Consider the following 113,402-nt stretch of genomic DNA (forward strand, 5'->3'; position numbering starts at 1 on the left):
CCTTCCCAGGTTCGAATCCTGGCGCCGCCACAGGATGTGAAACGGCCCCCTCCGCGTGCGCGCGGGCGGGGCCGCTTTCATGTGTCCGTCCGTGCTGGTCCCGTGCGCGTGCGCATACATTCCCTCCCCGGTTCCCCTGCCGTACCGCCCGGCACTCCACTAATCTGACGTGTCATCACGCGTCCGTCAGTTCGGACGGTTCGGACGGACACGCTCGGGGGGCTCGTGCCTGATGACCTCGGTTTCGAGAAGCTGCTCGACGACGAGGGTTTCGCTGCCCGGCTGCTCGGCAGGACCAGGTCCGGGCGCAACCGTAAACTCCTCTTCGGCACCGACCTGCCCGTCGTGCTGCTCGTCGGCGGACCGGGCATGGGCAAGGGACGGCTGCTGCGCTGCGTCCGCGACGGCTTCGGCCCGCACGTGCCCACCGCGCAGATCGACTGTGCCGCCGAGAAGTACCGCAACGACGCCGCCCAGCACGCCGAGACCCGCTCGGAGACCACCGAGGTCCTGCGGGAGATAGCCCTCCAGCTGCGCGCCTGGGAGGGCCACGGCGGCGCCATCGACACCCCGCGGCTCTACGCCGGGCTGGCCGTGGTGGCGGCCAGCGGCGGTCGGGCCAGCACGGCCGCCCTGGTGGACGAGGTGCGCCGCCACGACGACCTGCTGCCCTCGGGCTCCTTCTGGAACGGCGTGCTCAACCGCGCGGTCCGCAGCTACCTCGGCTACCTCGGCGCCCTGGTGACCGGCTCGCTGGCCGTGCCGCTGGTGCACGCCCTGGTCGACGGGCTCATCGAGGGGACCTCGAAGGACGGCAAGGCGGCGCTGACCCGGTGCTACGGCCAGTACGTCGACGCGGGCGGCCAGCCCAAGCAGGGCCTGCGCGCGCTGGCCGCCGACTTCCAGCAGGGCGGCGAGGCCGGCCAGACGGCCGAGAGCTTCCTCTTCCGGGCCCTGCGCGAGGACATCGAGGCCGCTTACAGCTCGCTGCGGGGCCGCGTGTCACGGGTGGGCAGACCCGCCCTGCTGCTGGACCGCGCGGACAACCCGCTGGGCCGCCGGCTGATCACCCCCGTCCTGGAGGACCGCGAAGCCGGGCACCACGACCGGCTGGTCCTCCTCGCGACCGCCCGCCGCGCGGACGGCGGCCCGTTCCTCCACCTCGCCGGTGACAGCGACCCCGCGGCACCCGCCGAGTGGCAGCCCGTGGACGGCGGGCTGCCGTCCTGGACCCGCCCGCCGCCGCGGACCGCCGGCCGGGCACCGCTCTCGCGCGGCGTCCTGCTCGTACGGATGCCGCTGCTCACCCGCGACCAGCAGAACGACCAGACGGCCCGCTTCCAACTGCGCCGCCAGGACGGCAGCGCGTCCCTGCTGCGCATGCAGGGCGGTGTCCGCCGGATGGCCGGCGGACGCCCGCTGTTCGTCACCCGGCTCGCCGAGGCGACGGCCCTCCTGCGGGCCGCGGAGACCCGCACCGACTGGCAGCTGCTGGAGGTGCCCGTACGCACCGGCGACGACGGGCCGGAGCGCCCCGTCGGCGACCTGCTGCTGGACGAGCTGATCGTGCGGCAGCTCCCCGAGGAGCTGCCGCCGGAGCAGCGCGACCACTGGCTGGACCTGCTCAGCCACCTCTCGGTGGCACACGACGCCGACTGCGCCCAGGTCCTCATGCGCGCCCGCCAGGAGGGGCGGGACGAGCGGCTGTCCGCGTACCGCATCGCCGCCCTGCTGGAGGACAGCGGCTGGCCGCACTGCCCCCGGCACTTCATCGGCGACCTCGGCCTGCGCCACCTCCTGACGCGGCGGCTCCACGCCCGGCAGGCCGGCGCCGGGCTCCTGCACGAGGACCACGCGCTGGCCGAGGAGCACTACCGCGCACTGGGCGACGACCACCCCGACCCGCTCTTCGGCACCGCCGCCGCGCACCGCATGCACCACCGGCTCGCCTCCGGCGACGCCGCGACGGTCACCGACTACCTGGTCGGCGGCCTGCCCGTACGGGACACCGCCCAGTGGTGCGCGGAGCTGCTGGCGGTGGCGGACGTCCCCGGACTCCCCACGGGCGGCGGGACCGACGAGCGGCGCGCCCGCGCGCTCGGCGAGGCCCCGGCGGAGGGCGACGCCCTGCGCCGCCGCGTCGAGCGGCTGCTGCACGCCGTGTGGCTCTGCCAGGACCCCGCCATGCCGCCCGACGACGCGGTCGCCCCCGTACTGGGACGGCTGCTGGAGCGGCTCAGCGAGGAGTCGCCGCACGGGGCCGAGGTGCTGACGCACCGGGCCCGCACCTGGACCAGCCTCGCCCAGCACAAGGAACCCCTACTTCGCTGCGCGTGCACGCGGCACATCGGCTAGAGGAGACAGCGTTGCGGAACGGCGTGTTCACGCGCATCAGGGACTGGCTCTACAGCACCTTCCTGTCCAACCGGATACGCAAGGCGCTCTCGGCGCTCCTCGTGCTGGCCGTGGCCGTCGCCGGCTACCTCACCTGGCCCGCGTCGCAGCCGGCGGCCTGCGCCGACGGCGTCGCGAAGAGCGAGGGGGAGTGCATCGGCGTCAACGGCTCCGGCTACGACTTCGGTACCCCGGAGATCACCGCGGTCAGCCGCGCCATCGCCGAGGAGAACGCGCGGGTCGCCGGGAAGCCGCACGTCACCGTCGCGGTGATGCTGCCGCTGGAGCCGGACCATCCCGCCGAGCGCAAGCAGTTGCGCAGCGAACTCCAGGGCGCCTACCTCGCGCAGTACCGGTCCAACCGTACGGAGGAGAAGCCGCTGCTGCGCCTCGTCCTGGCCAACCCCGGGGCCGACTACCGCCAGCAGGCGAAGGTGGTCGACGCACTCGCCACGATGGCGGACTCCCGGCACAACCTGCGCGCCGTCACCGGCTTCAACCTGAGCCTGCGGCACACCGAACGGGCCATCGCCCGGCTGACCAACGAGCTGGGCATCCCGGTGCTCGCCAGCCGGGTCAGCGCCGACGGGCTGGCCAACGCGGAGGGCCGTACCGGCGAGCGCCCCGCCTTCGACGGGCTGGCCCGGATCGCCCCGACCAACCGGCAGCAGGCCGCCGCGCTGGCCGACTTCCACGGCAACCTGAGCGACCAGGAGACCGTGCTGGTCCGGGACATCCGCCCGAACGACATCTACGTCGAGTCGCTCGCCGAGGCGTTCAGCCGGGACGAGAAGGGCCCGGCGGGCCCCAAGGACCAGCCCTTCGAGTCGCCCGGTATCAACGAGGCGGGGGAGACCGCCAACGACTTCACCACCATCAGCCTCAGCATCTGCCAGTCGTCCGCCAACACCGTCTACTTCGCCGGGCGGCCCGTCCACCTGCGGCTGTTCGCGCTGAAGCTGGCGGACACGCCGTGCCACGGCAAGCGGTACACCGTGGTCAGCGGGTCCGGCGCCGCCACGCTCGACCGCTACTTCAAGGACGGCGACTGGGAGCGCCTCCAGGGCGACGGCTCGAAGGAACCCACCGTCACCGTGCAGTACACGGCGCCCGCGCATCCCGACTCCTGGGAGCGCGAGCTGCGCGCCCACGCGAAGCGGGGTGGGGGCGGGGAGCCGCCGGCGTATCTGACGGAGCCGCAGAAGGAGCTGCGGGCGCTGCGCGAGGTGATCGGGAAGCGGCCCGGCGGGGACATCGGCCCGGTGGAGCTCCAGGACTCCCGGACGATGATGGTCCACGACGGCGTCCGCACCATCGCCAAGGCCGTCTTCCTGGCCAACTCGCAGACGGCGGGCACGGTGCCGCCGCTGGACCGGGTCTCGGCGCAGTGGGCGCGGCTGGAGTCGGCGTACCGGGTGGCCGGGGCGAGCGGCTGGATCTGCCTCACCAACGGCGGCAATCCGTACGACAAGCCGGTGGCGGTGGTCGAACTGGACCCGGGGACGCGGAAGGTGGAGTTCGCGGGGCTGGGCTGGCCGGAGGGGAAGCCGCAGCCGCCCGACTGCGTGGTGCCCAGCGGCACGGACTGACCGGGCGCCGCTGAGCAGGCGTCGGCCCCCGGCGGCCGGCGTCGGCCCGCGGTGGCCGGGTCAGCCCCCGGCGGCGGCCACCGCCTCCGTCACCGGCGTGGCGCCGCCGACCAGCTCCAGCGTGCGGCCCGCGGTGCCCGGCGCGTCCAGCAGCGCCAGCAGGACGGCCGCCACGTCGTCCCGGCTGACCTCGCCGTGGCCGGTGTGCTCCGCCAGCCGCACCAGCCCGGTGCCGGGGTCGTTGGTCAGCACCCCCGGGCGCAGGACGGTCCACTCCAGCGCGGTACGCGCCCGTACGGCGGCGTCGGCGGCGCCCTTCGCGCGCAGGTAGGCGGCGAAGACCGGGTTCGTACCGGCGGGCGGCTCCTCGTCCGCGCCCATGGCGGAGACCATCAGGAAGCGGCGCACGCCCGCGCGTTCGGCCGCGTCCGCGAGGAGGACGGCGGCGTCCCGGTCCACCGTCTCCTTGCGCGCGACGCCGCTGCCCGGCCCCGCCCCGGCCGCGAACACCGCGGCGTCCGCGCCCGCCAGCAGGCCGGCGACCTCCTCGGGCGAGGCGGACTCCAGGTCGCAGACGAGCGGCTCCGCGCCCGCCGCGCGAAGGTCCCCGGCCTGCTGCGGATCGCGGATCAGGCCCGCGACGGCGGCGCCGCGTCCGGCGAGGAGGCGTTCGAGGCGGAGGGCGATCTGGCCGTGTCCACCGGCGATGACTGTGCGCATGCCCCGACCGTACGCCCCCGGGGCCGGCGGTCAACCCTGCGACTGGCGGGGCAGGTCGAGTTCGGCCGCGGCGGCGGAGTCGCAGTACTCGCGGACCGCGCTCGTCCGGGCCACGATCCGGCCCCGGTGGACCACGATCCTGCTGTACGCCAGCGACAGCGCGCCCGCGATGCTCGTGCCCCGTACGGCCAGCAGTTCGGCCGGGAAGCCCGCCTCCACCCGCACCTCCGGCAGCCCCATGGCGGCGCGGGCACGGACGCTGACCAGGTCGTAGGCGGCGACGGCGTGCGCCTCGCCGTAGGAGGCGAGCAGGTAGGCCGCGCTCAGCGGGTCGCCCCGGCCCACCTGGTTGGACGCGTCCCGCAGGGCGCCGCTGCCCGCCGCGACCCGGACCCCGGCGGCGCGCAGCAGCCGTACGGGCGCGACGCGGGAGGGGAACCGGCGCTCCAGGGTGCCGCAGCTGCCCTGGGGGAGGGCGACGACGCCGATCCCGGCGGCGGCCAGCTGGTCGGCCGCGCGCATGGTGGTCTCGTGCGGCAGCCGGGCCAGGCCGCCGCAGGGGCCGAGCGTGACGCCGGGACGCAGGCCGCCCGCCGCCGCGGCCAGCCGGGCGAGGCGGGCGGGGTCGTCGGCGTCGGTGTGCAGGTCGACGGCGCAGCCGTGCTCGGCCGCCACCTCCAGGACCGCCTCGACGTAGCCGCCCGGGTCGGGGTCGAGGTCAGGGCAGCCGCCGACGACGGTCGCGCCCATCTTCACCGCGTCCCGCAGCATGGCCAGGTCCTCCGCCCCGGCCAGCCCGGTCAGCACTCGGGGCACGGCGACGGTGGTCAGGTCGGCGAGCCCGCGCAGCGCCCGGCGGGCCTGGAGCACGGCCTCCAGGGAGCGCAGCCCGGCGACGTCGCCGATGCGTACGTGGGAGCGGAGCGCCGTGGCGCCGTGGCCGAGCTGGAGGAGGGCGGCCTCGGTGGTGCGGCGCTGGGTCTCGTGCGGGTCGCTGGAGGGCGGGCCGTCGGCGCCGGGTGCTCCGGCGCTGAGTGCGGTGAGCGCGGTGTCGTAGTGCGCGTGCGGTTCGGCCGGTGCGGGGAGCAGCAGGTAGCCGGACAGGTCGACGCGGGCGTCCTCGGAGGGCAGCCGGGCGGCGGCGGGTGCGGGGGCGAGGCCGCCGCAGGCGAGGCTGCCCGCGGTGCCGACGGCTTCGATGCGCCCGTCCACCAGGCGCACGTCCACGGTGCGGCCGTCGGCGAGGCGGGCGCCGCACAGCAGGAGGGCGGCGGTCTCGGTGGCGGCGGTGCCGTGGTCCGGGTGTCTCGGCTCCTGCGGCTGGCTGTCGGACATCGGGCTCCCCACGGTCGGCGGATGATCGAGATCACGCAGAGTGAGTCGAGGGTAAGGGCCCGGGCGGACGGCGTCCGGGAGGAGCGGAATAGTCGTACCGGCGTGGTGTGCGCGGTGGCGGCGCCGGGTACCAATGCCCGGACACGGGCGGGCCGATACGGATTTCACCTTCGGCCGCCGAACGTGTAATGTCTTCATCGCTCGCCCCAATAGCTCAGTCGGCAGAGCGTCTCCATGGTAAGGAGAAGGTCAACGGTTCGATTCCGTTTTGGGGCTCTGGTGCGTGAGGTCCTCCACCGCTCGGTGGAGGTCTTCGCATCGTGGCGGTGTAGCTCAGTCGGTAGAGCAAGCGGCTCATAATCGCTGTGTCACCGGTTCAAGTCCGGTCACCGCTACTTCACTTAAAGTAGCCGATTGTGGGGTCGGTCCTCCGATCGGCTACTCTTCCTGCGTTGAACCTCGTCCTATTCCGTCAAGGAGCACTCACGTGGCTGCCACCGACGTCCGCCCGAAGATCACGCTGGCATGCGTGGAGTGCAAGGAGCGGAACTACATCACCAAGAAGAACCGGCGTAACAACCCGGACCGTCTTGAGATGAAGAAGCACTGCCCGCGCTGCAACTCGCACACTGCGCACCGCGAGACGCGATAACTCGGTTCGTCAGCGAGGCCGTCCCCGATTTTCGGGGGGCGGCCTCGTTTCTTTGCACGGGCACGCGTAGCCAATGATCAGGAGGGAGCTGAGCGATGGCGCTCGATCAGTCGTTCGTCGGGCGGACGTATCCGCCCACCCGGCCGTACGAGGTGGGGCGGGAGAAGATCCGCGAGTTCGCCGAGGCGATCGGTGACGGCAATCCGGCCTACACGGACCCGGACGCCGCCGGTGCGCTGGGCCACCCGGACGTGATCGCGCCGCCGACGTTCGTGTTCGCGATCACGTACAAGGCGGCCGGCGTGGTCATAGAGGACCCGCAGCTCGGCCTGGACTTCACCCGGGTGGTGCACGGCGACCAGAAGTTCGTCTACACGCGCCCGGTGCATGCGGGTGACACGCTCTCGGTCACCTCCACCATCGAGTCGATCAAGTCCCTCGCGGGCCACGACGTCCTGGACGTACGGGGCGATGTGTACGACGGAGCGGGCGAACTGGTGGTGACCGCGTACACCAAGCTGGTCGCGCGCGGCGCCGAGGAGGGCTGACGAGGATGACCGCGAAGATCGCGTACGCCGACGTCGAGGTCGGCACCGAACTGCCCGCGCAGAGTTTCCCGGTCGATCGCGCCATGCTGGTGCGGTACGCGGGCGCGTCGGGGGACTTCAACCCCATCCACTGGAGCGAGCGGTACGCGGTGGAGGTCGGGCTGGAGGACGTCATCGCGCACGGCATGTTCACCATGGCCGAGGCTGTCCGGGTCGTCACCGACTGGACGGGCGACCCGGCGGCCGTACGGGAGTACGGCGTGCGCTTCATCCGCCAGGTGGTCGTGCCCGACGACGGCGTGGGGGCGACCATCGAGGTGTCGGCGCAGGTCGCCGCGAAGCTGGACGACGAGGCGCGCACGGTGCGGGTCGACCTGGTCGCCAAGAGCGGCGGGCAGAAGGTGCTGGGCATGTCCCGCGCCGTGGTCGCCCTGGCCTGAGCGCGGCGGACGGGGGTCGTACGCGCCGGGCGCGTGCGGCCCCTCTCGTATGCGCGGCTGCTGGCGTGCGTACGGTCCTGTGCACGGCCGCTTGACGCAGGTAGTGATTGGACACTAACTTACTCCCATGGCAAGGATGAGTGCGGAAGAGCGGCGCGAGAGCGTCATCCGGGCGGCGCTGGCCGAGTTCGCGCGCGGCGGCTACGACGGCACGTCGACGGAGGCCATCGCGCGCCGGGTGGGCGTCTCCCAGCCGTATCTCTTCCGGCTGTTCCCCGGCAAGCAGGCGATCTTCCTCGCCGCCGTGAAGCGGGCGATGGAGAAGGTCCGCGAGGTGCTGGACGAGGCGGGGCGCGAGGTGCCCCCGGGTGAGGACCCGGTGCAGGCGATGGGCACTGCGTACCAGCGGCTGATCTCCGCCGACCCCGACGTGCTGCTGATCCAGGGTCAGGCGTACGTCGCGGTGGCCGCCGCCGGGCGCTCCGGCGACCACGAGACCGGCCGTCAGATCCGTGCCGCGTGGCTGGAGATCTGGGACGCGGTCTATCTGCGGCTGGGGGCGGACCCGAACGAGACCACGCAGTTCCTGGGGTACGGCATGCTCATCAACACGCTGATGCTGATGGGGTTTCCGGCCGAGCATCGGGTCTGGTCGGGGTTCTACGAGTCCGCACAGCCCCAGACCCAGCCCCAACCCGGGGACGCGGCCGGCGCGGCCGGCGCGGAGCCGGACGCCCGCGCCGGATGACGGGGTGCCGGGCCGCTCCGGCGCTTTTGTCGGCCGCAAAAGTTAGTGACTGATAACTCATTTACGACCCAGCCCGCCACCCCGGCGGGGGACGGAGGACCGATCCCGATGAACCAGCCAGTACCCTCGCGCGGCAGCGCCCTGTGGGCACTGATCGTCACCGGCCTCGCCAGCTTCATGGCCGCCCTCGACAACCTCGTCGTCACCACGGCGCTGCCCGCCATCCGCGAGGACCTCGGCGGCGGCATCGAGGACCTCGAATGGACCGTCAACGCCTACACCCTCAGCTTCGCGGTGCTCCTCATGCTCGGTGCCGCCCTCGGCGACCGTTTCGGCCGCCGCCGGATGTTCATCCTCGGCACCGCCCTCTTCACCGCCTCCTCCGCGGCAGCCGCGCTCGCCCCCGGCCTGGGCGGCCTCATCGCCTCTCGCGCCGCGCAGGGCGCCGGAGCGGCCCTGCTGATGCCGCTGAGCCTGACCCTGCTCTCCGCCGCCACCCCGGCCGCCCGGCGAGGCGCCGTCTTCGGCGCCTGGGGCGCGGTCCAGGGACTGGCCGTGGCGATGGGCCCGCTGATCGGCGGCGCCGTCACCGAACACATCTCCTGGCAGTGGATCTTCTGGCTGAACGTCCCGATCGGCCTCGCCCTGATCCCGCTCGCCCGTGCCCGCCTGCTGGAGAGCCGCGGGCCCGGCACCCGGCTCGACGTCCTCGGCACCGTGCTGGCCAGCCTCGCTCTCTTCGGCATCGTCCTCTCCCTGGTACGCGGCAACGCACAGGGCTGGACCAGCCCGCAGATCCTGCTCGGCTTCGCCGCCGGCGCGGCGCTCCTGCTGGCCTTCGTGCGCTACGAGGGGCGCGTCGCGCAGCCCATGCTGCCGCTCCGCCTCTTCCGCTCCCGCGCCTTCAGCGCCGTCAACGCGGCCAGCCTGCTGATGTCGCTGGGCATGTTCGGCTCCATCTTCCTGCTCGCCCAGTTCCTCCAACTCGTCCAGGGCTACTCCCCGCTGGAGGCCGGGCTGCGGATGCTGCCGTGGACCGCGGTGCCGATGGTGGTGGCGCCCCTCGCCGGAATCCTCTCGGACCGCTTCGGCGGACGCGTCATCGTCGCCACCGGGCTGGCCCTGATGACCGCCGGCCTCGGCTGGTTCGCGCTGATCGCCGAGCCGGACCTCTCGTACGCCGCCCAAGTCCCCGCCTTCGTCGTCAGCGGCACCGGCATGGCGATGTTCTTCGCCCCGGTCGCCTCGCTCGTGATGGGCTCGGTGCGCGACTCGGAACAGGGCATCGCCTCCGGTGCCAACAACGCGCTCCGGGAGGTCGGCGGCACCCTCGGCGTCGCCGTGCTCGCCTCGGTCTTCTCCTCCCGCGGCGGCTACGGGCCGCCGGAGACCTTCGTCGACGGACTGGTCCCCGCCCTGTGGGTGGGCACCGCCGCGCTGGCCCTGTCCGCCGTCGCCGCGCTGCTCGTGCCGCGCCCGGCCCGCCGGAAGCAGGGCGGCGACGGCGCGGGGCGGACCCCGGACCCGGCACCCGCGGCGGCAGCGGCAGCCGTGCCCGCCGGCCGCTGACGGGCGGGCCCGGCCACGCCCGCCCCGCCGTCCGGCCCCGGCAGCGCCCGCCACAGCGCGCCGGGGCCGCGGCCGTACTCTTGAGCACGTGCAGGAACTCCACGAAGCCCCCCTCGCCCCCCTGACGACCTTCCGGCTCGGCGGCCCCGCCACCCGGCTGCGCACGGCCACCACGGACGACGAAGTCGTCGCCGCCGTACGGGAGGCGGACGACACGGGTACGCCGCTGCTGCTCATCGGCGGCGGCAGCAACCTCCTCATCGCGGACAAGGGCTTCCGCGGTACGGCCCTGCGCATCGCGACCACCGGCTTCCACCTGCGCGGCACCAGCCTGGAGCTGGCCGCGGGCGAGAACTGGTCCGCGGCCGTCGCCCGTACCGTCGAGGCCGGGCTCGCGGGCATCGAGTGCCTGGCGGGCATCCCCGGCTCCGCGGGCGCGACGCCCATCCAGAACGTCGGCGCGTACGGCCAGGAGGTCGCCGCCACCCTCACCGAGGTCGTCGCCTACGACCGCCGCGCCCGCGAGACGGTCACCATCGCGCGCGCGGACTGCGGGTTCTCCTACCGCCACAGCCGCTTCAAGGCGTACCCGAACCGCCATGTCGTGCTGCGCGTCCGCTTCGCGCTGGAGGACGCGGGCGGGCTGTCGGCCCCGCTCAAGTACGCGGAGACCGCCCGCGTGCTGGGCGTCCAGCCCGGCGAGCGGGTCCCGGCGGCGGACGCCTACGAGACGGTGCTCAAGCTCCGCGCGGGCAAGGGCATGGTGCTCGACCCGGAGGACCATGACACCTGGTCGGCGGGCTCCTTCTTCACCAACCCGGTGCTCACCGAGTCCGAGCACGCCGCGTTCCTGGCCCGCGTCGCCGAGCGGCTCGGGCCCGGCACGGCGGCCCCCGCCTTCCCGGCGGGGGAGGGGCGGATCAAGACCTCGGCCGCCTGGCTGATCGACAAGGCGGGCTTCGGCAAGGGCTACGGGAAGGGGCCCGCCCGGATCTCCTCCAAGCACACCCTCGCGCTCACCAACCGCGGCCACGCCACGACGGAGGACCTCCTCGGGCTGGCGCGCGAGGTGCGTGAGGGCGTGCGCGTGGCGTTCGGGGTGACGCTGGTCAACGAGCCGGTGACGGTGGGCTGCGCGGTGTGAGACCGCGGGCGCGCGCCGGGCGTGCGCGTGCGCGTACCGTGCCGCCTCGCGCGCCGCGCCCGCTCAGGGCGCCGTCACCAGCCAGTCGTCGATCGCCGCCAGCAGCGCGGCGCGCTCGGCCGCCGGAGCCGCCGAGCCGCGCACCGACTGGCGGGCCAGCTCGGCCAGTTCCGTGTCGGTGAAGCCGTGGGCGTCCCGGGCTATCTCGTACTGCGCCGCCAGCCGCGAGCCGAACAGCAGGGGGTCGTCGGCGCCGAGCGCCATCGGCACCCCCGCATCCCACAGCGTCCGCAGCGGCACGTCCTCCGGCTTCTCGTACACGCCCAGCGCGACGTTGGAGGCCGGGCACACCTCGCAGGTCACCCCGCGTTCCGCGAGCCGGGACAGCAGCCGGGCGTCCTCCGCAGAGCGCACCCCGTGGCCCACCCGGGCCGCGTGCAGGTCGTCCAGGCAGTCGCGGACGCTCGCGGGCCCGGACAGCTCGCCGCCGTGCGGCGCCGCCAGCAGACCGCCCTCGCGGGCGATGGCGAAGGCGCGGTCGAAGTCACGGGCGAAGCCGCGCCGCTCGTCGTTGGAGAGCCCGAAACCGACGACACCGCGGTCCCGGTAGCGCACCGCCAGCCGCGCCAGCGTACGGGCGTCGAGCGGGTGCTTCATGCGGTTCGCCGCGACCAGCACCCGCATGTCGAGGCCGGTGTCGCGGCGGGCGGCGTCCACCGCGTCCAGGATGATCTCCAGCGCCGGGATCAGCCCGCCCAGCCGGGGCGCGTACGAGGTGGGGTCGACCTGGATCTCCAGCCACCGCGAGCCGTCCCGGACGTCCTCCTCGGCGGCCTCCCGCACCAGCCGCTGGATGTCCTCCGGCGCGCGCAGGCAGGAGCGCGCCATGTCGTACAGCCGCTGGAAGCGGAACCAGCCGCGCTCGTCCGTCGCGCGCAGCTTGGGGGGCTCGCCGCCCTTGAGCGCGTCCGGCAGGTGCACGCCGTACTTGTCGGCCAGTTCCAGCAGGGTGCCGGGCCGCATCGAGCCGGTGAAATGCAGATGCAGGTGGGCCTTCGGCAGCAGCCGGATGTCACGAACCGTCCCCATCGACCCTCCGTAGTCCGCTGAGCGGGGCGCCGTGGGAGAAGGCGGCCCGCCGCGATCGGGCCCGGCACGCTGGCCGGGCCGGTCCCGTCGATCCTGCTGCACACCGCGGGCCGCGGGTGCGCCGGTTCACCGAACGGGTGCCGGGCCGCCCGTACGTACGGACGGCCCGGGGGCGGAACCGCGCCGGTCCGCGCTCAGGTCCCGCGCTCAGCCGTGCCCTCAGTCGCGCGCCTCGGCGAGCAGCTTCTGAATCCTGCCGACACCCGTCGCCAGGTCGTCGTCGCCCAGCGCGTAGGACAGCCGCAGGTAGCCCGGGGTGCCGAACGCCTCGCCCGGCACGACGGCGACCTCCGCCTCCTCCAGGATCAGCTCCGCCAGCTCCACCGAGGTGGCGGGCCGGCGGCCGCGGATCTCCTTGCCGAGCAGCGCCTTGACCGACGGGTAGGCGTAGAACGCGCCCTCCGGCTCCGGGCACAGGACGCCGTCGATCTCGTTCAGCAGGCGCACCATCGTGCGGCGGCGGCGGTCGAACGCCTCGCGCATCCGGGACACGGCCTCCAGGTTGCCGGAGACGGCGGCGAGGGCGGCGGCCTGCGCGACGTTGCTCACGTTCGACGTAGCGTGCGACTGGAGGTTGGCGGCGGCCTTGACCACGTCTTCCGGGCCGACGACCCAGCCGACCCGCCAGCCGGTCATGGCGTACGTCTTGGCCACGCCGTTCACCACGACGCACTTGTCGCGCAGCTCCGGCACCACCACCGGGAGGGAGTGGAACTCCGCCTCCCCGTAGACCAGATGCTCGTAGATCTCGTCCGTCAGCACCCACAGGCCGTGCTCGGCGGCCCAGCGGCCGACCTCCTCGACCTGCTCGCGGGTGTACACCGCGCCCGTCGGGTTGGACGGGGAGACGAACAGGAGCACCTTCGTGCGCTCGGTGCGGGCGGCCTCCAACTGCTCGACGCTCACCCGGTAGCCGGTGGTCTCGTCCGCGACGACGTCGACCGGGACGCCGCCCGCGAGCCGGATCGACTCGGGGTAGGTGGTCCAGTAGGGAGCGGGGACGATCACCTCGTCGCCCGGGTCGAGCAGCGTGGCGAAGGCCTCGTAGATCGCCTGCTTGCCGCCGTTGGTGACCAGGACGTTGGCGGCCTCGACCTGGTAGCCGGAGTCGCGCAGCGTCTTCTCCGCGATCGCGGAGCGCAGATCGGGCAGGCCGCCCGCCGGGGTGTAGCGGTGGAACTTCGGGTTGTGGCAGGCCGCTACGGCCGCCTCGACGATGTAGTCGGGCGTCGGGAAGTCCGGCTCGCCCGCGCCGAAGCCGATCACCGGGCGCCCGGCGGCCTTGAGGGCCTTCGCCTTGGCGTCGACGGCCAGCGTGGCGGACTCGGAGATCGCCCCGATGCGGGCCGATACGCGTCGTTCGGTAGGAGACTGTGCAGGTGGCGTGGCAGCGGTCATACAGGCATGTTCCCAGACGGCCGGACCGGCCGGCACCGGGGATTCGCGGACGGCGCCCGGCGCCGGGCGCCGCTACCTGTTCGACGGAGGGGCGCGGAGCACGTACACTCCTACGTCGTTGGCCCTGATCGACTGTTCTGTGCTGCGCACTCCATGCAGCCGCACGGATGCGGTAGGTTGGGGAGATACAAAGGGTCGTAGCTCAATTGGTAGAGCACTGGTCTCCAAAACCAGCGGTTGGGGGTTCAAGTCCCTCCGGCCCTGCTACACATTTGCCGTTATGATGTGTGCTTGCGTACGTACTGAAATGCACCGCCGTGCGGCCGGGCCGGACGCCGCATGGCCACGACCCGGATCAGGTGAGGACGAGTGACGGAGATCACGGACTCCATCGAGGTCCCCGAGCCCGGACGGTCGTCGGACGACAACAAGCCCCGGCGCGGAGGCAAGCGCGGCAAGAAGGGCCCTCTCGGGCGCCTTGCGCTCTTCTACCGACAGATCGTCGCGGAGCTTCGTAAGGTCGTATGGCCGTCGCGGAACCAGCTCTCGACATACACGACTGTTGTGATCATTTTCGTCGTCATCATGATCGGGATTGTGACCGTGATTGACTATGGATTCTCCGAAGTCATGAAGTTCGTCTTCGGCTGAGTCCTGCCGCGGAGGCTGGCGAGCTACAGCATGTGCCCCGCAGTGCAGCCACCGCATGTTCGACCCGAGAAGCCAGGAAGAAGCAGCCACCGTGTCTGACCCGAACCTGAACGACACCGTCCAGTCCGCAGAGGGCGACGACACCGCGCGCGGCATCGTTGAAGCGGCGGACGACAGTGTCGACCAGGCGCAGGCCGCCGCCCCGACCGACACCGAGCGGAGCGCGCAGCCGGGCGACGACGGCGACACGGAGGCGGTCGGCACCGAGGCGGGCGAGCCGGAAGAGGCGCACGAAGCCGCCGAGGACGGCGACGAGGCCGAGGCCGAGGGTGACGACGAGGCAGCCGAAGCCGCCGATGAGTCCGACGAAGCCGCCGAGGGCGGCGCCGAGGAGCCGGTCGACCCGGTCGTCGCGCTCCGCGAGGAGCTGCGTTTCCTGCCGGGCGAGTGGTATGTGATCCACACCTACGCGGGCTACGAGAACCGCGTGAAGACCAATCTCGAGCAGCGCGCCGTCTCGCTGAACGTCGAGGACTTCATCTTCCAGGCCGAGGTGCCGCAGGAGGAGGTCGTCCAGATCAAGAACGGCGACCGCCGTACCGTCCGGCAGAACAAGCTCCCGGGCTACGTCCTGGTGCGCATGGACCTGACGAACGAGTCCTGGGGCGTCGTCCGCAACACCCCGGGTGTCACCGGCTTCGTGGGCAACGCCTACGACCCCTACCCGCTCACGCTGGACGAGATCGTGAAGATGCTCGCCCCGGAGGCCGAGGAGAAGGCCGCGAAGGCCGCGGCCACCGACGCCGAGGGCAAGCCGGTGGGCGGCCCCGGCCGCCGGGTCGAGGTGCAGGTCCTCGACTTCGAGGTGGGCGACTCGGTGACGGTCACGGACGGTCCGTTCGCGACCCTCCAGGCGACGATCAACGAGATCAACGCCGACTCGAAGAAGGTCAAGGGCCTGGTCGAGATCTTCGGCCGGGAGACCCCGGTCGAGCTGAGCTTCGACCAGATCCAGAAGAACTAGAAGCGCCGGCTGCGCAGAGCAGCCCCGGCCTGCGGCGCGCTGTGCGCCGCAGGCGCCGAAGCGGGCCCCTCGCGGACGGGAAACCGGTCGCCGGGGGCCTTCTGCGTGCGCCCTCGCGCCCTGCGGGGCCGCCCCGATTTCCGACCGCGCCGCAATACCCGCTATCGTGGTGCGGTATGCCTCCATCTGGCTGACGGTTTCCCCGGGCGTCCATCGGACGCCCGCGTGCCGCCGCGGCCCGACGGCGGCTGAATCACCTCTCACTAGGACCCGGAGAGAGCATGCCTCCCAAGAAGAAGAAGGTCTCGGGGCTGATCAAGCTCCAGATCCAGGCCGGCGCGGCGAACCCGGCTCCGCCGGTCGGCCCGGCGTTGGGCCAGCACGGCGTCAACATCATGGAGTTCTGCAAGGCGTACAACGCGGCGACCGAGTCGCAGCGCGGCTGGGTGATCCCGGTGGAGATCACGGTCTACGAGGACCGCTCCTTCACCTTCATCACCAAGACGCCGCCGGCCGCCAAGATGATTCTCAAGGCCGCGGGCCTGGAGAAGGGCTCCGGCGAGCCGCACGTCAACAAGGTCGGCAAGCTCACCCGCGACCAGGTGCGCGAGATCGCCACGACCAAGATGCCCGACCTGAACGCGAACGACCTGGACGCCGCCTCGAAGATCATCGCGGGCACCGCGCGTTCCATGGGCGTCACGGTCGAGGGCTGACCTCAGCCTCGTTGGACGCAGTTCAGAAGCAACGTGGGAGGGCCGCGCGCAGGCCCGCACCACGACTCCATCCCCGCCTCGCGGCGCCAGCCGCGCGGCGTGATCGTCAGGAGCAGTAGTGAAGCGCAGCAAGAACCTCCGCAGCGCGGACGCCAAGATCGACCGGGAGAAGCTGTACGCCCCGCTCGAGGCCGTCCGTCTGGCCAAGGAGACCTCCTCGTCCAAGTTCGACGCGACCGTCGAGGTGGCCCTGCGCCTGGGTGTCGACCCGCGCAAGGCAGACCAGATGGTCCGCGGCACCGTGAACCTCCCGCACGGCACCGGCAAGACCGCCCGGGTCCTGGTCTTCGCGACCGGCGACCGTGCTGCGGCAGCGGAGGCCGCGGGCGCCGACATCGTCGGCTCCGACGAACTGATCGACGAGGTCGCCAAGGGCCGTCTCGACTTCGACGCCGTCGTCGCCACCCCGGACCTGATGGGCAAGGTCGGCCGCCTCGGCCGCGTGCTCGGTCCGCGTGGTCTGATGCCGAACCCGAAGACCGGCACCGTCACCCCGGACGTCACCAAGGCCGTCACCGACATCAAGGGCGGCAAGATCGAGTTTCGGGTGGACAAGCACTCGAACCTGCACTTCATCATCGGCAAGACGTCGTTCGACGAGAAGACCCTCGTGGAGAACTACGCCGCCGCGATCGAAGAGGTGCACCGCCTGAAGCCGTCGGCCGCCAAGGGCCGCTACGTCAGGAAGGCCACTCTGAGCACCACGATGGGCCCCGGCATCCCGTTCGACGGGAACCGGCTGCGCAACCTGCTCAGCGAGGAAGACCCCGCCGCCGTCTGACCTGCGGTCACGGCAGCCGCGGTGGGTACGCGGCAGGGCGAAAGGCACACCGGGCCGGGCCCGCTCTCCCAGGAGGGCGGGCCCGGTCTCGCTGCGCCCACCCTCTCGGTGTGACCCGCCTCACATGGCAGCGGTCAAGGGGAACCCGGCACCAGCCGCCGATCGTCCCCGCGGTTAAGAGATATATAAAGGGCAACACAGCACAGCACGCAGCCCGACAGCCGGGCTCACGCACCGACCTTCAGGGGGTTTCCGTGCATCGGACTCGAATCACCGCTCTCGCGGCGGGTGTCGTCATGATGGCGGGCCTCACGGCCTGCGGCAGCGAGACCGCCGACGGCGGGGACAAGGGGTCCTCGGACAAGAAGGCTGCCGACCTCTCGCCGCTGGCCGCGTTGAAGAAGGCCTCCGACCAGACGGAGAAGCAGGAGTCCGCGAAGGTGGACGGCACCACCAAGCAGGGCACTCCGCAGGGCACGACGTCCTCGACGATGGAGGGCGAGCTGAGCTGGGCCGAGGGCGGCACCACCGGCAACATGGACATCACGCAGCAGGGCGGCCTCGTCAAGGGCACCCCGACCGAGGGCAAGCCGATGAAGGCGCGCTACACGGCCGACGCGATGTTCATGAACATGGGCGACGAGTTCGCGTCCACGGCGGGCAAGGGCAAGCACTGGATCAAGTACGACTACGACACGCTGGCCGAGAAGGCGGGCCCCTCGGGTGCCTTCATCAAGGACCAGATGCAGAACAACAACCCCGCCCGCTCCGTCCAGCTGCTGCTGGCCACCGGCAAGGTGGACAAGGTCGGCACCGAGACCGTGCGCGGCAAGGAGACCACCCACTACAGCGGCACGGTGGACGTCTCCGAGCTGGCCCGCATGCAGTCCAAGGACCTGAGCGAGGAGGAGCTCCAAGGCCTCCAGGACCAGCTGGAGCAGGCCGGCATGGAGTCCGAGAAGATCGATCTGTGGATCGACGGGGACAACCTGCTGGTGAAGAAGAAGGAGACGGCCAAGAGCAGCAACGGCTCGTCCGGTGCCTACGACTCCACCGTCTACTACGCCGACTACGGCACGGACGTCACCGTCGAGGAGCCCCCGCAGGGCGACACGGTCCCCTTCGAGGACGTGAGCTGAGCCACTGGACCTGGGCCTGACCGGCCCGGTCCGCCGCGGTGGCGGGAGGCGGATTTGCCGCCCTCGCCACCGTTCGCGTAGGCTCACCCAGAAGCCAAAGACCGCTGGTTTCCGGTATGCCCCGTCCGGGGTGTGCCGGGTGAAGGTCCGCTAGCTGCGGACGACCCGCGTAGGCGTGTGGATGAGCTCCCGGATTCCGTCCGGTCGAGTATCGCCCCGTGCGCCTTGCGCCGGGGCGTTTCGTTTTGCACAGCCCCTCCCCCCGCGGTCCAGATCACCCGGAAGGAGGCCGAGGCTCATGGCGAAGGACCAGGTCGCACCTGACAAGGTCGCAGCTGTCGAGGAGATGACGAACAAGTTTCGCGACTCCAGCGCCGCCCTCGTGACCGCGTACACCGGTCTGAGTGTGGCGCAGCTGAAGGAGCTGCGCCGTTCTCTCGGTGAGAACGCTCAGTACCGAGTGGTGAAGAACACGCTGACCAAGATCGCGGCCAAGGAGGCCGGGATCAACGAGCTCGACGAGTACTTCCAGGGCTCGTCGGCCGTCGCCTTCGTGACCGGTGACCCGGTCGAGGCGGCGAAGGGTCTGCGCAACTTCGCCAAGGACAACCCCGCCCTGGTCATCAAGGGCGGCATCGTCGACGGCAGCGCGATGTCGGCTGCCGAGATCAACAAGCTCGCGGACCTCGAGCCGCGCGAGGTGCTGCTCGCCAAGCTGGCCGGTGGCATGAAGGCGTCCATGGTGAAGGCCGCGGCGACCTTCCAGGCCCCGCTCACGAAGATGGTCCGCACCGCGGACGCGCTTCGCGACAAGGTCGAGCAGGGCGGTGCCGGTACGCCGGCTCCCGTCGAGGCCGAGTAGCAGTACGGCTCGGCCCAGCGGGTGCGCCCGCAGTGACGTGCCGCCGAGAGGCGTACGTCCGCCTACATGTTCATACCGGCATCAGCCGCATTAGTGGAAGGACCGCCATCATGGCGCAGCTCAGCCAGGAAGACCTGCTGGAGCAGTTCGAGAACATGACCCTCCTCGAGCTCTCCGACTTCGTGAAGAAGTTCGAGGAGAAGTTCGACGTCGAGGCTGCCGCTCCGGCCGCCGTCGTCGCCGCCGCCCCGGGTGCCGGTGGCGCGGGCGCCGAGGCCGAGGCCGAGCAGGACGAGTTCGACGTCATCCTCACCGGTGCCGGCGACAAGAAGATCCAGGTCATCAAGGTCGTGCGTGAGCTGACCTCGCTGGGTCTGAAGGAGGCCAAGGAGCTGGTCGACGGCGCCCCCAAGGCCGTCGTCGAGAAGGTCGCCAAGGACGCCGCGGCGAAGGCCAAGGAGGCCCTCGAGGGCGCCGGCGCCTCGGTCGAGGTCAAGTGACCCACTGAGTCTCTCCGGGGCCGCTCCCAGCAGGGCCCAGGAAGGCTCACGGGCGGCCGTGTGCCGCCTTGTGGACAGCTGTACCGAAGGGCGATCACCCGTGCGGGTGATCGCCCTTCGGCGTTGCTCCCGCAGCTTCCTTGTCCAGCGGTTGCGGCCGGGTATGGTGATCTTCGCTGTCCTGGGGGCCTTGACGAATGGCACGCAGCGCGCAATTCTCGGGACGCGTCGTCACGCCGATCCACATCCGAGGCATGGATCGGAGGCGAAGCGGGAAGCATCGATATGCGCTTGCTGCATGTACCGCATGCCGCTTGCCTACACAGGAGAACGAGAGGGGGAGAGTGGCACTGCGCCAGTCTCCGGAGAACCGCTCTGGACATCAGTGGGCCATGAGGCTACACTGACCCTTTGCGCTGCCTGTTAGCTGCTCCATGCCCGTCACCAGGAGCACCGGTATGCGCGTAGTGAGTCCGAGCCCTCGGAAGGACCCCCTCTTGGCCGCCTCGCGCAACGCCTCGACCGCCAATTCGAACACCGGCGCCAGCACCGCCCCGCTGCGTATCTCCTTTGCGAAGATCAGGGAGCCCCTCGGGGTTCCGAACCTCCTTGCGCTGCAGACCGAGAGCTTTGACTGGCTGCTCGGGAACGACGCCTGGAAGGGTCGCGTCGAGGCCGCGCTGGACAGCGGTCAGGATGTCCCCACGAAATCCGGTCTGGAAGAGATCTTCGAAGAGATCTCCCCGATCGAGGACTTCAGCGGGTCGATGTCCCTGACTTTCCGTGATCACCGGTTCGAGCCGCCGAAGAACTCCATCGACGAGTGCAAGGAGCGCGACTTCACGTTCGCGGCCCCGCTCTTCGTCACGGCCGAGTTCACCAACAACGAGACCGGCGAGATCAAGTCGCAGACGGTCTTCATGGGCGACTTCCCGCTCATGACCGACAAGGGCACCTTCGTGATCAACGGCACCGAGCGTGTCGTCGTCACACAGCTCGTCCGCTCGCCGGGTGTCTACTTCGACAGCTCCATCGACAAGACGTCCGACAAGGACATCTTCTCTTCCAAGATCATCCCGTCGCGCGGCGCGTGGCTGGAGATGGAGATCGACAAGCGCGACATGGTCGGTGTCCGCATCGACCGCAAGCGCAAGCAGTCGGTCACCGTGCTGCTCAAGGCGCTGGGCTGGACGACCGAGCAGATCCTCGAGGAGTTCGGCCAGTACGAGTCGATGCGCGCCACCCTGGAGAAGGACCACACCCAGGGCCAGGACGACGCGCTGCTCGACATCTACCGCAAGCTGCGTCCGGGCGAGCCCCCGACCCGTGAGGCCGCGCAGACGCTGCTGGAGAACCTCTACTTCAACCCGAAGCGGTACGACCTGGCCAAGGTCGGCCGACACAAGGTCAACAAGAAGCTCGGCGGGGACGAGCCGCTGAACTCCGGCGTGCTCACCACCGCCGACGTCATCGCGACGATCAAGTACCTGGTCAAGCTGCACGCCGGGGAGACGGAGACGACCTCCGCCGAGGGCCAGACGATCGTCGTCGAGACCGATGACATCGACCACTTCGGCAACCGCCGCCTGCGCAACGTCGGCGAGCTGATCCAGAACCAGGTCCGTACCGGCCTGGCCCGGATGGAGCGCGTCGTCCGCGAGCGGATGACCACCCAGGACGTCGAGGCGATCACGCCGCAGACGCTGATCAACATCCGGCCGGTCGTCGCCTCCATCAAGGAGTTCTTCGGCACCAGCCAGCTGTCCCAGTTCATGGACCAGACGAACCCGCTCTCGGGCCTGACCCACAAGCGTCGCCTCAACGCGCTGGGCCCCGGTGGTCTGAGCCGTGAGCGGGCGGGCTTCGAGGTCCGTGACGTGCACCCCTCGCACTACGGCCGCATGTGTCCCATCGAGACGCCGGAAGGCCCGAACATCGGCCTGATCGGCTCGCTCGCCTCGTACGGCCGGGTCAACGCCTTCGGCTTCGTCGAGACGCCGTACCGCGTGGTCCGCGAGGGCTTCGTCACCGACGAGGTGCACTACCTCACGGCCGACGAGGAAGACCGCTTCGTGATCGCCCAGGCCAACGCGCCGCTGGGCGAGGACATGCGCTTCGCCGAGGAGCGGGTGCTCATCCGCCGCCGCGGCGGCGAGGTCGACCTGATCCCGGGCGACGACGTGGACTACATGGACGTCTCGCCGCGCCAGATGGTGTCGGTCGCCACCGCCATGATCCCCTTCCTCGAGCACGACGACGCCAACCGCGCGCTCATGGGCTCCAACATGATGCGGCAGGCCGTGCCGCTGCTGAAGGCGGAGTCGCCGCTGGTCGGCACCGGCATGGAGTACCGCTGCGCGGTCGACGCCGGCGATGTCATCAAGGCCGACAAGGACGGCGTCGTCCAGGAGGTCTCCGCCGACTACGTCACAGTGGCCAACGACGACGGCACGTACACGACCTACCGCGTCGCCAAGTTCTCCCGCTCCAACCAGGGCACCTCCTTCAACCAGAAGGTGCTCGTGGACGAGGGCGACCGCGTCATCGAGGACCAGGTGCTGGCCGACGGCCCGTCCACCGAGGACGGCGAGATGGCGCTCGGCAAGAACCTGCTGGTCGCCTTCATGCCCTGGGAGGGCCACAACTACGAGGACGCGATCATCCTGTCGCAGCGCCTCGTGCAGGACGACGTCCTCTCCTCGATCCACATCGAGGAGCACGAGGTCGACGCCCGCGACACCAAGCTCGGCCCCGAGGAGATCACCCGGGACATCCCGAACGTCTCCGAGGAGGTCCTCGCCGACCTCGACGAGCGCGGCATCATCCGCATCGGCGCCGAGGTCGAGGCGGGCGACATCCTGGTCGGCAAGGTCACCCCCAAGGGCGAGACCGAGCTGACCCCGGAGGAGCGGCTGCTGCGCGCGATCTTCGGCGAGAAGGCCCGCGAGGTCCGCGACACCTCGCTGAAGGTGCCGCACGGCGAGACCGGCAAGGTCATCGGCGTGCGCGTCTTCGACCGCGAGGAGGGCGACGAGCTGCCGCCGGGCGTCAACCAGCTGGTGCGGGTCTACGTGGCCCAGAAGCGCAAGATCACCGACGGTGACAAGCTCGCCGGCCGGCACGGCAACAAGGGCGTCATCTCGAAGATCCTGCCGGTCGAGGACATGCCGTTCCTGGAGGACGGCACCCCGGTCGACATCATCCTCAACCCGCTGGGCGTCCCGTCCCGGATGAACCCGGGGCAGGTCCTGGAGATCCACCTGGGCTGGCTCGCCTCGCAGGGCTGGAAGGTCGACGGAGTCGACGAGGACTGGAAGAAGCGCCTCGCGGCGATCAGCGCCGACGAGGTGCAGGCAGGCACGAACGTCGCGACCCCGGTCTTCGACGGCGCCCGCGAGGACGAGATCACCGGCCTCTTCGAGTCCACCATCCCGAACCGCGACGGCGACCGGCTGGTCAAGTCCTCCGGCAAGGCGCACCTCTTCGACGGCCGCTCCGGCGAGCCGTTCCCGGAGCCGGTATCGATCGGCTACATGTACATCCTGAAGCTGCACCACCTGGTCGACGACAAGCTGCACGCCCGGTCGACCGGCCCGTACAGCATGATCACCCAGCAGCCGCTGGGTGGTAAGGCCCAGTTCGGCGGCCAGCGGTTCGGCGAGATGGAGGTGTGGGCGCTTGAGGCGTACGGCGCCGCGTACGCCCTCCAGGAGCTGCTGACCATCAAGTCCGACGACGTCACCGGCCGAGTGAAGGTCTACGAGGCCATCGTCAAGGGCGAGAACATCCCGGAGCCGGGCATCCCCGAGTCCTTCAAGGTGCTCATCAAGGAGATGCAGTCGCTCTGCCTCAACGTGGAGGTGCTGTCCTCGGACGGCATGTCCATCGAGATGCGCGACACCGACGAGGACGTTTTCCGCGCGGCGGAAGAGCTCGGTATCGACCTGTCCCGGCGCGAGCCGAGCAGCGTCGAAGAGGTCTGACGGGTCTGGCCGGCGCTCCCTGACCGGAGCCCGGCCGTCCCAGGACCCCCAGACCACGAACCTGCCTGATATTCCGCTGACGCGGAGGGCACAACCCTGAAAGAGGGATTGACGACAGTGCTCGACGTCAACTTCTTCGACGAACTGCGAATCGGCCTGGCCACAGCTGACGACATCCGTCAGTGGTCGCACGGCGAGGTCAAGAAGCCCGAGACCATCAACTACCGCACCCTCAAGCCGGAGAAGGACGGGCTCTTCTGCGAGAAGATCTTCGGCCCCACCCGGGACTGGGAGTGCTACTGCGGCAAGTACAAGCGCGTCCGCTTCAAGGGCATCATCTGCGAGCGCTGCGGCGTCGAGGTGACCCGCGCCAAGGTGCGCCGCGAGCGGATGGGCCACATCGAACTGGCCGCGCCCGTCACGCACATCTGGTACTTCAAGGGCGTCCCGTCCCGGCTGGGCTACCTGCTGGACCTGGCACCGAAGGACCTCGAGAAGGTCATCTACTTCGCCGCGTACATGATCACGTACGTCGACGAGGAGCGGCGCACCCGCGACCTGCCCTCCCTGGAGGCGCACGTCTCCGTGGAGCGCCAGCAGATCGAGCAGCGCCGTGACGCCGACCTCGAGGCCCGCGCCAAGAAGCAGGAGTCCGACCTGGCCGAGCTGGAGGCCGAGGGCGCCAAGGCGGACGTCCGCCGCAAGGTGCGCGAGGGCGCCGAGCGCGAGATGAAGCAGCTCCGGGACCGCGCGCAGCGCGAGATCGACCGCCTCGACGAGGTGTGGAACCGCTTCAAGAACCTCAAGGTCCAGGACCTGGAGGGCGACGAGCTGCTCTACCGCGAGCTGCGCGACCGCTTCGGCACCTACTTCGACGGCTCGATGGGCGCCAACGCGCTCCAGAAGCGCCTGGAGACCTTCGACCTCAACGAGGAGGCCGAGCGCCTGCGGGAGATCATCCGCACCGGCAAGGGCCAGAAGAAGACCAGGGCGCTCAAGCGGCTCAAGGTCGTCTCCGCGTTCCTCCAGACCAGCAACAGCCCCAAGGGCATGGTGCTGGACTGCGTGCCGGTCATCCCGCCGGACCTGCGTCCGATGGTGCAGCTGGACGGCGGCCGCTTCGCGACCTCCGACCTGAACGACCTGTACCGCCGGGTGATCAACCGGAACAACCGCCTCAAGCGGCTGCTCGACCTGGGCGCGCCCGAGATCATCGTGAACAACGAGAAGCGGATGCTCCAGGAGGCCGTCGACGCGCTGTTCGACAACGGCCGCCGCGGCCGTCCGGTGACCGGTCCGGGCAACCGTCCGCTCAAGTCGCTGTCCGACATGCTCAAGGGCAAGCAGGGCCGCTTCCGCCAGAACCTGCTGGGCAAGCGCGTCGACTACTCGGCCCGTTCCGTGATCGTCGTCGGCCCGCAGCTCAAGCTGCACCAGTGCGGTCTGCCGAAGGCCATGGCGCTGGAGCTGTTCAAGCCGTTCGTGATGAAGCGCTTGGTGGACCTGAACCACGCGCAGAACATCAAATCGGCCAAGCGCATGGTCGAGCGCGGCCGCACTGTCGTGTACGACGTGCTGGAAGAGGTCATCGCCGAGCACCCGGTGCTGCTGAACCGCGCACCGACGCTGCACCGCCTCGGCATCCAGGCCTTCGAGCCGCAGCTGGTCGAGGGCAAGGCCATCCAGATCCACCCGCTCGTGTGCACCGCGTTCAACGCGGACTTCGACGGCGACCAGATGGCCGTGCACCTGCCGCTGTCCGCGGAGGCGCAGGCCGAGGCCCGCATCCTGATGCTGTCCTCGAACAACATCCTCAAGCCGGCCGACGGCCGTCCGGTCACCATGCCGACCCAGGACATGGTGCTGGGCCTGTTCTTCCTCACCACCGACGAGGAGCAGCGCAAGACCATCGGCGACGGCCGCTCGTTCAACTCCGTGGCCGAGGCGATCATGGCCTTCGACGCGGGTGAGCTGTCGCTCCAGGCGAAGATCGACATCCGGTTCCCGGTCGGCACCGTGCCGCCCCGCGGCTGGACCCCGCCGGTGCCGGAGGAGGGCGCGGCCGAGTACCAGACGGGCGACCCGTTCCGGCTGCGGACGACGCTGGGCCGCGCGCTCTTCAACGAGCTGCTGCCCGAGGACTACCCGTTCGTCGACAACTCGGTGGGCAAGAAGCAGCTCTCCGGGATCGTCAACGACCTGGCCGAGCGCTACCCGAAGGTCATCGTCGCCGCTGCGCTGGACAACCTCAAGGCGGCCGGTTTCCACTGGGCGACCCGCTCCGGTGTGACCGTGGCCATCTCCGACATCGTGGTGCCGGAGGCCAAGAAGGAGATCATCCAGTCGTACGAGGCTCAGGACGAGAAGGTCCAGAAGCAGTACGAGCGCGGTCTGATCACCAAGGACGAGCGCACGCAGGAACTCATCGCGATCTGGACCAAGGCGACCAACGAGGTCTCCGAGGCGATGAACGAGAACTTCCCGAAGACGAACCCGATCTTCATGATGGTCGACTCGGGCGCCCGAGGGAACATGATGCAGATGCGTCAGATCGCGGGTATGCGCGGTCTGGTGTCCAACGCGAAGAACGAGACGATCCCGCGGCCCATCAAGGCGTCGTTCCGCGAGGGTCTGACCGTGCTGGAGTACTTCATCTCCACGCACGGCGCCCGTAAGGGCCTCGCGGACACCGCGCTGCGTACCGCCGACTCGGGCTACCTGACCCGTCGTCTGGTGGACGTCTCGCAGGACGTGATCATCCGCGAGGAGGACTGCGGGACCGACCGCGGCCTCAAGCTGGAGATCGCGGCCGAGGGCCCCGACGGCGTGCTGCGCAAGGCGGAGAACGTCGAGACCAGCGTGTACGCGCGGGCGCTCGCCGAGGACATCGTCGTGGACGGCAAGGTGCTGGCCCCGGCCAACACCGACCTGGGCGACGTCCTCATCGACGAGCTGGTGCGGCACGGCATCCAGCTGGTCAAGACCCGCTCCATCCTCACCTGCGAGTCCACCGTCGGCACCTGCGCCATGTGCTACGGGCGCTCACTGGCCACCGGCAAGCTGGTGGACATCGGCGAGGCCGTCGGCATCATCGCGGCCCAGTCGATCGGTGAGCCCGGCACCCAGCTGACGATGCGTACCTTCCACACCGGTGGTGTGGCCGGTGACGACATCACCCAGGGTCTGCCCCGTGTGGTCGAGCTGTTCGAGGCCCGTACGCCCAAGGGCGTCGCGCCGATTTCGGAGTCGGCCGGCCGGGTGCGGATCGAGGAGACCGAGAAGACCAAGAAGCTCGTCGTCACTCCGGACGACGGCTCCGAGGAGACCTCGTACGGCGTGTCCAAGCGCGCCCGCCTGAAGGTGGGCGAGGGCGACCACGTCGCCGTCGGCCAGCCGCTGACGGTGGGTGCCACCAACCCGCACGACGTGCTGCGTATCCTCGGTCAGCGTGCGGTGCAGGTGCACCTGGTCAACGAGGTCCAGAAGGTCTACAACTCGCAGGGCGTGTCGATCCACGACAAGCACATCGAGATCATCATCCGGCAGATGCTGCGCCGGGTGACGATCATCGAGTCGGGTGACGCGGAGCTGCTGCCGGGCGAGCTGGTGGAGCGGACGAAGTTCGAGGGCGAGAACCGTCGTGTGGTCACGGAAGGCGGCCACCCGGCCTCCGGCCGTCCGCAGCTGATGGGTATCACCAAGGCTTCGCTGGCCACCGAGTCGTGGCTGTCGGCGGCGTCCTTCCAGGAGACGACCCGGGTGCTCACCGACGCGGCGATCAACGCCAAGTCGGACTCCCTGATCGGCCTCAAGGAGAACGTCATCATCGGCAAGCTCATCCCGGCCGGTACGGGCCTGTCCCGCTACCGCAACATCCGGGTCGAGCCGACCGAGGAGGCGAAGGCCGCGATGTACTCGGCCGTCGGCTACGACGACATCGACTACTCGCCCTTCGGTACGGGCTCCGGCCAGGCGGTCCCGCTGGAGGACTACGACTACGGTCCGTACAACGCCTGAGCCCCGGGCGGCCCGAGCGGCCGTCCGGCGGTGAACAGAGGCTGATCCGGTCTCAGTTGTGGCACAGAGGGCGGTCATCCCCAGGGGGGATGGCCGCCCTTTCCGCGTCCCCGGTGCATCATGGAGGCGGGGGTGAGGCCATGCTCGCTGGTAACGCGGATCGGGAGCGCGCGATCGACGTACTCCGTGCCGCTTTCGCCGAGGGTCGGCTGACCGCGGAGGAGCACGAGGAGCGTGCCGCGCACGCACTCGCCGCGCGTACGGTCGAGGAGCTTGAGCAGTTGACGTCCGACGTCCCGCAGGGTCCGGCGGGTGCGTCTCCGGGCGCGGGGGTGAGACCGGGTGCGCCGGCACCGCTGCCGGGCACTTTCCAGGGGCCGGTGCCCTACCAGGGGCCGCCGCTGTATCCCGGTTCCGCCGGGCCCGCGCCGCTGCCGGGGCCGTACCAGGGGCTGCACCAGCCGTCCCGGCCCATGTACCACGGGCCGGTGTACCCGCAGATGCCCATGTATCCGTACCCGCCGCAGCCGGTGCCGTACCGGCCGACGAACCCGGCGGCCACGGGGGCGCTGGTCTGCGGGCTCGTCTCGCCGCTGACGCTGGGCATCAGCGGGCTGCCCGCGGTCATCCTTGGCCACAAGGCGCGGGCCGAGATCCGCCGCACCGGGGACCGGGGCGACGGCACGGCGGTGGCCGGGCTGGCGCTGGGCTGGCTGGCGCTGGGCATTCTGGCGATGGTGCTGCTCTTCTCCTGACGGTGGGCGCCCGCGGGCGGGCCGGAGGGGCATGGCCGTGGGTGACTGCGGGTAGGGTGCTGCGAAACCGTACGCTTCCCGCCGCCCGCACGCGGTGTGTGGAGGACAGCACCGGCAGTGCCGCGCGGATACTTGTTTTGACCGTGGCCGACGTGCTGGGTACGCTCTGACCTTGTGCCTGGGGTATCCCCTGCGCTGCCGCATGTTTCCACCTCGTGAGCGGCGCAGATGGCGGCACTGAAATCCGCATGTCCTCGATGCGTCCTCGGATACGTCCTCGGACCAGAGGTGCTCGCCCGCCGGGGGAGTCCGCGAATTTCGACACACCCGACCGCGTGGGTCGGTGGCGTGGCCCAGGTTAGCTTTACCGAGACGGCACACAGAAACCGGAGAAACGGTGCCTACGATCCAGCAGCTGGTCCGGAAGGGCCGGCAGGACAAGGTCGAGAAGAACAAGACGCCCGCACTCGAGGGTTCCCCTCAGCGCCGCGGCGTCTGCACGCGTGTCTTCACGACCACCCCGAAGAAGCCGAACTCCGCCCTGCGTAAGGTCGCACGTGTGCGCCTGACCAGCGGCATCGAGGTCACGGCCTACATTCCGGGTGAGGGCCACAACCTCCAGGAGCACTCCATCGTGCTCGTGCGTGGTGGCCGTGTGAAGGACCTGCCGGGTGTTCGCTACAAGATCATCCGCGGCTCCCTCGACACGCAGGGCGTCAAGAACCGTAAGCAGGCTCGCAGCCGCTACGGCGCCAAGAAGGAGAAGTAAAGATGCCTCGTAAGGGCCCCGCCCCGAAGCGCCCGGTCATCATCGACCCGGTCTACAACTCTCCTCTGGTGACGTCCCTCATCAACAAGGTGCTGCTGAACGGCAAGCGCTCCACCGCCGAGCGCATCGTGTACGGCGCCATGGAGGGCCTGCGCGAGAAGACCGGCAACGACCCGGTCATCACGCTCAAGCGCGCGCTGGAGAACATCAAGCCGACGCTGGAGGTCAAGTCCCGCCGTGTCGGTGGCGCGACCTACCAGGTGCCGATCGAGGTCAAGCCGGGTCGCGCCTCCACTCTCGCGCTGCGCTGGCTCGTGGGCTACTCCCGCGCCCGCCGCGAGAAGACCATGACCGAACGCCTCATGAACGAGCTGCTCGACGCCTCCAACGGTCTCGGCGCCTCGGTCAAGAAGCGCGAGGACACCCACAAGATGGCCGAGTCCAACAAGGCCTTCGCGCACTACCGCTGGTAGTCGCAGACCCCATCGAGAGACCGAGAGAAGACTGAAGCCTTATGGCTACCACTTCACTTGACCTGGCCAAGGTCCGCAACATCGGGATCATGGCTCACATCGACGCGGGCAAGACGACGACCACCGAGCGGATCCTGTACTACACCGGTGTGAGCTACAAGATCGGTGAGGTCCACGACGGCGCTGCCACGATGGACTGGATGGAGCAGGAGCAGGAGCGCGGCATCACCATCACGTCCGCCGCGACGACCTGCCACTGGCCGCTCAACGACGTCGATCACACGATCAACATCATCGACACCCCCGGGCACGTCGACTTCACCGTCGAGGTGGAGCGGTCCCTGCGCGTGCTCGACGGTGCGGTCACCGTGTTCGACGGCGTGGCCGGCGTCGAGCCGCAGTCGGAGACCGTGTGGCGGCAGGCGGACCGGTACGGCGTACCGCGTATCTGCTTCGTCAACAAGCTGGACCGTACGGGCGCCGAGTTCCACCGCTGCGTCGACATGATCGAGAACCGCCTCGGTGCGGTTCCCCTGGTCATGCAGCTGCCGATCGGTACCGAGGCCGACTTCAAGGGCGTGGTCGACCTCGTCCGCATGAAGGCGCTCGTCTGGTCCGCCGAGGCCGCACTCGGGGAGATGTACGACACCGTCGAGATCCCCGACACGCACACCGAGGCGGCCGACGAGTGGCGCGGCAAGCTGCTCGAATCCGTCGCCGAGAACGACGAGGAGATGATGGAGCTGTACCTCGAGGGCCAGGAGCCCACCGAGGACCAGCTCATGGCGGCCATCCGCCGCATCACCCTCGCCTCCACGGGCGCCGAGGGCAGTGTCACCGTGACCCCGGTGTTCTGCGGCACCGCGTTCAAGAACAAGGGCGTGCAGCCCCTGCTCGACGCGGTCGTGCGCTACCTGCCGTCGCCGCTGGACGTCGAGGCCGTCGAGGGCCACTCGGTGAAGGACTCCACAGAGGTCCTGTCCCGGAGGCCCTCGGTGGACGAGCCGCTGTCCGCGCTCGCCTTCAAGATCGCGAGTGACCCGCACCTCGGGAAGCTCACCTTCATCCGGGTCTACTCCGGCGTGCTGAACACCGGCACGCAGGTGCTGAACTCGGTGAAGGGCAAGAAGGAGCGCATCGGCAAGATCTACCGCATGCACGCGAACAAGCGTGAGGAGATCGAGTCGGTCGGTGCCGGTGACATCGTCGCCGTCATGGGTCTCAAGCAGACCACCACCGGCGAGACGCTCTGCGACGCGGGCAAGCCCGTGATCCTGGAGTCCATGGAGTTCCCGGCCCCGGTGATCGAGGTCGCCATCGAGCCGAAGTCCAAGGGCGACCAGGAGAAGCTGGGTGTCGCGATCCAGCGGCTGGCCGAGGAGGACCCGTCCTTCCAGGTCAAGACCGACGAGGAGACCGGCCAGACGATCATCGCGGGTATGGGCGAGCTGCACCTCGACGTGCTGGTCGACCGTATGAAGCGCGAGTTCCGCGTCGAGGCGAACGTCGGTAAGCCGCAGGTGGCCTACCGCGAGACGCTGCGCAAGCCCGTCGAGCGGGTCGACTACACGCACAAGAAGCAGACTGGCGGTTCCGGCCAGTTCGCGAAGGTGCAGATCGCGGTCGAGCCGCTCGAGGGCGACGGCTACGAGTTCGTCAACAAGGTCACGGGTGGCCGCATCCCGCGGGAGTACATCCCGTCCGTGGACGCGGGCTGCCAGGACGCCATGGAGTTCGGCGTGCTGGCGGGCTACCCGCTCACCGGCGTACGGGTCACGCTGCTGGACGGCGCGTTCCACGACGTCGACTCGTCCGAGATGGCGTTCAAGATCGCCGGTTCGATGGCCTTCAAGGAGGCCGCACGGAAGGCCAGCCCGGCCATCCTCGAACCGATGATGGCCGTGGACGTCACCACGCCCGAGGACTACATGGGCGATGTGATCGGCGACATCAACTCCCGCCGTGGCCAGGTACAGGCCATGGAGGACCGGGGCGCCGCCAAGCTCGTCAAGGGCCTGGTACCGCTCTCGGAGATGTTCGGTTACGTCGGTGACCTGCGCAGCAAGACCTCCGGTCGCGCAAGCTACTCCATGCAGTTCGACTCCTACGCCGAGGTTCCCAAGAGCGTCGCCGAGGAGATCATCGCGAAGGCCAAGGGCGAGTAACTCCGGATACCCGGAGCTGCGCACCCTTTAAGCTGGAGCAAAGGCATTCGGGGCATCCGCCGCAGATCGCCCACCGATCTGCGGCGGTTCCCCGGCCGCCCGCCCATAAAATCGAAGCGGTCAAGGGCGTCCCCTCGGGGTCCTGACCGATTCGGAACGACCACCTGAACCCTTCCGCAGTCAGCGGCGGGCGTACAGCATCAGTCCACAGGAGGACCCCAGTGGCGAAGGCGAAGTTCGAGCGGACTAAGCCGCACGTCAACATCGGCACCATCGGTCACATCGACCACGGTAAGACGACGCTCACCGCGGCGATTACCAAGGTGCTGCACGACGCGTACCCGGACCTGAACGAGGCTTCGGCCTTCGAGAACATCGACAAGGCTCCTGAGGAGCGCCAGCGCGGTATCACCATCTCCATCGCGCACGTCGAGTACCAGACGGAGAACCGTCACTACGCCCACGTCGACTGCCCCGGTCACGCGGACTACATCAAGAACATGATCACCGGTGCCGCCCAGATGGACGGCGCCATCCTCGTGGTCGCCGCCACCGACGGCCCGATGCCGCAGACCAAGGAGCACGTGCTCCTGGCCCGCCAGGTCGGTGTTCCGTACATCGTCGTCGCGCTGAACAAGGCCGACATGGTGGACGACGAGGAGATCATGGAGCTCGTCGAGCTCGAGGTCCGTGAGCTTCTCTCGGAGTACGAGTTCCCGGGCGACGACCTGCCGGTCGTGAAGGTCTCCGCGCTCAAGGCGCTGGAGGGTGACGCGGAGTGGGGCGAGTCCATCGTCAAGCTGATGGCCGCCGTCGACGAGGCGATCCCGCAGCCCGAGCGTGACGTCGAGAAGCCGTTCCTCATGCCGATCGAGGACGTCTTCACGATCACCGGTCGCGGTACGGTCGTCACCGGCCGTATCGAGCGTGGTGTCCTGAAGGTCAACGAGACCGTCGACATCATCGGCATCAAGACCGAGAAGACCACCACCACGGTCACCGGTATCGAGATGTTCCGCAAGCTGCTCGACGAGGGCCAGGCCGGTGAGAACGTCGGTCTGCTGCTCCGTGGCATCAAGCGCGAGGACGTCGAGCGCGGCCAGGTCATCATCAAGCCCGGCTCGGTCACCCCGCACACGGAGTTCGAGGCGCAGGCGTACATCCTGTCGAAGGACGAGGGCGGTCGGCACACCCCGTTCTTCAACAACTACCGCCCGCAGTTCTACTTCCGCACCACCGACGTGACCGGCGTGGTGACCCTCCCCGAGGGCACCGAGATGGTCATGCCGGGCGACAACACCGAGATGAGCGTCTCGCTCATCCAGCCCGTCGCCATGGAAGAGGGCCTGAAGTTCGCCATCCGTGAGGGTGGCCGGACGGTGGGCGCCGGTCAGGTCACCAAGATCAACAAGTGATCTGCGGCTCCTAGCGAGCGCATTCGGCTCCGGCCGGCGGAAGGGCCCGTACGACCACGTGGTTCGTGGTGGTGCGGGCCCTTCCGTGTGCCTCCGTGCGTCTCCGTTCAGCGGTGGCCTTCGCCGCGGTGGCGCCGCTCGCCCCCCTCCGGGATGTCCGCCTCGATCTGCTCCTTGCGGACCTGGCCGGTGACGGTCTCCTCCTCGATGTACTCGTCGGTGGTCAGCCGTACGCGCTCCACCGGCTCCGCGCGGGTCTCCACCACCGCACGCTCCTCCATCAGGACGATCTCCTGCTCCTCCTCGCCGATCTGCTGGCCGGCACGCGCGGCCTTGCGGTCCGCCTCGCTGATCGGTGTCCGCTCCACCCGGACCTCCTCGTGGCGGACGGGGACCGTCTGCTGCTGCTCCTCGGTGACCACGTACTTGTGCAGCCTCGCTCGGCCCACCTCGTGGCGCTCGGTGCCCACGTGCATCCGCTCCTCGGAGCGCGTCATGGACGCCTCGCCGGTGGGCATGCCGTGCCTGCTCCTGGCCGAGGCCGCGCCCGCGCCTGCGTCTGCTCCTGCCGTGGTGTCGGCCGCTGTGCCGGTGTCGCCTGCTGCGCCGGTGCCGACCGCGCCCATGGCGGCGGTGCCCATCGCGGCGGTGCCGCCGGCCGCGGAGGCGTCCGTACCGGACCTGGTCCGGTCGGTGTCCTCGGCCGCGTGGACGGAGCGCCAGTCGATCTCGTAGTAGTCGTACAGGCGGTGTTCCTCTCGCTCGGAGAGATGGCCCCCGGAGTCGACGTCCACGTGCGGAGCGTCCTTGACCTTGTCCTTGGGGTAGGGCACCTCGAGGTGGTCCTGGACGACGCTGGCCTCGTGGATGGGCACGAAGGACTCGGCGGTGCCGAACATGCCCATCTTGACGGTGACCCAGTCGGGCTCACCTGTGGCGTCGTCGAAGTAGACACGCTTCGCGTCGCCGAGCTTGCTCCCGTCACTGCCGTAGACGGGGTGATCCAGCACGGTGGGGATCTGTTCACGAGTGATCACTTTGGCCTCCTTCTCCGGCGCCCCTTCTCCGGCGCTCGTAGGAGACGGGTATCCGGACACTCAGGGGCAAAACGGAAAGTTCTGCACCTGGATATGGAGGCGTGGAGACAGGTGGGTGGTCGGCCGCTAGGTGGTCGGCGGTCGGCCGCGTAAAGCGTCTACGGGTGGAGCGGCTGCACGGACTACCCCACCTTCTCGCGTGTCCGTACCGGTGTCAGTCCTCGTCGTCCGGCGGCTCAGGCGTCTCGGGATGGGTGCCGGTCTGCTCGCCGCGCAGCCGCTGGCCCATCTCGCTGTTGCCCACCTGGACCCTGTCGGGTATCCCGGGGCCCTCGAAGCCGGGCGAACTGAAGCCCGGAGAGTACCTCTCCGAATCGGTGCCGGAGGAAGGCGTGGTGGGGTCCACGTCCTCCAGGATCTCGCTGACGGTGTTGGGGAGTTGGCTGCGGTCGGGGTGGCCGTCGCGGTCACCGTCCTGCTGCGGTTCCTTCGTCGTCACGTGATGCCCCTTGGGTGCCGGTGCCGCCGGAAGCGCTGTCGCCGGGTCAGCGTACGCCCACACGACAGATCGGAGCGGGTGCTGCCTCACCTGCCGGTCGTAGCTGTGTCCCCCGTCGCTACGCCGCGAGGGGCGCGGTGCGGCAGGCGGGGCAGGGGCCGGCGGTGGGGGAGCGGTGGGCGCGGTCGCAGGTGTCGCAGTTCTGGAGCGGGTGCGGGCGGGCCGCCGGTGGCGGGGCTGGGGGCAGGGGCGGAGGCAGCAGGGCAGTGAGGCGGTGTGCCAGCAGGGCGGCGGGGTGGCGCAGGGTGCCGACCGCCGGGAGGTCCGCCATGAGGGCCCGGCGTACGGCGTCGGGGGTGGCGCCGCGCTCCAGCCAGGTGGCGGCGGCCGGGGCGAGGCGGCGTACGTCCCGCTCCGGGAGCAGCAGGCGCGGGTCGTCGCGGTGCAGGCCCGCGAGCAGCTCGGCGGCGGTGCGGTGGCGGGCCAGGTCGGGGGAGCCGGGCTCAGGAAGCGGCGGGACTGGGGGCAGCGTGGCGGCGCGGGGCCGCTCCTCGGGCTTCCGGCGGGGCGCGGGTGCCACGTGGCCCGGCCGGTCGTACGACACGGTGCGCGTGACGATCCGGCCGCCCGCGAGCCGCTCCCTCGTACGCGTCAGATAGCCGTGTGCCGCCAGCTCGCGCAGCGCGGCGGCGATACGGACCTCGCCCTCCGGGAAGCGGGCGGTCAGCGACTTGATGTCGACGCGGGCGCCGTCGGGCAGCGACTGGATGTGGACGGCGAGCCCGATCGCGACGAGCGTCAGCTCGCGGTGCTGGGCGAGGTGGTTGCCGACGACCGTGAAGCGCTCGGTGTGGCGGGTGCGGACATGGACGACGCCGGCGCGCGGGGGCGCGCTAAGCTGCGTTTCACCCATCGGGAAGCTCCTACTTCCTCGGTGGTCAGGCCCTCGTCCCGGGAGTGGAGTCCCGGCCGGGGGCCGTCTCATGTGTGGAGTTGTGCGGTTCGCGGCGAGCCTATGCCAGCCGATGCGCACGGAGTCCAGCCCGAGCGCGGCCGTTCACCCGAAGGAGTACGGGGGCCCGGGGTGGGTTGGGTGAGGTTCTCTCCCAAAGGCTTTTGAAGCTTTTGATATCGAGCCGCACCGCTCGCCCGCCGACCGGGACGCGTCCCGCCGCGACACGGTGAGTCCGTCTCCACGGTGAGGGGCGAAGCAGGAAGGCATGGGTGTTCCGCAGACATCGGCGCGGCGGGTTGGGCCGACGCCCTTGCGCTGATCTCCGGGGCGCTGGCCGTCCGTCCGATGATCCGCTTGCGGCTGCGTAAGGTCGACATTGGCTCGGAGCCGGACCGGCAGCGACGCGGCTGAGGCGTGGGCCCGGAATGTCTGGAGTGCCCCGGCGGCTGCCGGGTGCGTGCCGCCCGCAGGCCCGATTGGCGTGGCTCCGGCGTGCTATGGCACACTGTGCAGGTTGCTCGGTTGAGTGCCGATGCTGTGCGCCTCCCGCCGGGAGGACCGGAAGCGAGTCCCAAGGTATTCGTCGCCCCTCATCAGGGGCGGAAGTACGGGAATCTTCCGGGAAGCGCAGGAGGGGCTTCAGCCAGGCGCCGGTGGGATTCTTCCCCCGCTTCCTTCCAAGGGAAACCCTCCTCGGAGAATTCCGGAAGGGGTACGACACGCCCGACCGCGTGGGTCGGAGCGGGTCCGCAGGGGAGAAGAAGTCCGCAGGTTCCAGAGCGTGACGAGAGACAGGACTACGAAGTAGCCATGGCGGGACAGAAGATCCGCATCCGGCTCAAGGCCTACGACCACGAGGTCATCGACAACTCGGCGAAGAAGATCGTCGAGACGGTGACGCGTACTGGTGCGTCGGTCGCGGGCCCGGTGCCGCTGCCCACTGAGAAGAACGTGTACTGCGTCATCAAGTCGCCGCACAAGTACAAGGACGCGCGCGAGCACTTCGAGATGCGCACGCACAAGCGCCTGATCGACATCCTCGACCCGACCCCCAAGACCGTTGACTCGTTGATGCGCCTGGACCTTCCGGCCGGCGTCGACATCGAGATCAAGCTCTGAGAGGCGCGGGAGAGATGACTAAGCAGATCAAGGGTGTCCTGGGCGAGAAGCTCGGCATGACCCAGGTCTGGGACGAGAACAACCGGATCGTCCCCGTGACCGTGGTCAAAGCCGGCCCCTGCGTCGTGACCCAGGTGCGCACCACTGACAAGGACGGCTACGACGCCGTCCAGATCGCCTTCGGCGAGATCGACCCGCGCAAGGTGAACAAGCCCCTCAAGGGTCACTTCGCCAAGGCCGACGTCACCCCGCGCCGTCACCTCGTGGAGCTCCGCACGCCGGACGCCTCCGAGTACACGCTCGGCCAGGAAGTCACCGCCGAGGTCTTCGACTCCGGTCTCAAGGTCGACGTCACCGGCAAGAGCAAGGGCAAGGGCTTCGCCGGCGGTATGAAGCGCCACGGCTTCCGCGGTGGCAAGGCATCGCACGGTGCCCACCGCGTGCACCGCAAGCCCGGCTCCATCGGTGGCTGCGCCACTCCCGGCCGTGTCTTCAAGGGCACCCGGATGGCCGGCCGCATGGGCAACGAGCGGGTCACCACCCAGAACCTGACCGTCCACGCCGTTGACGCGGAGAAGGGTCTGCTCCTCATCAAGGGAGCGGTTCCCGGACCGAACGGCGGCCTCGTCCTGGTCCGCACCGCGGCCAAGGGGGCGTGAGGTAGAAGATGAGCACCGCTAACACCATTCACATCCTTTCGCCGGCAGGCGACAAGGCCGGTACCGTCGAGCTCCCCGGGGAGATCTTCGACGTGCAGGTCAGCGTTCCGCTGATCCACCAGGTCGTCGTCGCCCAGCTGGCCGCTGCCCGTCAGGGCACGCACAAGACGAAGACGCGCGGCGAGGTCCGCGGCGGCGGCAAGAAGCCGTACCGCCAGAAGGGCACCGGCCGCGCGCGCCAGGGTTCGACCCGTGCGCCGCAGTTCGCCGGCGGTGGCGTCGTGCACGGTCCCGTGCCGCGCGACTACTCGCAGCGCACCCCGAAGAAGATGAAGGTCGCCGCCCTGCGCGGTGCCCTCTCCGACCGGGCGCGGCACGACCGCATCCACGTCGTCTCCGGCGTGGTCGAGGGCGACGTCTCCACCAAAGCCGCCAAGGAGCTGCTGGGCAAGGTCAGCGAGCGCAAGAACGTGCTCCTGGTCGCCGAGCGCAGCGACGAGGCCGCGTGGCTGTCCGCCCGCAACCTGCCCCAGGTGCACCTCCTCGACCCGGGCCAGCTGAACACGTACGACGTGCTCGTCTCCGACGACGTGGTCTTCACCAAGGCCGCTTTCGAGTCTTTCGTGTCCGGCCCCAAGGCCGCTGAGACCACAGAGACCGAAGGGAGCGACGCCTGATGGCTACGCGACACCCGAGCGTGGCGCCCAAGGCGGCGAAGATCGCCAAGGCCGCGCGGCTGGCCAAGGCCCGCCGCATCGCGACCGAGGGCAAGATCGCCACGGAGCCGACACCGCCGAGCAAGGCCTTCACCGACCCGCGCGACGTGCTGCTCAAGCCCGTCGTCTCGGAGAAGAGCTACGCGCTGCTGGACGAGAACAAGTACACCTTCATCGTCCACCCGAGCGCCAACAAGACCCAGATCAAGCAGGCCGTCGAGGCGGTCTTCTCGGTCAAGGTCTTCGGCGTGAACACGATCAACCGGCAGGGCAAGCGCAAGCGCACCCGCACCGGTTACGGCAAGCGCGCGGACACCAAGCGCGCCATCGTGACCCTCGCCGAGGGCGACCGCATCGACATCTTCGGCGGTCCGGTCTCCTGACGGAGTCCGGTCCGTCCGATATCGGACGAGGACTGAGAAATGGGTATCCGCAAGTACAAGCCGACGACCCCGGGCCGTCGTGGCTCCAGCGTCGCCGACTTCGTCGAGGTCACGCGGTCCACGCCGGAGAAGTCGCTGGTCCGCCCGCTGCACAGCAAGGGCGGCCGTAACAACGCCGGTCGTGTGACCGTTCGCCACCAGGGTGGTGGCCACAAGCGCGCCTACCGCGTGATCGACTTCCGTCGGCACGACAAGGACGGCGTGCCCGCGAAGGTCGCGCACATCGAGTACGACCCCAACCGCACCGCGCGTATCGCGCTTCTGCACTACGCCGACGGCGAGAAGCGCTACATCATCGCGCCGGCCGGCCTCCAGCAGGGCGCGAAGGTCGAGAACGGCCCCGGCGCGGACATCAAGCCGGGGAACAACCTGCCGCTGCGCTACATCCCGGTGGGTACGACCATCCACGCCATCGAGCTGCGGCCCGGCGGCGGCGCGAAGATCTCCCGTTCCGCGGGCGCCTCCGTGCAGCTGCTGGCGAAGGAGGGCCGCATGGCGACCCTCCGGATGCCGTCCGGCGAGGTGCGCATGGTCGACATCCGGTGCCGCGCCACGGTCGGCGAGGTCGGCAACGCCGAGCAGTCGAACATCAACTGGGGCAAGGCCGGCCGTATGCGCTGGAAGGGCGTACGCCCGACCGTCCGCGGTGTGGTCATGAACCCGATCGACCACCCGCACGGTGGTGGTGAGGGTCGTACCTCCGGTGGCCGCCACCCGGTTTCGCCGTGGGGCCAGAAGGAGGGCCGGACGCGCTCGCCGAAGAAGGCCAGCAACAAGTACATCGTCCGCCGCCGCAAGACGAACAAGAAGCGCTAGGAGCGGGTTCAGATGCCGCGCAGTCTCAAGAAGGGGCCCTTCGTCGACGACCACCTGAGCAAGAAGGTGGACGTGCAGAACGAGGCAGGCACCAAGAACGTCATCAAGACCTGGTCCCGCCGCTCGATGATCGTCCCGGCCATGCTCGGCCACACGATCGCGGTGCATGACGGCCGCAAGCACATCCCGGTGTTCGTCACCGAGTCGATGGTCGGCCACAAGCTCGGCGAGTTTGCGCCGACCCGCACCTTCCGCGGCCACGTCAAGGACGACCGCAAGTCGCGGCGTCGCTGACCGGCGGGTGTGAAGACTTATGACTGACACCGAAGGGACAACCATGGAAGCCAGGGCCCAGGCGCGTTTCGTACGCGTCACGCCCATGAAGGCCCGCCGAGTGGTGGACCTTGTCCGTGGCATGGATGCCACGGAGGCACAGGCGGTCCTGCGCTTCGCCCCGCAGGCCGCGAGCGTGACCGTCGGCAAGGTGCTGGACAGCGCCATCGCCAACGCCGCGCACAACTACGACCACACCGACGCCGGCAGCCTCGTCATCTCCGAGGCGTACGTCGACGAGGGCCCGACCCTGAAGCGGTTCCGACCGCGCGCCCAGGGCCGTGCCTACCGGATCCGTAAGCGGACCAGCCACATCACGGTGGTCGTCAGCAGCAAGGAAGGAACCCGGTAATGGGCCAGAAGGTAAACCCGCACGGGTTCCGGCTCGGCATCACCACGGACTTCAAGTCGCGGTGGTACGCCGACAAGCTGTACAAGGACTACGTCAAGGAAGACGTCGCGATCCGCCGCATGCTCACGCAGGGCATGGAGCGGGCCGGCATCTCCAAGGTGGAGATCGAGCGCACCCGTGACCGGGTCCGCGTCGACGTCCACACCGCTCGTCCGGGCATCGTCATCGGCCGCCGCGGCGCCGAGGCCGACCGCCTGCGCGGCAACCTGGAGAAGCTGACCGGCAAGCAGATCCAGTTCAACATCCTCGAGGTCAAGAACCCGGAGACGGACGCTCAGCTGGTGGCCCAGGCCGTCGCCGAGCAGCTGTCCTCCCGCGTCTCCTTCCGCCGTGCGATGCGCAAGAGCATGCAGACCACGATGAAGGCCGGCGCCAAGGGCATCAAGATCCAGTGCGGTGGCCGTCTCGGCGGCGCCGAGATGTCCCGCTCGGAGTTCTACCGCGAGGGCCGCGTGCCCCTGCACACCCTCCGCGCCAACGTCGACTACGGCTTCTTCGAGGCCAAGACGACCTTCGGCCGGATCGGCGTGAAGGTCTGGATCTACAAGGGCGACGTCAAGAACATCGCCGAGGTCCGCGCCGAGAACGCCGCGGCCCGTGCGGGCAACCGCCCGTCGCGCGGCGGTGCCGGTGGCGGCGGCGGCAGCGACCGTCCCCGTCGCGGTGGCGAGCGTGGCGGCCGTGGCCGTAAGCCGCAGGGCCAGGCGCCGGCCGCGTCGGACGCCGCGGCCCCCAAGGCCGAAGCGGCTGCGGCTGCTCCGGCCGCCGACGCCGGCTCGGCCGGAAAGGAGTCCTGACCGATGCTTATCCCGCGCAGGGTAAAGCACCGCAAGCAGCACCACCCGAAGCGCAAGGGCATGGCCAAGGGCGGTACCGAGCTTGCTTTCGGTGAGTACGGCATCCAGGCCGTCACCCCGGCCTACGTGACGAACCGGCAGATCGAGGCAGCTCGTATCTCCATGACGCGTCACATCAAGCGTGGTGGCAAGGTGTGGATCAACATCTACCCGGACCGCCCGCTGACCAAGAAGCCGGCCGAGACCCGCATGGGTTCCGGTAAGGGTTCGCCGGAGTGGTGGGTCGCGAACGTCAAGCCCGGTCGGGTGATGTTCGAGCTGTCCTACCCGAACGAGAAGATTGCCAAGGAGGCGCTCATCCGCGCCGCCCACAAGCTTCCGATGAAGTGCCGGATCGTGCGGCGCGAGGCAGGTGAGTCGTGATGGCGGCCGGTACCAAGGCGACCGAGCTGCGTGAGCTGGGCGACGAGGAACTCCTCGGCAAGCTTCGCGAGGCCAAGGAAGAGCTGTTCAACCTCCGCTTCCAGGCGGCGACGGGCCAGCTTGAGAACCACGGCCGGCTCAGGGCCGTCCGCAAGGACATCGCCCGGATCTACACCCTCATGCGCGAGCGCGAGCTGGGCATCGAGACGGTGGAGAGCGAGACGGTGGAGAGCGCCTGATGAGCGAGACGAATGTGACTGAGACAGAGCAGCAGCCCAGCCGCGGCTTCCGCAAGACCCGTGAGGGTCTCGTCGTCAGCGACAAGATGGACAAGACCGTCGTCGTCGCCGTCGAGGACCGCGTCAAGCACGCGCTGTACGGCAAGGTCATCCGCCGTACCAACAAGCTCAAGGCGCACGACGAGCAGAACGCCGCCGGTGTCGGTGACCGTGTCCTCCTGATGGAGACCCGGCCGCTGTCCGCCACCAAGCGGTGGCGCATCGTCGAGATCCTCGAGAAGGCCAAGTAGGCAGTTCCCGTCAGGGAATTCCGATAATTGCAGCCTGGTTCGCCAGGACAGGTTCCGCCAGGCTCGGCGGGGTCTGTAGAGAGTTCTACAACCCCGCCGGGAACCGGCAGACGATCAGGAGATAGACGTGATCCAGCAGGAGTCGCGACTTCGTGTCGCCGACAACACGGGTGCGAAGGAGATTCTCACCATCCGTGTTCTCGGTGGCTCGGGTCGCCGCTACGCGGGCATCGGTGACGTCATTGTCGCTACCGTCAAGGACGCGATCCCGGGTGGGAACGTGAAGAAGGGCGACATCGTCAAGGCCGTCATCGTGCGCACCGTGAAGGAGCGCCGCCGCCCCGACGGCTCGTACATCCGCTTCGACGAGAACGCGGCCGTCATCCTCAAGGGCGATGGCGACCCCCGCGGCACCCGAATCTTTGGCCCTGTGGGCCGTGAGCTGCGCGAGAAGAAGTTCATGAGGATCATCTCCCTCGCGCCGGAGGTGCTGTGAGCATGAAGATCAAGAAGGGCGACCTGGTTCAGGTCATCACCGGCAAGGACCGCGGCAAGCAGGGCAAGGTCATCGTGTCCTACCCCCGCGAGAACCGCGTCCTGGTCGAGGGCGTCAACCGGGTCAAGAAGCACACCAAGGCCGGTCAGTCGGCTCGTGGTTCGAAGACCGGCGGCATCGTCACGACCGAGGCCCCTGTCCACGTGAGCAATGTTCAGCTCGTGGTGGAGAAGGACGGCAAGAAGGTCGTGACCCGTGTCGGGTACCGCTTCGACGACGAAGGCAACAAGATCCGCGTTGCCAAGCGGACCGGTGAGGACATCTGATGACTGCCGCCACCTCGACCAAGACCCCGCCGCGTCTCAAGACGCGGTACCGCGAGGAGATCGCGGGCAAGCTGCGTGACGAGTTCAAGTACGAGAACGTCATGCAGACCCCGGGTCTCACCAAGATCGTGGTCAACATGGGTGTGGGCGACGCAGCCCGCGACTCCAAGCTGATCGAGGGCGCCATCCGCGACCTCGCCACGATCACCGGCCAGAAGCCGGCCGTGACCAAGGCCCGCAAGTCCATCGCGCAGTTCAAGCTGCGCGAGGGTCAGCCGATCGGTGCCCACGTGACACTGCGCGGCGACCGGATGTGGGAGTTCCTGGACCGTCTGCTGTCGCTCGCGCTGCCGCGCATCCGCGACTTCCGCGGTCTGTCGCCGAAGCAGTTCGACGGCGCGGGGAACTACACCTTCGGCCTCACCGAGCAGGTCATGTTCCACGAGATCGACCAGGACAAGATCGACCGGGTCCGGGGCATGGACATCACCGTGGTCACCACGGCGACCAACGACGACGAGGGCCGCGCCCTCCTCCGTCACCTCGGCTTCCCGTTCAAGGAGAACTGACCATGGCGAAGAAGGCTCTGATCGCGAAGGCCGGCCGGAAGCCGAAGTTCGCGGTGCGCGGGTACACGCGCTGCCAGCGCTGCGGCCGTCCGCACTCCGTCTACCGCAAGTTCGGCCTCTGCCGCGTCTGCCTTCGTGAGATGGCACACCGTGGCGAGCTGCCGGGCGTGACCAAGAGCTCCTGGTAATTCCCCGTACGCCGCGGTGGCACCCGCCCCGCGGCGTATGCGGAACCAGCCAGGGCTCTCGGTAAGCAGCACGGCAGGCGAAGGCCCGGCTCCCTATCCCGTAGGCTTGTGGGGTTGGGCACTCGCCGCCGCGAATCGCGGGCGGGCACGCCCGCAAGAAACGCTTACTACGCCGTAGGTCCCCGTGCCGCACCCGTCCCGACCCAGATCGGGGAGAGGGATGGCGCATACAGGAAACCCCGGTGAGAGAGGCCGAAGGCCATCACATGACCATGACCGATCCGATCGCAGACATGCTGACGCGTCTGCGAAACGCGAACTCGGCGTACCACGACACCGTGTCGATGCCGCACAGCAAGATCAAGTCGCACATCGCGGAGATCCTCCAGCAGGAGGGCTACATCACCGGCTGGAAGACCGAGGACGCCCCCGTGGGCAAGAGCCTCGTCCTCGAGCTGAAGTTCGGCCCGAACCGCGAGCGCTCGATCGCCGGCATCAAGCGGATCTCGAAGCCGGGTCTTCGGGTCTACGCAAAGTCCACCAACCTGCCGAAGGTGCTCGGCGGCCTGGGCGTGGCGATCATCTCCACGTCCCACGGCCTCCTGACCGGCCAGCAGGCTCAGAAGAAGGGCGTGGGTGGGGAAGTCCTCGCCTACGTCTGGTAGTCGGGAACGGAGGTAAAGCAATGTCGCGAATCGGCAAGCTCCCCATTCAGGTTCCCGCCGGTGTGGACGTCACCATCGAGGGCCAGACGGTCGCGGTGAAGGGCCCCAAGGGTTCCCTCGCGCACACCGTTGCCGCCCCCATCGAGGTCGCCAAGGGCGAGGACGGCGTCATCGCCGTCACGCGCCCCAACGACGAGAGCCGGAACAAGGCCCTGCACGGCCTGTCCCGCACGCTGGTGGCGAACATGATCACTGGCGTGACCCAGGGATACACCAAGGCGCTCGAGATCAGCGGTGTCGGCTACCGCGTCCAGGCGAAGGGCTCCAACCTGGAGTTCGCGCTGGGCTACAGCCACCCGATCCTCATCGAGGCGCCGGAAGGCATCTCCTTCAAGGTCGAGTCCCCGACCAAGTTCACGGTCGAGGGCATCGACAAGCAGAAGGTCGGTGAGGTCGCAGCGAACATCCGCAAGCTTCGCAAGCCCGACCCCTACAAGGCCAAGGGCGTGAAGTACGCGGGTGAGGTCATCCGCCGCAAGGTCGGAAAGGCTGGTAAGTAGCCATGGCATACGGCGTGAAGATCGCCAAGGGCGACGCGTACAAGCGTGCCGCCGCCAAGCGCCGTCACCTCCGCGTCCGCAAGAAGGTCTCCGGTACGCCGGCGCGCCCGCGGCTGGTGGTGACGCGCTCCAACCGTCACATGGTGGCGCAGGTCGTGGACGACATCGCGGGTCACACCGTCGCTTCGGCGTCGACCCTCGACAGCTCCATCCGCGGTAACGCGGGCGACAAGAGCGCGCTGGCCAAGGAGGTCGGCGCACTGGTCGCCGAGCGTGCCAAGGCCGCGGGCGTCGAGACTGTCGTCTTCGACCGTGGCGGAAACAAGTACGCAGGGCGGATTGCCGCTCTGGCTGACGCCGCCCGCGAGGCCGGGCTCAAGTTCTGAGCTGTGGTCCGCAGCTATCCGTAGCTGGCGGCTGCAAACGAGAGAGGTAATCCAATGGCTGGACCCCAGCGCCGCGGTGGCGGCGCCGGTGGCGGCGAGCGGCGGGACCGCAAGGGCCGGGACGGCGGTGCCGCCGAGAAGACGGCCTACGTCGAGCGCGTGGTCGCGATCAATCGTGTCGCCAAGGTTGTGAAGGGTGGTCGTCGCTTCAGCTTCACCGCGCTGGTCGTGGTGGGTGACGGTGACGGCACCGTAGGCATCGGGTATGGCAAGGCCAAAGAGGTACCGGCCGCCATCGCCAAGGGTGTGGAAGAGGCCAAGAAGAACTTCTTCAAGGTTCCCCGCATCCAGGGCACCATCCCCCACCCCATCCAGGGTGAGGAGGCGGCGGGTGTCGTGCTGCTGAAGCCGGCTTCGCCCGGTACCGGCGTGATCGCCGGTGGCCCGGTGCGTGCCGTGCTGGAGTGCGCGGGCATCCACGACGTGCTGAGCAAGTCGCTCGGCTCGTCGAACCCGATCAACATCGTGCACGCCACGCGCGCCGCTCTGAAGGGCCTTCAGCGGCCCGAGGAGATCGCGGCCCGTCGTGGCCTGCCGCTCGAGGACGTGGCTCCCGCGGCTCTGCTGCGGGCGCGTGCCGGGGTGAGCGCGTAATGGCTCGCCTCAAGATCACGCAGACGCGTTCCATCATCGGGACCAAGCAGAACCACCGCGACACGCTGCGGACCCTGGGTCTGAAGCGTGTGAACGACGTCTCCGTCAGGGAGGCCCGTCCCGAGGTCGTCGGCATGGTGCACACCGTGCGTCACCTCGTCACGGTCGAGGAGGTCGACTGAAATGGCTGAGCCTCAGGGCGTCAAGCCGCTGAAGGTCCACAACCTCCGGCCTGCCCCGGGTGCCAAGACCGCCAAGACCCGGGTGGGTCGCGGTGAGGGCTCCAAGGGCAAGACCGCTGGTCGTGGTACGAAGGGTACGAAGGCCCGCTACCAGGTGCCGGAGCGCTTCGAGGGTGGGCAGATGCCGCTGCACATGCGGCTGCCCAAGCTCCGGGGCTTCCGGAACCCCGCGCACAAGCAGTTCCAGGTGGTGAACCTGGAGAAGCTGGCCGAGCTGTTCCCCGAGGGGGGCGAGGTCACCAAGGCCGACCTGGTCGCCAAGGGCGCGGTGCGCAAGAACGAGCTGGTGAAGGTGCTCGGCGCCGGAGAGATCTCCGTGTCGGTGCAGGTGACCGTGGACAAGGTCTCCGGCTCCGCCAAGGAGAAGATCACCGCCGCTGGCGGCACGGTCACCGAGCTCGTCTGAGCTTGCTGGCCCGACCGGCCGGGGATGCCCTTCGAGGGCATCCCCGGTTGGTCGTTCGGGGAACGTCGTCAATGTGGCGCCGTCAACACAGCGCCGTCGGCCAAGGGACGGTGCCTGAGAGGCGAAACGTGAGACGACACTCCCTAGGGGGGCACGGTCGCCGGTAAGGTGGCGTGCACTGTTGATATCCGTCGATCCTCAAGACCGTCACCTCTCGCGTGGTTGATCGCGGGGGGCGCAGGAGGCACCGTGCTCACCGCGTTCGCCCGGGCGTTTCAGACGCCCGACCTGCGCAAGAAGCTGCTCATCACGCTCGGTATCATCGTGCTCTTCCGTCTCGGAGCGCACATCCCGGTACCGGGCGTCAGCTTTGAGAACGTCAACCAGTGTATGGACGAGGCCGAGAGCAACAGTGGTCTCTTCGGGCTGGTGAACATGTTCAGCGGTGGCGCACTGCTGCAGTTGACCATCTTCGCACTCGGGATCATGCCGTACATCACGGCGAGCATCATCCTGCAGCTGCTGGTTGTCGTGATCCCACGGCTGGAGGCCCTGAAGAAGGAGGGCTCGGCCGGGCAGGCGAAGATCACCCAGTACACCCGTTATCTGACCGTGGCGCTGGGCATTCTCCAGGCCACCGGCCTCGTTGCCACCGCGCGCAGTGGCACCCTGTTCCCGAACTGTGGTGTGGCGGACGAGATCGTTCCCGACGACAGCATCTTCACCACCATGACGATGGTGATCTGCATGACCGCCGGTACCGCGCTGGTCATGTGGCTCGGTGAGGTCATCACCGACAAGGGCATCGGCAACGGCATGTCCATCCTGATGTTCATCTCGATCGCCGCGGGCTTCCCCGGCTCGCTGTGGGCCATCAAGCAGCAGGGCAAGCTGGCCGACGGCTGGATCGAGTTCGCCGCGGTCATCGTCTGCGGTCTGGCCATGGTCGCCCTGGTGGTGTTCGTCGAACAGGCACAGCGCCGCATTCCCGTGCAGTACGCGAAGCGTATGATCGGGCGCCGTTCGTACGGCGGCACGTCCACGTACATTCCGCTGAAGGTCAACCAGGCGGGTGTGATCCCGGTCATCTTCGCGTCGTCGCTGCTCTACATCCCGGCCCTGATCGTGCAGTTCAGCAACTCCAAGGCGGGCTGGGCGACTTGGGTCGAGCAGAACCTCGTCGGCAGCGACAGTCCGGTATACGTGATCACGTACTTCCTGCTGATCGTCTTCTTCGCGTTCTTCTACGTCGCCATCTCCTTCAACCCCGAAGAAGTTGCTGACAACATGAAGAAGTATGGTGGGTTCATCCCGGGCATCCGGGCGGGACGTCCCACCGCGGAGTACCTGAGTTACGTGCTGAACCGCATCACGTGGCCGGGCTCGCTCTACCTGGGTCTGATCGCCCTGGTGCCCACCGTCGCGCTGATCACCCTCAACGCCGACCAGAACTTCCCGTTCGGCGGGACGAGCATCCTCATCATCGTGGGTGTGGGGCTCGAGACGGTGAAGCAGATCGAGAGCCAGCTTCAGCAGCGCCATTACGAAGGGTTCCTCCGCTGATGCGAATCGTCCTCGTCGGACCGCCGGGCGCGGGCAAGGGCACGCAGGCCGCGTACCTTGCCGAGAACCTGTCGATCCCGCACATCTCCACGGGTGATCTCTTCCGAGCCAACATCAGCCAGGGCACCCCGCTCGGGCTTCAGGCCAAGGAATTCATGAACGCGGGCCACCTGGTGCCCGACGAAGTCACCATCGGGATGGCCGAGGACCGCATGCGGCAGGACGACGCCGCCCAGGGCTTTCTGCTGGACGGTTTTCCGCGCAACATCGGCCAGGCCGAGGCCCTGGACGCCTTCCTGTCGGCGCACGGCCTCAAGCTGGACGCCGTGCTCGACCTGGAGGTGCCGGAGGACGAGGTGGTCAAGCGGATCGCCGGGCGCCGGATCTGCCGCAACGACAGCAGCCACGTCTTTCACGCGGAGTACAGCCGGCCCGAGAAGGAAGGCGTGTGCGACGAGTGCGGCGGCCAGCTGTACCAGCGCGAGGACGACAGTGAAGAAACGGTCCGGAAGCGTATCGCCGTGTACCACAGCGAGACCGAGCCGATCATCGACTACTACAAGAAGCAGGGGCTGGTGACCACGATCTCCGCGCTCGGCGCGGTGAACGAGGTGACCGAGCGCGCGATGCACGTGCTCGCGCCCTGACCGCAGCGCTACCGATACGGCCGTGTGCCCCGTGCGGGGCACACGGCCGTATCGTATGAGGGGCGGACGCTCCAGAAGACCCAGGAAGGCATGTCGCATGGTGGAGATCAAGACCCCGGAGCAGATCGCGAAGATGCGGGCGGCGGGGTTGGTCGTCGCCGCGATGCACGAGGCGTGCCGTGCGGCGGCCGTGCCGGGCGCGACCACGAAGGACCTGGACGACGTCGCGGCCAGGGTGCTCGCCGAGCACGGCGCCAAGCCGAACTTCCTGGGGTACGGCGGCTTCACGGGCAACATCTGCACCTCGCCGAACGACGTCGTGGTGCACGGCATCCCGGACACCCGCACGGTGCTGAAGTCCGGCGACATCATCGCCATCGACGCCGGCGCGATCATCGACGGCTGGCACGGCGACGCGGCGATCACCGTATTCGTCGGCGAGGGCCACGCGCCCGAGCTGCACGAGCTGAGCCGGGTCACCGAGGAGTCGATGTGGGCCGGCATCGCCGCGATGCGCAAAGGCAACCGGCTGGTCGACGTCTCCAAGGCGATCGAGGGGTACATCCGCCGCCAGCCGCGTCCCGCGTCGGGCAAGTACGGGATCATCGAGGACTACGGCGGGCACGGCATCGGCTCGCAGATGCACATGGACCCGCACCTGCTGAACTACGTGGACCGGCGGCGCGGCCGGGGGCCCAAGCTGGTGCCCGGCCTCTGCCTGGCGATCGAGCCGATGATCAGCCTGGGCACGGCGAAGACCCATGTGCTGTCCGACGAGTGGACGGTCAAGACCGACGACGGCAGCTGGTCCAGCCACTGGGAGCACTCGGTCGCCGTGACCGAGGAGGGCCCGCTGGTGCTGACCGCGCCGGACGGCGGGAAGGCGAAGCTGGCGGAGTACGGGATCACCGCGGCGCCCGATCCGCTCGCCGTCGGCTGAACGGCTGTCGGGCTGCCGCTGCGGCATGTGCTTATCGATCTTGTTTGCGGGGGAGACTACCCGAATTCGTCTTTCCGAGGGCCGTGACGTAGACTGGCTCGTCGGTCCAGGTCTACCCGTATGCCCTGGACCACCCCAGGTAGCCGATCCCGGAAGGTGAAGCGCTCAAGTATGGCCAAAAAACAAGGGGCCATCGAAATCGAGGGCACGGTCGTCGAGTCGCTCCCGAACGCCATGTTCAAAGTGGAGCTTCAGAACGGTCACCAGGTCCTCGCGCACATCAGCGGCAAGATGCGGATGCACTACATCCGTATCCTTCCCGACGACCGGGTCGTGGTGGAACTCTCCCCTTACGACCTGACTCGCGGGCGGATCGTCTACCGCTACAAGTAGATCTTGTCTGGCGCCCCGCGTTCCGTGGGGTGACGGGCCCTGACCCGGAGAACCTCGATTTCATGAAGGTCAAGCCGAGCGTCAAGAAGATCTGCGACAAGTGCAAGGTGATCCGCCGCCACGGCCGGGTCATGGTCATCTGCGACAACCTGCGCCACAAGCAGCGCCAGGGCTGAAGCAGTACCGACCGATCCTTCGCACCTCGCATTTCTCGCGCGACGCAAGCGATAAGTACATACGCAGTTCACCCGGCCCCCCGCTCGTGATCCGTCACCTGCCGGTGGGGACGACACCCCCGGTCGGAGGCCGGGGACCCGTCGCGCAAGCCGTACGTCCGGCTTGACGGGAGTGGTGCTGCGGAAGACCTCCGTCTCATTCATCAGGAGCCACATTCATGGCACGCCTCTCAGGCGTTGACCTCCCGCGCGAAAAGCGCGTCGAGGTCGCTCTCACCTACGTCTTCGGTATCGGGCGCACCCTCGCCCAGCGGACCCTGAGCGAGACCGGGGTCGACCCGGACACCCGCGTCCGGGACCTGGCCGAGGAAGACCTGGTCAAGATCCGCGAGTACGTGGACGGCAACATCCAGACCGAGGGTGACCTCCGTCGGGAGATCCAGGCCGACATCCGCCGCAAGGTCGAGATCGGCTGCTACGAGGGTCTGCGGCACCGTCGCGGCCTGCCCGTCCACGGTCAGCGCACCAAGACCAACGCCCGCACCCGCAAGGGCCCGCGTCGCGCCATCGCCGGTAAGAAGAAGCCGGGCAAGAAGTAGTCCGCAGCGGACACGCTGACTAGCGGTCCCAGCTGTTGGACCGACCACCTCCATTGGAGTAAATGCTTATGCCTCCGAAGGGCCGTACGGCCGGCGCCAAGAAGGTGCGCCGCAAGGAGAAGAAGAACGTCGCCCACGGGCACGCTCACATCAAGAGCACGTTCAACAACACCATCGTCTCGATCACCGACCCGACCGGCAACGTGATCTCCTGGGCCTCGGCCGGGCACGTCGGCTTCAAGGGCTCGCGCAAGTCGACCCCGTTCGCCGCCCAGATGGCCGCGGAGAACGCCGCCCGCCGCGCGCAGGAGCACGGCATGCGCAAGGTCGACGTCTTCGTCAAGGGCCCCGGCTCCGGCCGTGAGACCGCGATCCGCTCCCTCCAGGCCACCGGCCTCGAGGTGGGTTCGATCCAGGACGTCACCCCGACCCCGCACAACGGCTGCCGCCCGCCGAAGCGCCGCCGGGTCTGACGCCCGAGCCGTAGTCGCGCTGCCCGCAGTACGCGCGGTAGCTGCGGCAGCGGAAAAGCAAGCACATCAGGGGTGCGGGCGGTACGGGTCCACTTCGGGCCGTGCCGCCCGTATCCTTGCAGTACGGCATCAAATAGTGGTTGCCGAAGACTGGAGGCACAATCTCATGCTGATCGCTCAGCGCCCCTCTCTGACCGAAGAGGTCGTCGACGAGTTCCGCTCCCGGTTCGTGATCGAGCCGCTGGAGCCGGGCTTCGGCTACACCCTCGGGAACTCCCTGCGGCGTACGCTCCTCTCCTCGATTCCCGGTGCGGCTGTGACCAGCATCCGGATCGACGGGGTCCTGCACGAGTTCACCACCGTGCCGGGCGTCAAGGAGGACGTCACCGACCTCATCCTCAACATCAAGAGCCTCGTCGTCTCCTCGGAGCACGACGAGCCGGTCGTGATGTACCTGCGCAAGCAGGGCCCCGGCCTGGTCACGGCGGCGGACATCGCGCCGCCGGCCGGTGTCGAGGTGCACAACCCCGACCTGGTCCTCGCCACGCTCAACAACAAGGGCAAGCTGGAGATGGAGCTGACCGTCGAGCGCGGTCGCGGCTACGTCTCGGCCGTGCAGAACAAGCAGGTCGGCCAGGAGATCGGCCGCATCCCGGTCGACTCCATCTACTCGCCGGTTCTCAAGGTCACCTACAAGGTCGAGGCGACCCGAGTCGAGCAGCGCACCGACTTCGACAAGCTGATCGTCGACGTCGAGACCAAGCAGGCCATGCGCCCGCGTGACGCGATGGCCTCGGCGGGCAAGACGCTGGTCGAGCTGTTCGGTCTGGCGCGCGAGCTGAACGTCGACGCCGAGGGCATCGACATGGGCCCGTCGCCGACGGACGCGGCGCTCGCCGCGGATCTGGCGCTGCCGATCGAGGAGCTGGAGCTGACGGTCCGCTCGTACAACTGCCTCAAGCGCGAGGGCATCCACTCCGTGGGCGAGCTGGTGGCCCGCTCCGAGGCCGATCTGCTGGACATCCGCAACTTCGGTGCGAAGTCGATCGACGAGGTCAAGGCGAAGCTGGCCGGCATGGGCCTGGCCCTCAAGGACAGCCCGCCCGGATTCGACCCGACGGCCGCCGCCGACGCGTTCGGCACGGACGACGACGCCGACCAGGGCTTCGTGGAGACCGAGCAGTACTGATCTTCCGCCTGCGGCGGAGGCGGGCCGGGACCTGTCGGGTCCCGGCCCGCACCCCCGCCCGCGGACCACGCACGGTCCGCGGGCATTCCGGGGCGGCGCGTGCCGCCTCGGGCCCGTACGGGCAGCAGCCCGTGCGGACCCTGACACCGGTACCTGATACGGCCGGTGCAGAGACCCAAGGAGAAAGACATGCCGAAGCCCACCAAGGGTGCCCGTCTGGGCGGCAGTGCCGCGCACCAGAAGGCGATGCTGGGGAACCTCGCGACCAGCCTCTTCGAGCACGGCCGCATCACCACGACCGAGGCGAAGGCACGCCGCCTGCGCCCGTTCGCGGAGCAGCTGATCACCAAGGCGAAGAAGGGCGACCTTCACAACCGGCGGCTGGTCATGCGTACGGTCCTGGACAAGAGCGTGGTCCACACGCTGTTCACCGAGATCGGCCCGCGCTACGAGAACCGGCCCGGTGGCTACACCCGTATCACCAAGATCGGCCCGCGCCGCGGCGACAACGCGCCGATGGCGGTCATCGAGCTGGTCGAGGCGCTGACCGTGCAGCAGGCGGCGGTCGGCGAGGCCGAGGCGGCGACGAAGCGGTCGGCGAAGGACGCGGCGGGTGACGACGCGGTCGCGGAGCTGAAGAAGGACAAGGCTCCGGCGGACGCGGCCGAGGCCGACGACGCGGCGGAGTCGAAGGACGACGCGAAGGACGACGCGAAGGACGAGGCGAAGGACGCGTAGGCGTTCTGAGCTGTGCACGTCGGCGGGTCCGCTCCGGTCGGAGCGGGCCCGCTGGTGTGTCAGGGGAGCGGCAGGAGCGGGCTCGTCTTCAGGGCCGGGTAGGGCCCGGGCAGTTGCAGGAGCCTGCCGTGTGTGCGGTGTGTCCGCGAACTGTTACGTCGGGTAGCACCCGTTCGAGGTAAGGGGGCCAGTGGTGCGGGTGAGAGGATCGGCTCGTGAGCGACGACGTGGAGCCCGGGTTCGTGCGGGTGCGGCTTGATCTGTCCTACGACGGCAAGGGCTTCTCCGGCTGGGCCCGCCAGCGGGAGCGGCGCACCGTGCAGGGCGAGCTGGAGGAGGCCCTGCGCGTCGTGCTGCGGCTGGACGCTCCGGTGGAGCTGACCGTCGCGGGCCGCACCGACGCGGGGGTGCACGCGCGGGGGCAGGTCGCCCACGTGGACCTGCCGGAGGCCGTCTGGGCCGAGCAGGGTGAGCACGGCGAGCAGCTGCGGCGCAGGCTGGCGGGGCGGCTCCCGATGGACGTACGGGTGTGGCGGTCCGCCGCGGCCCCCGCGCACTTCAACGCCCGCTTCTCCGCGATCTGGCGCCGCTACGCCTACCGCGTCAGCGACCACCCCGGCGGCGTGGACCCGCTCCAGCGCGGCCATGTGCTGTGGCACAACTGGCCGCTGGACCTGGACGCCATGAACGCCGCCGCCGGACTGCTGCTGGGCGAGCACGACTTCGCCGCGTACTGCAAGAAGCGCGAGGGCGCCACGACGATCCGTACGCTGCGGCGGCTGAGCTGGGTGCGGCGGGCGGACGGCGTGCTGGAGGCGACCGTCCAGGCGGACGCCTTCTGCCACAACATGGTGCGTGCGCTGGTCGGCGCGATGCTGTTCGTCGGGGACGGGCACCGGCCGCCCGAGTGGCCCGGGCAGGTGCTGGCGGCGGGCGTACGGGACTCGGCCGTGCACGTCGTACGGCCGCACGGGCTGACCCTGGAGGAGGTCGGCTATCCGGCGGCGGGGGAGCTGGCGGCCCGCAACCGGGAAGCGCGGAACAGGCGGACACTTCCCGGCGCGGGCGCGGGCGCGGGCTCAGGCGCGAGCGCGGGCCCGGCTGCGGGCTGCTGCTGAACTCAGAGGTTGTCGCCCCAGCCGCCCTGGATCATGGTCTGGAAGGCCCAGGCGCCTTCTCGTCTGATCAGGATGTCCGCGTACCGCATCCGCTGGGTGTGGCCCTCGGCGGTCATGGTCGAGTCGGTGAAGACGACGGCCATGGCGGCGGAGAGGAAGACCGGCGTCCGTACCGAGTCGAAGGTGAGGTCCTCGCCGCCGTCGCCCATCACCTGGGTCATGGTCTCGATGAACTGCGCCCGGTCCCACTGGGCCGAGCGGCCGTTCCCCGCGGAGTCGTCGCTCACGAGGTTGAGCGGGAAGACCGCCATGTCGGCCATGCGCTCGACCTTCCGCCGGGCACTGAGGGCGTCGTACTCGGCGAACCAGGCGTCCAGGCTCTTCCGGTCCTCGTCGGTGGGCTCGTATCCGGTGTCGGGTAGAACGGGCATGTGTGCTCCCCACTACGGGCGGTGCCCGCAATAGTCAAGTTTGATTACATCGAGACGGTAGCTCGCCTTTCGCAGGTAGTCAAGTTTGAATAGTCATTTTCCCCGCACGACACCCCGGCTCCCGCACCTACTCCGCCCCTCCGGAGCGCGACGCGGGCTTCATCTCCAGCGGCACGCCCAGCCGGTTGAGCGCGTTGATCAGCGCGACCTGGAGCACCAGGTGCCCGCGCTCCGCCTCGTCGGGGAAGCGCGCGCACAGCTCCCGCCACACCTCCTCGTCCACACTGGGGCCCAGGGTGACCGCCTCGGTGTAGGCGAGGGCGGCCCGCTCCCGCTCGTCGAAGAGCAGCGACTCCTCCCAGACCGGCAGCTGGTCCAGCCGGTCCTGGCGCTCACCGAGGCCGCGCAGCTCGCGGACGTGGAGGTCGACGCAGTAGACGCAGCCGTTCAGCTGCGAGGCCCGGATCTTGACCAGCTCGCGCACGGTCGCCTCCAGCGGTCCGGTGCGGATCGCGGCGTCCGTACGGCCGATCGCCTGGTACGGCTCCGGCGCCGCTGTGCTGAGATCCATCCGTGCCATCACGTGCTCCTCTGCTGTCCGGTCTGCTGTGTCCGGCGGCGTACGACGCCGTGTTCTCGCCAGGGAGACGGGACAGCCCTGCCGGGTGTGACGGCGTACGCGCGACGGCCCCGCGGCGGGCTCAGAGGTGCGCGAGCTTCGAGGGGGTCATCTGCCGCCGGTACGCGGCGATCCGGCCGCCGCGCAGCACCACCGTGTCGACGCAGTGCACGGCACCCTCGCGGCGGCACAGCAGCGCGGGCTCGCCGCCGACCTCCACCACCGCCGCGCGCAGCCGCAGCCGGTCCCGCCCCACCCGCAGCAGCACCTCCGCGACGCGCCGCCCGCCCACGATCGGCTTGCGGGCCGCGAAGACCTCGCCGCCGCCGTCCGTGAGGTAGACCGCGTCCGGGTCCAGCAGCCGCACCAGCACCTCCAGGTCCCCGGCCTCGTACGCCGTGCGGAAGGCCAGCAGCACCCGCTCGCGCTCGGCGCGCGGTGCCCCGGTACCGGCCTCGCCCGCCGCCCTGGCCGAGGCGACCTTGCGGCGGGCGCGGGAGAGGAGCTGGCGGGTCGCGGCCGGGGTGCGGTCCAGCACCCCGGCGATGCGCGGCGTCTCCAGCGCGAACACGTCGCGCAGCACGAAGGCGACGCGCTCCGGCGGGTTCAGCCGCTCCATGACCAGCATCATGGCCGCGCCCACGGACTCGTCGACCAGCACCGGCTGCGCCGCGTCCGGCCCGGTCAGCAGGGGTTCGGGCAGCCAGGGGCCGACGTACTCCTCGCGGCGCACGCGGGCCGACCGGAGGATGTCGTACGCCCGGCGCGCCGCGACCGTCACCAGCCAGGCGCGCCGGTCCGCGATCTCGGCCGGCGGGGTCCGCGTCGTGCGCAGCCAGACATCCTGGACGACGTCCTCGGCGTCCGCGACGCTGCCCAGCAGGCGGTAGGCCACGCCGAAGACGGCGGGGCGGTGCTCCTGCCACTCGTCGCCCGGCATCCCCCGCATGCCGGAGGGGCTTTGCTGCTCGTCGGTCACAGGCGGATTCAACCACCGGCCGTCGGCCGGTGCCGTGTCCGGCGAGGTTCAGCCGCTCGCCCCCCGGCGTGGACGGGGGAGGGGCCGCAGGGCGGGCACGCGCCGGGCCGCCGTGCTACCGGGCGCCCCCGCCGGGCACCGCGGCGGTCTCCCCGGCCAGGGCCTCGCGCAGCAGCTCGTAGCCGGGGGCCAGGCGGTGCAGCCCCGCCTCCAGGGCCCCGTCGTCGCCGGTGACCAGCGGGTGCTGGAGGCTGCCCAGGACGCGGGCCTGGCCGTCGGCGGCGGTCGCTGCCGCGTTGAGGCCCAGCATGTCCAGACAGGCGGCGGCGTCGGCCAGCCGGCGGGCGCCGACCGGAACGCCGAACGTCGCCAGCAGCGTCCGGATGCCCGGCGCGAGCCCTGTGCGCACCTGTCCGGCCAGCGCCTCGACGGCGGCGGCCCCGCCGAGCGTGCCCGGCGGGACCGGCAGGTCCGTGCGGCCCGCCAGCCAGCGGACGGCGTCCGGCAGCGACCGCCGCAGGGCGTCCTCGACGGTGACCTCGCGTTCCCTGACGAAGCCGGTACGCAGCACGAACGGGGTGTCGATGTAGGTGACCGCGCTGCCCCGCCAGGAGTCGAGGAAGGCGGCGGTGGGCAGGGTCGCGTACGGGTGGCCGTGCGGGTCGTGCAGCAGGACGCGCTGCGTGTCCGCCTCCAGCACCACGAGGTAGTGGTCGGCCACGTCCTCGTCCGGCTGGGCGGAGGTGCCCGGCTGGAAGGTGTGGCATTGGTACGGCAGCAGCCCGATGTCCAGCGGTCCGGCCAGTACGGGGCCACGGGCGCACGCGGCGCGCAGGCGGTCGAGCGCCTCGTCGGGTGTGCCCCCGTCGGAGCGCTCGCAGCGCAGGCCGAGCAGGGCGACGGCCGCGTCGAGACCGGCCTCCGGGTCCCAGCCGCACGGGTCGAACAGCGGCAGGGTACCGGCGGCCAGCTGGACGCCGAAGGGGGAGCCGGTCAGCGTCTCGATGACACCGGGCGAGGGGGCTCGGCGGCCGAGCACCATCGCGAGGGAGTCGCTGTAGCAGTAGGCGGCGGAGCCGGAGTAGGTGAGCATGCGAAGACCTTCGGTCGTACGGACGGGACGCAGGCCGGGAACGCGGCGGCAGCCGCCGGGCCCTACGGGGTGAGGGGCTGCTGGAGTTCCGTCACCCACTCGGCGCTGTCCTCGGGGCAGGCCAGGGACACCTCGCGGGTGTAGCCGACGGAGCGCTGCCCGTTCGCGTCGATCCAGCGGGCCAGTGCCTGGGCAGAGGTGAGGACGTCGTCCATCGGGCCGCGGTGTACGAGGACGGCGGCGCGCGCGACGGCGGGCAGCCGGACGATTCGCGCGCCCCCGGTGTCCGGTACGCCCCCGGAGCCCAGCGTGTCCACCGCGACCGGCAACCCGGCGTGCACGGCGATCGTGCCGTCCGCGGCGTCCTCGTACCGGGCGATGCCGGGACCGGTGGGCGACACCCCGGCGGCCTCCAGGCGGCTGCACAGCTCGTCGAAGAGGGGGCCGACCACCGGCCCGATCTGCTGGGGGTCGAAGTCTGCGGCGGTGCCGGTGAGCACGGCCAGGCGCAGCGGCGGCAGACTCCTGATGACGACGTCTTCCTCGGTGGGCATGCGGCCCTCGCTCTCGATCGTCCGGAGCCTCGCCTCGACCTGGGTCAGCCGGGCCGCCGCGTCGGCCATGGCCGTGCGCAGCTCCGCCTGCCGAAGCCGCAGCATGCCGCGCAGCTCCGCCACGCTGACCCGCTCGTGCAGCACCGTCTCGACCTGCTGGAGGCTGAAGCCCAGCTCCTTGAGGGCGATGACGCGGTTGAGCTGGGTGAGCTGCGCGGCCTGGTAGTAGCGGTAGCCGCTGGACGGGTCGACGTGGGCGGGGCGCAGCAGCCCGATGGCGTCGTAGTGACGCAGCATGCGGACGGACACGCGGCCGTGTGTGGCGAACTCTCCGATGGTGAACATGACGTCTCCCAGTGCAGGGCCTCACACGGGGGGAGAGTCAACCGCAGGGAAGGCCGATGCCTCAGAACATCCCGTTGTCGTTCGCCGCCGTGTCCGGGATGTCCTGCTGGACGTCCCAGTGTTCGACGATTTTGCCGTCCGCCAGCCGGAAGATGTCCACGGACGCCTTGCCCCGGTCGTCGGGGGACATCGCCATCCGGCTGTGCATCACGACGAGGTCGCCCTCGGCGACGAAGCGCTTCGGTTCGAGGATCAGCTGCGGGAAGGCGCTGACGAAGCCGACGAACGACTCCGGGCCGTCCTTCGCCCGGGGGTTGTGGTTGATGTAGGTGGGGCCGACGTACTTCGCGACGGCTTCGGCGGGCTGCCTCTCGGCGAAGGCCAGCCGGACGAAGGACTCGACGGTCCGCTTGTTCTGCTCCGCATCGGTCATCGTTCCATCTCACCAACCCGTCGGCGGGGCGGGAAGATCAAGCCGTGTCAGAGCTGTGGTGCGGCAGGTCAACTCTTCGTGCGGCGGCCGTCACTCAGGCGCGCCCGGACCGCCCGCGCCGCCCTGCCCGCCTGCCCCGCCCGGACTGCCCGGACCGCCTGCGCCGCGCAGCCAGGAGCTGAGCTGGGTGCGCGAGCGCACCCCCAGCTTGCGGTAGACGCGGGTGAGGGACGCCTCGATGGTCTTCACGCTCAGGAACATCCGGGTGGCCACCTCCTGGTTGGTGGCCCCCTCGCCGACGAGCAGGGCGATGCGCTCCTCGCTCTCCGTCAGCAGCCCCGGCGCCCGCGCCGGGCCGGCCTCGCCGCCCCAGGGGCCGCCCCCCACACCGCCGGGGTCGAACGCGTCCAGGCCGCGCCCCGCCTGCTCCGCCCACGGCCGGGCGTCGCAGCGGGTGAAGAGGGCCAGCGCCTCGTCCACCGCGTGCCGGGCCGCCGCGTGCCGCCGCCGGCGCCGTTCGATACGGGCCTGCTCCAGTAGGCAGTGGCCGGTCTCCAGCGGCTGCCCCAGCGCGGTGAAGCGCTTGATCGCGCCGCCCAGCAGCTCCAGCGCGCCCTCGGGGTCGCCGCGCGCGATCCGTACGGCCGCCTCCGCGCGGTCGAGCTGGCCGGTGACCGCCCCGCCCCGGGTACGGCCGCCCAGCGCGGCCCGTGCGGCGCGGATGACCTCCTCCGCCTGGTCCGGTTCGCCCAGCGCTGCGAGCCCGGCGGCCAGGTCGCCGTGCCAGCGCTGCACCTGCGGTGAGGAGAGGCCCTGGGACCGGTCGAGGGCCTGGATGCTGCGCAGCGTCCGTACGGCGCCCCGTACGTCCCCGGTGCGCAGCCGGGCCACGCCCAGCACGTGCAGGTGGCGGGGGTGGAAGATCGCGTCGCGCTCCTGCTCGGAGGCGCGCAGCCCGCGTTCGGCGTAGCCGGTGGCGCGGGCGATGGTGCCGCCCGCCAGTTCCGCTACGGCCGCGTTGTACCAGCCGGGGCCGGGGCTGAGGGAGGCCTCCTCGGCGATGCGGACGGCGCGGTCCGCGAAGTCCAGGGCCTCCCGGCAGCGGCCCATCCGCACCGAGACCTCCGAGAGGCCGCGCAGCACGTGGACGACCTCCTCGCCGGTGCCGCGCTCGACCATGGCCAGCATGCGTAAGAGTTCCTCGCGCGCGTCCTCGAGCCGGTCGTCGAAGACGGCGAAGCGGGCGGCGAAGAAGCGCGGTGCCACGTGCATCAGGCCGCGCAGCGGCGGCTGGGGCAGGCGCAGGGCGCGCTCCAGGTGCGCGTCGTAGTCGGAGTGGCCCATGATCCGGGCGGTCATCGCCCGGTTGGTGAGCGCCATCGCCTCGGTGGCGGTGTCCCCGGCCGCCCGGGCGTGCTCCCGGGCGCGGTCCGACTCCCGTGCGCTGCGCCCGGGCTGGCCGTCCACGAGCGCGGCCCAGGCCAGCCGGAGCCGCACCAGGGCCAGCAGCGCCGGATCTCCCTCGGCGTCCAGGAGCGCGGCGGCGAGGATCTCGTCCATCTCGCCCAGGCCTTGACCGGAGAGGTCGATGAGCGCGATCCGCACGCGTACGCGCTGCGAGGTGGTGGAGTCGGCGGCGAGTACGGCGTCCGCCGCCCGGTGCACCAGCTCGGGCAGCCCGGCGAAGGCGCCCGCCTCGGCGGCGGCGACCAGCCATTCGAGGCGCTGCGCGTCGAGTGCGCCCGGCGTGCGGTCGGCCGCCAGCAGGTACAGCTCGGCGGCCATCCGGTGCGAGCCCTGCCGGGCGGCGGCCTCGGCGGCGGTGACCAGGGAGCGGGCCACCTCGGCGTCCGGGCCGGACTGGGCCAGCGCTCGGTGGCGTATCCGGCCGGCGGCGTCGGGGACGACGGCGGCCAGGGCGGTGTGCACCTCGGCGCGGTGGGCGGCGTCGGCGTACTCGGCCAGTACGGTGCCGACGGCGGGCGGGGTGAAGCGCAGGTCGCTGCCCTCGGTGACGAGCAGTCCGGCCGCGGTGGCGAGCCGGATGTCGTGCGCGGCGTCCGTACGGCCCGCGCGCAGCAGCAGCGGGAGGGTGGGACGGGCCGCGAACGCCGCCGTCAGCAGCGTCTCGCGGGTCTCTGCGGGCAGGGTGTCCAGGCGCTCGCTGATGAGGGCGTGCACGCGCTGGGGGAGCGGGGCGGGGCGCCAGTGGCGGGGGATGCGGTCGGTGAAGGCGCCGCCCAGGGCGAGTGCCAGGTAGGGGTTGCCGCCGGAGTCGGCGTGCAGCTTGTTGGCGACGCGGGCCGGGAGGCCGTACTGCTCCAGGAGTTCGGCCAGCACGTCCGGGGCCAGCGGCGGCACGGCCAGCTCGACGGAGGTGGGGGTCGGCGACCAGAGCGGGGCGCCGTCGGGGGCGGCGGGGCGGTGGGCGCCCGCCGTGCCCAGGGCGCCGGGCGGCAGGCGTCCGGCGGGGAGGTATCCGGCGGGGAGGTACTCGGTGGGCAGGTGCTCGGTGGGGAGGTGGCGCGCGGGGCGGTGCGGGTCGCGCTCGCGCGCGACGCGGACGGCGGGGTCCGGCGCGCCCGGCGTGCTCGCCGCGTCCGCCGTGTCCGCGCCCGCCGCGCCCGCCGGGGGAGCCGCCCCGCGCAGCCGTACGGCCGGGCCGCCGCCCGTCGGCCAGCGGCCCGCCACCACCGCCCGTACGCCCCGGCCGGTCAGCCGCCGGGCCGCGTAGCGGACGGCTCCGACCGAGGCGGTGTCCAGCCACTGCGCGTCGTCGATGAGCACCAGCACGCGCTGCCGTGCAGCGCACCGCCCCAGGAGTTCGCGCCAGGCGAGCTGGCAGACCGCCTGCGCCTCGCCGGGGGCGGTGGCGCGGCGGTCGCCCAGCGCGATGCCGTGGAGCGCGGTGCGCAGCGGTTCGGGGAGCTGGGCGAGACGGTCGCCGGGCACCTGGCCGAGCAGGTCGGCGAGCCCGGCGTAGGGAATCCAGCGTTCGGTCTCGGCCCCGGCGGCGCGCAGGACCAGTTCGCCGCGGGCGGCGGCCGTCGCGCCGACCGTCTCCATCAGGGCGGTCTTGCCGATGCCGCTCGGTCCCGTCAGTACGGCGCTGCCGTTGGCGGCCAGCCGGGCTTCGAGGGCGGTCAGCAGTGCGGCGCGGCCGACCAGTGGCGGTGGCGGGGGCAGCGGCGGCCCGGTGGTGGCGTGCTCGGTGCGGTCGCTGTCGCCGTCGGGCTCGCGGTGCCTGCTGCGGTCGCTGCGCCTGCTGCGCGCGCTGTGCCTGGTGTGACCGACGGGACCGGCGTGATCGGCGGATTCGGCGGATTCGGCGATGGGTTCCCCCTCCGGCACGGGCGGGACATCGCGCCGACCCTACCGACCCCACCCGCGATTGTCAGCGGCGTCGCAACCCCGGGAGCCATCCGGAATGCGGACCTCGGCGGCCGGTCAGCAGGAATCCGTGCGGAGGGCGCCGGTGTGCAGGGGAGTGCACACCGGCGCCCTCGCACAGCGGCTGGGATCAGGCCACGTCGACCGTCGTGTCGTCGATCACGAAGGACGTCTGGAGGTAGGCGTCCTCCTTCCCGGCGAAGCGGATCTGGATGTCCTGGCCCGCGTACTCGGCCAGATCCAGGGCCTGCTTCTGGTAGCCGCTGCCCGAGTCCGTGTTGGAGTAGGTCTTCAGGGTGTCCAGCACGGTCGTGCCGCCCGCGTTGAGCACCTGCACCTCGAAGGTGTCGTACGCGGTGCCCGGCGCCTCGTCGGTGTCGATGTGCAGGTGGAAGCCGAGCGAGTACTGCGCGCAGCCCGCCGGGAGCGAGACACGCTGCTGGAGGGTGTCGCTGTGCGTGCTGCCGCGCCCGTTCAGCCAGGCGTTCCAGCTGCCGGTGCGCGGGGCCTGGCCGGACGCCTGCCACTGCCCGATCACGTACTGGGTCGCGGTCCACCCGGTGGCGCCGGACTCGAAGCCGGGGTTGGCGAGCTTCTGGCCCGGGTTCGCGCAGTCGCCGCCACCGCCGCCGGTGACCGTCAGGGCGAAGGTGACGCTGTGCTCGGCGGAGGGCGAGGTGCCCTTGAGGGTGATCGTGTGCGTGCCGGAGGGGGTGCTCGCCGAGGTCGTGAGGGTGAGGCCGGACGAGTCCCCGGTGGTGACCGCGGCCGGGTCGAAGGCGGCCCGGACTCCGCTGGGCAGGCCCGCGGCGCTCAGCTGGATGTTCTCGGCGGAGCCCTTGGCGATCGCGGTGGACACCTTGGTGCCGGTGGCCTGGCCCGCCTCGACCGTACGGGCGTCGGGGCTGGCGGCCAGGGTGAAGTCGTTGTCCGGGTCGGGGTCGCCGCCGCCGTCGTTCACCACGCGCAGCAGCTTGTTGGGTGAGCCGGTGCCCGGGTTCTGCACCACGCCGTCGGTGGCGTTCTCCACCAGGTAGTCGCGGATCTGCTGCGGGGTCCAGGCCGGGTGGGCGCCCGCCACCAGCGCGGCGGCACCGGCTGTGTGCGGCGAGGCCATCGAGGTGCCGCTGATGGTGTTCCGCGCGCTGTCCCCGGTGTTCCAGGCCGAGGTGATGTCGGTGCCCGGGGCGAAGAGGTCCAGGCAGCTGCCCTTGTTGGAGAAGACCGACCGGGTGTCGTTGCGCGCGGTCGCGCCGACCGTGATGGCCTCGGCCACCTTGGCGGGCGAGGTGTTGCAGGCGTTGGCGTCGTCGTTGCCCGCCGCCAGCGCGTAGGTGATCCCGGCCTGGATGGAGCCGCGTACGGCGCTGTCGAGGGTGGGCGAGGAGCCGCCGCCCAGGCTCATGTTGGCCACCGAGGTGTCGGCCGCGTTCGCCGTCACCCAGTCGACGCCCGCGATGACGCCCGCGTTGCTGCCGCTGCCCTGGCAGTCGAGCACCTTGACGGCGACCAGCCGCGCGCTCTTGGCGACGCCGTAGGACGTGCCTCCCGTGGTGCCCGCGACGTGGGTGCCGTGGCCGTTGCAGTCGGTGTTGTTGCTGTCGACGGTGTTGGTGCCCCAGCTGGCGCGGCCGCCGAAGTCGGTGTGGGTGGTGCGGATTCCGGTGTCGATGACGTACGCGGTGACGTTCGCGGAGGTGTCCGGGTAGGTGTAGCTGGCGTCCAGCGGCAGCTGGGCCTGGTCGACCCGGTCCAGGCCCCAGGACGGCGGGTTGGGCTGGGTGCCCAGGGCCCGTACCCGCTGGTCGGCCTCCACGCGGGCGACCGCCGGGTCGGCGGCCAGTTCGCGCGCGGACGCCTCGTCCGTACGGAGGGCGAAGCCGTGCAGGGCGGCGGAGTAGGTACGGGTGACCTCGCCGCCGTGTTCGGCGGCCAGGCTCCTGGCCGTGCCGGCGACCGCCGGGTCGCCCTTGAGCGTGACGAGGTAGCTGCCCTTGATCCGGTCGGGGCTGTGGGTGCCGACGACGGTGCCCTCGGGAGTGCCGCCGTCCGCGGCGAGCGCGGGGCTGGCCACGGCGGCGCCGGTGAGCATCGCGGCCACGGTGGCGGCCGTGAGCGCGCACTTGGCGGCGAGGCGTGCGGTCAGGCGTGCGGCGGGTCGTCCGGCAGGTCGTCTTCGGGACAGGGTCCGGGTCCTGGGTTTCATGGGGTCCTCACTTCGGGAGCGGTCATTACTCGACGTGGGGGGTGCGTCGCGTCGGGTCCGGCGGGGAAGGGGCGCGCGGTGCGGTGGTACGAGCGGTGCGGCTGCGCTGCGGCTGCGTCCGTGGCTGCGGCTTGGCGCCGCGCGTCCTGCCGGACCGGTCATGACGTCCGGTCTGGGGTGCGAACCAGTGCTGGGTCAGGCGCTCTCAGGGCGTGTCGTAGCCCAGGGTGTAGCCGCCGCCGCCCGAATAGGCGTGCACCTGATAGCGGTAGTAGCCCGCGGTGCCGCTGTAGCTCAGCTCCTCGTCGGCCTCCGGGGTGGCGCCCTGGTCGACCTCGGCCCAGCTCGAACCGTTCCACTTCTGGAGGTAGAGGTCGAAGTCCGTGCCGTCCGGGGCGTCCAGGCAGGCGCGGTGGGTGCCGGAGGTGCCGGCGTAGTAGTAGCTGCCGTCCGGCTGGATGGCGGTGCCGCCGCTGGTCAGGTTCCCGGTGCGCTGGGTCTGGAGGCCGGAGCAGCTGGAGGTGCCGTTGACGGTGAGGGTGTAGTCCGCGCTGCTGCTGGTCTCGCCGCCCGTCCCGGTGATCTTCAGCGGGTAGCGGCCCGAGGGCGCGTCGTTCGCGGCGGTCAGGGTCACGCTCGCACTCCCGCCGGAGGTCACCGTCTCCGGCGAGAACGACGCGGTGACGCCCTTGGGCAGGCCGGCCGCGGACAGCCGCAGCTGCTGCGGGTCCCCCTTGGTCGTACGGGTGGCGACGGCGGCGGTCACGCTGCCCCCGGCGTCCAGCGTCCCGGCGGCCGGATCGACCGACACCGTGAAGCCGTTCGCCGACTGCGACCCGCCCATCGTCCACAGCGCGTACGCGATGGCGTCCGCGTTGCGGTTGAGCGCGGTGTCGTTGATGTTGCTCGTGGTGTCGCACGAGGAGTGGTAGCAGCGGTCGAACGCCTGCCCCGACGTACCGCCCCACAGCTGGGCCTGGGCCGCGGTCTTGCGGCCCTCGGCGCCGGTGAAGGTGCCGCCCGCGGCGATGCCGACCCGGATGAACGGGCCGTAGTCGCTGCGGCCGTCGAAGTCGGTGCCGCGGGTGGGCACGCCGATCGAGGTGAAGTAGTCCTCGAGCACGTTCTCCATCTCCGCCGAACCCGCCGGGCCGGGGCCGGAGCCGGTGCCGTCGGAGTTGTCGCCGTCGTAGAGGAAGTAGCCCGCGTTCGGCGAGCCGACCATGTCGAAGTTGTAGTAGCCGTCGATCCGGGCGCGCTCCGCTGCGGGCAGCTGGTTGACGTAGTGCGTCGAGCCGATCAGGCCCAGCTCCTCCGCGCCCCACCAGGCGAACCGCAGGTGCTTGTCCGGCTGGTGGCCCGAGCGGGCCACCTCGAGCGCCACCTCCAGGATGGCCGCCGAGCCGCTGCCGTTGTCGTTGATGCCCGCGCCGCCGCTCACGCTGTCCAGGTGGGCACCGGCCATCAGCACCTGCTCGGCGTTGCCGCCGGGCCAGTCCGCGACGAGGTTGTAGCCCGTGCGCCCGGAGTAGGAGAAGGACTGCACCTGGGTCTGGAAGCCGACGGCGTCCAGCTGCTGCCGCACGTAGTCGATCGACGCCTTGAAGCCGGGCTGGCCGTGCGCCCGGTTGCCGCCGTTCGCGTTGGCTATCTGCTGGAGCTGGCTGAGATGCCCCTTCACGTTGGTCAGCGAGATGTCCGGCACGGCGGCGGCGGCGGACGCGCCGCGCTCGGCCGTACCCGCGGCGGGCGCCGCCGACGCGCTGCCCGTGAGGGCCAGGCCCGGCAGGGACAGCGCCAGGGCCGCGACGGACGCGGCGAGGGCCCGGCCGGGGGATCTTCGCGGCAGCCGGCCGGCCGCCCCGCGTGACGAGCGTGGTGCACGGGACTTCGCGGGGTGGTCCGCACGGTCCGCACGGACAGGTCTCACGCGTCTCAGCATCCCGTCCTCCCTTCCTCGGTCCGCCCCTTCCGGCCGATCGGGCCGTACGCAGGGGCGTGGGCCGCCGTGGCCCACGCCAGAGGCTAGGAAGGGAGCGGGCGGGCGGAATCGGGGAAAACCCTTGCGACCCCCCAGGGGTACGGGAAGCGGAACGGGCCGCGGGAGCGGACCGGTTCAGTACGGGCGGGCGTAACTGCCCGGTGCGGAAGCCGCGCCCGGACCGGAGTAGGCGCCCGGACCGGAGTAGGCGCCCGGACCGGAGTACGCCTCCGGGGGCGCGGGCCGGTGCGGCGGCAGACCGGCGGCGGCGCCCAGCGCGAGATCGAAACCCTCGTGCCGGATGCGCAGATCCACATACAGCAGGCTGGCGACCAGGTACGGGAACGGCATTGTCAGCACCGCGCCGAAGGCCAGCACCGCGCCCACCACGGCGACCAGCCCGACCACCGAGCCGAGCGACCAGTCGCTGCCGTCGGTGCTCGTGAGCAGCAGCTCGATGCTGACGGTGCTGCTGAGCATCAGGATGTACTGGAGGATCTGGTCGGCGATCGCGCACAGCACCGACACCAGCAGCGTGATGCCCAGCACCCGCCACCACGACCCCCGTACGAGCCGCGCGGAGCGGCGCATCGACGCCACCGGCCGCTGCTCCTCCAGCACGGCGGCGGACGGGGCGAGGCCCAGTCGGACGTAGAAGAAGGCCGCCAGGCCCAGGCAGCCGAGCAGCACCGGCAGGGACAGCACCAGCGACCAGCCGCCCAGCATGTGCACGCCCAGCACGTCCGGCCCCAGGTCGAGCGCGCCGAACAGCCCGGCGAAGAACGCGCCGTAGCCGGCCACCACCAGGCCCCCGACGAGCAGACCGGTCAGCAGCTGCACACCGAAAACGGCCGTCATGCGCGGGCGGGCGCACCGCCACAGTTCACGGGACGGCAGGTGCCTGCCCAGCACGGCGTACGAGACGGCGACGGCGCACGCGGAGTGCAGCGCCGCCAGCGCGTACCCGGCCGCGCACAGCAGCAGGAGCAGCACCAGCGCGCCGACCCCCGCCAGCGCGGCGACCTGGCTGCCGGTCACCGGGTCCGAGCCGTGGCCGAGATCGCTGAGCGTGCTCCAGGTGAGGAGCAGGCCCAGGCCGCCCGCCGCGCCGGTGGCGAGCAGCCCCAGGGCGACCACGGCGAGGCAGAAGCCGTAGAGCTGCTTCCAGAAGCGGCCCAGCGTGCCGAAGGCGCCGCTCAGCAGGTCGCCGAGTTCGAGCGGGCGCAGGGGGACGACCCCCGGCTGCGGCGCCTGCGGCGGCGGTGGCGGTGCCCAGCCCGGCCACGGGCCACCGCCGTGCTGCCACGGGCCGCCGCCCGGCCCCGGCCCCGGGCCGCCGTGCTGCCATGCGCCGTTCGGTCCCGGTCCGGGCCCTGGTGCCGTGTAGGTCATGCCGTCCCCCTCATGCCGTGCCCTCGCTCCGAAACCCGCCTCAGTCCGCCCGCGCGTCCGCCGCCGCCTGCTCCTTGCCCCGCTGGAGGATGCGCGCGTACCCGAAGTCGGAGCCGTCCAGCGCCGCCTGCTTGGCCTTCTCGTCCGAGGCGGGGGCGGGCTTGCCGTCGGTGTGCCCGGCGATGGTGAAGAAGGCGTAGCGGCCCAGCGCGTTGACCGTCGTACGGCAGGTCACCGTGCGGCAGTAGGCCGGGACGTCGCCCCCTGGCAGCGAGGCGATGTTGGGCTCGTACCCCGCCTTGACCGCGGATGCCTTCGCCTGCGAGTCGAAGACGGCGATGCCGAGGGTGAAGGCCAGCCCCTTGTGCGCGTAGGTCGCCCGGAAGACCGTGCCGCAGCCGTACTTGCTCAGCACCGGGCCCAGACCGCCCTGCACGGCGCCGGTGCACTTCTTCGTGGTGTCCCTGGCGGCCAGCTGGTACTTCTTCCCGTTGACGGTCACCGTCTTCTGCGGGAAGAGGGACTCCTCGGTCAGCGGGGCCTTGTCCTTCTCCGGGCTGTTGAGGTAGTCCTGCGGCGGCGCGGGCGGCAGGTCCTTCTCGAACGACGGCTCCGGGCCGGGGCTGGAGGGCAGGTCCTCGGGCGTCGGCAGGCCCTTCGAGGGCTTGTCGGACGCCTTGGAGCCGCCGCTCTCGCTCACCACCGCCACCGCCACGATCCCCGCGACGGCCGCCGTCGCCAGCGCCCCGCCGCCGACGAGCAGCCAGCGCCTGCGGCGCCGCCGCCTGCGCGCCGTCTCCTCGGCCATGGCCGACCAGTCCGGAGTGCCACCGCCCCACCCCGGAGTACCGCCGCCCCCGGCCCCCCACTGGGGACCCCCCTGCCCAAAGCTCATGCGGCGCATCCTACGGTCTGGCCCGCGACGTGGGCGGCCCGGTAAATCGACTTGGCCGCACGCGCGCGGTTCGGACACAATCCGGCAGCATGGGACACCTCGAAGCAGCGCACCTGGAGTACTACCTGCCCGACGGAAGGGTGCTGCTGGGGGACGCGTCCTTCCGCGTCGGAGACGGTGCCTCCGTGGCCCTGGTCGGCGCGAACGGGGCGGGCAAGACCACCCTGCTCCGGCTGATCGCGGGCGAGCTGCGCCCGCACGGCGGGTCGGTCACCGTCAGCGGCGGCCTGGGCGTGATGCCGCAGTTCGTGGGGTCCGTACGGGACGACTCGACGGTGCGCGACCTGCTGGTCTCCGTGGCGACGCCGCGCATCCGGCAGGCGGCGGCCGAGGTCGACCGGGCCGAGCTGGCGATCATGGAGGTCGACGACGAGGCCGCGCAGATGAACTACGCGCAGGCCCTCAGCGACTGGGCCGAGGCGCGCGGGTACGAGGCCGAGACGGTGTGGGACATCTGCACCACGGCCGCGCTCGGCATCCCCTACGCGACGGCGCAGTGGCGCAAGCTGACCACCCTCTCCGGCGGCGAGCAGAAGCGGCTGGTCCTGGAGGCGCTGCTGCGCGGCACGGACGAGGTGCTGCTGCTGGACGAGCCGGACAACTACCTCGACGTGCCCGGCAAGCGCTGGCTGGAGGACCGGCTGAACGAGACGCGCAAGACCGTCCTGTTCGTCTCGCACGACCGCGAGCTGCTGGCCCGCGCGGCCGACAAGATCGTCAGCGTCGAGCCGAGCCCCGCGGGCAGCGACGTGTGGGTGCACGGCGGCGGCTTCGGCACGTACCACGAGGCGCGCAAGGAGCGGTTCGAGCGCTTCGAGGAACTGCGGCGGCGCTGGGACGAGAAGCACGCCCAGCTCAAGAAGCTGGTGCTGGACATGCAGCAGTACGCGGCGCGCAGCGACGAGATGGCCTCGCGCTACCAGGCGGCGAAGACCCGGCTGCGGAAGTTCGAGGAGATCGGCCCGCCGCCGGAGCCGCCGCGCAAGCAGGACATCACCATGCGGCTGCACGGCGGCCGTACCGGCGTGCGTGCGATCACCTGCGCGCAGCTGGAGCTGAGCGGGCTGATGAAGCCGTTCGACCTGGAGGTCTTCTACGGCGAGCGGGTCGCCGTGCTCGGCTCGAACGGCTCCGGCAAGTCGCACTTCCTGCGGCTGCTGGCGGGCGACGAGGTGGCCCACACCGGCGCCTGGAAGCTCGGCGCGCGCGTCGTGCCCGGCCACTTCGCGCAGACCCACGCGCATCCGGAACTGATCGGCCGCACCCTGCTGGACATCCTGTGGGAGGACCACGCCCGCGACCGGGGCAGGGCGATGAGCACGCTGCGCCGGTACGAGCTGACCGGGCAGGCCGAGCAGCGCTTCGGCAAGCTCTCGGGCGGCCAGCAGGCCCGCTTCCAGATCCTGCTGCTGGAGCTGGCGGGCAGTACGGCGCTGCTGCTGGACGAGCCGACGGACAACCTGGACCTGGAGAGCGCGGAGGCGCTCCAGGAGGGGCTGGAGGCGTACGAGGGGACGGTGCTGGCCGTCACCCACGACCGCTGGTTCGCGCGGACCTTCGACCGCTTCCTGGTCTTCGGCGCGGACGGCCGGGTGCGGGAGGCGCCGGAGGCGGTCTGGGACGAGGGGCGGGTCGCCCGGGTGCGCTGAGAGCCTGTCGGGGCGGGGGGCGGTTTTGACCCCTGTCCCGGGGACCGGGTATTCTGCGGGTTCGTTATGTGTATTGGTTGCTCATTCTCACGTGAGGGGCCCTTACACCGGCCCACCGGCCGATGACCAGCGATCAGCACTCGGTTGCGTCACCGATGTGCGGTCCTGCTGCCGTGATCGGTCAGGTGGCCTTGTCAGGACCCATCCGCCGGGCTCTCACAGGCCCGGAGGAGATCCCATTCACTGAGAAGCGAAGGCTACGACCGTGCGTACGTTCAGCCCCAAGCCCGGCGATGTCCAGCGCCAGTGGCACGTCATCGACGCCCAGGACGTCGTCCTGGGACGTCTGGCCACCCAGGCCGCCACTCTTCTGAGGGGCAAGCACAAGCCGGTGTACGCGCCTCACGTCGACACCGGTGACTTCGTCATCGTCATCAACGCCGACAAGGTGCACCTGTCCGGCAACAAGCGGACCCAGAAGATGGCCTACCGCCACTCCGGGTACCCGGGCGGCCTGCGTTCCGTCCGCTACGACGAGCTGCTGGCGAAGAGCCCGGAGAAGGCGGTCGAGAAGGCCGTCAAGGGCATGCTGCCCAAGAACACCCTCGGCCGTCAGATGCTCTCGAAGCTGAAGGTCTACGCGGGCGACCAGCACCCGCACGCTGCCCAGCAGCCGGTCCCGTTCGAGATCACCCAGGTCGCGCAGTAAGTCCCGGCCACCACCCCAGACGAAGAGAACCCAGGAGAACTCGTGGCCGAGACCACCGCTGAGACCCCCGTCAACGAGAGTGCCGACGAAGAGGTCCAGGAGTACACGACCGAGACCCCCGAGGCGCCGGAGGAGTTCACCTCCGAGTCCCTCGCGTCGCGCTTCGGCGACCCGCAGCCCGCCGCGGGCACCGGGCGCCGCAAGAACGCCATCGCCCGTGTCCGGATCGTTCCGGGCAGCGGCAAGTGGAAGATCAACGGCCGCACCCTGGAGGGGTACTTCCCCAACAAGGTGCACCAGCAGGAAGTCAACGAGCCCTTCAAGGTGCTCGAGCTGGACGACCGCTACGACGTGGTCGCCCGCATCGCCGGCGGCGGCATTTCCGGCCAGGCCGGTGCGCTGCGCCTCGGTGTGGCCCGCGCGCTGAACGAGGCGGACGCGGACAACAACCGCGGTGCGCTGAAGAAGGCGGGCTTCCTCACCCGTGACTCGCGCGCCGTCGAGCGCAAGAAGGCCGGTCTGAAGAAGGCCCGCAAGGGCACGCAGTACAGCAAGCGCTGACGCAAGGCGCTGGCGCGGCTGCACGCCGTTTTGTGGTGGACGCCCCGGCGACACGTTCCGTGTCGCCGGGGCGTTCGCTTTGTATCTTGAGGGAAGCCGGGCGCCATCGGAGACCGGCCCTGCGCGATCTGGAGGACGACAAGTGGCACGACTCTTCGGTACGGACGGTGTGCGCGGTGTGGCCAACGGCGGTCTGACGGCCGAGCTGACTCTCGGCCTCTCCGTCGCCGCGGCCCATGTGCTCGCCGAGGCGGGGACCTTCGAGGGGCATCGCCCGACGGCGGTCGTCGGACGGGACCCGCGCGCGTCCGGAGAGTTCCTGGAGGCCGCCGTCGTGGCGGGCCTGGCCAGCGCGGGCGTGGACGTGCTGCGGGTGGGTGTGCTGCCGACCCCGGCGGTGGCGTACCTGACCGGCTCGCTCGGCGCCGACCTGGGCGTGATGCTCTCCGCCAGCCACAACCCGATGCCCGACAACGGCATCAAGTTCTTCGCGCGCGGCGGCCACAAGCTGCCCGACGAGCTGGAGGACCGCATCGAGCGGCTCTACCACGAGCACGCGGCGGGCGAGCCGTGGAACCGCCCCACCGGCGCCGGCGTGGGCCGCGTACGGGACTACGACGAGGGCTTCGACAACTACGTCGCGCACCTGGTGGGCGTGCTGCCCAACCGGCTCGACGGGCTGACCGTGGTGATCGACGGCGCGCACGGCGCCGCCTCCCGCGTCTCGCCGGAGGCCTTCGCCCGGGCGGGCGCCGAGGTGATCACCCTCGGCACCGAGCCGGACGGGCTCAACATCAACGACGGCTGCGGGTCGACCCACCTGGAGGGGCTGCGCGCTGCCGTCGTCGAGCACGGCGCCGACCTGGGCGTCGCGCACGACGGGGACGCGGACCGCTGCCTGGCGGTGGACGCGGCGGGCGAGGAGATCGACGGGGACCAGATCCTGGCCGTGCTGGCGACGGGCATGCGGGAGGCCGGGACCCTGCGCCAGAACACCGTGGTGGCCACCGTGATGTCCAACCTGGGCTTCAAGCTGGCGATGCGGCGCGAGGGCATCACGCTGCTCCAGACCGCGGTCGGCGACCGCTACGTGCTGGAGGAGATGAAGCGCGGCGGCTACTCGCTGGGCGGCGAGCAGTCCGGGCACGTCGTCGCCCTGGACCACGCCACCACCGGGGACGGCACGCTGACCGGGCTGATGCTGGCGGCGCGGGTCGCCACCACCGGGCGGTCGCTGGCGCAGCTGGCGGCCGTGATGCAGAGGCTGCCGCAGGTGCTGGTCAACGTGCCGGACGTGGACAAGTCGCGGGTGACCACCTCCGCCGAGCTGGCCACCGCGGTGGCGGACGCGGAGCGCGAGCTGGGCGGGACGGGGCGGGTGCTGCTGCGCTCCTCCGGCACGGAGCCGCTGGTGCGGGTGATGGTGGAGGCGCCGGAGATCGAGGCGGCGCGGGCGGTGGCCGACCGGCTGGCGGACGTCGTCAAGCGCGTCCTGGGCTGACGCGCGGGCCGCTCTGAATGCCCGGTTCGCTCCGCGCCGGGTGGAATGTCAGTGGGGTGCGTCACAGTGGTGGGAGGAGTGAGTGCCGTCCGGGCGCTCACGCACCACAGGGACCACTCCATGACGTACGCGATCCAGGCGGAAGACCTCACCAAGCGGTTCAAGGACACGCGGGCGCTCGACGGCGTCGACCTCGCGGCCCGCACCGGCACGGTGCTCGGCCTGCTGGGGCCGAACGGCGCGGGGAAGACGACGGCGGTGCGGATCTTCGCCACCCTGATCCGGCCGGACGGCGGGCGGGCGTCGGTCGCGGGGCACGACGTGCTGCGCGAGGCGGGCAAGGTGCGCGCGCTCATCGGCCTGACCGGCCAGTACGCGGCGGTCGACGAGAACCTCACGGGCACCGAGAACCTCCTGCTGATCGGCCGCCTCCTCGGTGTCTCCCGGCGGGACGCGAAGGCGCGGGCGGCCGAGCTGCTGGAGCGCTTCGGGCTGGGCGAGGCGGCGGGCCGCGCCGTGAAGACCTTCTCGGGCGGCATGCGCAGGCGCCTCGACCTGGCGGCGAGCCTGGTCGGCCGCCCGCAGATCCTCTTCCTGGACGAGCCGACCACGGGCCTGGACCCCAACAGCCGCGGTGAGGTGTGGGACATGCTGCGCGGCCTGGTGGCCGAGGGCATGACGGCGCTGCTGACCACCCAGTACCTGGACGAGGCGGACAAGCTCGCGCACGAGATCGTGGTGATCGACAAGGGCCGGGTCATCGCGGACGGCACACCGGACGAGCTGAAGTCGGCGGTGGGCGGCCAGGTGCTCCAGCTGCGCCCCCAGCGGGGCGCGGACCTGGGCGCGGTGGCCGCGCTGGTGGCGGAGGCGGCCGGGCCGCAGACCCAGATCGAGGGCGAGCTGATCACCGCGCCGGTCATGGACCCGGCGGTGATGCCCGCCGTGGTGCGGCGGCTGGACCGGGAGGGTATCGAGGTGGGCGAGCTGGCGCTGCGCCGCTCGTCGCTGGACGAGGTCTTCCTGGCGCTGACCGGCCACCGCGCCGAGCCGCCACCGGAGCCGGACGCCGCGGCGGGCGGGGGCGGCGGGGACGCGGGCGCCGCAGCTGACCGTGCCGGTGGCGGGGCCGCGGCCGAGGGCGCGGTCGAGGGTGCGCTCGCCCGGTCGGAGAGTGCACCGTGACCTCGGCAGCCGCCCCGCTGACCGGGCGTCTGACCAAGAGCGGCCGGGTGCGTCCCGGCGACGGCCTCCGGCAGACGGGCACGATGGCCTGGCGCAGCCTGGTCTCGGTCAAGCACAACCCGTTGGAACTGATCGACTACAGCATCACGCCGATCATGTTCGTCTTCCTGTTCACCTACGTCTTCGGCGGCCAGATGGCCGGGTCGCCCGAGGAGTACCTCCAGTACGCGCTGCCCGGCATCATCGTGCAGAACACGCTGTTCATGAGCATGTACACCGCGATGTCGCTCAACAGCGACCTGACCAAGGGCGTCTTCGACCGGCTGCGCAGCCTGCCGATAGCCCGGTCGGCGCCGCTGTTCGGGCGGATAACCGCCGACCTGGCCAAGCAGGTGTGGGCCATGGTGCTGATGATCGGGCTCGGTTCCGCGCTGGGCTTCCGGATCACCGGCGGGCTCAGCGGCTTCCTGGGCGCCGCCGTCCTGCTGATGGTCTTCGCGGCGGCCGTCTCCTGGAGCGCCGTGCTCATCGGGATGCTGGCGGGCGATCCGGAGAAGGTGCAGGTCTTCGCCTTCACGCTGATCTTCCCGATCACCTTCACCAGCAGCGCCTTCGCCCGCGTCGAGACCATGCCCGGCTGGCTCCAGGCGTGGGTGGACATCAATCCGGTCACGCATCTCTCGGACGCCTTCCGGGGGCTGCTGGTCGGCGGCGAGGTCGGCCTGCCCGTGCTGTGGTCCCTGGTGTGGGCGGCGGTGATCGCGGCCGTTTTCTTCCCGCTCGCGATGCGGTCCTACCGCTCGCGGGCCTGACCTGCCGCTTGCGCGGGTCAGAGCTTGCGCAGCGAGAGGCGCTCCACCTTGTGGTCGGGGCCCTTGTGCAGCTGGAGGGTCGCGCGGCCCCGGGTCGGTGCGATGTTCAGGCGCAGGTTGGGCTCGTTGATGGTGCGCCACATCTCGCGGGCGTAGGCCATCGCCTCCTCCTCGGAGACCCGCGCGTACCGGTGGAAGTACGACTCGGGGTCGTGGAAGGCGGTGGCGCGCAGCTTGCGGAAGCGGTCCAGGTACCAGCGGCGGATGTCGTCCGTGCGGGCGTCCACGTAGACGGAGAAGTCGAAGTAGTCGGCGAGCGCGGGGCGGGCGCGGCCGTCCTGCCCGTACGCCGGGGGCTGGAGGACGTTCAGCCCCTCGACGATGAGGATGTCCGGCCGGCGCACCGTCAGGTGCTCCCCGGGCACGATGTCGTAGAAGAGGTGGGAGTAGACGGGTGCGGTCACCTGGGCCCGGCCCGACTTCACCTCGGCGACGAAGCGGGTGAGCGCCCGGCGGTCGTACGACTCGGGGAAGCCCTTGCGGGACATCAGCCCGCGCCGCCGCAGCTCCGCGCCCGGGTGGAGGAAGCCGTCCGTGGTGACCAGCTCCACCCGGGGATGCTCCGGCCACCGGGTGAGCAGCTCGCGCAGCAGCCGCGCGACCGTCGACTTGCCGACCGCGACGCTGCCCGCCACACCGATGACGAACGGCGTGCGCTGCTGGGCCCGGCCGCCGTCGGCGCCGTCGGAGTCCTCGCCGAGGAAGGTGGTGACCGCCTCGCGCAGCCGGTGCGTGGCGGCGACGTAGAGGTTGAGCAGCCGGGACAGCGGCAGGTAGACCTCCCGCACCTCGTCCAGGTCGATCACGTCCCCGAGCCCGCGCAGCCGTTCGACCTCGGCCGCGGTCAGCGGCAGCGGCGTGCGCTCGCGCAGGGCGCTCCACTCGGCCCGGGACAGGTCGAGATACGGCTTGGCGGTCCTGACGCTCTTCGCGGCCTTCGCGCTCTTCGCGGTCCTGGTGGTCACCTCTCCATTCTGCTGCCGGGGTGATCGTCTCTCGCACGCGGTGTCGAAGGGGTGTGCGTACGAGCGATTTGCCGTTACGTTTCCTTCACCCGATCCGCCCCTGGGGGCACGATGGCATCGCTCCTCGCACGAGTCCGCCTGCGGGCCCGCAGACCGCCGGCCCGGCGCAGCCGCTGCACCACCCGGGCGTACGAGGAGATCGCGGCCGAGCTGCCCGAGGAGGACCTGCGGGAGGACCTGTCCGAGTCGCTGGACCTGTACGTGATGGGCAGCAAGCCGCGCTGCGAGGAGGTCGAGTACCTCGACCTCGTCCACGAGGCGCTGGACCGCATCGCCGACGAGCGGTGAGGGGCGGGGCGCCGCGTCGTAGGCTGCCCGCATGTGCGCAATCGTCGGGTACGTGGGAGGGCGGAACGCCCTCGATGTGGTCATCGCCGGGCTGCGGCGCCTGGAGTACCGCGACTACGACTCGGCCGGGGTCGCCGTGCCCGCGGACGGCGGACTGGCTGTGGCCAAGAAGGCGGGCAGGCTGGCCGACCTGGAGAAGGCGCTCGCGGAGCGCCCCCTCCCGGTCGGCGCGGCCTGCATCGGCCACACCCGCCGGGCCACCTACGGCGGCCCGGCGGACGCCGACGCGCATCCGCACCTGGACGGCGCCGGACGGATCGCGCTCGTCCACAACGGCGCCATCGGGAACTGCGCGGCACTGCGCGCCGAACTCCTCGGACGCGGGCACGAGCTGACCTCGCAGACCGACACCGAGGTCGTCGCGCACCTGCTGGCCGAGTCCTACTCCGCCTGCGCCGACCTGGCGGAGGCGATGCGGCAGGTGTGCCGGCTGCTGGAGGGCGCGTTCACGCTGGCCGCCGTCTGCGCGGACGATCCCGAGGCGATCGTCGGCGCGTGCCGTGACGCGCCGCTGGTGGTCGGCGCCGGGGACGGCGAGAACTTCCTGGCCTCCGAGGCGGCCGCGCTCCGCGACCCGGGGAGCGCCCGTGCCGCGCGCACCGGCGAGACGCTGGAGCTGGGCCGGGACCAGGTGGTGGAGCTGCGCCGCGACGGCGTCACCGTCACCGGTTTCGACGGTACGCCCGTCGAGGCGCGCGCCTACCGCGACGGCGGCGAGGACGGCGGCGCGGGGCGGGCCGAGCGGTGATCGTGGGGGTGGGCATCGACGTCGCGGAGATCGACCGGTTCGCGGCGGCGATCGAGCGGACGCCGGGGCTGACGGACCGGCTCTTCGTGGACGGTGAGCTGCTGCTGCCCAGCGGCGAGCGGCGCGGCGTCGCCTCGCTCGCGGCCCGGTTCGCCGCGAAGGAGGCGCTGGCCAAGGCGCTGGGCGCGCCCGGCGGACTGCGCTGGACGGACGCGGAGGTGGTGACGGCCGACTCCGGGGCCCCGTCGCTCGTCGTCCGGGGCACGGTGGCGGCCCGCGCCGCCGCCCTCGGGGTGACGCACTGGCACGTCTCCCTCAGCCACGACGCGGGGGTCGCGTCCGCCGTGGTCATCGCGGAGCGCTGAGGGGCCGTCCCGCGCGGTCAGTCCTCGCCGACGTGCGTGATCCGGTCGTCGCCGAGGCGCCGCTGCACGTCCTGGAGCAGCAGCCGGAGCAGCTCCCGCAACTGCTGCTGGTCCGCCGACAGCCCGCCGACCAGCTCCGCCTCCCGGCCGAGCGCCGCGCCGCCCTGGTGGCCGCCACCGCGACGGGCCGTGCGGGCGTACCGGCGGACATCGCGGACGCCGTCGCCTTCCTCGCCTCCCCGGCCGCCCGCCACGTCACCGGCCAGGTGCTGCACGTGAACGGCGGCGCGCACAAGACCCGATAGCCACGACCGGCCCCTGGCCCACGCGTTCGTCACACTGGTCCCATGAGGACCGCATACAGCGTGGAGACCGTACGGGCCGCCGAGCGCGCACTGATGGCACGGCTGCCGGAGGGGGCGCTCATGCGGCGGGCCGCCGCCGGACTGGCCGCCGCCTGCGCCGGGATGCTCGCGCCGCCGGGGTCTGGCCGCCGCAGGCAGGGGATCTACGGAGCCCGGGTGGTGCTCCTGGTCGGCAGCGGCGACAACGGCGGCGACGCCCTGTACGCCGGGGCGCGGCTCGCCCGCCGGGGCGCCGGGGTGACGGCCGTGCTGCTCGCCCCGGAGCGCGCACACGCGGGCGGCCTGCGGGCGCTGCGCGCGGCCGGCGGCCAGGCGGTGGGGACGGCGGCGGCCCGCTCCGTACTGGCCCGGGCCACGCTGGTGCTGGACGGCATCGTCGGCATCGGCGGGAAGGGCGGACTGCGGCCCGAGGCGGCCGAGTTGATGCGCGCCGTGACCGCGTCCGGGGCGCCGGTCGTCGCCGTGGACCTGCCCAGCGGGACGGACGCCGACACCGGCGAACTCTCCGGTGCGGCCGTACGGGCCGACGCCACAGTGACCTTCGGCGCGTACAAGCCGGGCCTGCTCATCGACCCGGCGCGGGAGCACGCCGGCGCGCTCCGGCTGGTCGACATCGGCCTCGGCCCGTATCTGCCGCCCGCCCCCGACGTGGAGGCCCTCCAGCACGCCGACGTACGCGCGCTGCTGCCCCGGCCCGCCGCCGAGAGCGACAAGTACCGGCGTGGCGTGGTGGGCGTGGTGGCCGGTTCCGCCCGGTACCCGGGCGCCGCCGTGCTCGCGGTGGCGGGCGCGCTGCGCGGCGGCGCGGGCGCGGTGCGGTACGTGGGGCCCGCCGCCGACGCGGTGATCGCGAGCTTCCCGGAGACCCTGGTCTCCACCGCGTCGCCCGCGAAGGCGGGCCGGGTGCAGTCCTGGGTGGTCGGGCCGGGGCTGGGCGACGGGCACGAGCCGCAGTCCGTCGTGGAGGAGGTGCTGGACGCCGACGTACCAGTACTGGTGGACGCCGACGGGCTGCGGCTGCTGGACCACGACGCCGTCCGCGCCCGTACGGCGCCCACCGTGCTCACCCCGCACGCGGGGGAGGCGGCGGCGCTGTACGGGGAGTCGCGGGCGCAGGTGGAGGCGCGGCGGCTGGACTCCGCCCGCACGCTGGCCGGGCACCTGGGCGCGACGGTGCTGCTCAAGGGGTCCAGCACGCTGGTGGCCTCGCCACGTGACGGCGATCCCGTACGGGTGAATCCGACCGGTACGCCCTGGCTGGCCACGGCGGGGAGCGGGGACGTGCTGGCCGGGCTGGTGGGCGCGCTGCTCGCGGCGGGTCTGTCCGACCGGGACGCGGCCTCGGCGGGCGCCTACCTGCACGGGCTGGCGGCCCGGCTGGCGCAACCGCCGCTGACGGCCTCCGACGTGGCCGGGGCGCTGCCGCGTGCCTGGCGCGACGTGCTGACGCCGGACGCGTGACGCGGGCGGGGCGGGTGGCTGTTGGGGGGAAAAGCGCGCGGCGGCCGGGTGGTCGTCGGCGGAAACGTGACGGTACGGGCCGCTTCGGGCGCACCCCTGTGGAGTGCGCAGAACTCACGGTCGACGACTACGACGAAGCGGCGCGGCGGTGCTCGCCGCGCTGACTGCGGTGCCGGTCCTGCTGGGCGGCGCGGGCACGGGCAGCGCGGAGACAGGCGGCGCGAGGACAGGCGCGGGCACGGGCAGCGCGAGCGCGGGCACAGCCACCCGCGCGGTCGCGGACGCCGCCGCCCGCCCCGTGCCGCAGGAGTCCCTGGTGCCCGGCCACCCGCTGCCGCCCCTTCGCCCCTACCAGCGCGGCACCCCGGACCAGGGGATGTTCCCGCCCCGCTCCGGGGACCGGGCTGCCCTGCCCGGCCGGACGACGCCCGGCGCCGCGTCCGCGCGGCCGTCCGCGCTGATCGAGTACGTGCCCCCGGGGGAGGAGATCCGCAGCAGGGCCAAGCCGCGCAAGGCGGCGTGCAGCCGCCGCACCGGCCCGTACCAGCGCAAGGTGGAGCGGTACCTGCGGCTGCGGGTGGACGGGCGCCAGTCGCGCTCCGACTGCCGGGCGATCCGGCGGTACCAGGCCGCGGTGGGCATCCGCCCCGCCGTCGGCTTCGCGGGCCCGACCACCTGGAAGGTCATGACGCTGCGCTGGGCGCGCAAGTATCCGTACCGGCTGCGGGGCTGTCCCGCCGCGCGCGGCCGCGTGGTGTGCATGGACCTGAACCGGCAGCTGCTGTGGGTGAGGTACGGCAGGCGGATCGTCTTCGCCCCGGTACCGATCCGCAGCGGTAAGCCGGGCTACCGGACGCGTACCGGCTGGAACCGGATCTACCGCCGGGTGCTGCACGAGCACTCGCGGCTGTACGACGCTCCGATGCCGTTCAGCCAGTACTTCAACGGCGGCCAGGCCCTCCACGGCGTCTACGACGACCTCTTCACCACCAGCGGCTCGCACGGCTGCGTGAACCTGGAGTACCCGGACGCCAAGCGGCTGTGGCGGATCACCCGTACCGGCGACCGCGTCTACAGCTGGGGCACCAAACCGAATCCGTAGGCCGCGCCCCTCTCCTCGCGTCGACTCCCCCGGGCGCCCCCGCCCGACGCTGCGGTCGGGGGCGCGTCGGGGTGTTGAGAGACTGGACCGGTGAACGACCAGTCCCAGTCACCGCCGCAGCAGCCCCACCGCGCCCACGCACAGCTCCACGCACAGCCCCAGGCCGCGCCGGGCGCCGTGCCGCCCGCCGCCCCGCCTGCGGTCCGCGCCGACATCGACCTCGGCGCGATCCGCGCGAACGTCGCCACGCTGCGCGGGTGCGCGCCCCGGTCCGAGCTGATGGCCGTGGTCAAGTCCGAGGGCTACGGGCACGGCATGCTGCCCTGCGCCCGTGCCGCGCGCCAGGCGGGCGCGTCCTGGCTGGGCACCGCCACCCCGCAGGAGGCGCTGGCGCTGCGCGCGGGCGGCGACCGGGGACGGCTGCTGTGCTGGCTGTGGACGCCGGGCGGCCCGTGGCGCGAGGCCGTCGAGGCGGACATCGACGTCTCGGCGAGCGGGCTGTGGGCGATCGAGGAGATCGTCGCGGCGGTGCGTGCGTGCGGCCGGCCCGCGCGCGTCCACCTCAAGGCCGACACCGGCCTCGGCCGCAACGGCTGCCAGCCCGCCGACTGGCCCGCCCTGGTCGCCGCCGCGCGGGCCGCCGAGGCGTCCGGCGAACTGCGCGTCACCGGCATCTGGTCCCACTTCGCCTGCGCCGACGAGCCGGGCCACCCGGCCAACGCCGCCCAGATCGAGGCGTTCGAGGCCGCGCTGGCCACCGCCGCCCGCGCCGGGCTCGACCCGGAGGTGCGGCACCTGGCGAACTCGCCCGCCACCCTCACCCTGCCCGCGTCGCACTTCGACCTCGTCCGGTCCGGCGTCTCGGTGTACGGGCTCTCGCCGTCCCCGGAGGTCGGCGTGGCCGCGGACCTCGGGCTGCGTCCCGCGATGACGCTCAGCGCCTCGCTCGCCCAGGTCAAGCGCGTGCCCGCGGGCCACGGGGTGAGCTACGGGCACACCTACACCACCCCCGGCGAGACCACCCTGGCCCTGGTCCCGGCCGGATACGCCGACGGCGTACCCCGGCACGCCTCCGGCACCGGGCCGGTGCTGGTCGCGGGCAAGTGGCGGACGGTCGCGGGGCGCGTCGCGATGGACCAGTTCGTGGTCGACCTGGGCGGGGACGCGGCCGAGGCGGGCGACCGTGCGGTGCTGTTCGGCCCCGGGGACGGCGGCGAGCCGACCGCCGAGGACTGGGCGCAGGCGGTCGGCACCATCGCGTACGAGATCGTCACCCGGATCGGCGCCCGGGTGCCGCGGGTGTACGCGGGCGCCCTCACGGGCACCGATGGGCACACGGGCGTGGACGGCGGGGGGACGGGATGAGCGACGCGGAGACCATCGCCACGATCGCGGGCACCGGCGGCACCGGCACCGGGTGGGTGCGCCGGGCGGGCGTCGCCGGGGCGGCGATCGGCGTGCTGGCGGCGGGCGTCGCGGTCGAGCGGCTGAACGTGCACCGCACGGTGCGCCGCCGGGCCCGCGCCGAGCTGGACGCGTCGGCGCCGTACGGCTCGCTGCGCGGTGCGCCGGGCACGGCGACGGCGGAGGACGGCACGGCGCTGCACTTCGAGACCGACGAGCCGGACGAGGCCGACGGGCCGGACGGGCCCGACGGGCCGGGGGCGCCGGAGGGGGCGCCGACCGTCGTCTTCTCGCACGGCTACTGCCTCCACCAGGACTCCTGGCACTTCCAGCGCGCCGCCCTGCGCGGCCAGTTCCGCACCGTGCACTGGGACCAGCGCAGCCACGGGCGCTCGGCCCGCGGCCCGGTCGGTGAGCCGGTGAGCATCGACCTGCTCGGCCGTGACCTGAAGGCCGTGCTGGACGCCGCGGTGCCGGCGGGGCCGATCGTGCTCGCCGGGCACTCGATGGGCGGCATGACGATCATGGCGCTGGCCGACCAGTACCCGGAGTTCGTCGCGGAACGAGTCGTCGGCGTCGCCTTCGTGGGCACCTCGTCCGGCGGGCTGGGCGAGGTGACGTACGGGCTGCCCGCCGCCGGGGTGCGGGCCGCGCGGCGCTTCGTGCCCGGGGTGCTCAAGGCGATGGCGAGCCAGTCCGAGCTGGTCGAGCGGGGGCGGCGGGTGACGGCCGACCTGTTCGCGGGGCTGGTGCGGCGGTACTCGTTCGGCAGCCCCCGTGAGGTCGAGCCCGGGGTGGCGAGGTTCGCCGAGCGGATGATCGAGGCGGTGCCGGTGGACGTGGTCGCCGAGTTCTACCCGGCGTTCGCCGCGCACGAGAAGGCCGCCGCGCTGGCCGCGTTCGCCCAGGTGCCCGCGCTGGTGCTCGCGGGCGACCGCGACCAGCTCACCCCGCCCGCACACAGCGAGGCGATCGCCGCCGCGCTGCCGGGCGCGGAACTGGTCGTCGTCGAGGGCGCGGGGCATCTGGTGATGCTGGAGCGGCCCGGACTGGTGGACGAATGCCTGACCACGCTGCTGGCGCGTACCATCCGGTCGCATGGAAGCAGTGCAGCCGAGCCACCACCCGCAGCGGACCGACCGGACTGACCAGGCCGACCGGACCGGCCAGGCCGCAGGGGCGGCGCAGGCGGTGCACCGCCTGCGGCTGGAGACGCCGGAGCGGATGCGGGAGCTGGGCGCGCGGCTGGCGAAGCTGCTGCGCCCCGGCGATCTCGTCCTGCTGACCGGCGAGCTGGGCGCGGGCAAGACGACGCTGGCGCGCGGCCTCGGCGAGGGCCTCGGGGTGCGCGGCGCGGTCACCTCGCCGACGTTCGTGATCGCCCGGGTGCACCCCTCGCTGACCGGCGGCCCCGCGCTCGTCCACGTGGACGCCTACCGGCTGGGCGGCGGCCTGGAGGAGATGGACGACCTGGACCTGGACGTGTCGCTGCCGGAGTCGGTGGTGGTCGTCGAGTGGGGCGAGGGCAAGGTCGAGGAGCTGTCGGAGGACCGGCTGCACGTACGGATCGAACGGTCCACCGGGGCGCCGGGCGCGGGTGCGGAGGGCGCCGAGGGCGCAGAGGCGGACGACGTGCGTGACGTGACGGTGACCGGCGTCGGCGGGCGCTGGGCGGCGGAGGACCTCACGGCACTGGGCTGACCTGCGCCGCACCGGCCCCGTACCCGCTCCGCCCCGGTGGCGAACGTCCCGACACCGTGTCGGCAAGCAGTTGCGCGCACCGCGCGTGGCGTGGTCACATGGAGGCACCGAGAGCTGGTGAGGTATACCTAACCTACGGAGGGCCCATGTCGGCACAGGAGCGTCTCCGCCAGCCGTCCATGAGCGAGCTGCTCGCGTCCTGCGCGGCGGCCGAGGCGGTGTCCACCCCGCCGGCGCGGCCGGAGGCGTCCGAGGACGCCACCGCCGACCGGGAAGCCGAACCGGGAGCCGGTACGGGCTTGGGCGCGGGCTCCGAGGCGAGCGCCGAAGCCGCCTACCGGGACCGCCGCGCCGCCTGAGCGGCGGAGGTCCGGCACGTCGGGCACGTGTGCGCACGATCCGGGCGGCAGGATGGCACGACGGCAGCGCCGGAACTCAGAACCCAGGGCTCAGGGGACGACGACGACCTTCGTGTTGATCGGCGCGAACAGCCACATCGCGCGCCCGTCCGCCCGCCGCTCCCGCACGCCGCCCGTCTTCTTCGACGGGTCCAGCTTCGGCCGCCCGCCGTCCACGGCCGAGCTGAAGCCGATGGAGGTGCCGTCCACGATGGCGAACCGCACGACGTTCTCCACGGCCTTGCCGTCCGAGCCGGTGACGTGCGCCTCCCGCGACGTCACCTGGTACCGCCCCGGCTCGGGGCTCACCGTGCTCGGCCACACCTCGTACGTACGCGCGACCTTGCCGCTCTTGGAGACCAGCCAGACCCGCTTCTTCGCCAGCCCGTAGACCACCCGCTCGCCCGTGCCGGAGCGGGGCGGGAGCGCCACCTCGCGCTCCTTGCGCTCCGCCTTCTCCTTCGCGGAGGGGGAGGCGCCGGGCTTCTTGTCGTTCGCGGGGCGGACGTCCTTGGCAGCCGCCTGGAAGGCGAGGAAGGCGACGACGGCGAAGGCCGCCGCCGTGAGTCCGGCCACGAACTTCCCCGCGCTGCTGCCGCCGCTGCCGCGTGCCATCTCCCGCCACCCTCTTCCGTCCCGCCCCGTGCGGGTGCCCCAGCCGTCGACGTTAGCAGCCGGTGAAGTTCCGGCGGACCGGCTCCGGTCAGTGGTCGGAGGCGGCCCCGCGCCGGTCGTAGGCTGGAACCGTGCTGCTGCTCGCTCTTGACACCGCGACCCCCGCCGTCACCGTCGCCCTGCACGACGGAGAACGGGTGCTCGCCCAGTCCCACCAGGTCGACACCCGCCGCCACGGCGAACTGCTGCTCCCCGCCGTGGACCGGGTGCTGCGCGACGCGGGCGCCGGGCTGCCGGACCTGACCGGCATCGTCGCGGGCGCCGGCCCCGGCCCGTACACGGGCCTGCGGGTCGGGCTCGTCACGGCCGCCGCCTTCGGCGCCGCGCTGGGCACCCCGGTGCACGGCCTGTGCACGCTGGACGGCCTCGCCTACGCCACCGGTCTGGACACCCCCTTCGTCGTCGCGACGGACGCGCGCCGCAAGGAGGTCTACTGGGCGCGGTACGCGGACGCCCGTACGCGGCTCGGTGAGCCCGCGGTGGACCGCCCGGCCGAGATCGCGGACACCGTCGCCGGGATGCCGGCGGCGGGCGCGGGCGCGCTGCTCTACCCCGACGCGTTCACCGGCGTGCTGGGCGGGCTGCCCGAGCACCCCTCGGCCGCCGCGCTCGCCGGGCTCGCCGCCGAACGGCTCGCGGCCGGTGCCGAGTTGCCGCCGCCCCGGCCGCTCTACCTGCGGCGGCCGGACGCGCAGGTCCCGGCCAACTACAAGGTGGTCACGCCCCGATGAGCACCGCAAGGCCCGCGAGCACCGCGCGCGCGACGGGCGGCACCGCGCGCGCCGTCGAACTGCGCGAGATGCGCTGGTGGGACATCGACGCCGTACTCGCCCTGGAGAAGCGGCTGTTCCCCGAGGACGCCTGGTCGGAGGGCATGTTCTGGTCCGAGCTGGCGCACGCGCGCGGGCCGTCCGCCACCCGCCGCTACCTCGTCGCCGCCACCCCCGACGGCGAACTCCTCGGCTACGGCGGCATGGTCGCGGTCGACCGCACCGGCGACATCCAGACCCTCGGGGTTCTCGCCGCGCACCGGGGGACGGGCCTCGGCGCCCGGCTGCTGACCGCGCTGCTCACCGCCGCCACCGCCGACTTCGGCTGCCGCGAGGTGCTGCTGGAGGTACGGGTCGACAACGCCCCGGCCCGGCGGCTCTACGAGCGGTTCGGCTTCGTCCCCATCGGCGTACGGCGCGGCTACTACCAGCCGGGCAACATCGACGCCCTGGTGATGCGCAACGACGATCCGGCGGCCCGTACGGCGCCCTCCGCCGCCCAGGCCGCGGCGGACCACGCGGCGAGGCCCGTCGCGGAGCACGGAACGAACGCCCCGGGAGGCGAACGCAAGCGATGAAAGACGAGCCCCTGGTCCTCGGCATCGAGACCTCCTGCGACGAGACCGGCGTCGGTGTCGTCCGGGGCCACACCCTGCTCGCCGACGCGGTCGCCTCCAGCGTGGACGAGCACGCCCGCTTCGGCGGCGTCGTCCCCGAGATCGCCAGCCGCGCGCACCTGGAGGCGATGGTCCCCACCATCGAACGCGCCCTGGGCGAGGCCGGGGTCTCCGCGCGCGACCTGGACGGGATCGCCGTCACGGCGGGCCCCGGCCTGGCCGGAGCGCTGCTCGTCGGGGTCTCGGCGGCCAAGGCGTACGCCTACGCGCTGGGCAAGCCGCTCTACGGCGTCAACCACCTCGCCTCGCACATTTGCGTCGACCAGCTCGAACACGGCGCGCTCCCGGAGCCGACCATGGCGCTGCTGGTCAGCGGCGGCCACTCCTCGCTGCTGCTCGCCCCGGACATCACCTCCGACGTCCGCCCGCTCGGCTCGACCATCGACGACGCGGCGGGTGAGGCGTTCGACAAGGTGGCCCGCGTGCTGCGGCTGGGCTTCCCCGGCGGTCCGGTCATCGACCGCTACGCGCGCGAGGGCGACCCGGGCGCCATCGCCTTCCCGCGCGGGCTCACGGGTCCCCGCGACGCGCCGTACGACTTCTCCTTCTCCGGCCTCAAGACGGCCGTCGCCCGCTGGATCGAGGCCCGCCGGGCGGCGGGGGAGGAGGTGCCGGTCGCCGACGTGGCGGCCTCGTTCCAGGAGGCGGTCACCGACGTCCTCACCCGCAAGGCCGTCCGCGCCTGCCGGGACCAGGGGGTGGACCACCTCATGATCGGCGGCGGCGTCGCGGCGAACTCGCGGCTGCGGGCGATGGCACAGGAACGCTGCGCGGACGCGGGGATCACCCTGCGGGTGCCCCGGCCCAAGCTGTGCACGGACAACGGCGCGATGGTCGCCGCGCTGGGCGCGGAGATGGTCGCGCGGGGGCGGGCCGCCTCGGACTGGGACCTGCCCGCCGACTCGTCGCTGCCGGTCACCGAGCCGCACGTCCCGGGCACCGGCCACGGGCACACGCACGGGGATGCGCAGGCCCACGACCACGTGCACGAACTCAGCCGAAGGAACCTGTACGAGTCATGACTGTCGCACTGATGTGGGAAGCCAAGGCCGCCGAGGGACACGGCCACGAACTGCTGACCTGGTGCCGGGAGCACACCCTCGCCCCGGCCCCGATCCGCCGCGAGACCTACGCGGCGCCCGGTGACCGGGTGCTGGTGATCACCTGGTGGCGGGCGGCGTACGACGCGGACCTGCCGGAACTGCCGGACCCGCCCGCCGCGCTGACGGCCCGACCCGTACACCGCTGGCGCTTCGAACAGGTCCAGCCCCGGGACGTCACGCCCGAGAGCCCCTGACGGGCTGGGCGGTCGGCGTGCCGGGCTCCCTCCTGCGCTGCCGGAGCCGTCCACGGACGCGTCCGGGTCGTCCGCCTCGCCACGCACGCGGATACGGACGCCGCGGGCCGCTCCTCGAAGATCCACCGGGACAGCCGCCTCGGACACGAAGCCCGAGGCCGCCGCTCCCTGACCCGACAGGCACCGTGGGCGACTCCGACGACAGCTGCCGCCCCTCTCCCGTCGGCTCCGCCGGGAGGTGCCCCCGCGTGGTCGGAGTCGCCCACGTACGGCCCGGTACGAGGACGAGTCCGTAGCCTTGCTATCTGCCGCGCCCGACGCCGCGGGCTGATCCGCGAAGCCCCAGCCGAGACGGTCTAGGCAGGGTGGCCCAGCAGCATGCTGGGCGCTCCGTCGACCCGGGTCAGGAAGACGGTCGCGGACCGGGGGCCGCGTGGTTTGACCTTCCGGCGCAACTCCTCCGGCTCGACGGCCGAGCCGCGCTTCTTCACCGTCAGCGTGCCCACCTCGCGCTCGCGCAGCAGGGCGCGCAGCCGCTTGAGGTGGAAGGGCAGCACGTCGGTGATCTCGTACGCGGTGGCGTACGGCGTCGGCAGCAGCGTGTCGGCGGTGACGTAGGCGATGGTCGGGTCGATCAGCCGGCCGCCGACGGCCGCCGCGACCTCGGCGACGAGGTGGGCGCGGATCACGGCGCCGTCCGGCTCGTACAGGTAGCGGCCGACCGGACCGGCGGGCGGGTCGGGCAGGCCGGTGCCGGTCAGCGAGGCGCCGCCGGGCAGCAGCGTGGCCCGCACCCGCGTGGCCCCGGCGCCTCCGCATCCGCCTCCGCTGCGGCTTTCGCTGCCGCCGAACCACAGCACCGCCTCCTTCACGTCCCCGGAGTGGGAGATCCACTCCGCCTCCGCGTCCCCGGGGACGACCTCGTGCGGCACGCCGGGAGCCACCTTCAGCGCGGCGTGCGGTGCCCCGCGGGCGGCCTCCACGGCCCAGCTCAGCGGTGGCGAACAGGCCTCGGGGTCGAAGATCCGACCCCGCCCGCCGCGCCGCGCGGGGTCGACGAAGACGGCGTCGAATCCGTGCGTGTCCAGCGAGGTGACCTCCGCGCAGCGGACCTCGACCAGGTCGCCGAGGCCGAGCGCGGCGGCGTTCGCCTCGGCGACGGCGCAGGTGAGCGGGTCCCGGTCGACGGCCAGCACGCGGATGCCCGCACGGGCCAGCGCGAGCGCGTCGCCGCCGATGCCGCAGCAGAGGTCGGCCAGTGTGCGCACGCCGCACGCGGCGAAGCGCGCGGCGCGGTGTGCGGCGACGGTGCTCCTGGTCGACTGCTCCAGGCCGTCCGGGGTGAAGTACATCCGGGCCGCGTCCTCGGCGCCGAACTTCGCCACCGCGCGCTGCCGCAGCCGCGCCTGGCCGAGCGCTGCGGTCACCAGCGCGGCGGGGTGGTCCCGGCGCAGCCGGGTGGCGACGGCCAGTTCGCGCGCGGGGTCGTACTCCCGCAGCCCGGCCAGCAGCAGGCGGCCCTCCTCGGTGAGCAGCGCACGGAAGGCGCGTACGGCCTGCGCCGCCTGCTCGTCCGGCGTGGGGTTCGCGGCGCGGGGGCGGGCGGTGCCGACGGGCTCGGCGGGTGGGCTGGGGGCGCCCGCGGGGGGCGGCGTGTCGGGTACGGCCACACGAGCCATTCTCCCCGGCACGCCGGGATGCCGTAGCCGGGTGCCGGATGCGGGGTGGCACGATCCGGCGTTATGCGCAAAGTACTACAAAAGGACAATAAGCCTTGGACGGCTTCGCGGCGGGCGCTGGCCGCCTCGGGTGTCGTGCTGGTGGCCACGGTCTGCGCGGCGGTCGACGTACGGCCCGCGTCCGACGTACGAGCCGCCGCGCGTGCGACGGGCGGGGCGGGTACGGCAGGCACGGCGGACGCGGCAGGTGCGGCGAACCCCGCCCGGCCCGGTCCGGCCGCACCGGCCGGCCGCCCGCCCGGGGGAGGCCCCGGGCCGAACCCGGGCGGCCCGCCCGCCGTCGCGCCCGCGGCCCCGGCCCCCGCCGCCGCCCCCGGCCTCGGCGTCACCGCGCAGCTCGCCGAGGCCCGCCACACCGCCGCCGCGCTCAGCACGCACGCCGCGCACATCCAGCAGCGCCTCGCCGCGTACCGCCGCTGGGGGCTCGGCCGGCCGCTCCCCGCGCCGCCCGCGCCGCCCGCGCTCAAGCCGCGGGTGCGGGACGCCGAGGTCGTCCGGCGGGTGCCGACCGAGGACAAGGTCATCTTCCTGACCGTCGACGACGGCGCCGAGAAGGACCCCGAGTTCCTCGAACTCGTCCGCGAACTCGACCTGCCGGTCACGTCCTTCCTCGCCGACGAGGAGGCGCGGCGCGGCACCGGCTACGACTACTTCCGCGCCCTGGCCGGCATCGGCGGCACCGCGCACAACCACACGCTCCACCACCCCTACCTGCCCGCCCTCTCCTACGCCGGGCAGCGTGCCGAGATCTGCGGCCAGCAGGCGCGGCTCAAGGCGGAGTTCGGCGGCCCGGAGCCCCGCCTCTTCCGTCCCCCGTACGGCGCGTACGACCGGAACACGCTGCGCGCCGCGCGCGACTGCGGGCTCGACGCGGTGGTGCTGTGGGGGATGGAGGCGTGGGCCGGACGGATCGACTTCCAGGAGCCCGGACGGCGGTTCTACCCCGGTGCGGTCATCCTCACTCACTACCGGGGCGAGGCGGAGTGGAACGGCTCGATGGCCGACATGACCCGCCGCCTGCTGCGCCTCGCCGCAGCTCAGGGGTACACGCTGGGCCGCCTTGAGGACTACCTGTGACCCGCGCTGCACCGGCGCGCCTGGCACTCTGGTTGACGGAGTGCTAACCGAGGCATAATGTCGGACCTGGCACTCCCTACCGTGGAGTGCCAACACACGGGCAAGCTTCCGGGTGCGTGTCAGAAGCGCTCCCGTAGGCGAGCACGTGTGCAGCGCAGGGCAGACCCGGCACCCGCGACGACGGTTCTGGCCAGCGCCACCCAGACATGAGTTACCCCGCTGAGATCTCCGAAGGGGGAGGTCGGATCGTGACGACCGCCACCAGCTCCAAGGTTGCCATCAAGCCGCTTGAGGACCGCATTGTGGTCCAGCCGCTCGACGCTGAGCAGACCACGGCCTCTGGCCTGGTCATTCCGGACACTGCGAAGGAGAAGCCCCAGGAGGGCACCGTCCTCGCCGTGGGTCCGGGCCGCTTCGAGGACGGCAACCGACTGCCGCTCGACGTCTCCGTCGGCGACATCGTGCTGTACAGCAAGTACGGCGGCACCGAGGTGAAGTACAACGGCGAGGAGTACCTCGTCCTCTCGGCGCGCGACGTTCTCGCGATCATCGAGAAGTAAGTCACCAAAGCCGTCCCTGAAGCCGAAGACTGCTTTGATCTGCGCCCTGGTACCCGCAAGCCGGGGCCGGGGCGCAGTTCGTTCGAGAGGACCCGAAAGCTCCCATGGCGAAGATCCTGAAGTTTGACGAGGACGCGCGTCGCGCCCTCGAGCGCGGCGTCAACCAGCTCGCCGACACCGTGAAGGTGACCATCGGCCCCAAGGGCCGCAACGTCGTCATCGACAAGAAGTTCGGCGCCCCGACCATCACCAACGACGGCGTCACCATCGCCCGTGAGGTCGAGATCGACGACCCGTACGAGAACCTCGGCGCCCAGCTCGTGAAGGAGGTGGCGACCAAGACCAACGACATCGCGGGTGACGGCACCACCACCGCCACCGTGCTGGCCCAGGCGCTCGTCCGCGAGGGTCTGCGCAACGTCGCCGCCGGCGCCTCCCCGGCCGCGCTGAAGAAGGGCATCGACGCCGCCGTCAAGGCCATCTCCGATGACCTGCTCGCCTCCGCCAGCCCGATCGACTCCAAGGAGGACATCGCGGCCGTGGCCGGCCTGTCCGCCCAGGACAGCCAGGTCGGCGAGCTGATCGGCGAGGCCATGGACAAGGTGGGCAAGGACGGTGTCATCACCGTCGAGGAGTCCCAGACCTTCGGCCTGGAACTCGACTTCACCGAGGGCATGGCCTTCGACAAGGGTTACCTGTCCCCGTACATGGTGTCCGACCAGGAGCGTATGGAGGCCGTCCTCGACGACCCGTACATCCTGATCCACCAGGGCAAGATCGCCTCGATCCAGGACCTGCTGCCGCTGCTGGAGAAGATCATGCAGTCGGGTGGCTCGAAGCCGCTGCTGATCGTGGCCGAGGACGTCGAGGGCGAGGCGCTCTCCACCCTGGTCGTCAACAAGATCCGCGGCACGTTCAACGCGGTCGCCGTCAAGGCGCCGGGCTTCGGCGACCGCCGCAAGGCGATGCTGGGCGACATGGCCACGCTCACCGGCGCGACCGTCATCGCCGAGGAGGTCGGCCTCAAGCTCGACCAGGCCGGTCTGGACGTGCTGGGCAGCGCCCGCCGCGTCACCGTCACCAAGGACGACACCACCATCGTCGACGGTGCGGGCAACAAGGCGGACGTCGAGGGCCGCGTCGGCCAGATCAAGGCTGAGATCGACGCCACGGACTCGGACTGGGACCGCGAGAAGCTCCAGGAGCGCCTGGCCAAGCTGGCCGGCGGTGTCTGCGTGATCCGCGTCGGTGCCGCGACCGAGGTCGAGCTGAAGGAGAAGAAGCACCGTCTCGAGGACGCCATCTCGGCGACCCGCGCGGCGGTCGAGGAGGGCATCGTCTCCGGCGGTGGCTCCGCTCTCGTCCACGCCGCGAAGGTGCTGGAAGGCTCGCTCGGCAAGACGGACGACGAGGCGACCGGTGTCGCCGTCGTGCGCCGTGCCGTCGTCGAGCCGCTGCGCTGGATCGCGGAGAACGCGGGCCTCGAGGGCTACGTCATCACCTCGAAGGTCGCCGACCTCGACAAGGGCCAGGGCTTCAACGCGGCCACCGGCGAGTACGGCGACATGGTCAAGGCCGGCGTCATCGACCCGGTCAAGGTCACCCGTTCCGCCCTGGAGAACGCCGCCTCCATCGCCTCCCTGCTGCTCACGACCGAGACCCTGGTCGTCGAGAAGCCGGCCGAGGAGGAGGAAGCGGCTGCGGGCGGTCACGGCCACTCGCACTGACCCGCTGACGCGCACGCGTACCGGCCCGCGGCCGGTACGCCACGAAGCGCCGGGCGGGCCGGCAGAGCCGGCCCGCCCGGCGCTTCCGTGCGTCCGGCCTGCGGCGCGTCCGGCCTGCGGCGCGCGGGTACGACGCGGCGGTGGGCGTGCGGGCGGCGAGCGCGCGCCCCAGGCGCGCCGCCCGGCCGGCCCCGGCGGACGCGCGCAGCCGCGCGTCAGCGCGGCCCGTACTTGCGGCCCGTCGTCGACGAGGCCCGGCTGAGCACGCCGCGCGGGGCCAGCTTCGCCAGGCCGAGCAGCGTCTTGTAGCGCGGGTCGGGGATGGACAGGGTCTTGCCCCGCGCGAGGTCGGCCAGCGCCACGTCCACCACCCGCCCCGCGTCCAGCCACATCCAGCCCGGCACCCGGGTGGCGTCCATGCCCGCGCGCTCGTGGAACTCCGTCCGTACGAACCCCGGGCACAGCGCCATCAGCCGCACTCCGCTCTTTCCCAGGTCACGCGCCGCGCCCTGGGTGAACTGCACCGTCCACGCCTTCGAGGCGCCGTACGTCCCGCGCGGCACGAACGCGGCGACCGACGCCACGTTGATGATGCCGCCGCGCCCCCGCTCCCGCATGGCCGCCGCCGCGGCCGAGGTCGAGCGCAGCACGGCCTCGCAGTGCACCCGCAGCATGGTCAGCTCGTCCGCGATCGGGACCTCCAGATAGCCGCCCTTGTTGCCGAACCCCGCGTTGTTCACCAGCAGGTCGACCGGGTGGCGGCGGTCCCCGGCCCGCTCCTCGAGCGCCGCGATGCCCGACTCCGTCCCGAGGTCGGCGACGAGCACGGACGCCTCGACGCCGTGCCGGTCGTGCAGCTCGGCCGCCTGGGTACGCAGCCGCTCGGCGTCCCGCGCGACGAGCACCACGTGGTGTCCGTCCCGGGCGAGCTGCCGTGCGAACGCGGCGCCGAGCCCCGCCGTCGCTCCCGTGATCAATGCAGTCGTCATACCGGGCACGCTATCCGCCGCGCACCCCCGCCACGTGCCCCTTCACCGCCTCCGCCCAAGCGCTTCCCCCGAGTTCACCGTGCGGACTGCGGTAGCGCGGACCCGAGCCGGCGGCGCAGCCGCTCCTGTACATCCAGCTCCAGCGCGTCCCACGCGGGCAGCAGCCGGGGCAGCAGCTCCGCCTGCATGGTCAGCGCGCGGAACCAGAAGGACACCGACACCTCGTGGTCCGGCCGGTGCACCACCTCGACCGGGTCGCCCGCCCGGATCTCGCCCGGCTCGATCACCCGCAGGTACGCGCCCGGCGCGGCCTCCCGCGTGAACCGCCTGACCCAGCCGCGCTCGCCGAGCCAGCCCGCGAAGGTCTGGCAGGGGATGCGCCCGCAGCTGACCTCCAACACCAGATCCGGGCCGACGCGCCAGCGCTCGCCGATGCGGGCGTCGTTGACCGCCACGCCGCTCGTGGTCAGGTTCTCCCCGAAGACGCCGTTCGGCAGCTCCCGGCCCAGTTCCCGGGCCCAGCCGTCCAGGTCCTCGCGCGCGAACGCGTAGACCGCCTGGTCGTCGCCGCCGTGGTGGCGCCAGTCACCGATGGTGTCCCCGGCCAGGCCGCTGCCGCCGACGCCCTTGGGGCCGGGCGCCCGTACGGAGACCGGGCCCTCGACGGGACGCTTGTCGATTCCGGTGATGTTGCCCGCGGAGTCCGTGTGCTCCGAGACGCGAGCGGTGCCGAGATTCACTGACAGGAGATGCATGTCCGCACGCTAACGATGCTTTGGCCAAGGCCGCCAGGGGATATATGTGCTGTTCCCCAAGGCGCGCTTATGCTCGGAGGATGATCGAAGCGCGTCATCTCCGGGTGCTGCGGGCCGTGGCGGGGACGGGGTCGTTCTCCGCCGCCGCGCGGGAGCTGGGCTGCTCCCAGCCCGCGGTCAGCCAGCAGATGAAGGCGCTGGAGCAGTCCGCGGGCACCCCGCTGCTCTTCCGTACGGGCCGCGCGACGCGGCTCACCGAGGCGGGCGAGGCGCTGCTGAGGCACGCCTCGGGCATCCTGGCCGGGCTCACCGCGGCGGAGGAGGAGGTCGCGGCGCTGGCCGGGCTGCGCGCGGGGCGGGTGCGGCTGGTGTCCTTCCCCAGCGGCAGTTCCACCCTTGTGCCCTCGGCGGTCGCCGCGATGCGCGCGGACCATCCCGGCACCCGGGTCTCACTGGTGGAGGCGGAGCCGCCCGGATCGGTGGAGATGCTGCGGGCGGGGGACGTGGAGATCGCCCTCGCCTTCCGCTACGACCCCTCGCCCGAGTGGGACGACCTGGCCGTACGGCCGCTGCTGCGCGACCGGCTGGTGGGCCTGGTGCCCAGGGACCACCGCTTCGCGGGGGAGCGCGAGGTCGGCATCGCGCGGCTCGCGCAGGAGCCGTGGATCGCGGGCTGTCCGCGCTGCCGGCGGCATCTGGTCGAGGTGTGCGAGGAGGCGGGCTTCACGCCGAGGATCGACTTCGCGACCGACGACTATCCGGCGGTCGTGGGTCTGGTCGCCGCCGGGCTGGGCGTGGCGGTGCTGCCGGAGCTGGCGGTGGGCTTGGTGCGTACGGAGGGGATCGCGACGGTGCGGGTCACCCCGCTGGTGCCGCGCGAGGTGGTGGCGCTGGCGCTGCCGGACCTGGCCCGGGTGCCGAACGTCGCGGCGATGCTGGACCGGCTGGTGCTGGCCGCGTCGGCGGCGGCCGGACGGCGCTGAGGCGGACGGCGCCGGGGCGGACGGGGCCGAGGCGCGGGCGGGGAGGTCAGCAGAAACGATTCTTCACCGGCTTGCCCCGCTCGCCGAGGCCGTGGCGACCAGCCGGCTGCGCGCCCGGCCCATCAGCTCTTCCCGTTCGTCCTCGGTGAGCCCGCCCCACACGCCGTACGGCTCGCGCACCGTCAGCGCGTGCGCGGCGCACTCGGAGCGCACCGGGCAGCGCATGCACACCTCCTTGGCGGAGGTCTCACGGGCGCTGCGGGCGGCTCCGCGCTCTCCTTCGGGATGGAAGAACAGCGAGCTGTCGACGCCCCGGCAGGCGGCGAGGAGCTGCCAGTCCCACAGGTCGGCGTTGGGGCCCGGGAGGCGGGAGAAGTCTGCCATTGCGTGTCCTCTCGGTGGTGTGCTCGGAGCGCACCGTGGAGGTGGAGTCGCTCATCTGTAAATATGACTCTTTGTCGAATCTAGCTATTACCCGAACCAAGCAAAAGAAATCATGAGCAAACAGGTCATTTAGGGGCAATGTGCGCGGCTGTGCGATATCGGAGTTCTCTGTCCGTACACTCACGTAGAGTGTGCAAAGTGGCCACTGAAGCCCGTAACTCTTTTGGGTGACCGTCGTTGAGAGTGCGGAGGCGATTGGCGGACAGGGTTCGGGCAGCGAGTGCCCAGGCCCGCAGCCATCAATCGCACAGGTGACGATTCGTAACAGCCTGGAGGCTCAAGGTGATGCGCATCAGCTGCGGGGGGCGGTCATGACGTCCGTCCTCGTATGCGACGACTCCCCGCTTGCCCGAGAGGCGCTCCGCCGCGCGGTCGCGACCGTGCCCGGTGTCGAGCGTGTGACGACGGCGGCCAACGGCGAGGAAGTGCTCCGCCGCTGGGGTGCTGATCGCTCCGATCTGATTCTCATGGATGTCCGGATGCCCGGACTGGGAGGGGTGGAGACCGTACGGCGGTTGCTCTCCGCCGATCCCGGGGCGCGCATCATCATGCTGACCGTGGCCGAGGACCTGGACGGCGTGGCGCTCGCCGTCGCCGCCGGAGCCCGCGGGTATCTGCACAAGGACGCCTCGCGCGCCGAGCTGCGGGCCACGGTCACCCAGGCCCTGGCCGACCCGACGTGGCGGCTCGCGCCGCGCCGGCTGCGGTCCGCCGAGATGGGAGCGGCCCCCACCCTCACCGCGCGCGAGATCCAGGTGCTGGAGGGGATGAGCCACGGCAGGTCGAACGCCGAGATCGGCCGGGAGCTGTTCCTGTCCGAGGACACGGTGAAGACGCACGCCAGGCGGCTCTTCAAGAAGCTCGGCGCCTCGGACCGCGCGCACGCGGTGGCGCTCGGCTTCCGCTGGGGGCTCGTGCGTTAGAAGTGCCCGCAGGGCACCTCCGGGCTTCTCCAGGTGAAAGCGGCAGTGACAGTGGCGGCGGCTCCCGCTCCGGCGGGGCCGCTGCCACTGTCACGCCCGCGTCTTCGTCGTAATGCCGCGCGATGCCGCATGCTTGAGGGTGTGACTCCTCCCCGGCTGCTGCCGGGGCCTCTCACCCAGCCGCGAAGGGCCTCATGACGGAAGAGCCCCGCCCGGCGCGGTGCGGATCGACCCTGAAGGGGGCGGGCTAGCGGCATGGCTACGGGCGCACTCCGTGATAACGCTTCGGCGCACAAAGAGGGACGCGATGCGGCGGATCGCGCGGCCTCGGTGCACCATGGACTGATGCGCGAAGACGAGCACTCGCCGGTCGGCGCCCTCGTACAGCGTGCTGTCGAGGGGGACGAACGGGCCACGCACGACCTTCTCGCCCGTGTCCACCCGCTGGCCCGGCGCTACTGCCGCACCAGGCTGACCCGGCTGCCCGGCGACGCCCGGCACTTCGTGGACGACCTCGCGCAAGAGGTCTGCCTCGCCGTCCTGTACGCCCTGCCGCGCTACCGCGACACCGGCAAGCCCTTCGAGGCGTTCGTGGTGGCCATCGCCCAGCACAAGATCGCCGACTTGCAGCGGGCCGCCATGCGCGGGCCCGGCAGCACCGCCGTCCCCTCCGACGAGATGCCCGAGCAGCCGGACAGCTCGCTGGGGCCGGAGGAGCGGGCGCTGCTGAGCAGCGACGCGGAGTGGGCCAAGCAGCTGCTCGCCAATCTGCCCGCCCACCAGCGGGAGCTGGTGCTGCTGCGGGTGGCCATCGGGCTGTCCGCCGAGGAGACCGGCCGGATGCTCGGCATGTCGCCGGGCGCCGTACGGGTGGCGCAGCACCGCGCGCTGAGCAGGCTGCGGGCGCTGGCCGAGCAGTAGCGGCGCTGCGGCGCCGGTGCCCGTCCTGGTGCCGGCGCTGGTGCCGGTACGCAAGAAGAGCAGTGATCCCGGCCGTCCCAGGTGCGTGCTCCGGCAGTGCCCGGAGACCGTTAGCATGGACATTCGCGCCGCGCAACCATGGGGAAGGTGTCATGACAGACAACGTCGACGGAGTGCCCGCCAAGTTCGCCATGCTCGGGCTTACCTACGACGACGTGCTGCTCCTGCCAGGTGAGTCGAACATGGCCCCGCAGGACATCGACACCGGCTCGCAGGTCTCCCGCAACGTCCGGGTGAACGTACCGCTGCTGTCCGCCGCGATGGACAAGGTGACCGAGGCCCGGATGGCCATCGCCATGGCCCGGCAGGGCGGTGTGGGTGTGCTGCACCGGAACCTCTCCATAGAGGAGCAGGCCCTCCAGGCCGACCGGGTCAAGCGCTCCGAGTCCGGCATGGTGACCGACCCGATCACCATCGGCCCGGACGCCGTGCTGAGCGAGGCGGACGCCCTGTGCGGGCGCTTCCGGATCAGCGGGGTGCCGGTGACGGACCCGGCCGGTCGGCTGCTGGGCATCGTCACCAACCGTGACATGGCCTTCGAGCTGGACCGCGGCCGTCAGGTCCGCGAGGTCATGACGCCGATGCCGCTGGTCACCGGCAAGGTCGGGATCTCGCGGGACGACGCGATGGAGCTGCTGCGCCGCCACAAGATCGAGAAGCTGCCGCTGGTCGACGGCGACGGCGTGCTCAAGGGCCTGATCACGGTCAAGGACTTCGTGAAGGCCGAGCAGTACCCGAACGCCGCCAAGGACGCGGAGGGCCGCCTCGTGGTCGGCGCGGCCGTCGGCGTGGCCGGGGACGCGTACGACAGGGCGCAGGCGCTGATCGAGGCGGGCGTCGACTTCCTGGTGGTGGACACGGCGCACGGGCACTCGCGGCTCGTCGGCGACATGGTGGCCAAGATCAAGTCGAACTCCTCGGTCGACGTCATCGGCGGCAACATCGCGACCCGGGACGGCGCCAAGGCGCTGATCGACGCGGGCGCGGACGCCGTGAAGGTCGGCGTCGGCCCGGGCTCCATCTGCACGACCCGCGTCGTCGCGGGCATCGGCGTGCCGCAGGTCACCGCGATCTACGAGGCCTCGCTCGCCGCCAAGGAGGCCGGTATCCCGGTCATCGGGGACGGCGGCCTCCAGTACAGCGGGGACATCGCCAAGGCACTGGTGGCCGGGGCGGACACGGTGATGCTCGGCAGCCTGCTCGCGGGCTGCGAGGAGTCGCCGGGGGAGCTGCAGTTCATCAACGGCAAGCAGTTCAAGTCGTACCGCGGGATGGGCTCGCTGGCCGCCATGCAGTCGCGCGGGGAGTCCCGTTCCTTCTCCAAAGACCGCTACTTCCAGGAGGAGGTCGGCTCCGACGACAAGCTGATCCCGGAGGGCGTCGAGGGCCAGGTGCCGTACCGCGGTCCGCTCTCGGCGGTCGTGCACCAGCTGGTCGGGGGGCTGAAGCAGTCGATGTTCTACGTCGGCGGGCGCACCGTCCCCGAGATGAAGGAGCACGGCCGCTTCGTCCGGATCACCGCGGCGGGGCTGAAGGAGAGCCACCCGCACGACATCCAGATGACCACCGAGGCGCCGAACTACTCGCGCCGCTGAGGTCTCGGGTAGCAGGCAGCACCGCCACCAGTGTCACCGTCGGTGATACTGGTGGCGCACCTATGAGGAAGGGCCACATTCGTGACTGAGATCGAGATCGGGCGCGGCAAGCGCGGCCGTAAGGCGTACGCCTTCGACGACATCGCCGTCGTGCCGAGCCGGCGCACCCGGGACCCGAAGGAGGTCTCGATCGCCTGGCAGATCGACGCCTACCGCTTCGAGCTGCCGTTCCTGGCCGCGCCGATGGACTCGGTCGTCTCCCCGGAGACGGCCATCCGCATCGGCCAGTTCGGCGGCCTGGGCGTGCTCAACCTCGAGGGCCTGTGGACGAGGTACGAGGACCCGGAGCCGCTGCTCGCGGAGATCGCGGAGCTGAGCGAGGAATCGGCCAACCGCCGGATGCAGGAGATCTACGCCGAGCCGATCAAGGAGGAGCTGATCGGCCGCCGGATCAAGGAGGTCCGCGACTCGGGGGTGGTGACGGCCGCCGCGCTCTCGCCGCAGCGCACCGCGCAGTTCTCCAAGGCCGTGGTGGACGCGGGCGTGGACCTGTTCGTGATCCGGGGCACCACCGTCTCCGCCGAGCACGTCTCCTCTGCCGCCGAGCCGCTGAACCTCAAGCAGTTCATCTACGAGCTGGACGTGCCGGTGATCGTCGGCGGCTGCGCCACCTACACGGCGGCGCTGCACCTGATGCGTACGGGTGCGGCGGGCGTGCTGGTCGGCTTCGGCGGCGGCGCCGCGCACACCACGCGCAACGTGCTGGGTATCCAGGTGCCGATGGCGACGGCCGTCGCGGACGTCGCCGCCGCCCGCCGGGACTACCTGGACGAGTCCGGCGGGCGCTACGTGCACGTCATCGCGGACGGCGGCGTCGGCTGGTCCGGCGACCTGCCCAAGGCGATCGCCTGCGGCTCGGACGCCGTGATGATCGGCTCGCCGCTGGCCCGGGCCACGGACGCGCCGGGGCGCGGTCACCACTGGGGCATGGAGGCGGTGCACGAGGACGTGCCGCGCGGCAAGCGGATGGACCTGGGCGCGGTCGGTACGACCGAGGAGGTGCTGCTCGGCCCGTCGCACACGCCGGACGGTTCGATGAACTTCTTCGGTGCGCTGCGCCGCGCGATGGCCACGACGGGCTACTCCGACCTCAAGGAGTTCCAGCGCGTCGAGGTGATGGTCGCCCGCTCCCGCTGACCCCGGCGGGCGCGGTCGCGGCAGCGGGCGGTTCTGTCGGCAGGCGGGTCGGCGGGCGGGCTACGCGGGCAGGCGGGCGGGCTACGCGGGCGCGGTCCCGGAGTCCGGCACGGCCTGGGCGTCCGGCACGGACACGGCTTCGAGCAGGGTGAACGGCGACCGGGTCCGGTGCCGGGCCGTGCACCGCAGCCCGGCCGCCGCGAAGAGCGCCTCGAAGTCGGCGAGGGGGCGTTCCCGGCCGGTGGCGACGGTGAGCATGTTCAGGTCCATCAGCGGGACGATGCCGGGCTCGCCGGGACCGCCCAGGAGCATCTCCACGACCACGATCCGCCCGCCGGGGCGGAGCGAGTCGCGGCAGTTGCGCAGGATGCGGACGCAGTCGTCGTCGTCCCAGCCGTGCAGGACGGACTTGAGCAGGTAGAGGTCGGCCGGGGCAACCGAGGTGAAGAAGTCGCCGGAGAGGGTGGAGAAGCGGTCCGAGAGACCGTCCGCCCGCGCCGCCTCGGCGGCCTGCGGCACGATGTGCGGCAGGTCCAGGACCGCGCCCGAGAGCTTCGGGTTCCGGGCCATCAGGCCCCGTACGAGGCTGCCGCCCGCGCCGCCGACGTCCACCGCGAACGACACCCCGGTGGTGTCGAGCAGGCGGGCCGCCTCCTGGGCCACCAGCGTCGAGAGGCCGTCCATCGCCCGGGTGAACTGCGCCGCCTCGGCGGGGTTCTGGGCGTAGTAGGCGGGCATCTCGGCGCCGAGCGCGGCGGTGGCCTGCTGCTGTCCCGTCCGCAGCGCGTCGGGGAAGCGGCCCCAGGGCAGCCAGTGCCCGGGTGCGGCCTCCACCAGCGCGATGTCCCGCAGCGAACCAGGTACGTCCGCGCGCAGCGTGTCCAGCAGCGCTGTGGGGCGGAAGCGGACGCCGTCGGTGCTGCCCACCAGCCCGAGCGAGGCGGCGGCCCGCAGGAGCCGCAGGGTGGCGCCCGGGTCGGTCGACTCCAGCGCGGCGATCTCCGCGGCCGTCTCGGCGCCGCGCCCCAGATGCTCGGCGACGGAGTGCCGGGCCAGGGCGCCCACGATCTGGGTGCGCCAGTAGCCGGTGATCAGGTTGAGCATGCGGACGTGGTGGTCCTCGTGCGGTGCGGACCGCTCGCCTCCGGGAGGCGGGGCGGTACGGGTGGTGCCCTCGTTCTCGGTCGCCACGCGTTGCGTCATCAGGTCCCTCCATGGTGGGCGGCGCGGCGGACCGGACGGCCGGTGCCGCGCCGACGGATGTTCGGTACCGCTGGTCAGTCCAGCGGACATACGCGCCGGTGGCACGGGTGCGCGCCGTGGAACCACTCGGAGGTGTACGGCCCGTGCGCGCCCGTCGAACGGATGTCGCCCACTCCGTGCACGCGTACCGCCCGCCAGGGGCACACCGCGCCGCCCGGCAGGCCCTCACAGCCGGTACGCCGCGCCGGTCGGGCTGGCGCCCCGGGTGTCGAGCAGGAGCTGCGCCTTGGCGGCCAGACCCTGGAGGTCGTAGGTGCGGTGGTGCTGGAGGAGCAGGGTCAGGTCGGCCGCCGCGGCGGCGTCGTAGAGCGACTCGGCACGCGGTACGGGGCGGCCCCCCGCGCTCCAGCGCGGCACGTACGGGTCGTGGTAGCTCAGCTGCGCGCCCAGGTCGCGCAGCCGGGTGGCGATCTCGGCGGCGGGCGCGCCCGCCTGGTCGGCGAGGTCGGCCTTGTAGGTGACCCCGAGCAGCAGGACGTGGGCGCCGCGCGCCGACTTGCCGTGCTCGTTGAGCAGGGCCGCCGCGCGCTGCGAGACGTAGCGCGGCATCCGGGCGTTGACCTCCTGCGCCAGCTCGACCATCCGCAGCGGATAGCCCAGCGCCCGGCTGGGGTACGAGAGGTGGTTGGGGTCGATGGGCACGCTGGGGCCGCCGACGCCCGGCCCGGGGCGGAAGGACTGGAAGCCGAAGGGCTTGGTCTCGGCGCAGCGGATGACGTCCCAGATGTCGACGCCGATGTCGTGGCAGAAGACGGCCATCTCGTTGATGAGCGCGAGGTTGATCTGCCGGTAGTTGGTCTCCAGGAGCTTCGCCGTCTCCGCCTCGCGCGGCCCCCGCGCCCGTACGACCTTCTCGGTGAGCCGCCCGTAGAACGCCGCGGCGGCCTCCGTGCAGGCGGGGGTGAGGCCGCCGATGACCTTGGGGATGTTGGCGTAGCCGTACGCGCGGCTGCCCGGGTCGAGGCGGCTGGGCGCGTACGCGAGGTGGAAGTCGCGGCCCGCGCGCAGCCCGGAGCCCTCTTCCAGCACGGTGCGCAGGAATTCCTCGGTGCTCCCCGGGTAGACGGTCGATTCGAGGATGACCGTGGTACGGGGACGCAGACGGGAGGCGAGCGTGTGGGCGGCGGTGCGCACCGGACCCAGATCGAGCGCCCGGTCGGACCCCAGCGGGGTGTCGACGCAGATGACCGCCGTACGGGCCCGCCCCAGGAACGCCGGGTCGGCGGTCGTCCGGAAGCCCCGGGCCAGCATGCGGCGCAGGGCGGCGGCGGGGAGCGAGCCGTCGGCGGGCGGGCGGCCCAGATTCAGATCGGCGACGGTGCGCGGGTCGGGGTCGTAGCCGATCGTCCCGATGCCCGCGGCGGTGGCCGCCTGGGCGAGCGGGAGACCCGAATGGCCCAGGCCGATGACGGCGAGATCTGCGGGCATGATGGCTGACTTCCCTTCCCCCCGGCTCCCCCGGCGGACGCGTGGCGGGATACGCACTGTCAGGTTAAGCGCCTATATGACAGATATGCGGCATTGGTCGCGCAGGCGTGCCGGTGCCCCGCCGGATTCAGCGGGATGGGGGACCATCGACAGGGGCGCCCTCCCCTCGGCAGCGAAGCGGCACGGCGGCACGGCGGCACAGCAGGACCAGCAGGACGATCACAGGAGGCAGCGGTGAGGACAGCGACACTGGGACCCGAGCAGCGCGCCGGCGCGCTGGCGAAGATGGCCGAGCGGGAACTCGACGTACTGGTCGTCGGCGCGGGCGTGGTCGGCGCGGGTACCGCGCTGGACGCCGCCACCCGCGGCCTGTCCACCGGCCTCGTCGAGGCGCGCGACTGGGCCTCGGGCACCTCCAGCCGCTCCAGCAAGCTCATCCACGGCGGGCTGCGCTACCTGGAGATGCTCGACTTCACCCTCGTACGGGAGGCCCTCAAGGAGCGCGGGCTGCTGCTGGAGCGGCTCGCCCCGCATCTGGTGAAGCCGGTGCCGTTCCTGTACCCGTTGCAGCACAAGGGGTGGGAGCGGCTCTACGCGGGCTCCGGCGTGGCCCTCTACGACGCGATGTCCCTCTCCTCCGGCCACGGGCGCGGGCTGCCCACGCACCGCCACCTGAGCCGCTCCCGCGCCCTGCGGGTCGCCCCATGCCTGCGCCGGGACGCGCTGGTCGGCGCGCTCCAGTACTACGACGCGCAGATGGACGACGCCCGCTACGTCGCCACCCTGGTCCGTACGGCCGCCGCCTACGGCACGCACGCGGCCAACCGGGCGCGGGTGACCGGCTTCCTGCGCGAGGGCGAGCGGGTGGTCGGCGCGCGGGTGCGCGACCTGGAGCAGGGCGGCGAGTTCGAGGTGCGCGCCCGCCAGGTGGTCAACGCGACAGGTGTGTGGACGGACGACACCCAGGGCCTGATCGCCGAGCGCGGCCAGTTCCACGTACGGGCCTCCAAGGGCATCCACCTGGTCGTGCCCAAGGACCGCATCCACTCCTCGACGGGGCTGATCCTGCGTACGGAGAAGAGCGTGCTCTTCGTCATCCCGTGGGGCCGGCACTGGATCGTGGGCACCACGGACACCGACTGGGACCTGGACAAGGCGCACCCCGCCGCCTCCAGCGCGGACATCGACTACCTCCTCGAACACGTCAACTCGGTGCTCTCGGTGCCGCTCAGCCGGGACGACGTGGAGGGCGTCTACGCCGGTCTGCGTCCGCTGCTGGCGGGGGAGTCGGAGGCCACCAGCAAGCTCTCGCGCGAGCACACGGTGGCCCATCCGGTGCCGGGGATGGTCGTCATCGCGGGCGGCAAGTACACGACGTACCGGGTGATGGCCAAGGACGCCGTGGACGAGGCCGTGCACGGGCTGGACCACCGGGTCGCCGAGTGCTGCACCGAGCAGGTGCCGCTGGCCGGGGCCGAGGGCTACCACGCGCTGTGGAACGCGCGGGCCCGGATCGCCGCCCGCACGGGGCTGCATGTGGCGCGCGTGGAGCACCTGTTGAACCGCTACGGGTCGCTGACCGAGGAGCTGCTGGAGCTGGTCGCCGCCGATCCGAAGCTGGCCGAGCCGCTGCCCGCCGCCGACGACTACCTCAAGGCTGAGATCGTCTACGCCTGCACGCACGAGGGAGCCCGTCATCTGGACGACGTGCTCACCCGCCGCACGCGCATCTCCATCGAGACGTTCGACCGGGGCACCCGCTCCGCGCGCGAGTGCGCGGAGCTGATGGCACCGGTGCTGGGCTGGGATGAGGGACAGGTCGACCGGGAGGTCCAGCACTACGAGAAGCGGGTCGAGGCGGAGCGCGAGTCGCAGCGGCAGCCCGACGACCTGACGGCGGACGCGGCACGGCTGGGGGCCCCGGACATCGTGCCGCTCTAGGGGGTGTCTTCGAAGTCCCGCCTTGCTCGTGGTGCCTGGCACGCACGTCTTCCCCCTGGCTTCGCCGGGAGGTACCCCCTGCGTTGTCGGAACGTCCACGTAGCCCACTACGAGGACGCCCCTCCGCCTTGCAGCCGCACGCACCAGACACCACGAGCACCCGCCCTCCCAGGGGGCACCTCCCGGGCCGCCAAGGCCCAGGGGGAGGGACGGCGCTACTTCGAAGACACCCCCCAGCCCAGGACCCGGCCCGCTGTGCTGAGCGGCCCTCAGCAGGCTCTCGCCTCCCGGGTGCGGTGTGCCCGCGGGGCGGACCGGCCGGGCGTACGGGAGGCGGCGGCTCACCCCGTACGCGGGTTGTCGGCATCGTGCGTCACAATGAAGGCTCTGCCGAAGGCTCGGCTGCTTGAGGGGATGCAAGGGGATTCATGGGCCAGGACGTTGAGGACGGGCGGCTGGTAGGCGGTCGCTATCGGCTCGAGGGAGTGCTGGGTCGCGGGGGCATGGGCACCGTGTGGCGCGGGCGGGACGAAACCCTGGGCCGTACGGTGGCGGTGAAGGAACTGCGCTTCCCGTCGAGCGTCGACGAGGAGGAGAAGCAGCGCCTGGTCACCCGCACCCTGCGGGAGGCGAAGGCCATCGCGCGCATTCGCAGCGGCAGCGCCATCACCGTCTTCGACGTGGTGGACGAGGACGACCGGCCGTGGATCGTGATGGAGCTGATCGAGGGCCGCTCGCTGGCCGATCAGATCCGGCAGGACGGCCCGTTGGAGCCGCACCGGGTCGCCGAGGTCGGGCTCGCCATCCTCGACGTGCTGCGCGCCGCGCACCGTGAGGGCATCCTGCACCGCGACGTCAAGCCGTCCAACGTGCTGCTGGAGGAGGGCACCGGCCGGGTCATCCTCACCGACTTCGGCATCGCCAAGGTCGAGGGCGACCCGTCGATCACCTCGACCGGCATGCTCGTCGGCGCCCCGTCCTACATCTCCCCCGAGCGGGCACGCGGCAATCCGCCCGGCCCGCCCGCCGATCTGTGGTCCCTGGGCGGCCTGTTGTACGCGGCGGTGGAGGGCAGGCCGCCGTACGACAAGGGTTCGGCGATCTCGACGCTTACGGCCGTGATGACCGAGCCGCTGCCGCCGCTGGAGCGGGCCGGCGGGCTGAGCGAGGTCATCTTCGGGCTGCTGGAGAAGGACCCGGACAAGCGGCTCGATGTCGCGGGCGCCCGGGTGCTGTTGGAGCGGGCGCTCGCCGGCGAGGACGCGGCGGACCAGCCCGGGGGCATGGACGCGACGCGCGCGGTGCCGCTGCTGCCCCCGTCGGCCGTGCCCCCGCCGCCCGCCGGGGCGCCCGGCAGCGCGCGGGCGGGTGCGGCGGGCGCGGGAGCGTCGGGCGGCCGTGACGGTGCGTCGGCCGGGGGCGGCAGCGGTCCGCGCTCGGGCGAACGGATGCGCGCCGCCCTCCAGTCCGCGCGGAACGCCTCAGCCGGGCGTGCCGCGGCGCCGTCCGCGGGCGCGAGCGCCTCCGCCGCCCCGGGGCAGGGCCCGCTCACGGGCGACGGGCGCGGCGCGAAGCCCAGCTTCGGCGACTTGGTGACGCGGCGCACGCTGGTCATCGTCGTCGCCATCGTGGCGGCGCTGGTGGTGCTGGGCGTGATGGTCGCCTCGGCGTTCAGCGGGGGCGGCGACGACAAGGCGGCCGAGTCACAGGGGCAGACCGGCGGCAAGCAGGAGCAGGGCGGCACCGGCGACCAGGGCAAGGGCGGCGACGGGGACGAGGGCAAGGGCGGCGACAAGCCCGGCGACGACGCGCAGGACGGCAAGGGCGACGACGGCAAGGGCGAAGGCGAGGACGGCAAGGGCGAGTCGGACGAGCCCGCGGGCGACGCGCTGCCGGAGGGCTACGAGGAGGTCACCGACGACCGCTTCCACTTCGCCATGGCCATGCCGAAGGACTTCCGGCCCGCCGGGATCGCGGGCGTCGGCTCCGGCCGCAAGTACCGCCCCGCGGGCGACGGCTACCCCCGGATACAGGTGGACTTCAACAAAAGCCCGCTCGCGAACGCGGTCCTCGCCTGGAAGAGCCTGGAGCCCGCCGTGAGCAAGAGCAGCCCCGGATACCGCCTGATCTCCCTGAAGAAGGTGGAATGGCGCGGGTACCCGACCGTCGCCGACTGGACCTTCGAGCGGAACGAGGACAACCGGCAGGTGCGCGTGCTCAACCGCGGTTTCAAGGTGGACGACAAGCGGGGATACGCGATCATGGTGACGTGCAAGGCGGGTACCTGGGACGACCAGGAGTGCCGGACGCTGCGCGAGACGGCCTTCAAGACCTTCGAACCGAAGTGACCCGGCGCCAGGTCCTGTGACCCGGCCCCGGTGGTGTGGGAGGGCCGAGGGGGCGGGAAAGCTCAATGGGTAGGGAAGTTGACCGCCCGGCAGGACCGACCGGAAGAGGAGAGCACGCGCTGTCGTACGGGCTTGTGCCGTCTTGCGGCGCTGGGCCGGTTCGGCACGTATCGTGAAAGACCGCAGACCGTACGCATCCGTAACGAGGCGGATCAGGACCAGTTCTGACGGTCTGCCCGCGCGCTGTGGGGAGGTGTGTCGTGGGCGAGGGATACGACGCATACGAGGATTCGGCCGAGTACTCGGGACGGCTGCTCGCCGACCGCTACCGCCTGCCCCGTCCGCCCGCCGAGGAGTACGAGCTGGCGGAGGCCCGCGCGTACGACACCGCGAGCGGGCAGGAAGTGCTGGTGCGGCAGGTGCCGTTGCCGGAGGTCGTGGACGCGGAGTTCATGGACGACGGCCCCGTGCGCGGTGGCCGGACGGCGGCGGGCGGCTCGTACGGGCGCGCGACGCGGCGGCCCGCCGATCCCGGCGTGCGGCGTGCGCTGGAGGCGGCGGTGGCCGCGTCCCAGGTGCCGGACCACCCCCGGCTGGATCAGGTCTTCGACGTCTTCGTCGAGGGTGACGGCCTGTGGATCGTCAGCGAGCTGGTGCCCGCGCGCCCGCTCGCCGCGCTGACGGCCGAGCGGCCGCTGAGCCCGCACCGGGCGGCGGAGATCGCGGCCGACCTGCTGGCGGCGCTGCACACCGTGCACGCGCACGGCTGGGTCCACCGCAACATCACCGCGCGCTCGGTGCTGATCTGCGAGGACGGGCGGGCGCTGCTCACCGGCCTGGCGGTCGGCGCCGCGGAGGAGGCGCTGTGCGGTTACGACCCGCTGCCGGGCTCCGCGGCACCGCCGCCGCGGGAGATCGGCGAGACCTTCGTGGAGCCGGACTTCGTGGAGCCGGACGCCACCGGGGCGCCCGCCGTACCGGACGGCCCGGCCGCCCGGCCTGCTCCGCCCGCACCCGGGGTCGCCGGGCCGCGCGGGCCCGCCGCGGGCATCCCGTCCGGTCCGCCGCGTGGCGCGACGCCCGCGCTGCCCCCGGGCTACGCCCGTGACACCTCCGGCGGTGCGCACGGCCCGGGCGGTGCACCGGAGTTCGGCGAGGGCGGATACCACCCGGACTACCCGGACGACGGCATCTCCGACGCCGGCTACGGCAGGCATGTCCCGCCGGGCGGCCACCCCGGCGGCCCGGCTGACGACGCGCAGCGCGCGGGCATCTTCGGCTTCGAGGGCGAGGACTCCGGCGGCGGAGCCGCGGCGCGGGCCGCCCGCCGGGGTGCGATAGCCGCCTACCGGGCCGGCGCGCGGGCGGCCTCCGCCCGTGTGGAGGCCGAGCACCAGAGCCGCGCGGAGCCGGAGCGGTCCCCGGAGGTGACGGACTGGTGGAGCCTCGACCAGCGTGACGCCTCCGGCGCGGACGGCCCCGGGCAGCGGGATCAGCAGGAGAGGGATCAGCACGAGCCGGAGCAACTGGGCTCCGGTGCCGGGGAGTACGGCCCGCAGGGCCAGCCGTACGGATCGGCGGACGGCGGCCCGTACGCCGGGCCGGGCGGGGACGGCGCGGGCGGCGAGGCGGCGGAGTCCGGCGCCCGGCCGCAGCGCTGGACGGGCGAGGGGCCGACGGCACTGCCCGGTCCGCGGCAGGGCGGCAGCGTGAGCGTCCCGGCGCCCTGGAGCGCGCGCGGCCCGGAGCCCGCGCCCGACCGGCACACCGCTGAGCGGCCCGAGCCGGAGCCGTACACCCCCGAGCCGTACACCCCCGAGCCGTACACCCCCGAGCCGTACGGCGCCGCGCCGTACGCGCCGGACCAGGACTTCCCCGAGGAGGAGCCCGGCGGCGCGGACGGCGAGCGGGTGCTCGACATCTGGGCCCTGGACGACCTGGACCCCCCGCCGCCCGGCTCCCGCGCCCCCGCGGCCGCGGAGGCCCCCGCCGTGCCGGACCTGCCGGACGCGCCGGGCCTGCCGGACGCCCCCGGCGCCGCCCACGTCCCGGACGTCACCGGCTGGGACGCCCCGCCGGAGGACCCCGGCGGCCGCTACCGCGGTCCGGTGACGGCGCTCGACGCGGAGCGGGCCCGGCAGGCGCGCATGACGGTGGTCGGCCCGGTCACCGAGCGCTGGGCGCCGGAGCAGGCCGGGCCGGTGTACGAGAACTGGCGGCTGGCGCCGCCCGTCGGCCCGGCGGCCGACCTGTGGGCCCTGGGCGTGCTGCTCTTCCGCGCGGTGCAGGGGCACTCGCCGTACCCGGAGGACAGCACGGCCGAGCTGGTGCAGATGGTGTGCGCCGAGCCGCCCGCGTTCGCCGAGGAGTGCGGAGCGCTGCGGCCGGTGGTCGAGTCGCTGATGCGGCAGGACCCGACGGAGCGGCCGGACTTCGAGGAACTGCGGGGCTGGCTGCGTTCGCTGACGCGCTCCGCGCCGGAGCCGGAGGTGGGCCGCCGTCCGCTGGCGGCGCCGCCGTTGCTGGAGCCGGGCGGTCCCGCCGATCCCCGGCGGCTGCCGATCAAGCGGCGCCGGGGTGAGCTGGTGCGCCGGCGGCGGGGCGGGAAGCAGGCGGTGCCCACCGGGCGCCGCAAGGAGCAGCCGCGTGCCGAGCGGGTGCGCGAGCGGCGCGGTGCGGGCGGGCGGGGGCGGCGGCAGGAGCAGGAGCACGAGTCGCTCGAGAGCCTGCTGGGCGCGGAAGGGCGCGAGCCGCGTCGCCGCGAGCCGCGTCCGCCGCGTGAGCCCCGGCGCCGGGAGCCGCGTCCGCGCCGGGAGCCGCGCGCGGGGTCGGGCAACCCGCGCAGGCTGGGCGCAATGCTGGTGGGCCTGGTGTTGCTGCTGCTGACCCTGGTGGTGCTGATCGCCGTCCTGCTCCTGCCCGGCAAGGACGACGCGAGTACGGACGGCAAGCAGAACCAGCGCAGTTCGGTGGGCGGGCAGCCCGAGCCGTCCACGGCGCCGCAGGGCGAAGCCGGCGACCGGGCGGCGGAGGAGAAGGGCGCCGAGGAGAAGGACACAGCGGGGCAGGACGCGGAGAAGGACGGCGCCGGGACCCCGGAGCGGGACCAGCGGGCACCGTCGGCCGCCGAGGGCTTCACGCTGCACCAGGACCCGAGCGGTTTCCAGATCGCGGTGCCCGAGGGCTGGAACCGCTCCGGGCCCAACGCCCGCGGCCAGGTCCGGTTCGACGCGGGCGAGTTCGAGATGGTCGTGGTCAAGGGCCGGGACTCGACGGCGGAGTTCGGCAAGGACCCGCTGGACTACCAGGCGGACAGCGAGAGCGAGCTGGCGCCGTTCCGCTCCTCGGGCTGGTCCTCGGCGGCGAGCCTGCGGCGCATCGACGTCGGCGAGACCGCGATGGCGGAGGGCACGTACACCTGGGAGGACGAGAGCGGGCGCAAGGTCTACGTGCGCAACCGCGCGATGATCCTGGACGGGCGCTACCACCTGGTCCTGGTGATCGGCCCGGAGGGCGAGGAGGCCGCGGTGGACGGGTACTTCGACGGCGCGGCCGACACCTACCGTGTGCTGAAGCGCTGAGGGCCTGCCCGCGACGGCCGGCCGGGCGGACGGCCGACAGGTGGCGTGGCCTTCTCTGCGGCAGGCGTGTCACAGCTGGGTGCCCCAACTGGCGTACGCCGCACGTCACACGATAGTGATGGGAGCATGATGAACCACGGGGGGCCGTCCGACGAGCCCACGAGCTACGGGCTTCAGCCGCCGACGGTACCGCCGCAGAACGCCTGGACGGCGCCGCCCGGCGGCGACGGCCGCTCCGCGCCCGCGGCGGCCCCGGCCGCCTACAGCCCCACGGCCGTGCAGCAGCCCGAGCAGGGCGAGCGGGGCGAGGGGACCGGCAAGCTGCTGGGTGAGCGCTACCGGCTCGGTTCGCGCCTGGGGCACGGCGGCATGGGTACGGTCTGGCGCGCGCACGACCTCGTGGTGGACCGGGACGTGGCGGTCAAGGAGCCGCGGGTGCCCGATCACCTCTCGGAGCACGAGCGGCAGACGATGTACCACCGCATGCGGCGGGAGGCGCGCGCGGCGGCGCGGATCGACCACCCTTCGGTGGTGACCGTCCACGACGTGGTGGTCGAGGACGGCCGCCCGTGGATCGTGATGGAGCTGGTGCGCGGCCGTTCGCTCGCCGACGAGCTGGAGGAGGGCACGCTCGATGGGCGCGAAGCGGCCCGGATCGGGCTGGCCGTGCTCGGCGCGCTGAACGCCGCGCACGAGGCGGGCGTGCTGCACCGGGACGTGAAACCGGCCAACGTGCTGCTCGGGCGGCACGAGCGGGTGGTGCTCACGGACTTCGGCATCGCTCAGGTCGAGGGCGAGAGCGGGCTGACCGAGACCGGCGCGTTCGTCGGCTCGCCCGAGTACATCTCCCCGGAGCGGGTGCTCGGCCAGCGCCCGGGCCCGGCCTCGGACCTGTGGTCCCTGGGTGTGGTGCTGTACGCGGCGACGGAGGGCGTCTCCCCGTTCCGCCGAAGCAACACCCCGGCCACCCTCCAGGCGGTGCTGTCGGCCGAGCCGCAGCTGCCCGCGCGGGCGACCGGCGCGCTGGGCATGTCGGTCATGCAGCTGCTGCGCAAGGACCCCGCGATGCGGCCGTCCGCCGCCGAGCTGCGGCAGACGCTGGCGGACGCGGCCGTGCCGCCCCGGGCGGGGGTGCTGCCGAGGCCCGAGCCGGGCTCCGCGGGGCGGTTCGCCCGCGCCCTGCGCTCCTTCCGCTCCAGCCTGCGCACCAGCCGCCGGACGCAGTTCGGTACGGGCGGCGGGGTGCTCGTGCTCGCGGCGGCGCTGGTGCTGCTGCTGGTCGATCCGTTCGCCGCGTCGGGCCCCCCGGACGGCTGGAAGACGCGCGAGGAGGCGAAGCAGCTGAGCGCGTCGGTCGCGGTCCCGGCGGACTACGTGCGCTCCGAGGACGAGGGCAAGGTGACCTTCACGTCCAAGGACAAGGACTGGGTCATCGAGATGACCCGGGCCAAGGGCGCCAAGGCCACCTCGGTGGGCGAGGCGAACAAGAGGCTGGACTGGTACGAGGACACCTACTACAGCGGCTTCGAGAACGTCGAGGGCACGGTCGAGAGCGTGAAGTACCAGGGCAAGGACGCCGCTGAGCTGAGCGCGGCCTACACCCCGGAGGACTACGCCAGCAAGAAGCGGCGGGTGCGCGAGCTGGTGCACGTCAACGGCAACGCCGTCGAGTGGCACGTCATCCTGCGGGCGCCGGACGGCGACGAGGAGTCGAAGAAGAAGGCGGCGCGGATGTTCGACGACCTGGTGGCGAACTTCGAGCTGAAGACCTCCGCGTCCTGACGCTGGGCACAATTGCGCCAGTGAGTGCTGGCGGAATTGTGCGTGCTCGGCAAAGACTGGTTACCGACGGGTATGCGAGTGCGCGCGGGCGGCCGTACGCTCGCCTCATGACGGACACGGACACGCACGACCCCGCCGCCGGCAACCAGCTCGCCCCCGTCGCCGCGGGTGCCCGTACGGCCGCCGACGTGATCACCCCCGCCCTGGTCGCCCGCCTCGGCGCCGGAGTCGTCGGCTCCGGCAGCACGGTCAGCCACGCCCCGTTCACCGGCGAGCGGCTGACCGAGCTGCCCGCCTCCAGCCCGGAGGACGTCGTCACCGCCTTCGGCCGGGCGCGGGCCGCCCAGCAGCGCTGGGCCGAGCAGCCGGTACGGCAGCGGGCCGCCGTGCTGCTCCGCTTCCACGACCTGGTGCTGCGGCGGCAGGCCGAGGTCCTCGACCTCATCCAGCTGGAGACCGGCAAGGCGCGGCTGCACGCCTTCGAGGAGGTGCTGTCCGTCGCCGTCGCCGCCCGCCACTACGGCCGCGGGGCCCCGGCCTACCTCAGGCCGCGCGGGCACACCGGCGCCATCCCGGCCTTCACCAAGGTCACCGAGCTGCGCAGGCCGCGCGGGGTCGTCGGCCAGATCGCGCCGTGGAACTACCCCCTCGAACTCTCCATCGGAGACGCCCTCCCCGCCTTCGCCGCGGGCAACGCGGTCGTCATGAAGCCGGACACCCAGACCGCCCTCACCGGGCTGTGGGCACGCGAACTGCTGATCGAGGCGGGCCTGCCCGAGGACGTGTGGCAGATCGTGGTCGGGGACGGCCCCGTCATCGGCCCCGCCGTCGTCGAA

General features: G+C 71.8%; 108 protein-coding genes, 3 tRNA genes and 4 pseudogenes (1 of these 115 running past the window's edge). 89 read left to right on the top strand and 26 right to left on the bottom strand.

Annotated features, from left to right (window positions below; all coding sequences use genetic code 11):
- The first annotated feature begins 225 nt into the window (after positions 1–225).
- Positions 226–2,355, top strand: a complete 2,130-nt coding sequence (locus H299_RS0116125; protein ID WP_027749234.1) for a hypothetical protein — start codon at positions 226–228, stop codon at positions 2,353–2,355.
- Between the two features lie 11 nt (positions 2,356–2,366).
- Positions 2,367–3,983, top strand: a complete 1,617-nt coding sequence (locus H299_RS0116130) for an ABC transporter substrate-binding protein (RefSeq protein WP_486587300.1) — start codon at positions 2,367–2,369, stop codon at positions 3,981–3,983.
- A gap of 60 nt (positions 3,984–4,043) precedes the next feature.
- Here H299_RS0116130 and H299_RS0116135 read toward each other — a convergent pair whose 3' ends face one another.
- Both H299_RS0116135 and H299_RS0116140 read right to left on the bottom strand, forming a co-directional pair.
- Positions 4,044–4,703: an NAD(P)H-binding protein gene (locus H299_RS0116135; RefSeq protein ID WP_027749236.1), complete on the bottom strand. Its 660-nt coding sequence runs from the start codon at positions 4,701–4,703 to the stop codon at positions 4,044–4,046.
- 30 nt (positions 4,704–4,733) lie between these two features.
- Complete coding sequence (locus tag H299_RS0116140; RefSeq protein WP_027749237.1) at positions 4,734–6,038, bottom strand: hydrolase; 1,305 nt, start codon at positions 6,036–6,038, stop codon at positions 4,734–4,736.
- A 203-nt stretch (positions 6,039–6,241) separates the two neighbouring features.
- On the opposite strand from H299_RS0116140, the gene H299_RS0116145 reads away from it, so the two are divergent.
- The 8 genes and pseudogenes from H299_RS0116145 to H299_RS0116180 form a co-directional block, all read left to right on the top strand.
- A tRNA-Thr gene (locus H299_RS0116145) sits at positions 6,242–6,314 on the top strand.
- A gap of 46 nt (positions 6,315–6,360) precedes the next feature.
- A tRNA-Met gene (locus H299_RS0116150) sits at positions 6,361–6,433 on the top strand.
- Between the two features lie 92 nt (positions 6,434–6,525).
- Positions 6,526–6,690 carry a 50S ribosomal protein L33 gene (gene rpmG / locus H299_RS0116155; RefSeq protein ID WP_003956487.1) on the top strand — a complete coding sequence of 55 codons (165 nt, stop codon included), beginning with the start codon at positions 6,526–6,528 and terminating at the stop codon, positions 6,688–6,690.
- Positions 6,691–6,785: 95 nt separating this feature from the next.
- The gene (locus tag H299_RS0116160) at positions 6,786–7,238 is read left to right on the top strand and encodes a MaoC family dehydratase N-terminal domain-containing protein (RefSeq protein ID WP_027749238.1); all 453 of its coding nucleotides are present in this window, start codon (positions 6,786–6,788) and stop codon (positions 7,236–7,238) included.
- A gap of 5 nt (positions 7,239–7,243) precedes the next feature.
- A complete protein-coding gene (locus tag H299_RS0116165; protein WP_027749239.1) occupies positions 7,244–7,678 on the top strand; it encodes a MaoC family dehydratase in 435 nt (144 codons plus the stop codon).
- A 127-nt stretch (positions 7,679–7,805) separates the two neighbouring features.
- Entirely contained in the window at positions 7,806–8,426 is a 621-nt protein-coding gene (locus H299_RS34530) for a TetR/AcrR family transcriptional regulator (protein WP_051262537.1), read from the top strand.
- Positions 8,427–8,534: 108 nt separating this feature from the next.
- Positions 8,535–9,995: an MFS transporter gene (locus tag H299_RS34535; RefSeq protein WP_037759311.1), complete on the top strand. Its 1,461-nt coding sequence runs from the start codon at positions 8,535–8,537 to the stop codon at positions 9,993–9,995.
- A 28-nt stretch (positions 9,996–10,023) separates the two neighbouring features.
- Positions 10,024–11,139, top strand: a pseudogene (locus H299_RS0116180) (UDP-N-acetylmuramate dehydrogenase); the annotation flags it as partial.
- 63 nt (positions 11,140–11,202) lie between these two features.
- Here the strand turns inward: H299_RS0116180 and H299_RS0116185 are convergent.
- Complete coding sequence (locus H299_RS0116185; RefSeq protein ID WP_027749241.1) at positions 11,203–12,228, bottom strand: adenosine deaminase; 1,026 nt, start codon at positions 12,226–12,228, stop codon at positions 11,203–11,205.
- A 219-nt stretch (positions 12,229–12,447) separates the two neighbouring features.
- Positions 12,448–13,686 carry a pyridoxal phosphate-dependent aminotransferase gene (locus H299_RS0116190; protein ID WP_027749242.1) on the bottom strand — a complete coding sequence of 413 codons (1,239 nt, stop codon included), beginning with the start codon at positions 13,684–13,686 and terminating at the stop codon, positions 12,448–12,450.
- A 191-nt stretch (positions 13,687–13,877) separates the two neighbouring features.
- Between H299_RS0116190 and H299_RS0116195 the strand changes: the two genes are divergently transcribed.
- From H299_RS0116195 to tuf, 15 genes are all read left to right on the top strand, one after another.
- A tRNA-Trp gene (locus tag H299_RS0116195) sits at positions 13,878–13,950 on the top strand.
- Positions 13,951–14,055: 105 nt separating this feature from the next.
- A complete protein-coding gene (secE, locus tag H299_RS0116200) occupies positions 14,056–14,337 on the top strand; it encodes a preprotein translocase subunit SecE (protein WP_027749243.1) in 282 nt (93 codons plus the stop codon).
- A gap of 91 nt (positions 14,338–14,428) precedes the next feature.
- The gene (gene nusG / locus H299_RS0116205) at positions 14,429–15,361 is read left to right on the top strand and encodes a transcription termination/antitermination protein NusG (RefSeq protein WP_027749244.1); all 933 of its coding nucleotides are present in this window, start codon (positions 14,429–14,431) and stop codon (positions 15,359–15,361) included.
- A gap of 281 nt (positions 15,362–15,642) precedes the next feature.
- Positions 15,643–16,077: a 50S ribosomal protein L11 gene (rplK, locus tag H299_RS0116210; protein WP_027749245.1), complete on the top strand. Its 435-nt coding sequence runs from the start codon at positions 15,643–15,645 to the stop codon at positions 16,075–16,077.
- A gap of 118 nt (positions 16,078–16,195) precedes the next feature.
- Entirely contained in the window at positions 16,196–16,918 is a 723-nt protein-coding gene (gene rplA / locus H299_RS0116215) for a 50S ribosomal protein L1 (RefSeq protein ID WP_027749246.1), read from the top strand.
- A 254-nt stretch (positions 16,919–17,172) separates the two neighbouring features.
- The gene (locus tag H299_RS0116220; protein ID WP_037759317.1) at positions 17,173–18,057 is read left to right on the top strand and encodes an SCO4651 family lipoprotein; all 885 of its coding nucleotides are present in this window, start codon (positions 17,173–17,175) and stop codon (positions 18,055–18,057) included.
- A 298-nt stretch (positions 18,058–18,355) separates the two neighbouring features.
- Positions 18,356–18,919 carry a 50S ribosomal protein L10 gene (gene rplJ, locus H299_RS0116225; protein ID WP_027749248.1) on the top strand — a complete coding sequence of 188 codons (564 nt, stop codon included), beginning with the start codon at positions 18,356–18,358 and terminating at the stop codon, positions 18,917–18,919.
- A 110-nt stretch (positions 18,920–19,029) separates the two neighbouring features.
- Positions 19,030–19,419 carry a 50S ribosomal protein L7/L12 gene (gene rplL, locus H299_RS0116230; protein ID WP_027749249.1) on the top strand — a complete coding sequence of 130 codons (390 nt, stop codon included), beginning with the start codon at positions 19,030–19,032 and terminating at the stop codon, positions 19,417–19,419.
- 497 nt (positions 19,420–19,916) lie between these two features.
- Positions 19,917–23,402, top strand: a complete 3,486-nt coding sequence (rpoB, locus tag H299_RS0116235) for a DNA-directed RNA polymerase subunit beta (RefSeq protein WP_027749250.1) — start codon at positions 19,917–19,919, stop codon at positions 23,400–23,402.
- A 117-nt stretch (positions 23,403–23,519) separates the two neighbouring features.
- Positions 23,520–27,419, top strand: coding sequence for a DNA-directed RNA polymerase subunit beta' (locus tag H299_RS0116240; RefSeq protein ID WP_027749251.1), 3,900 nt, complete (start codon positions 23,520–23,522; stop codon positions 27,417–27,419).
- A 140-nt stretch (positions 27,420–27,559) separates the two neighbouring features.
- Positions 27,560–28,174, top strand: a complete 615-nt coding sequence (locus H299_RS0116245) for a DUF1707 domain-containing protein (RefSeq protein WP_027749252.1) — start codon at positions 27,560–27,562, stop codon at positions 28,172–28,174.
- A 397-nt stretch (positions 28,175–28,571) separates the two neighbouring features.
- On the top strand, positions 28,572–28,943 hold the full coding sequence (gene rpsL, locus H299_RS0116250) for a 30S ribosomal protein S12 (protein WP_003948652.1): 372 nt from the start codon (positions 28,572–28,574) through the stop codon (positions 28,941–28,943).
- A 2-nt stretch (positions 28,944–28,945) separates the two neighbouring features.
- A complete protein-coding gene (rpsG, locus tag H299_RS0116255) occupies positions 28,946–29,416 on the top strand; it encodes a 30S ribosomal protein S7 (RefSeq protein WP_027749253.1) in 471 nt (156 codons plus the stop codon).
- A 41-nt stretch (positions 29,417–29,457) separates the two neighbouring features.
- Entirely contained in the window at positions 29,458–31,581 is a 2,124-nt protein-coding gene (fusA, locus tag H299_RS0116260) for an elongation factor G (RefSeq protein WP_027749254.1), read from the top strand.
- Positions 31,582–31,802: 221 nt separating this feature from the next.
- A complete protein-coding gene (gene tuf, locus H299_RS0116265) occupies positions 31,803–32,996 on the top strand; it encodes an elongation factor Tu (RefSeq protein ID WP_027749255.1) in 1,194 nt (397 codons plus the stop codon).
- 107 nt (positions 32,997–33,103) lie between these two features.
- Here the strand turns inward: tuf and H299_RS0116270 are convergent, their stop codons facing one another.
- The 3 genes from H299_RS0116270 to H299_RS0116280 form a co-directional block, all read right to left on the bottom strand.
- Positions 33,104–34,033, bottom strand: a complete 930-nt coding sequence (locus tag H299_RS0116270; RefSeq protein ID WP_027749256.1) for a PRC and DUF2382 domain-containing protein — start codon at positions 34,031–34,033, stop codon at positions 33,104–33,106.
- 214 nt (positions 34,034–34,247) lie between these two features.
- Positions 34,248–34,532, bottom strand: a complete 285-nt coding sequence (locus tag H299_RS0116275; RefSeq protein ID WP_037759318.1) for a hypothetical protein — start codon at positions 34,530–34,532, stop codon at positions 34,248–34,250.
- Between the two features lie 118 nt (positions 34,533–34,650).
- Positions 34,651–35,445 (bottom strand): hypothetical protein, encoded by a 795-nt coding sequence (locus H299_RS0116280; protein ID WP_027749258.1) that lies wholly within the window; start codon positions 35,443–35,445, stop codon positions 34,651–34,653.
- Between the two features lie 852 nt (positions 35,446–36,297).
- Between H299_RS0116280 and rpsJ the strand changes: the two genes are divergently transcribed.
- From rpsJ to truA, 31 genes are all read left to right on the top strand, one after another.
- Positions 36,298–36,606, top strand: coding sequence for a 30S ribosomal protein S10 (gene rpsJ, locus H299_RS0116285; protein ID WP_016909683.1), 309 nt, complete (start codon positions 36,298–36,300; stop codon positions 36,604–36,606).
- 14 nt (positions 36,607–36,620) lie between these two features.
- Positions 36,621–37,265 (top strand): 50S ribosomal protein L3, encoded by a 645-nt coding sequence (rplC, locus tag H299_RS0116290; protein WP_027749259.1) that lies wholly within the window; start codon positions 36,621–36,623, stop codon positions 37,263–37,265.
- 8 nt (positions 37,266–37,273) lie between these two features.
- Entirely contained in the window at positions 37,274–37,942 is a 669-nt protein-coding gene (gene rplD, locus H299_RS0116295) for a 50S ribosomal protein L4 (protein WP_027749260.1), read from the top strand.
- Positions 37,942–38,364, top strand: a complete 423-nt coding sequence (gene rplW / locus H299_RS0116300) for a 50S ribosomal protein L23 (protein WP_027749261.1) — start codon at positions 37,942–37,944, stop codon at positions 38,362–38,364. Before rplD ends, rplW begins: the two co-directional genes overlap by 1 nt.
- A gap of 39 nt (positions 38,365–38,403) precedes the next feature.
- The gene (rplB, locus tag H299_RS0116305; RefSeq protein WP_027749262.1) at positions 38,404–39,240 is read left to right on the top strand and encodes a 50S ribosomal protein L2; all 837 of its coding nucleotides are present in this window, start codon (positions 38,404–38,406) and stop codon (positions 39,238–39,240) included.
- Positions 39,241–39,252: 12 nt separating this feature from the next.
- On the top strand, positions 39,253–39,534 hold the full coding sequence (gene rpsS, locus H299_RS0116310) for a 30S ribosomal protein S19 (protein WP_027749263.1): 282 nt from the start codon (positions 39,253–39,255) through the stop codon (positions 39,532–39,534).
- Between the two features lie 43 nt (positions 39,535–39,577).
- Positions 39,578–39,925, top strand: a complete 348-nt coding sequence (rplV, locus tag H299_RS0116315; protein WP_027749264.1) for a 50S ribosomal protein L22 — start codon at positions 39,578–39,580, stop codon at positions 39,923–39,925.
- A complete protein-coding gene (gene rpsC / locus H299_RS0116320; RefSeq protein ID WP_027749265.1) occupies positions 39,925–40,782 on the top strand; it encodes a 30S ribosomal protein S3 in 858 nt (285 codons plus the stop codon). Before rplV ends, rpsC begins: the two co-directional genes overlap by 1 nt.
- A 3-nt stretch (positions 40,783–40,785) precedes the next feature.
- Positions 40,786–41,205 carry a 50S ribosomal protein L16 gene (rplP, locus tag H299_RS0116325; RefSeq protein ID WP_027749266.1) on the top strand — a complete coding sequence of 140 codons (420 nt, stop codon included), beginning with the start codon at positions 40,786–40,788 and terminating at the stop codon, positions 41,203–41,205.
- Complete coding sequence (gene rpmC / locus H299_RS0116330) at positions 41,205–41,444, top strand: 50S ribosomal protein L29 (RefSeq protein WP_027749267.1); 240 nt, start codon at positions 41,205–41,207, stop codon at positions 41,442–41,444. Before rplP ends, rpmC begins: the two co-directional genes overlap by 1 nt.
- Positions 41,444–41,734, top strand: a complete 291-nt coding sequence (rpsQ, locus tag H299_RS0116335) for a 30S ribosomal protein S17 (RefSeq protein WP_027749268.1) — start codon at positions 41,444–41,446, stop codon at positions 41,732–41,734. The genes rpmC and rpsQ overlap by 1 nt, the downstream gene beginning before the upstream one ends.
- Before the next feature lie 127 nt (positions 41,735–41,861).
- Positions 41,862–42,230, top strand: coding sequence for a 50S ribosomal protein L14 (gene rplN, locus H299_RS0116340; RefSeq protein ID WP_027749269.1), 369 nt, complete (start codon positions 41,862–41,864; stop codon positions 42,228–42,230).
- Between the two features lie 2 nt (positions 42,231–42,232).
- Complete coding sequence (gene rplX / locus H299_RS0116345) at positions 42,233–42,556, top strand: 50S ribosomal protein L24 (RefSeq protein WP_027749270.1); 324 nt, start codon at positions 42,233–42,235, stop codon at positions 42,554–42,556.
- Positions 42,556–43,125, top strand: a complete 570-nt coding sequence (gene rplE / locus H299_RS0116350; protein ID WP_027749271.1) for a 50S ribosomal protein L5 — start codon at positions 42,556–42,558, stop codon at positions 43,123–43,125. Before rplX ends, rplE begins: the two co-directional genes overlap by 1 nt.
- A gap of 2 nt (positions 43,126–43,127) precedes the next feature.
- Positions 43,128–43,313: a type Z 30S ribosomal protein S14 gene (locus tag H299_RS0116355; RefSeq protein WP_027749272.1), complete on the top strand. Its 186-nt coding sequence runs from the start codon at positions 43,128–43,130 to the stop codon at positions 43,311–43,313.
- Positions 43,314–43,579: 266 nt separating this feature from the next.
- Entirely contained in the window at positions 43,580–43,978 is a 399-nt protein-coding gene (gene rpsH / locus H299_RS0116360; RefSeq protein ID WP_027749273.1) for a 30S ribosomal protein S8, read from the top strand.
- A gap of 20 nt (positions 43,979–43,998) precedes the next feature.
- Positions 43,999–44,538, top strand: a complete 540-nt coding sequence (rplF, locus tag H299_RS0116365) for a 50S ribosomal protein L6 (protein ID WP_027749274.1) — start codon at positions 43,999–44,001, stop codon at positions 44,536–44,538.
- 2 nt (positions 44,539–44,540) lie between these two features.
- Positions 44,541–44,924: a 50S ribosomal protein L18 gene (rplR, locus tag H299_RS0116370; protein WP_027749275.1), complete on the top strand. Its 384-nt coding sequence runs from the start codon at positions 44,541–44,543 to the stop codon at positions 44,922–44,924.
- Between the two features lie 54 nt (positions 44,925–44,978).
- Positions 44,979–45,578: a 30S ribosomal protein S5 gene (gene rpsE / locus H299_RS0116375; protein WP_027749276.1), complete on the top strand. Its 600-nt coding sequence runs from the start codon at positions 44,979–44,981 to the stop codon at positions 45,576–45,578.
- The gene (gene rpmD, locus H299_RS0116380) at positions 45,578–45,760 is read left to right on the top strand and encodes a 50S ribosomal protein L30 (protein WP_027749277.1); all 183 of its coding nucleotides are present in this window, start codon (positions 45,578–45,580) and stop codon (positions 45,758–45,760) included. The genes rpsE and rpmD overlap by 1 nt, the downstream gene beginning before the upstream one ends.
- Position 45,761: 1 nt before the next feature.
- Positions 45,762–46,226 carry a 50S ribosomal protein L15 gene (rplO, locus tag H299_RS0116385; RefSeq protein ID WP_027749278.1) on the top strand — a complete coding sequence of 155 codons (465 nt, stop codon included), beginning with the start codon at positions 45,762–45,764 and terminating at the stop codon, positions 46,224–46,226.
- Positions 46,227–46,475: 249 nt separating this feature from the next.
- Positions 46,476–47,789, top strand: a complete 1,314-nt coding sequence (gene secY, locus H299_RS0116390) for a preprotein translocase subunit SecY (protein ID WP_027749279.1) — start codon at positions 46,476–46,478, stop codon at positions 47,787–47,789.
- The gene (locus H299_RS0116395; protein ID WP_027749280.1) at positions 47,789–48,436 is read left to right on the top strand and encodes an adenylate kinase; all 648 of its coding nucleotides are present in this window, start codon (positions 47,789–47,791) and stop codon (positions 48,434–48,436) included. Before secY ends, H299_RS0116395 begins: the two co-directional genes overlap by 1 nt.
- Positions 48,437–48,533: 97 nt before the next feature.
- Complete coding sequence (map, locus tag H299_RS0116400) at positions 48,534–49,376, top strand: type I methionyl aminopeptidase (protein WP_027749281.1); 843 nt, start codon at positions 48,534–48,536, stop codon at positions 49,374–49,376.
- Positions 49,377–49,547: 171 nt separating this feature from the next.
- Complete coding sequence (gene infA, locus H299_RS0116405; protein WP_003948620.1) at positions 49,548–49,769, top strand: translation initiation factor IF-1; 222 nt, start codon at positions 49,548–49,550, stop codon at positions 49,767–49,769.
- Positions 49,770–49,831: 62 nt separating this feature from the next.
- Positions 49,832–49,945, top strand: a complete 114-nt coding sequence (gene rpmJ / locus H299_RS0116410) for a 50S ribosomal protein L36 (protein WP_003956441.1) — start codon at positions 49,832–49,834, stop codon at positions 49,943–49,945.
- A gap of 218 nt (positions 49,946–50,163) precedes the next feature.
- A complete protein-coding gene (rpsM, locus tag H299_RS0116415) occupies positions 50,164–50,544 on the top strand; it encodes a 30S ribosomal protein S13 (RefSeq protein ID WP_027749282.1) in 381 nt (126 codons plus the stop codon).
- Between the two features lie 68 nt (positions 50,545–50,612).
- Complete coding sequence (gene rpsK, locus H299_RS0116420) at positions 50,613–51,017, top strand: 30S ribosomal protein S11 (protein ID WP_016473404.1); 405 nt, start codon at positions 50,613–50,615, stop codon at positions 51,015–51,017.
- A 166-nt stretch (positions 51,018–51,183) separates the two neighbouring features.
- Positions 51,184–52,206 carry a DNA-directed RNA polymerase subunit alpha gene (locus H299_RS0116425; protein WP_027749283.1) on the top strand — a complete coding sequence of 341 codons (1,023 nt, stop codon included), beginning with the start codon at positions 51,184–51,186 and terminating at the stop codon, positions 52,204–52,206.
- Between the two features lie 189 nt (positions 52,207–52,395).
- On the top strand, positions 52,396–52,944 hold the full coding sequence (gene rplQ, locus H299_RS0116430; protein WP_027749284.1) for a 50S ribosomal protein L17: 549 nt from the start codon (positions 52,396–52,398) through the stop codon (positions 52,942–52,944).
- A 215-nt stretch (positions 52,945–53,159) separates the two neighbouring features.
- Positions 53,160–54,062 (top strand): tRNA pseudouridine(38-40) synthase TruA, encoded by a 903-nt coding sequence (gene truA, locus H299_RS0116435; protein ID WP_027749285.1) that lies wholly within the window; start codon positions 53,160–53,162, stop codon positions 54,060–54,062.
- A 2-nt stretch (positions 54,063–54,064) separates the two neighbouring features.
- On the opposite strand, the gene H299_RS0116440 is transcribed toward truA, so the two are convergent.
- The 11 genes and pseudogenes from H299_RS0116440 to H299_RS0116490 all read right to left on the bottom strand — a co-directional run bounded on the left by H299_RS0116440 (position 54,065) and on the right by H299_RS0116490 (position 68,380).
- Complete coding sequence (locus H299_RS0116440; RefSeq protein ID WP_027749286.1) at positions 54,065–54,493, bottom strand: hypothetical protein; 429 nt, start codon at positions 54,491–54,493, stop codon at positions 54,065–54,067.
- A gap of 127 nt (positions 54,494–54,620) precedes the next feature.
- Entirely contained in the window at positions 54,621–55,073 is a 453-nt protein-coding gene (locus H299_RS0116445) for a carboxymuconolactone decarboxylase family protein (protein ID WP_027749287.1), read from the bottom strand.
- Between the two features lie 121 nt (positions 55,074–55,194).
- Positions 55,195–56,061: a sigma-70 family RNA polymerase sigma factor gene (locus H299_RS0116450; RefSeq protein WP_027749288.1), complete on the bottom strand. Its 867-nt coding sequence runs from the start codon at positions 56,059–56,061 to the stop codon at positions 55,195–55,197.
- A gap of 145 nt (positions 56,062–56,206) precedes the next feature.
- Positions 56,207–57,184, bottom strand: a complete 978-nt coding sequence (locus tag H299_RS0116455) for a hypothetical protein (protein ID WP_027749289.1) — start codon at positions 57,182–57,184, stop codon at positions 56,207–56,209.
- Between the two features lie 62 nt (positions 57,185–57,246).
- A complete protein-coding gene (locus tag H299_RS0116460) occupies positions 57,247–58,083 on the bottom strand; it encodes a MerR family transcriptional regulator (RefSeq protein ID WP_027749290.1) in 837 nt (278 codons plus the stop codon).
- Between the two features lie 61 nt (positions 58,084–58,144).
- Complete coding sequence (locus tag H299_RS0116465) at positions 58,145–58,516, bottom strand: nuclear transport factor 2 family protein (protein WP_027749291.1); 372 nt, start codon at positions 58,514–58,516, stop codon at positions 58,145–58,147.
- Positions 58,517–58,606: 90 nt separating this feature from the next.
- The gene (locus H299_RS34540) at positions 58,607–61,867 is read right to left on the bottom strand and encodes an AAA family ATPase (protein WP_051262539.1); all 3,261 of its coding nucleotides are present in this window, start codon (positions 61,865–61,867) and stop codon (positions 58,607–58,609) included.
- A gap of 169 nt (positions 61,868–62,036) precedes the next feature.
- Positions 62,037–64,112 carry a S8 family peptidase gene (locus tag H299_RS37605; RefSeq protein ID WP_486587301.1) on the bottom strand — a complete coding sequence of 692 codons (2,076 nt, stop codon included), beginning with the start codon at positions 64,110–64,112 and terminating at the stop codon, positions 62,037–62,039.
- A gap of 727 nt (positions 64,113–64,839) precedes the next feature.
- Positions 64,840–65,961 (bottom strand): annotated as a pseudogene (locus H299_RS39960) (M28 family metallopeptidase); the annotation flags it as partial.
- Between the two features lie 267 nt (positions 65,962–66,228).
- Entirely contained in the window at positions 66,229–67,485 is a 1,257-nt protein-coding gene (locus tag H299_RS0116485; protein WP_027749292.1) for a hypothetical protein, read from the bottom strand.
- Positions 67,486–67,525: 40 nt separating this feature from the next.
- On the bottom strand, positions 67,526–68,380 hold the full coding sequence (locus H299_RS0116490) for a hypothetical protein (RefSeq protein WP_027749293.1): 855 nt from the start codon (positions 68,378–68,380) through the stop codon (positions 67,526–67,528).
- An 89-nt stretch (positions 68,381–68,469) separates the two neighbouring features.
- Between H299_RS0116490 and H299_RS0116495 the strand changes: the two genes are divergently transcribed.
- From H299_RS0116495 to H299_RS0116520, 6 genes are all read left to right on the top strand, one after another.
- Positions 68,470–70,089: an ATP-binding cassette domain-containing protein gene (locus H299_RS0116495; RefSeq protein ID WP_027749294.1), complete on the top strand. Its 1,620-nt coding sequence runs from the start codon at positions 68,470–68,472 to the stop codon at positions 70,087–70,089.
- 265 nt (positions 70,090–70,354) lie between these two features.
- Positions 70,355–70,798, top strand: coding sequence for a 50S ribosomal protein L13 (gene rplM, locus H299_RS0116500; protein WP_027749295.1), 444 nt, complete (start codon positions 70,355–70,357; stop codon positions 70,796–70,798).
- Positions 70,799–70,840: 42 nt separating this feature from the next.
- The gene (rpsI, locus tag H299_RS0116505) at positions 70,841–71,359 is read left to right on the top strand and encodes a 30S ribosomal protein S9 (protein ID WP_027749296.1); all 519 of its coding nucleotides are present in this window, start codon (positions 70,841–70,843) and stop codon (positions 71,357–71,359) included.
- A gap of 142 nt (positions 71,360–71,501) precedes the next feature.
- Positions 71,502–72,860 carry a phosphoglucosamine mutase gene (gene glmM / locus H299_RS0116510; RefSeq protein ID WP_027749297.1) on the top strand — a complete coding sequence of 453 codons (1,359 nt, stop codon included), beginning with the start codon at positions 71,502–71,504 and terminating at the stop codon, positions 72,858–72,860.
- Between the two features lie 120 nt (positions 72,861–72,980).
- Positions 72,981–74,045, top strand: coding sequence for a daunorubicin resistance protein DrrA family ABC transporter ATP-binding protein (locus H299_RS34555; protein ID WP_037759365.1), 1,065 nt, complete (start codon positions 72,981–72,983; stop codon positions 74,043–74,045).
- A complete protein-coding gene (locus H299_RS0116520) occupies positions 74,042–74,857 on the top strand; it encodes an ABC transporter permease (protein WP_027749298.1) in 816 nt (271 codons plus the stop codon). The genes H299_RS34555 and H299_RS0116520 overlap by 4 nt, the downstream gene beginning before the upstream one ends.
- A gap of 17 nt (positions 74,858–74,874) precedes the next feature.
- Here H299_RS0116520 and coaA read toward each other — a convergent pair whose 3' ends face one another.
- Entirely contained in the window at positions 74,875–75,882 is a 1,008-nt protein-coding gene (coaA, locus tag H299_RS0116525; protein ID WP_027749299.1) for a type I pantothenate kinase, read from the bottom strand.
- A gap of 111 nt (positions 75,883–75,993) precedes the next feature.
- On the opposite strand from coaA, the gene H299_RS0116530 reads away from it, so the two are divergent.
- The 10 genes and pseudogenes from H299_RS0116530 (at position 75,994) to H299_RS34570 (ending at position 83,795) form a co-directional block, all read left to right on the top strand.
- Positions 75,994–76,230, top strand: coding sequence for a hypothetical protein (locus H299_RS0116530; RefSeq protein ID WP_027749300.1), 237 nt, complete (start codon positions 75,994–75,996; stop codon positions 76,228–76,230).
- Positions 76,231–76,261: 31 nt separating this feature from the next.
- Positions 76,262–77,035: pseudogene (locus H299_RS0116535) on the top strand (glutamine--fructose-6-phosphate aminotransferase); the annotation flags it as partial.
- A complete protein-coding gene (locus H299_RS0116540) occupies positions 77,035–77,403 on the top strand; it encodes a holo-ACP synthase (protein ID WP_027749302.1) in 369 nt (122 codons plus the stop codon). The pseudogene H299_RS0116535 and the gene H299_RS0116540, both read left to right, overlap by 1 nt.
- Before the next feature lie 137 nt (positions 77,404–77,540).
- Positions 77,541–77,708 (top strand): annotated as a pseudogene (locus H299_RS38410) (SDR family oxidoreductase); the annotation flags it as partial.
- A gap of 42 nt (positions 77,709–77,750) precedes the next feature.
- Complete coding sequence (locus tag H299_RS0116550) at positions 77,751–79,229, top strand: bifunctional ADP-dependent NAD(P)H-hydrate dehydratase/NAD(P)H-hydrate epimerase (RefSeq protein WP_027749304.1); 1,479 nt, start codon at positions 77,751–77,753, stop codon at positions 79,227–79,229.
- Between the two features lie 148 nt (positions 79,230–79,377).
- On the top strand, positions 79,378–80,331 hold the full coding sequence (locus H299_RS34560; RefSeq protein ID WP_027749305.1) for a L,D-transpeptidase family protein: 954 nt from the start codon (positions 79,378–79,380) through the stop codon (positions 80,329–80,331).
- 177 nt (positions 80,332–80,508) lie between these two features.
- Positions 80,509–81,696, top strand: a complete 1,188-nt coding sequence (alr, locus tag H299_RS34565; RefSeq protein ID WP_037759371.1) for an alanine racemase — start codon at positions 80,509–80,511, stop codon at positions 81,694–81,696.
- On the top strand, positions 81,693–82,883 hold the full coding sequence (locus H299_RS0116565) for an alpha/beta hydrolase (RefSeq protein WP_051262541.1): 1,191 nt from the start codon (positions 81,693–81,695) through the stop codon (positions 82,881–82,883). The genes alr and H299_RS0116565 overlap by 4 nt, the downstream gene beginning before the upstream one ends.
- Positions 82,834–83,436: a tRNA (adenosine(37)-N6)-threonylcarbamoyltransferase complex ATPase subunit type 1 TsaE gene (gene tsaE / locus H299_RS0116570; RefSeq protein ID WP_078512799.1), complete on the top strand. Its 603-nt coding sequence runs from the start codon at positions 82,834–82,836 to the stop codon at positions 83,434–83,436. Before H299_RS0116565 ends, tsaE begins: the two co-directional genes overlap by 50 nt.
- A 146-nt stretch (positions 83,437–83,582) precedes the next feature.
- Positions 83,583–83,795 (top strand): hypothetical protein, encoded by a 213-nt coding sequence (locus tag H299_RS34570; protein ID WP_037759320.1) that lies wholly within the window; start codon positions 83,583–83,585, stop codon positions 83,793–83,795.
- A 90-nt stretch (positions 83,796–83,885) separates the two neighbouring features.
- On the opposite strand, the gene H299_RS0116580 is transcribed toward H299_RS34570, so the two are convergent.
- Positions 83,886–84,449, bottom strand: a complete 564-nt coding sequence (locus H299_RS0116580) for a hypothetical protein (RefSeq protein WP_027749308.1) — start codon at positions 84,447–84,449, stop codon at positions 83,886–83,888.
- A 131-nt stretch (positions 84,450–84,580) separates the two neighbouring features.
- Between H299_RS0116580 and tsaB the strand changes: the two genes are divergently transcribed.
- The 4 genes from tsaB to H299_RS0116600 are packed head-to-tail and all read left to right on the top strand — an operon-like array spanning position 84,581 to position 87,253.
- Positions 84,581–85,240, top strand: coding sequence for a tRNA (adenosine(37)-N6)-threonylcarbamoyltransferase complex dimerization subunit type 1 TsaB (gene tsaB, locus H299_RS0116585; protein ID WP_027749309.1), 660 nt, complete (start codon positions 84,581–84,583; stop codon positions 85,238–85,240).
- Positions 85,237–85,857 carry a ribosomal protein S18-alanine N-acetyltransferase gene (gene rimI / locus H299_RS34575; RefSeq protein WP_051262542.1) on the top strand — a complete coding sequence of 207 codons (621 nt, stop codon included), beginning with the start codon at positions 85,237–85,239 and terminating at the stop codon, positions 85,855–85,857. The genes tsaB and rimI overlap by 4 nt, the downstream gene beginning before the upstream one ends.
- Entirely contained in the window at positions 85,854–86,978 is a 1,125-nt protein-coding gene (gene tsaD / locus H299_RS0116595) for a tRNA (adenosine(37)-N6)-threonylcarbamoyltransferase complex transferase subunit TsaD (protein WP_027749310.1), read from the top strand. Before rimI ends, tsaD begins: the two co-directional genes overlap by 4 nt.
- Positions 86,975–87,253 carry a hypothetical protein gene (locus H299_RS0116600; RefSeq protein ID WP_027749311.1) on the top strand — a complete coding sequence of 93 codons (279 nt, stop codon included), beginning with the start codon at positions 86,975–86,977 and terminating at the stop codon, positions 87,251–87,253. Before tsaD ends, H299_RS0116600 begins: the two co-directional genes overlap by 4 nt.
- A gap of 356 nt (positions 87,254–87,609) precedes the next feature.
- Here the strand turns inward: H299_RS0116600 and H299_RS0116605 are convergent, their stop codons facing one another.
- Positions 87,610–88,788: a THUMP-like domain-containing protein gene (locus H299_RS0116605; RefSeq protein WP_027749312.1), complete on the bottom strand. Its 1,179-nt coding sequence runs from the start codon at positions 88,786–88,788 to the stop codon at positions 87,610–87,612.
- A gap of 207 nt (positions 88,789–88,995) precedes the next feature.
- On the opposite strand from H299_RS0116605, the gene H299_RS34580 reads away from it, so the two are divergent.
- The 3 genes from H299_RS34580 (at position 88,996) to groL (ending at position 92,356) form a co-directional block, all read left to right on the top strand.
- Positions 88,996–90,069: a polysaccharide deacetylase family protein gene (locus H299_RS34580; RefSeq protein WP_078512801.1), complete on the top strand. Its 1,074-nt coding sequence runs from the start codon at positions 88,996–88,998 to the stop codon at positions 90,067–90,069.
- Between the two features lie 206 nt (positions 90,070–90,275).
- Positions 90,276–90,629 carry a co-chaperone GroES gene (gene groES / locus H299_RS0116615; RefSeq protein ID WP_051262544.1) on the top strand — a complete coding sequence of 118 codons (354 nt, stop codon included), beginning with the start codon at positions 90,276–90,278 and terminating at the stop codon, positions 90,627–90,629.
- A gap of 104 nt (positions 90,630–90,733) precedes the next feature.
- Positions 90,734–92,356, top strand: a complete 1,623-nt coding sequence (gene groL, locus H299_RS0116620; RefSeq protein ID WP_027749314.1) for a chaperonin GroEL — start codon at positions 90,734–90,736, stop codon at positions 92,354–92,356.
- Positions 92,357–92,571: 215 nt separating this feature from the next.
- Here the strand turns inward: groL and H299_RS0116625 are convergent, their stop codons facing one another.
- Positions 92,572–93,345, bottom strand: coding sequence for an SDR family NAD(P)-dependent oxidoreductase (locus H299_RS0116625; protein WP_027749315.1), 774 nt, complete (start codon positions 93,343–93,345; stop codon positions 92,572–92,574).
- Between the two features lie 74 nt (positions 93,346–93,419).
- Positions 93,420–94,100, bottom strand: a complete 681-nt coding sequence (locus tag H299_RS0116630; protein ID WP_027749316.1) for an MOSC domain-containing protein — start codon at positions 94,098–94,100, stop codon at positions 93,420–93,422.
- A gap of 80 nt (positions 94,101–94,180) precedes the next feature.
- Here H299_RS0116630 and H299_RS0116635 point away from each other — a divergent pair, with 80 nt between their 5' ends.
- Positions 94,181–95,083, top strand: a complete 903-nt coding sequence (locus H299_RS0116635; protein ID WP_027749317.1) for a LysR family transcriptional regulator — start codon at positions 94,181–94,183, stop codon at positions 95,081–95,083.
- A gap of 63 nt (positions 95,084–95,146) precedes the next feature.
- On the opposite strand, the gene H299_RS0116640 is transcribed toward H299_RS0116635, so the two are convergent.
- Positions 95,147–95,467 (bottom strand): WhiB family transcriptional regulator, encoded by a 321-nt coding sequence (locus H299_RS0116640; RefSeq protein ID WP_027749318.1) that lies wholly within the window; start codon positions 95,465–95,467, stop codon positions 95,147–95,149.
- A 371-nt stretch (positions 95,468–95,838) separates the two neighbouring features.
- Between H299_RS0116640 and H299_RS0116645 the strand changes: the two genes are divergently transcribed.
- The 4 genes from H299_RS0116645 to H299_RS0116660 all read left to right on the top strand — a co-directional run bounded on the left by H299_RS0116645 (position 95,839) and on the right by H299_RS0116660 (position 100,223).
- Positions 95,839–96,450, top strand: coding sequence for a response regulator transcription factor (locus H299_RS0116645; RefSeq protein ID WP_003948568.1), 612 nt, complete (start codon positions 95,839–95,841; stop codon positions 96,448–96,450).
- 345 nt (positions 96,451–96,795) lie between these two features.
- Positions 96,796–97,371 (top strand): RNA polymerase sigma factor ShbA, encoded by a 576-nt coding sequence (gene shbA / locus H299_RS0116650; protein ID WP_027749319.1) that lies wholly within the window; start codon positions 96,796–96,798, stop codon positions 97,369–97,371.
- 152 nt (positions 97,372–97,523) lie between these two features.
- The gene (gene guaB, locus H299_RS0116655) at positions 97,524–99,026 is read left to right on the top strand and encodes an IMP dehydrogenase (RefSeq protein WP_027749320.1); all 1,503 of its coding nucleotides are present in this window, start codon (positions 97,524–97,526) and stop codon (positions 99,024–99,026) included.
- An 81-nt stretch (positions 99,027–99,107) separates the two neighbouring features.
- Positions 99,108–100,223: a GuaB3 family IMP dehydrogenase-related protein gene (locus tag H299_RS0116660; RefSeq protein WP_027749321.1), complete on the top strand. Its 1,116-nt coding sequence runs from the start codon at positions 99,108–99,110 to the stop codon at positions 100,221–100,223.
- A gap of 81 nt (positions 100,224–100,304) precedes the next feature.
- On the opposite strand, the gene H299_RS34585 is transcribed toward H299_RS0116660, so the two are convergent.
- A complete protein-coding gene (locus H299_RS34585) occupies positions 100,305–101,426 on the bottom strand; it encodes a methyltransferase (RefSeq protein ID WP_486587302.1) in 1,122 nt (373 codons plus the stop codon).
- Between the two features lie 225 nt (positions 101,427–101,651).
- The gene (locus H299_RS0116670; RefSeq protein ID WP_027749322.1) at positions 101,652–102,914 is read right to left on the bottom strand and encodes a nucleotide sugar dehydrogenase; all 1,263 of its coding nucleotides are present in this window, start codon (positions 102,912–102,914) and stop codon (positions 101,652–101,654) included.
- 234 nt (positions 102,915–103,148) lie between these two features.
- On the opposite strand from H299_RS0116670, the gene H299_RS0116675 reads away from it, so the two are divergent.
- The 5 genes from H299_RS0116675 to H299_RS0116695 all read left to right on the top strand — a co-directional run.
- Complete coding sequence (locus H299_RS0116675; RefSeq protein WP_027749323.1) at positions 103,149–104,855, top strand: glycerol-3-phosphate dehydrogenase/oxidase; 1,707 nt, start codon at positions 103,149–103,151, stop codon at positions 104,853–104,855.
- A 428-nt stretch (positions 104,856–105,283) separates the two neighbouring features.
- Positions 105,284–107,203, top strand: a complete 1,920-nt coding sequence (locus tag H299_RS0116680) for a serine/threonine-protein kinase (protein ID WP_027749324.1) — start codon at positions 105,284–105,286, stop codon at positions 107,201–107,203.
- Between the two features lie 260 nt (positions 107,204–107,463).
- Positions 107,464–110,784 (top strand): protein kinase, encoded by a 3,321-nt coding sequence (locus H299_RS0116685; RefSeq protein WP_051262545.1) that lies wholly within the window; start codon positions 107,464–107,466, stop codon positions 110,782–110,784.
- 126 nt (positions 110,785–110,910) lie between these two features.
- A complete protein-coding gene (locus H299_RS0116690) occupies positions 110,911–112,566 on the top strand; it encodes a serine/threonine-protein kinase (protein WP_027749326.1) in 1,656 nt (551 codons plus the stop codon).
- Between the two features lie 107 nt (positions 112,567–112,673).
- On the top strand, positions 112,674–113,402 hold the start of the coding sequence (locus tag H299_RS0116695) for a succinic semialdehyde dehydrogenase (RefSeq protein ID WP_027749327.1). 885 nt of this gene lie beyond the right edge of the window; the window shows 729 of its 1,614 coding nt (coding positions 1–729); it begins with the start codon at positions 112,674–112,676; the stop codon falls past the right edge of the window.

This window comes from Streptomyces sp. CNH287, assembly GCF_000424825.1.

Excerpts from the sequence above, each read along its gene's own strand:
- groL (WP_027749314.1), top strand. The coding sequence starts at position 90,734 with ATGGCGAAGATCCTGAAGTTTGACGAGGACGCGCGTCGCGCCCTCGAG.
- H299_RS0116485 (WP_027749292.1), bottom strand. The coding sequence starts at position 67,485 with ATGACCTACACGGCACCAGGGCCCGGACCGGGACCGAACGGCGCATGG.
- H299_RS34585 (WP_486587302.1), bottom strand. The coding sequence starts at position 101,426 with ATGACGCAACGCGTGGCGACCGAGAACGAGGGCACCACCCGTACCGCC.
- H299_RS0116245 (WP_027749252.1), top strand. The coding sequence starts at position 27,560 with ATGCTCGCTGGTAACGCGGATCGGGAGCGCGCGATCGACGTACTCCGT.
- infA (WP_003948620.1), top strand. The coding sequence starts at position 49,548 with ATGGCCAAAAAACAAGGGGCCATCGAAATCGAGGGCACGGTCGTCGAG.
- H299_RS0116670 (WP_027749322.1), bottom strand. The coding sequence starts at position 102,914 with ATGCCCGCAGATCTCGCCGTCATCGGCCTGGGCCATTCGGGTCTCCCG.
- H299_RS37605 (WP_486587301.1), bottom strand. The coding sequence starts at position 64,112 with ATGAAACCCAGGACCCGGACCCTGTCCCGAAGACGACCTGCCGGACGA.
- rplL (WP_027749249.1), top strand. The coding sequence starts at position 19,030 with ATGGCGCAGCTCAGCCAGGAAGACCTGCTGGAGCAGTTCGAGAACATG.
- H299_RS0116600 (WP_027749311.1), top strand. The coding sequence starts at position 86,975 with ATGACTGTCGCACTGATGTGGGAAGCCAAGGCCGCCGAGGGACACGGC.
- H299_RS0116160 (WP_027749238.1), top strand. The coding sequence starts at position 6,786 with ATGGCGCTCGATCAGTCGTTCGTCGGGCGGACGTATCCGCCCACCCGG.
- H299_RS0116690 (WP_027749326.1), top strand. The coding sequence starts at position 110,911 with ATGATGAACCACGGGGGGCCGTCCGACGAGCCCACGAGCTACGGGCTT.
- rplR (WP_027749275.1), top strand. The coding sequence starts at position 44,541 with ATGGCATACGGCGTGAAGATCGCCAAGGGCGACGCGTACAAGCGTGCC.
- rplC (WP_027749259.1), top strand. The coding sequence starts at position 36,621 with ATGACTAAGCAGATCAAGGGTGTCCTGGGCGAGAAGCTCGGCATGACC.
- guaB (WP_027749320.1), top strand. The coding sequence starts at position 97,524 with ATGACAGACAACGTCGACGGAGTGCCCGCCAAGTTCGCCATGCTCGGG.
- rpsK (WP_016473404.1), top strand. The coding sequence starts at position 50,613 with ATGCCTCCGAAGGGCCGTACGGCCGGCGCCAAGAAGGTGCGCCGCAAG.
- H299_RS0116445 (WP_027749287.1), bottom strand. The coding sequence starts at position 55,073 with ATGGCACGGATGGATCTCAGCACAGCGGCGCCGGAGCCGTACCAGGCG.
- H299_RS0116455 (WP_027749289.1), bottom strand. The coding sequence starts at position 57,184 with ATGCTCACCTACTCCGGCTCCGCCGCCTACTGCTACAGCGACTCCCTC.
- H299_RS0116580 (WP_027749308.1), bottom strand. The coding sequence starts at position 84,449 with ATGGCACGCGGCAGCGGCGGCAGCAGCGCGGGGAAGTTCGTGGCCGGA.
- fusA (WP_027749254.1), top strand. The coding sequence starts at position 29,458 with ATGGCTACCACTTCACTTGACCTGGCCAAGGTCCGCAACATCGGGATC.
- rpmC (WP_027749267.1), top strand. The coding sequence starts at position 41,205 with ATGGCGGCCGGTACCAAGGCGACCGAGCTGCGTGAGCTGGGCGACGAG.
- H299_RS34535 (WP_037759311.1), top strand. The coding sequence starts at position 8,535 with ATGAACCAGCCAGTACCCTCGCGCGGCAGCGCCCTGTGGGCACTGATC.
- rpsQ (WP_027749268.1), top strand. The coding sequence starts at position 41,444 with ATGAGCGAGACGAATGTGACTGAGACAGAGCAGCAGCCCAGCCGCGGC.
- rpsG (WP_027749253.1), top strand. The coding sequence starts at position 28,946 with ATGCCTCGTAAGGGCCCCGCCCCGAAGCGCCCGGTCATCATCGACCCG.
- H299_RS0116625 (WP_027749315.1), bottom strand. The coding sequence starts at position 93,345 with ATGACGACTGCATTGATCACGGGAGCGACGGCGGGGCTCGGCGCCGCG.
- H299_RS0116645 (WP_003948568.1), top strand. The coding sequence starts at position 95,839 with ATGACGTCCGTCCTCGTATGCGACGACTCCCCGCTTGCCCGAGAGGCG.
- tsaD (WP_027749310.1), top strand. The coding sequence starts at position 85,854 with ATGAAAGACGAGCCCCTGGTCCTCGGCATCGAGACCTCCTGCGACGAG.
- H299_RS0116680 (WP_027749324.1), top strand. The coding sequence starts at position 105,284 with ATGGGCCAGGACGTTGAGGACGGGCGGCTGGTAGGCGGTCGCTATCGG.
- H299_RS0116440 (WP_027749286.1), bottom strand. The coding sequence starts at position 54,493 with ATGCCCGTTCTACCCGACACCGGATACGAGCCCACCGACGAGGACCGG.
- H299_RS0116140 (WP_027749237.1), bottom strand. The coding sequence starts at position 6,038 with ATGTCCGACAGCCAGCCGCAGGAGCCGAGACACCCGGACCACGGCACC.
- H299_RS0116565 (WP_051262541.1), top strand. The coding sequence starts at position 81,693 with ATGAGCGACGCGGAGACCATCGCCACGATCGCGGGCACCGGCGGCACC.
- rpsH (WP_027749273.1), top strand. The coding sequence starts at position 43,580 with ATGACCATGACCGATCCGATCGCAGACATGCTGACGCGTCTGCGAAAC.
- rplF (WP_027749274.1), top strand. The coding sequence starts at position 43,999 with ATGTCGCGAATCGGCAAGCTCCCCATTCAGGTTCCCGCCGGTGTGGAC.
- rplB (WP_027749262.1), top strand. The coding sequence starts at position 38,404 with ATGGGTATCCGCAAGTACAAGCCGACGACCCCGGGCCGTCGTGGCTCC.
- H299_RS0116395 (WP_027749280.1), top strand. The coding sequence starts at position 47,789 with ATGCGAATCGTCCTCGTCGGACCGCCGGGCGCGGGCAAGGGCACGCAG.
- H299_RS34530 (WP_051262537.1), top strand. The coding sequence starts at position 7,806 with ATGGCAAGGATGAGTGCGGAAGAGCGGCGCGAGAGCGTCATCCGGGCG.
- rpsM (WP_027749282.1), top strand. The coding sequence starts at position 50,164 with ATGGCACGCCTCTCAGGCGTTGACCTCCCGCGCGAAAAGCGCGTCGAG.
- shbA (WP_027749319.1), top strand. The coding sequence starts at position 96,796 with ATGCGCGAAGACGAGCACTCGCCGGTCGGCGCCCTCGTACAGCGTGCT.
- rpsE (WP_027749276.1), top strand. The coding sequence starts at position 44,979 with ATGGCTGGACCCCAGCGCCGCGGTGGCGGCGCCGGTGGCGGCGAGCGG.
- H299_RS34555 (WP_037759365.1), top strand. The coding sequence starts at position 72,981 with ATGACGTACGCGATCCAGGCGGAAGACCTCACCAAGCGGTTCAAGGAC.
- H299_RS0116165 (WP_027749239.1), top strand. The coding sequence starts at position 7,244 with ATGACCGCGAAGATCGCGTACGCCGACGTCGAGGTCGGCACCGAACTG.
- H299_RS0116495 (WP_027749294.1), top strand. The coding sequence starts at position 68,470 with ATGGGACACCTCGAAGCAGCGCACCTGGAGTACTACCTGCCCGACGGA.
- H299_RS0116640 (WP_027749318.1), bottom strand. The coding sequence starts at position 95,467 with ATGGCAGACTTCTCCCGCCTCCCGGGCCCCAACGCCGACCTGTGGGAC.
- rplJ (WP_027749248.1), top strand. The coding sequence starts at position 18,356 with ATGGCGAAGGACCAGGTCGCACCTGACAAGGTCGCAGCTGTCGAGGAG.
- map (WP_027749281.1), top strand. The coding sequence starts at position 48,534 with ATGGTGGAGATCAAGACCCCGGAGCAGATCGCGAAGATGCGGGCGGCG.
- H299_RS0116135 (WP_027749236.1), bottom strand. The coding sequence starts at position 4,703 with ATGCGCACAGTCATCGCCGGTGGACACGGCCAGATCGCCCTCCGCCTC.
- H299_RS0116280 (WP_027749258.1), bottom strand. The coding sequence starts at position 35,445 with ATGGGTGAAACGCAGCTTAGCGCGCCCCCGCGCGCCGGCGTCGTCCAT.
- H299_RS34570 (WP_037759320.1), top strand. The coding sequence starts at position 83,583 with ATGTCGGCACAGGAGCGTCTCCGCCAGCCGTCCATGAGCGAGCTGCTC.
- rplV (WP_027749264.1), top strand. The coding sequence starts at position 39,578 with ATGGAAGCCAGGGCCCAGGCGCGTTTCGTACGCGTCACGCCCATGAAG.
- rplW (WP_027749261.1), top strand. The coding sequence starts at position 37,942 with ATGGCTACGCGACACCCGAGCGTGGCGCCCAAGGCGGCGAAGATCGCC.
- H299_RS0116530 (WP_027749300.1), top strand. The coding sequence starts at position 75,994 with ATGGCATCGCTCCTCGCACGAGTCCGCCTGCGGGCCCGCAGACCGCCG.
- H299_RS0116460 (WP_027749290.1), bottom strand. The coding sequence starts at position 58,083 with ATGTTCACCATCGGAGAGTTCGCCACACACGGCCGCGTGTCCGTCCGC.
- groES (WP_051262544.1), top strand. The coding sequence starts at position 90,276 with ATGAGTTACCCCGCTGAGATCTCCGAAGGGGGAGGTCGGATCGTGACG.
- rplX (WP_027749270.1), top strand. The coding sequence starts at position 42,233 with ATGAAGATCAAGAAGGGCGACCTGGTTCAGGTCATCACCGGCAAGGAC.
- rplQ (WP_027749284.1), top strand. The coding sequence starts at position 52,396 with ATGCCGAAGCCCACCAAGGGTGCCCGTCTGGGCGGCAGTGCCGCGCAC.
- rimI (WP_051262542.1), top strand. The coding sequence starts at position 85,237 with ATGAGCACCGCAAGGCCCGCGAGCACCGCGCGCGCGACGGGCGGCACC.
- H299_RS0116450 (WP_027749288.1), bottom strand. The coding sequence starts at position 56,061 with ATGCGGGGGATGCCGGGCGACGAGTGGCAGGAGCACCGCCCCGCCGTC.
- H299_RS0116635 (WP_027749317.1), top strand. The coding sequence starts at position 94,181 with ATGATCGAAGCGCGTCATCTCCGGGTGCTGCGGGCCGTGGCGGGGACG.
- rplE (WP_027749271.1), top strand. The coding sequence starts at position 42,556 with ATGACTGCCGCCACCTCGACCAAGACCCCGCCGCGTCTCAAGACGCGG.
- H299_RS0116185 (WP_027749241.1), bottom strand. The coding sequence starts at position 12,228 with ATGGGGACGGTTCGTGACATCCGGCTGCTGCCGAAGGCCCACCTGCAT.
- H299_RS0116490 (WP_027749293.1), bottom strand. The coding sequence starts at position 68,380 with ATGAGCTTTGGGCAGGGGGGTCCCCAGTGGGGGGCCGGGGGCGGCGGT.
- rplP (WP_027749266.1), top strand. The coding sequence starts at position 40,786 with ATGCTTATCCCGCGCAGGGTAAAGCACCGCAAGCAGCACCACCCGAAG.
- H299_RS0116190 (WP_027749242.1), bottom strand. The coding sequence starts at position 13,686 with ATGACCGCTGCCACGCCACCTGCACAGTCTCCTACCGAACGACGCGTA.
- rpsJ (WP_016909683.1), top strand. The coding sequence starts at position 36,298 with ATGGCGGGACAGAAGATCCGCATCCGGCTCAAGGCCTACGACCACGAG.
- rplD (WP_027749260.1), top strand. The coding sequence starts at position 37,274 with ATGAGCACCGCTAACACCATTCACATCCTTTCGCCGGCAGGCGACAAG.
- rplK (WP_027749245.1), top strand. The coding sequence starts at position 15,643 with ATGCCTCCCAAGAAGAAGAAGGTCTCGGGGCTGATCAAGCTCCAGATC.
- tsaE (WP_078512799.1), top strand. The coding sequence starts at position 82,834 with ATGGAAGCAGTGCAGCCGAGCCACCACCCGCAGCGGACCGACCGGACT.
- H299_RS0116630 (WP_027749316.1), bottom strand. The coding sequence starts at position 94,100 with ATGCATCTCCTGTCAGTGAATCTCGGCACCGCTCGCGTCTCGGAGCAC.
- rpsS (WP_027749263.1), top strand. The coding sequence starts at position 39,253 with ATGCCGCGCAGTCTCAAGAAGGGGCCCTTCGTCGACGACCACCTGAGC.
- H299_RS0116355 (WP_027749272.1), top strand. The coding sequence starts at position 43,128 with ATGGCGAAGAAGGCTCTGATCGCGAAGGCCGGCCGGAAGCCGAAGTTC.
- H299_RS0116550 (WP_027749304.1), top strand. The coding sequence starts at position 77,751 with ATGAGGACCGCATACAGCGTGGAGACCGTACGGGCCGCCGAGCGCGCA.
- rpsC (WP_027749265.1), top strand. The coding sequence starts at position 39,925 with ATGGGCCAGAAGGTAAACCCGCACGGGTTCCGGCTCGGCATCACCACG.
- H299_RS0116425 (WP_027749283.1), top strand. The coding sequence starts at position 51,184 with ATGCTGATCGCTCAGCGCCCCTCTCTGACCGAAGAGGTCGTCGACGAG.
- rpmD (WP_027749277.1), top strand. The coding sequence starts at position 45,578 with ATGGCTCGCCTCAAGATCACGCAGACGCGTTCCATCATCGGGACCAAG.
- rplO (WP_027749278.1), top strand. The coding sequence starts at position 45,762 with ATGGCTGAGCCTCAGGGCGTCAAGCCGCTGAAGGTCCACAACCTCCGG.
- rpmJ (WP_003956441.1), top strand. The coding sequence starts at position 49,832 with ATGAAGGTCAAGCCGAGCGTCAAGAAGATCTGCGACAAGTGCAAGGTG.
- H299_RS0116465 (WP_027749291.1), bottom strand. The coding sequence starts at position 58,516 with ATGACCGATGCGGAGCAGAACAAGCGGACCGTCGAGTCCTTCGTCCGG.
- H299_RS34580 (WP_078512801.1), top strand. The coding sequence starts at position 88,996 with ATGCGCAAAGTACTACAAAAGGACAATAAGCCTTGGACGGCTTCGCGG.